Below are 99,488 nucleotides of genomic sequence, written 5' to 3'. Positions count from 1 at the left end.
CGCCCGTCGAATACGAGACCAACCACTACATGCAATCCACGAAACCCCAGGTCACAACCACAATCTGAGATCTCTACCGAACCCGGGGCGGTTCACATCGCGGCGTACGGTGCATGCCTGCTCATTATCGGGTCAGCTCGCACGCGCCGCTGTCAGCTGGAGGAATAGGTAGAGCGATCGTGCGGGCGTCGGCCACTGTCAGTGGGCGCTGGCAGTATGGCTCCAGTCATCGCCACCTCACCGGACGGGGCGTCCCTTGCGCGAGATTGTCTACTTGTCGGACAGCAAACTGCGACAGTTCGTCCCTGAGCCGCGGCGTGCCCCGCGTTTGGGTGCGCTTCGCCTGACCACGCCTCTAGGCGGCATTGACATGGACACGCCGACTGCAGACAGCAAGCAAGGTCAACTACGGCACCTACGTGAGGTGAACAAACACGTCGCGCTCCTTGCGGACTGGTACACGGAGCCCCAACTACGCCCTGGCCAGTGGGTGCAATTCGAAGCGCCGCTTCGCTGCGTGACGTTCAGCGACACCCACCAAGATCTCGTCCTGTTCGTGGAGCCGGCACGTGAAGGGGGCACCGACGGGCGCTGCCGTCTGTTGATGCATGGGTCGGTCCAGCATCTGCGCGGCTGGAATGCGATGCCGGTCGAAGGTCTCGCGCCGGACGCGATGAACTCGGCCTCCAGCTTGGGCAGCGCTTTCATAGCAAGGGCCGGGCAGGTCGTCGACGCACTCATCAGGCACCGTGACACGATGGCGACCGATCAGATCTCACGCCCGACAGCAGCGCGCCTGCATGGCCAAGACGTACAGGACCTGCTGCACGCACTGGATGACACGGACGACAGCATCGACACCTCCGCTGTGATGACCGGGTATGCGCGGGTCACTGGGCTCATCCCTCGCACCTATGCCACTTCTCGGTGCGTAGTGGCAAGCCCGCTCGTCGTTGAGTACACGGCGGGCGACTTGGAGCTCGCGGACAATTAAGGTCTGCGCTTCTTGGCTCTACGTCACGTAGGTCGTCTGATGCTCTCGGACCGAGTACTGACAAGCGCCGCGCCACCTGTTGGTCACCAACCAAGTACGGCATGTTGCACCGTGTGACTGGGTAAGTCTGGCAGTCCGAAGCGGGGCAGGGCTGGGGGACGATCGTGGGGTGGCGTGAGGAGATCACGGCGGTACTCGGTGAATGGATCGCTTTGGAGGGAGGCGCAGGCAGAGCGGCGCGTTGGCAGCGGATCGGGCGGGCGGCCCGGACTGGTGAACCCGGCCAGTACGCGGTGGACTTGCGCGGCACTGACATCGGGCCGGACCAGTTGGACAGTCTGCGACTGGCCGGGCCTGATGACCGGGCCATCGAGAAGGACGGCTTCAGCGTCTCCGAGACGGTGCAGAACGGATCCCTGCTCACCTTGCGTGTGGCCGAGTTCGCCGACATCACCGACGCCCACCTATGGATGCTGAAGCAGCCGCCCACCTTCCTCATCGAGGCCTTGCGCGACGGCATCGCCCAACTGGGCGAACACCCGCTGGCCGCTTCCCTGGCAGCCCGCAGTATCGGCGGGGCTCCAGGAGCGGAGCCGGACCCGCCTGGTTTCCACCCAGCCCAAGCAGACGCCTACCGGGCATGCCTGGGCGAAGGCGTTCATCTGGTGTGGGGGCCGCCGGGGACCGGTAAGACCACGGTCCTCAAACGCGCCATCGGTGACCTGCTCGCCCGGGACGAGCGGGTGCTGCTGGTCTCTGCGACCAATGTCGCTGTAGACAACGCCCTGCTCGGGGTGGTGCGGGAGAAGCGCCACAGCCCGGGTGAGATCGTCCGCGTGGGCCCGCCACATCTCAAAGAGGTGGCGGAAGATCCTTCGGTGTCGTTGCCACTCATGGTCCGAAGCCGATTAGCGCAGACGGCTGAGCGCCGTAGCGCCGTGGAGGCTGAACTGGTCGAAATCCGCGACCGCGCCGGTCAACTTGCCGCCATGGACAGTGCACTCGCCGGGTTCGATGCAGCCGGATACTTCACGGCACTGCAGCTATTGCGCGCGCCCGGTCAGGACCTGGCATCCGCACTGGCCCTCAGCGACGCGGCCGACGACCGGTACGCGCAGGCCGCTCGCGGGATGGCCGAATCTGCGGGTGCGGCGAAGACAGCGTCGCACCGGGCTGCCGCAGCGGAGCCCTCGCGCGAGGTATGGCGCGAGGTGGATCGGCTCTGCGACGAGTCGGTCAGGATCCGGCAGGCTGCAGAACACCGAGCAGCTGATGCGTTGCTGGCCGCCGAGGAGTGCCGGCCCCTGCGGAATCAGGTGAAGCAGTGGGAGGCGAAGGGGACGGTGGCCCGCTGGCGGGCACGCCAGAAGCTTGCCGCACTCCAGGAGCAACTGGCTGACGCCGAAGAGCAGGCAGAGGCAGCGCGTCAGCAGTCCGTGGACGCGCACCATACCGCCGCCGCCCGGATCTCTGCACTCGATGCCCAAATCACGGCGCTGTCCGACTCCGTCCCGCTCAGCCGGGAACAGATCAGGCACCTCGACACCGAGGCCAATGCCACACGGGCGGCAACAGAGCGGGCACACAGGCTGTGTACCTCCGCCGAACGGGAAAAGAACCAGGCCACTGCGGCGGCTGTCGCAGCGCAGCAGGCCCAGACGCTGACCGAACAGGCCGCGAAGAAGAACTGGCCGACCCTGCACAACCGGGCCGAACGCCTCCGTCCACTTGTGGCCGCCGACAGCGCCCGCAAGCCGCAGCTGGAGCAGCAGTACCAGGACGTCCAGGAGGAATACGAGCGGCTGGCCCGCAACGCCCAGGGCGAGATCATCAAGAGCGCCAAGCTGGTCGCCACCACATTGGCCCGTTTCCGTACCAACCGGGCCGTCTTCGAGGGCCCCTATGACGTCGTCCTGGTAGATGAGGCCGGCGCAGCCACTCTGCCCGAGGTACTTCTGGCCACCGGCAAAGCCAATAGGGCTGCCGTCCTGCTCGGAGATTTCATGCAGCTCGGCCCGGTCATCCCGAGCGGCCTCAAAGAGCAGGAACGTGACGACATCAAACGCTGGCTGCTCCCCGGCGTCTTCCAGCACTGCGGCATCTTCGAACCTGCAGATGCCCAGGCACACCTGGCCTGCGTCACCCTGACCGAACAGCATCGCTTCGGCCCTGCCGTGATGAAACTGACCAACGGTCTCGCCTACGGGGGAATGCTGCGAGGCGGCTCCCAGACGCTTACGGAGCGGCCCGACAACGATCCCGAGATCGTGCTGATCGACACCGACGGCCTGCACGAGCTGGCCCGAGCACACTTGACCGGCAGCCGCAAAGGCTGGTGGCCGGCCGGCTCTCTCCTCGCGCGAGCTCTGGTGGAACTGCACCGCGAACAGGGCGAGGAGGCAGGGATCGCCACCCCGTACGGGGTTCAGGCCGAAGCCACCTTGGAAGCGCTACGAGACGTCGAAAGCTCCAGCGGCCGCCCCCTGGCCGAAGTCGGAACAGCACACAGGTTCCAGGGCCGGGAATTCGACGTCGTCATCTTCGACACCGTGGAAGGCGGCGCGGACAGCCGCGAACTATGGATGGCTCTCGCCCACTGCCAAGCCGACGCCGACGAGTGGAGGCGCAACGGCGTCCGCCTGTTCAACGTCGCCGTCACCCGCGTCAGAACCCGCCTCTACGTCATCGCCAGCGGGCAACGCGTCAGCGAGGCCCGGCCGGGAACAGCCCTGGCGGAACTCGACGCCCTCGTCGGCACCCGCGGCGTTCGAATACTTCCTGCCAAACACCTCATCACCCCGCCGCACGCGCCACCGGCTCACCGCGGGGAGTTCGGCATCGCTCTCGCCGAAGTCCTCAGCCGGCACGTCGAAGTGACCGACATCGACGACGAACGCGACTTCTACCTCACCTTCACCACCGAGATTCGACAGGCAAAACAATCCCTGTGGCTCTGGGCACCATGGGTGGCCAACCGGATCCGCTCCCTCCTGCCTGAACTCAAATCAGCAGCCGACCGCGGCGTACGCATCACCGTGTTCATTCGAGACGACACCGACCAACTCCAGAAAAGAGAAGCCAGCCAGGCACTCATCGCAGACCTGCGCACCGTTCGCCCAGACCGTCGTCCCCATCCACGTCATGCACCAGAAAATCGCAGTGCTCGACGAGCACACCGTCATGCTCGGCAGCCTCAACGCACTCTCACAGAGCAACACACGCGAGGTCATGCTGACGATGCGCGGCGGCTACTTCGCCCGCAAGCTACTCGCCCACGAACACGCGGAAACCTTCGCCCGGCCCCCCAAGTGCGGCAGGTGTAAAGGCGCAGAGATCGAAATCCGACGCTGGAAGAACACCTGGGTCTGGCGGTGCTACGCCACCGCATGCAAAACCAGTTCGCCCAGCGGCTCTAAAGCTTGGACCCGCGACATCCGGTTATAGCCGGATGCCAGCGGCGTCGGACTGGTCACATTGGCTGTAGGCCTACCCGAGAATGACTACTCGATGGGGACTGTAGGAAGAGCAGCTCTGGCCGAAAGCGGCATGAGGTTTTCCTCAGGGAGGCCAACGTCGGAGCCGCCAGCACGAAGCCGGGCCGACCTCAGGGCGAGACAGGCACGTTGTCTGAGGAGCCGGTCGAGGCGCTTAAGGCGGTCCCACCTTGACCATGCGCGTCAAGCCCCCGGACCCCGGTCTGTGGATGAGTGCGAGGCGGACGATGATGGCGTCGACGGAGTTGCATCCGAAAGGAGTGTCAGTGGGGGGCAGTACCGTCGGGGCATGACTGCATGGCCGCCAATTGATCGTGACGATCTTCGCAAGGCACGTGGTGACGCGGGCTTCGATACCGTCCTCCCGCTGCTGATCAGGCGCTTGATAGCCGAGACCGCAAGTGGGTTGGAATCCTTGGACATGCCGGGAGGCTCCGGCACCGCGGTCGGAGGTTTCGACGGCATCGTCACAGCGTCGGGACCGTCGGCGTTCGTGCCCGAGGGAACTTCGGTGTGGGAGTTGTCTGTTGGCGGCGGCAACAGCAAGGCCGAGGATGACTACGAGAAGAGGATCAAAGGCCCGAAGGGGCTCGCGACCCAAGACGTCACATACGTGGAAGTCGTCCTCGACACGTGGCGAGATGCCCGAACCTGGTCCGCGCTCCACGCCGAGGACGGTCGGTGGCGGGAGGTACGTGGGTACAACCTCGACGTGATCGACCTTTGGCTGGAACAAGCGCCTGCCACCACGGCATGGCTTGCTTCCCGACTGGAGAAGGCACAGCCGGGCGTGCGGTCTCTGGAATCGTGGTGGACTGACAATTGGCTCCGATCGACGCGCATCCCACTGGACCGGGCGGTGGTGCTGGCAGGAAGAGAGAAGGCAGCCGCCGACTTCAGCGCCCTACTCGCCACCGGGCGCTCGGTGATCACGCTAGGCGGCGATCTACGCCCCGACGAAGTCTGCGCCTTCGTAGCCGCTGCCCTAGAACAGCAAGGCATCCTGGGGGCCACTCAGGTGGGGGCGCGGGTACTGTTCGTTTCCGACAAGAACGGTATCGAGCAACTGCTCACGTTGCGCCAGCCCTTGATCTTGGTCCTCGCAGACCCGGCGCTCGCACGGGACATTGCACAGCAGCACCCTCACCAGCTGGTGTGGGCGGCGATGCCCGGCGGCCCGTGCGACGTGCACGTGCCGAGGCTCCACAGCCAGGTCATCGAGTCCCTGCTGCTCTCCGACGGCATGCCGAGCGAGCGTGCGGCCCGACTCGGCGCACTCGGTCGCCGCAGCCTGCTCGCGCTGCGGCGAGCCCTGGCCCACCACCCAGAGCCACTCACACCGGAACGGGCCTCGACGCTCGATGTGGTCCGCCGACGGCTGCTCCTGCTGAATTCCTGGAACGGGGACAATCGGGAAGACCGCCGTGTGGTTGGACAGTGCTCGGGACTTGGATACGAAGAGTTGCAGGAACGGGCCCGAGAGCTCGCCGCCGGATCCGACATCCCTTTCCTCGGCCATCAGGAAGAGATCTGGCACGTGCTCGCTGCCGAGGATGCCTGGACCTTGCTCGGTACATCCCTCACCAGCGACGATCTCCAATTTTTCCGAACGGCAGTCTTGGAGGTACTGACTGAAACGGACCCCACCGTCGACCTAGACCCTGACGAACGGTGGAGGGCGGGGGTGATGGGCGTGAGACGGTGCTTCTCACACACCCTTCGCGCAGGGCTCGCCCAGTCGCTCGCCCTCCTGGGCACCCTGGGCGCGGACCTACGGGGCCCCGGAGGCGTCACGGGAGATCGATGGGCACGGCTGCTGGTTCGTGATCTGCTGAAGCAGGCCAACGCTGATGACACGTACAGCCAGTGGCGTTCCCTGGGCGATGTGCTGACCTTGCTGGCTGAGGCCGCCCCGGAGGAGTTCATAGAAGCGATGCACGAGGGCCTCAGTGGCACCACACCTCTTCACACCGCCATGTTCACCGACAACCAGCCTGACAACATGGGGCTGGGATCCAGCTCTCCTCATACAAGGTTTCTGTGGTCCTTGGAGATCCTGGCATGGTCTCCGGAGCACCTCGATGACGCCGTCGACGTACTGACCGCGCTGGCTGTCGTGGACCCGGGCGGCCGGCTCTCGAATCGTCCCCTCGCGAGTCTGGTGGGGATTCTCAGCGCGTGGGCTCCCAACACGACCGCCCACGCCGAGGACCGCATCAGAGTGATCCGACGCCTGGTGCGGAGGCAGCCAGCACTCGGCCGCAAGTTGCTCCTCCAGCTCATTCCTGACAGTCACGCTATGCAGATGAGCCATCCTGGTCCGCGTTTCCGTGACTGGAAAAGGGACATCGTCGTCACCCCGCATGATCGATGGAGAGTTACCACCGCCGTGGTCGACCTGCTCCTGGACGAACTCAACGCCGCCCCCGAGCTGTATGTCGATCTGATCGGCAAAATCGACGTTCTCCCTCCCAAACACCGCGCTGAGGTCGCGCGACGGCTGACTGAGCTGGCCGACGATCTGGAAGATGACGATCGGCGTGCGGTTCTCCATCGCGCACTGCGCGATCAGGTTTCCCGGCACCAGGAGTTTGCGGACGCCGCGTGGGCCCTTCCTGCGGACGAGCTTCGCCCCCTCCAAGCCTCGTGCGAAGCGCTGGAGCCTCGGAATCCGGTGAAGCGGTACGCATGGTTGTTCCAATCCGGCTGGATCACGCTTGGCGACATCAGGCGCTGTGACAACTTCGCCGCCTATGACGCGGAACTCCTCGCCCGGCGGGCCGCAGCGGTCGGGGAGACAGTCGCGAACGGAGGGCTGGCGGCTCTCGTCGAGCTGGCTTCCGCCACCGAGTTCGCCGACCTGGTGGGCATCGCTCTGGCAGTGCACTCCGAGGACCATGACCAAGAGCTGCTGTCCTGGCTTGAGGAGGACGCCTCACCAGCCAAGGAGGTCGCGACTGGGTACCTGCGGCGGCGCATGTGGGCCCAGGGGAATGATCTCCGCGACAGGCTTCTTTCTCTCACAGAGGTTCCGCATGTTCAGGCAGTGATCCTGCGGCTCGCCCCGGATCCAGCCACCGCGTGGTCGAAGATCGCTGAACTCGGTCCGGAAGTAGCAGGACATTATTGGCGTGAGTTCTCCTACTTCGGGCTCGGCTCCGACTTCCCGCGAGCGCTTGATGCAGCCCGGTCGCTGTTGGGCGCAGGCCGCCCCGCAGCAGCGCTGGACCTGATCCTCCTGTACGACAGGCAAGGGGACAACGCAGAGGCCGCCGAGGTCGTCGTCACCGGGCTTGAAGACCTCATCGCAGGTAGGTTGAGCGATCCTGAGATCGGGCGACTCGGTTCACGTTTCCAGGATCTATTTGCGCTGCTGGCCCGGCACCACGAGCAGGTCGGGCGTCAACGCATCCTCAGTCTGGAGTGGCAACTCTTGCCTGCGCTTGGGTTCGACGCGAAGGCTCCAATCCTCCACAAGACGCTGGTTGAGGACCCTGAGGCGTTTGCGGATTTGGTGACGTGGTCCTTCCGCCCCAGCGCCACTTCCGAGGAGGACACGGCAGATGCCGTGGAACAGGAGAATAGACGCAATATCGCTAACCACGCCTACAGAGCCCTGCACACTTTGCGTACATGTCCAGGACTTACGGCCGACGGGACCCTCGACCCAGTTGCACTGCGCACGTGGGTCCTGACGGCACGGGCGGAACTGGCTGCCAGGGATCGTGCCAGGGTAGGCGATGTGCAGATCGGACAGGTACTTGCTTTCGCCCCGCGCGACCAGGACGACTTGCAGATTCCGGAAGTTGTCCGAGACCTACTTGAAGAGATCAATAGCAGCGATCTCGAACGAGGTCTCAGTATTGGTATCTACAACAAACGAGGTGTGGCCAGCCGGGGACTCCTGGATGGCGGAGTTCAAGAGTCGGAGCTAGCCCGGTCCTTCCGCGAGCAGGCCGAACGCGCACGCGCGTGGCCGCGAACCAGGAAGTTGCTCAGAGGGCTTGCGGAGTCGTACGAAGCTGACGCCCGGCGGGAGGACCAGGAGGCAGAGCGACGGCATCAGGGCCTGGAGTAGGCCCCCGCCAGGGCCCATTGCGAAAGCGCAGGCCGCACTCATTGGTGGCGATTGATACCGCACTCAACCGCGTGCCGCCACTTGTAGTCGTCGGCGGCGAAGCGTATAGATTCTGATCCGCGACGCCGTCACGACGCTACGGCCCCACTCCGGCATTGCTTGTCGCCGGGGGCTTAGAGGTCCTAACAGAAGCTGTTGATCATGTGACTTTCGGCTTCGGTGGTCGTTGGTCTGTTTGTGGGGAAACGACAGTCGCGGCCTTGGATCGTGTCGGATGAACTGTGGTCGCTCATCGAGCCGTTGCTGCCCGTGCCGGGTCCGAAGCTGGTGGAGGGCAGACCTAGAGTCCCGGACCGGCAGGCCCTGTGCGGGATCCTGTTCGTGCTGCACACCGGCATCCAATGGGAGTACCTGCCATAGGAGTTGGGCTTCGGCTCGGGCATGACCTGCTGGCGTCGCCTTGCCGCCTGGAACGAGGCCGGCGTGTGGGACGAACTGCATCTGGTGCTGCTGAAGCGGCTGCGGGCCGCGCACAAGCTGGACTGGTCGCGGGCGGTGATCGACTCCTCCCATGTCAGGGCGGCCCGGCGGGGCCCAAAAGCGGACCCAGCCCGGTCGACCGCGCACGGCCGGGCAGCAAGCACCACGTCCTCACCGACGCCCAGGGCATCCCGCTCGCGGTGTCGCTGACCGGCGGAAACCGCAACGACGTCACACAATTGCTGCCCTTGGTGGACAAGGTCCCGGCGGTCGCGGGTGTCCTGGGCCGGCCCAGACGCCGACCCGACGCGGTCCTCGCAGACCGCGCCTACGACCACGACAAGTACCGTCGCCTGCTGTGGGAGCGCGGAATCCGCCCGGTCATCGCCGAACGAGGCGTGGAACACAGCTCTGGCCTGGGGGTTTTCCGCTGGGTGGTAGAGCGCACGATCGCCTGGCTTCACGGCTTCCGACGGCTGCGGATCCGCTGGGAACGACGCGACGACATCCACGAGGCCTTCCTCGGCCTTGCTACCTGCCTCATCACACACCGCCACGTCCAACGCCTTTGTTAGGACCTCTAACTGGCTCTAACAAAAGCAGTTTGATCATGTGACTGCTGGCTTGATCGTTCGTTGATGTGGGCATGGGGAAGCGTCAGTCGCGGCCGTGGATCGTGTCGGACGAACTGTGGTCGCTGATCGAGTCGTTGCTGCCCGAGCCGCCGCCGAAGCAGGTGGAAGGTCGGCCGCGGGTGCCCGACCGGCAGGCTCTGTGCGGGATCCTGTTCGTGCTGCACACCGGGATCCAGTGGGAGTACCTGCCCCAGGAGCTCGGCTTCGGCTCCGGGATGACCTGCTGGCGCCGCCTCGCTGCCTGGAACGAGGCCGGTGTCTGGGATCAGCTGCACCAGCTGCTGCTGAACAAGCTGCGGTCGAAGAACCAGCTGGACTGGTCGCGGGCGGTGATCGACTCCTCCCGCGTCCGGGCGGCCCGCAGGGGCCCAAAAGCGGTCCCAGCCCGGTCGACCGTGCACGACCGGGCAGCAAGCACCACGTCCTCACCGACGGTCAGGGCATCCCGCTCGCGGTGTCGATGACCGGCGGCAACCGCAACGACGTCACCCAACTCCTGCCCCTGCTGGACAAGATCCCGGCCGTTGCGGGAGCCGTCGGCCGGCCGCGCAGGCGGCCCGACATGCTCTTCGCGGACCGCGGCTACGACCACGACAAGTACCGCCGGCTCCTGCGGCAACGCGGGATCCGGCCTGCGATCGCAGAACGCGGCCAGCCGCACGGCACCGGCCTGGGCACCTTCCGCTGGGTCGTCGAGCGGACGATCTCCTGGCTGCATGGCTTTCGCCGCCTGCGGATCCGGTGGGAACGACGCGACGACATCCACGAGGCCTTCCTCGGACTCGCCGTCTGCCTGATCACCCACCGACACGTCCAAAGGCTTTGTTAGGGCCAGTTAGCCCGCCTCGTCGTCTATCACTACTTTGATTTCCCTGGGGCGTTGGACCCGGGCCTCGGACCGCTTCAGCACGACTTTGAGGGCATTGCCCTCTTTGGTCACTGTGTTCAGGTCCTCCATGAAACTGTCGAGCCTGTCCTCCATGGCCTCGAAGTCCCTCGCGGCGGCGGAGGCGCTTCTTCGTGTGAATCGCTCACGCTGCGCGACGAGTCCTGCGAGGACACGACGGGACTTGTCCGCTGACCTGACGGCCTCCAGGAATGTCCCAAGGGCGGCTTGCGCGGCGGGTTTCACCCCGGCAGACAGTCCGCGGGCTTCTCTTTGGCAGTCGACGAACGCCTTTTTCATGGCGTCGAGTGAATCCGGCTCTATCTCCTGAGCGGACCTTCCGAGCAACGCGGACCAGCCCTGCTCGCACGCCACGATGGTGTCGCCGACAAGCTTCACCAGCGCGGAAGACACTGTGCTCCGCCCGTTTGCCACGTCTTGTCGATATCGTCCAACATGCGCTCCGGCCTACCTGAGCCGGTTCACCGCTCCGTGCAGATCGCTCGTGACCTGCCGTAGCTTCTCCACCGTCAGACGTACTCGCAGGAGGTCTGCGGTTTCGCGTCCCGGCACCCCGAGGGGATGGACCTGCTGCCGCGTAGCTTCAACCTGTCTTTTCAGATCTCCCAGCGCTTCGGTGTATCCGATCATCCTGCGGTAGTCGGTGCTGCTGTTCTGGAGTTGCAACGCGACAAGCTCATGCGTCGCTTCGATCACGGTGTCCATCAGATAGCGGGCCACGGTTGCCTGGATGTGCAGATCCCGGCCGTGCGAAGAGGCGCCGAAGCCCATTACCTCCGTATGCAGGTCTTCCACGTCGGTGTACAGCCGCTCCACCAGCTCCGCCGCCTGTGCGGCAGCGCCCGCCAGGGGCACCGACAGTTGGGCTTCGTGTTGGGCTTCGTGCCGTCTCTCGAAGTCGACGTGCACCACAACGCCCTCGACCCCGAGGTCGGCATCCGGTGCTTCCGTGATGACGGCAGGGGCCGACTCCGCCTGTGGATCCTCCATCGGGTCTTTCACTCCCTCCCCTTCCCGCTCCTCGACGTAGTGCGTGGCGGCGTGCGCGGCAAGTCGAAGGAACCATATTCGGTTCTCCTCGGACGCTCCCTCGCGTCCGCAGAACATCAGGGCACAGGCTACGAGGGACAGGATGCGGTTGTCGGCCCACTCGTCCAGCAGCGATGCGGCCCAGTGCGGGACGAACTGCCGATATGCGGAGATCACCTTCCACAGTTCGGGGTGAATCAGGGTTCCCGGCGAGCTCTCGGAGTCGGAGAGGACTCGCAACAAGGCCGTCCTCTCGACAGAGCCACACCCTGGCTCCGCCAGCCGGTCCGCAACGATGCAGAGCAGGAATTGGATCGGGTCGCGCGCCAATGGTGCCGCCTCGCTGTAGCGGGCGAGATCGATCAGTACGAAGCTCTGCCTGCCGACACCCGTCGGCACAAGTACGTTGCCCAGGTTCAGGTCGCCGTGTGCCCTGCCGAAGAAGGCACGGCGCAGGACCCTTTCGCCCCACCGGGTTTCCTTGGTGAGCAGGAACGGATTGACAAGGTGCTCGGTTTCGTCGGGCAGGAGCAGATGCTCCGCCGACTCTTCGAACCGGCTGGAGTCTCGCGCCCATTCACGCAGCGGTTCTCCGTCGTCCAGCCGGTCCTGCAACAGCTCCTTGATGAAAGCCTGGACCGTCACACCGCGCTTCTTGTCCGCCTCCCCCCACTTCTGAAGCAAGGCGCGTGTCACAAGTTTGTATGCTGACGCCCGCTTGTCCCAGGACAGTTGTGAAAAATCGGTGACGTTCTTGGTGCTGCCCCCCGCGAGACGCTGAAACATGAACCAGGGGTTGCCTGCGCGCGTGTCGTCGACGGGCACTGCGATGGGGTCCCAAAGCGGTTCGAGTAGATGGCGGCGGAACCCGGGCAGGGCGTCTTGCCAGGCTGATTTCGTTTTCCCGTATTCGTCTTGAGTCTTGTCGCCTGCCGGGCAGAGTTTCAGCACCGCCTTGCGGTCGGCGCCCTTTTCTTCGATATAGACCAACGCGACCTTCGCCCCGCTGCCACCGGACAGCCACCTTTCGAGATATACGGTCCGGCGGGTCTGGTTCAGCCAGAGGTCAAGAGCCCGGATCGCTTCGTCCCCCATATCCTGGAAGGCGTCAAGGGGTTCCAGACCCATCGGTCTTCTCCTCCATCCGTGCCGGACAACGGATCAGTTGCGGCTGAGCGCCCTGTGCGCGCCCGCGATCACCGCTGTGGCGAGCAGCCAGCCAGCCAACATCAGAAGTACCGCGACCGCTTTGTCGATGCCGGTCGGCTCCCATGCCGTGCGCTGCCCCAAATTGGCGATGGGGACGATCAGGTCGAGTGAATACAGCACGGGATCCCAGGGGCGGCGCACACCGCCCGACACCGGCCCCGGCGGGTGTGCGGTGAACCAGGCCAATCCGAAGCCGACCAGCAGCACCAGCCACAACAGCGCACGCCCCGGTACGTATCCGTAGCCGAAGAGGACGTCCTGGAGCCAGCTCCATATCCGCCCCGGCAGCCGTTCCTCGCGTCGTAATCGGCGTTCGCGAGCATGGCGAACCATTCGGGCGGCCCGCTCGTGACCGGCTCGCTGATAAGAAGTCGCCAACTGCTCGAAGGAACTGGCGCCCAATGCCGTGTCCTTTGCGAGCCACGCCAGCCGCCGCTTGACCCCGACGGGCTCGGTCGAACCGAGCCGCTCGTACACGAGGCCCTCCACGTCGAGCCTGCCCGGTGCCGGCCAGCTGCTCGGAGAATCGACGTACGAACCGATCCTGCTGTCACGCAGTACCAGTGCTCCCGCCGGCGGAGTCCGGAAATCCACGCGAAGCCGAGGCGTTCGCAGCCGTGTGAGCACGGCAGCGCCGGCAGGCCCGGAAAGCGTGGCATCGTGAAACGTGACGACGCTCCCGACAGCTGCGCCACGCAACCGTACTGGCCCCCTACACGTGAAACCCCAGTCGGCATAGAAGCCGAGCGCGCAACTCAGTCCCGTCGCATCGACTGCTCCCACCACGGCGTGGTCGAGCAGAACCGACTGTCCCACGCGCGCGTCCCGTAAATAGAGGCCGCCAGAGGTCTCCAGGCGGCTCGCGCCCAGGGAGCCGCCGATGGCGATCAGGGGAGCGAACATCGCCCAGGGTCCCGGCCCGCCGAGCGTCGTCCCTTCCATCGACAGACCACCGTCGATGCGCGCGGCGGTCAGACGCAGGGGCGCGACGACCGACTCGTTCGGGACGCGCCGGGAGACGACCGAGCGATCGCCGTCGAAGCCGGGATCGCCTATGGGCGCCGCCGGGCTCCCGGCATCGCCGATCCGCATCGCGTTCAGCAGCAGATCCCCATGGACCCGTACCCGGTCGGCGCGCAGACCCGCTGCGGTGCTCCCGGTGAGGTCCACGGACTCCAGTACGGCCCCGTCGAATAGAATCTCGCCTTCGAAGACGCAGTTCACGAGCTCAAGAGGGATGCCCAGGTTGGTCTGGCGCAGGTCCAGGGTTCCGGTGCAGTGCGCGCCTTCGATGCGGATGCGCCGACGCTCCCTGGCTGCCTCACTGAGGACGAATGCCGCGAGTCTGGAGGCCTCGATGTCCCGGCCTCGCTCCACATCTCTGCGTACTCCCCGAGCGCCCCTGCCTCTGGCTGCCATCTGACCCCAAAGCGTTTGTCACGATAGTGAAGGAAGCGTCACCCGCAGTTGATGATGGCAGGCACGTGCGTCGTCGGGAAGAGCGAGAAGGCGGGCCGGACGGTGCGGGTGCCGACCATGACGTCCTCGCAGATCACATGGCATGTACGTCCGGTGCAGCGAACAGATTCCGCACCCAGCTGCCGCGAGCGGGCTTCACCGCTCCGCAGACCTTGCCGAGCCTCGGCCGCCACGTCGGCGAAGCCGCCGCCAATCTCATGCGGTCGCTCTTCCCGGCCCTGAACTCACAGACTCCTTTTTAAGAGGCCGCACCCGCGGCAGCGAGGGATGCGGCATGCGCCTCAAGGTCCTCGCCCTGATCGAGAGCGGCCTGCAACTACTTCTCGTCTCCGGTCACATCACTTGAGTCCGACGACTGGAGCGTCGACTCCGAAGCTGCCGTCCAGTCATCAGGGTGTGAAATGGGCAGAAGGCGAAACTGTTGCGTGTGCGTGCTGTCGTACGGCGTGGCAGCGTCCTTCATGCGCGTGTGATCTCTGATCAGCAGCATCTCGATCACGCGGGCAGCCGTCTCCAGGTCGTCCGCGGTGGTTCCGGCTTCAGTGGCTGTGGGAGACAGAACAGTGCCGTTCGCGTCCTGGTCCACGTAAAACCCTCGCTGTTTGGCGAGATTGGCCTCGACAGCAGCGATTCCGGCTTCCTCCTGTCGCCTTCTGTGCGCTTCCTCCCATGCCTCATAGCCCAGGCCCGCTTCGGGCGTTGCGCTGTAGTCGCCCCAGAACTCGGCGAGTTCGTCACCGAAGACCACGGCCTCAAGGTACTTCCGTGTGTGGCTACGCCCGTGTTGAGCCAGCGCCTTCACCACTTGAGACGCTTTATCCCCCCGGCTCCAAGAGGTCTCGAAGGTGTCGTAGATCCAGAGCGCCTTGCCGAGTTCCTCCTGTGCCAGGACGGTGAGGGACCGTGCCCGCCCGTAGGACCCAGCGGTCAGCAAAATGTGAGCGTCGGTGATCAGAGAAGAGGCGTTGTCCATCAACGCCTTCCAGAAGACTCGTGCATGCTGCGGGCTCAACTCGACCATGGTTTAAGTGTGTCCTGCCCTTTCACATCGGCCACGGAGGCATCCATCGCCCCGCTGCTGCTAAGTAGTCTCCTCCTTCTTCCCACCTGTCACTGAAGCCGTATGTCTTCGAAGGCTTCTATGCGGGCTGGGATGTCAGTCCCTACTGCGATGATGTGCGTGTGACAGAACGGGCAAGAACAGTGGTGTGGTTGCTGGTCGCGCTCTTCGGCCTGGCGGCCGTGGGGCTGGGTATCGTGGCGACGGTTGTCGATCTCGACACGTCTGCGCAACTGGCAACCGTGGCCGGATCGGTTGGCGGCTTCCTCGGATTCGCGTTGAGTGGCTACGCCCTTCTGCGGCCGCCTGCCGCTGGCAGCGGCAGGAATGCTGCGACCGCGGCAGGAACGCGGTCCGTCGCGGCCGGCGGCAGCATCGGGCGAGCAGTTACAGGCGACCGCGCCAGCCTTACAGCAGGTCCTGTGACACCGGCGGCAGGAACTTCGGGTTCGGCGCAGGCCAGCGGAGAACGGGGTATCGCGGCTGGGGGCGAGGTCGGCGAGGCCATCACCGGAGACGACACACGCTCATGAACCGGTGGAAGAAATCTGAAGCAGCGCCGGATCCACAGAGTTCGTTCTCGGACGGCAGTCCTCTGTCATCGACCTCTGGCGCCACAGCGTCGGGAGCCCGGTCTGTTGCAGCCGCAGGCAGTATCGGCGCGGCCACCACGGGCGACTACAGTCCCCTGAGCGTGACGGTGCACGCGCCGGCGCCGCTGCCCACCGCGCTTGATTCCCTTCCCGCTGCACCCGCGATGCTCAGCGGCCGGGAAGCGGAGATCGGGCACGTCCTGTCGGCCCTTCGACCCCACGCCGTGTCGCGGCACGATCCGGACTCGTCGGGAGACACGCCGGACGCCGCCTCGACGCCACCCGGTGTCCTGCCGCCAGTACTCGTGACCTCGATCGCAGGTCTTGCCGGAGTAGGCAAGACCGCACTTGCCCTGGCAGCTGGGCATGCCGCAACGGGAGCCGGTTGGTTTAACGGCAGCCTCTTCGTTGATCTGCACGGATATGACGAGAGCCCGGTCCAGCCCGGGCAAGCTCTGGAGGCGTTCCTGCGGGCTCTGGGGGTCGGTCCTGACAGCATTCCCGCGGCGGTTGAGGAACGCGCGGCCATGTACCGGTCAGCGCTGGCTGCCCTGGCGGGGAAGGGTCAGCGTCTGCTGATCGTGGCCGACAACGCCTCCAGTGCCGACCAGGTTCGTCTCCTGCTTCCCGGCAACCACGCGCACCGGTTCCTGATCACCTCCCGGCATACGCTGCCCACGCTCAACGCACGACTCGTCGAACTGGGCGTACTCGAACCCCGCGCCGCAGCGGCCCTCTTGCGTCAGGCCCTCCAGATGGCCAACCCCGACGACCCGCGGGCCATCGAGGACGGCACGGGAATCGACGAACTGGCAAGCCTGTGCGGGTTTCTGCCGCTGGCTCTGCACATCAGCGCCGCTCTACTGATTCTGGAGCCTCACCAGACAGTTGCCGAACTAGCGGCAGAGTTGGCCACGGCCCGATCACGGCTTGGCTTCCTCGACGACGGTGAACGTGCTGTACGCGCCTCCTTCGATCTCTCCTGCCGCCGACTGCCCCCGGACCACGCCAGCCTCTTCTCCCTCATGGCGCTCAATCCCGGTCCCGACATGGGTCTCGACGCAGTGGCAGTCCTCGCCGACCGCCCAGTGCCAGCGGTTCGCGCCATACTGCGCAGCCTTGTCCAGGCGCACCTGATCGATTGCGTGAACTGGCGTTGGTCGATGCACGATCTCGTGCGCGAGTACGCCACCGAACTGGGGCACAGCACGCTCAATGCGGCAGCGGACAGTGCCACCGGTGGAGCCGGACGGGATACGGCGACGGCATACGTTCTTCAGCATCGTCGGCTACTGGAGTACTACTCCACGTCCACCATCGCCGCGAGTGCACACCTCAGCGTGCAGGCAGACCTACCTGTACCAGACAATTTCGCCGACCAGGATGAGGCGCTTGCCTGGCTGGATGGCGAGCGTGCCAACCTGACGGGCTCTGTAGCCGCGGCAGCGGCCACCGGGCAGCAAGACATCGCCATCAAGCTTCCGGTGGTCCTCTACGACTACCTCGTCTGGCGTGGGTACTTCGACGACCTGATGGCCGTCACAACGACCGCCTGCGCCATCGCCCACCAGGCAGGAGCACTCGCCGCAGAGGCAGGCGCATGGAACAACCTCGGCATCGCACTGAACGGTGCCTCACGCTACGCCGAAGCTCTCGCCGCCTACGAGCGGGCCATCGAACTTTTTGCTTCACTCGACGATCACAACGAACGGGGTAAGGCACTCAACGGGAAGGGCTCTGCCCTGCACGACTCCGGGAAACCTGCAGAGGCGTTGCTGGTCCACCAAGAGGCTCTCGCCATCCAGCGAGCTGTAGGGGATCTGCGTGAGCAGGCCGCGGTGCTGAACAACCTTTCCCTGGATCATCAGGATCTGGAGGACTACGCAGAGGCGTGTGCAACAGCAGAGGAGGCCGCCTCCCTTTTCCAACGTCTCGGCGACCCCACGAATGAAGCGAATGCACTGTGCACGGCAGCTTTCGCGCTGCAAGCCTCGGGACTGCCTGAGGCGGCACAGGCTGCTTGCCAACGCGCCGTCGAGGCCAGCCGTGCCGTGGGGAGTCCCCTGGTTGAGGCGGCGATTCTCATGACCTGTACTCAGCTGGACGACCTCACACCACAGCAACAGATCGCCTACTTCTTGCAGGCAGAAGCGGCCTGCGAGCAAGCCAACGCCCGCGACCTCCACGCCCATGCGTTGTGCGGTATCGGCATGGCATTGACCACGTCGGGCGACAGAGACCAGGCCGTCACCTACTTCGTGCGCGCGGAGCGCATGTTCGAAGACCTCGGCCTCACGGAGGAAGCAGGGCAAATTGGTGACCTGCTCGCGGCTCTCCAAACCTAACCATTGGTCTGGCGCCCTGCTCATGGCGCTTCTGCCTGGGGCGAGGTGAGGTCGGGTGGGTAGCCCTTTGCACGGAGCCAGGTGTCGAGGGCCAGGGCGACGATGTCGCCGTGGGGAACGTCGTGGTCGGCGTTGTAGCGGCGGATGCGTCGCTGGAGTTGCAGGATGTCGGGGACGGCGTAGTTGAGCTGTCCGCGTTTGATGTTGCGGTTGCCGATGACCGCGAGAGTGTCTGGATGAGGGGTGAGTGGATCGTCGGCGGGCTCGGACTGGGCTTGGAGTGTGTCGGCCATGTCGCGTAGCCGACGGGCGTGGTGGGAGAGGTCGGGCACGAAGGCTGTTCCGATCGGTCTGGCTAGGCGGCTAGTTAGCCGCCTATTGGGCTATTGGAATAGTCGGCGGAAGGGGCGGCCGCGCACTCAGCGAGCTGGCGGCCGCCCTCTGTGCCGTGCGGCGTGTCAGAAGCCGCGGGTGGTGAGCCATTCGTCCAGTGCAACCGAGACGATGTCGCCCATGGGCAGGTGATCGAGTTCGTTGTCCAGCGCGAAGCGCTTGATGCGCCTTTTCAGCTTCAGCGCGGCGGGGACCGAGGAGTCGAGGCTCTCGCGCGCGATGATGCGCTGATTGAGGACGACCGCTGCTTCCGGGATGTCCTTAGGGCGCCCCGCCCCGTGCTCCCATGAAGTCCCGTTACTGGGCGCCGTATCCGAACCGGCTTGCTGCTCGTGCTGAGGATTCGCTGCGCCAGCACTCACAGGGAACGCAGCGGCTCCCTTAACGGGAAGAACTGTCGAGTGAATCGCCACCTCAGCGGCGTGCGCCACACCCGGAGCAGCTCCCGTGTCTTGAGACGCCCCGTGCTGCGAGACGTGCTCGGCCAATGGCGCGGGCTGAGCCGCAGGTGCTGAAGGCTGTGCAGCCGGGGCCACGGTCTGCCCAAGCGCCTGCCACTCCATCGACGCCACAGGAGATTCTGTTCCGGCCTCGGAGGCGACGACGGCTGGGCGGGCTGGCTGACTGGCAGCAGGGCCCTGCACCGGGTTGCCCGGCGCGGCCTCGACGCGCGGATGGGCGGGCGGTGCCGCGGGCTCCTGCGCCACCTCGGCCATCATCTCGGTCGGGTCCTGCGTCGATACCCCGATGGGAACGCTGGATACAGCGGGCTGAACCTGCGGCTCCCTGGCAGCGGTACGGCCATCGCCCCGTGTGGCGGCCTGTTCGGTGGCGAACTGCTCGGGGGTGAGCTCGGCGGTCGGGGGAGGGGGCGGCGGGGTTGTCTTCTTGGCCCCGCCTAGGGCGCGACCGCTGGTGCGGCGGGCCGGAGGCTTCGGCCGTTCGTTCTTCTCGCTCATGCCTCGGTCAGCTCCTTCATCAGGTTGGCGTACTCGCTCAGTTCAGTGGGGATCTCTCCGAAGGCCTCCATGTAGTGCACCCAGGAGTGGATGGTGGTCTCGGCGAGCGGGAAGGGTTCGTCGCGGTCGGGCCCGATGCCCTGGCCCTCGGCGGGCTCCAGGAGCTTGTCCTTGGCGTTGCGGGGCAGGTTGGTGCGGTCGTCGGCCTTGACCATGACCACGTGGGCGGTGACGTCTCGCTCGTTGCGGGCGGCGGCGCGCTCTGCTTCGTCGAAGGTGGCGACGAGCTTGCGGCGTTCGATCTTGGTGGGGGCGACCGGCACGAGCAGCAGGTTCGCCTCGGTGACAGCCTCGTGGAAGATGCGGGCGCTGCCGCCGCCGGCGTCGACCACGATCGCGCCGAACTCGGCCCGCTTGGCCCGGATGTACTCGGCGATGTCGTCGAACGGGTACCGCTCGACCACCAGGTTCTCCGGGATCTCGAAGCCCTCGGCCTGGGCGACCTTGAACCAGTCCCAGGCGGACTGGCTGGTCGCATCCGCGTCCAGCAGCAGCGTTGGCAGTCCCAGGACGACCGCGTAGTACAGGGCGATGAACCAGGCGGACGTGGTCTTGCCGGTGCCGCCCTTGAGCATTCCGACAACGATCACGAAGGCGTCCCAGGCGCGGGGAGTGGCCGCCGCCAGGGTCTTGTGACGGGTGTTCTCGTTCACGTGTGCTTGATCTCCTGAAACTGGAAAGGTGCGTTGACTTGGCGGTTGTCGACGACGTCGACGCAGACTTCGGGCATGGCTGCGTGCGGGGGCGCCCTTGCTGGGCAACTGCGGCCGGGACGGTGGATGGGCGGGTCGTTGAGCCGAGCGGCACGTCGGGGGATACATGCGAGGACGGAGGCACTCATGGCCGCTTCCTCATGTCGCGGGCCGAGCCGTGATTGTGCTGGGGCCGCATGCGGGTGCCCGCTTGGTGCAGGAGCCGGTAAACGGTGGCGACCGAGTAGTTGCACTCCTTGGCGAGTTCCGGGACCGTGGCTCCGGCCTCGTATCGTGCCCGCAGGGACATCGCGAGCTTCTGCCGCTCGGCGGCACGCGCTGCGGCGCGCATCCGCAGCGTCTGCTGTGTGGTGCGCACGGTGCCGCCGGCCTCGATCAGCAGGCGCCGGGCAGCGCGCCTCGTCTCTCCTGCGGACGCGGCGAGTTCGGTGAGGGTCGCGCCGTGCTGTTCGTACAGGGTGCGCAGGTGGGCCGCGAGGCGCCTGCGGGCTTGTGGGTTTTGCCGCATCCGGCGGGTCTGCCAGGAGGCGCGCATGACGGTTCCGGCGTCGTGCAGCCGGTTGAGGACGGTGCCGTAGGACAGACCGCTGGACGTGACGAGTTCGTCGACCGTGGCACCGGACTCGTACTGCTTGCGCAGGGACTGGGGCGTCCCCGCCTCGCTCGTGCCAGACGTGGCCGGGGGATGTGGGTTCATGCGACGGACTCCCATTCGCTGAGGGCTTCGGCATGGGCGGCGGCCAGCTCGTCGTAACTGCGCTGGTCGGCGGGCGTGATGAGGATCAGGCGGCCGTCGGTGGCGACCCGCCAGCCGGGAGCGGCGCGGCCGGTGACCGGATCGAGGACACGCCCGTCGGCGGTGTGCCACGCGGGCGGGATTTCGTCGGGGTGTGGCGCGGGGACCAGGACCTGGCGACCGTCTTCGCGGACGATCACCACGGCCTTGCTGCGGTGCTCCCTGAGCCGGTCCAACGCCTCCCGGTATGCAGCGCGTTGGGCCGCGTACAGGGCCTTGCGGTGAGCTGCGCCGCCCGACGTACCGAGTCTCGCGGCGACTTCGGCCCAGCCCTGTGCCGGCACTGGTGTGAAGTCGGTGTCAGGGTCCGCGAGGCTGCTGCCGATGCCCTCAAGAGCACGTGGTGCGAGGGCCCATGTCTCCCCGGTGCGGTGCACAAGACCGTGCTCGGCAAGACGCCGAAGAGACCGGTATGTGGTGGCGCGAGAGACCGAAGAGGTACCGACGAGCTCAGCAACTGTCTGGTGGGGGCGCTGGCACAGAGCACTGATGATCACGAGGGCGGCGCTGCCGAGGCCGTGGTGGGCGAAGGCGTCGTGGCCCATCAGCCGGCTGAGGACGGTGGAGTCGAGGTCGGCTGTCGTGGCCGTCTCAGGGGTGGTCCACTCCTCAAGTGCCGTGTCGGGGGGGTACTGAGTGGTGTGGAAACGAGACGACGGCGCGTTGAGGTACCAGGTGGAGCCCTCCCGGCCGTGACCGACCCGCAACCGGCGCAGCCAGCCCTGTGGCTTGAGGACACTTTCGTAGACGGCCCGCAATGTCGTGCGGGAGATGCCGGCTTCTTCGGCGGTCTGCCGTTCGCTGGCGTGGTGCAGGAGGCCGCCCGCGGTCTCAGCGAAGTTCAGGTGCGCCCGCAGGACCCGCAGGGCGGTGCGTCCCCGCTCTCCGCGCCAGGGCGTCGTCTCGATGCGGTCGCGCAGCGCGGCGAGAACCTGGTACGCGTCGTGCTGGGAGTCGAGCGCCCTGGTGGTGCTGACCGCTTCCGAGGCGCTGGTCCACACGCGGCGGATGTAGTCCAGGGCGCGCGACTGCCCGGAGCGCAGCGCGATGTTCCGGGCGTGCCTGCCGCCCTCATGATCCGGGTGCAGCAGGAGCCGCGTCAGATGGTCGACGGTGCCGCCGATGCGGGCCACGTGGCAGGCGATGGCCGCGGTGATCCGGTGCCCGTGCTCGGCAGCGCCCTGGCGGTCCTCACGCAGGACCAGGCTTCGGCCGTCGGAGGCGAGCCTGCTGTAACTGCCGGTGGCGTAGCGGCCGGTGAGGTCCCCGAGGAGGACGAGATCGGCTGCCGCCGAGGGGAGGTGGGAGAGGCCCGAGGGGCCTGACGGGTGGGAGTGTCGCTGGTGGGTGCTGTGGGGCACAGTGGGGTCGTCTCGCAAAGACGTGGACGCCACCCAGGCCCGCTAAAACCACGGGTGGTGTCCGGGACCGACCTCCATCGGTGCCAGTGAACGCTTCCAGGACGGCCATCCTGGAAGCCTTCGCATGCCTGGCCCCGAGCGGAGGCAGGCGTCCCCATCGCAGCTCGACCGGGGATCGATCGCAGGTCCGCCAGAGTCGCCACCCATGATCTGCACCAGCCAACTCGGGTACCTCAAAGGCCAGTTGCAGAGGTCGCTGCCTCTGACTGCCTCTGAGCGGCCCGGGTCGAACCGGGGTCGAATCAGAGCGGTTTCCTCTGACTGCCTCAGATCGCCTCTGCAACCCGTCCTAGCAGGTCACAGCCTCATCGCCCCCACACAAGCGCAGGTCAGAAAGGTGCGCTAGCTGTACCACTGGTTCCTGGCGAAGGCGGTCGTGTGCGGCATCTTTGCGGCTCCCGTCTCTGGTGGTGGTCGCATCGTGCGGGAGAGCGTCACGGGGGCGCAATGCGGCTTCCGTCTGGCGGAAGACGTTTGGTCAATGTGCTGGTCAGAACGAGATTCGGAGGCAGGAGCGACATCCGCCGACCGTGGGTCCGAGTCCCGCCCGCCCCGACATGAGCGTCCGTGACCTGCGGAACCGGATCCCCGACGGCGGCGGAGGTCCGACGTCGACCCGGACGATCAGGACGGCTCCGGCGGTCGGTACGCCCAGCGGTCACCCCCGACCCCAGCACCTTCCACGGCGGCGGCGCGACCGGCCACACCGACTACCCCACCCACGCCGCGTGACCAAGGACCACAACGACCCAGCGAATCACCGACTTCGGGCGCCTCGACACGGCTGCGGCGCACGGTGGTCCGGCAACCCGAGAGTTACGGGCCGCCACCGCCGTGCGCCGCAGCTGTTTCACCTCGCATCCCGGCGTCCTGCGCCGAGGTCAAGGGAGTCCGGCGTCGCGGCACAGACATCACCGGCCGCCGCCCGATTGCTCACCTTTGAGCGGGAGGCACCGGGAAGAGCATGCAGCTGCTGGTGGCGTGGGCGAGCAGTCGGTCCGTCGCGTCGACCAACTGGGCCTGGGCGAGGGCGGTTTGGCGGCCCTTGTTGACCACCGTGCCGATGGCGCGTACCGGGCCCGTGTCCACGGTGATCGGTCGCAGGAACTTCACCGTCAGGTCGAGCGAGGTGTACGCCGTGCCCTGCGGGAGGGTGGACTGGACGGCGCAGCCCGCCGCCGAGTCGAGCAGGGTGGCGAAGATGCCGCCGTGCACGCTGCCGATCGGGTTGTAGTGCTCCTCGCCCGGCGTCAGCGAGAAGACCGCCCTGCCGGGCTCCACCTCGTCCAGAGTGAAGTCGATGGTGTAGTTGATGGGCGGCCCCGGCAGTCGCCCCGCCTGCAACTCGCGCAGGAAGTCGATGCCGGCCATCCGTCCAGCGACTTCCGCCAGCAGCGCGGGATCTTCCCATTGATACGTACGTGTTCGTCCCACGACCGACGCCTTCCCATCTGACTTTTGCAAGTGAAGCTAGCCGCGAGCTCACCTAACTGTCAATGACGAAGCCAGGTCCTTGCGATGGCGGGATGGAGTGGCTTGAGGCGAGCGCGGAGAACTGCCCCGTCCAGCGCACGGAGTGCTCCGCGGAGCACTGAGGGACGCCTCCTGCGGCCGCCCACGGACTCGGAGGAGCTTCCCCGCGAGGCCCCTTCTTGCGTCGAGCACCCCTTCGCCGGACTCAAGGACTCAGAAACTCCGAACGGGCACCTCGAGCTGCTCGCCCAAAGGGCGTCACGGCTCTGAGGCAACGTCCTGGGCCCGAGCGTCGACCGCACTGCGGGGCTACTGCCGTGCGAGGAATTCGAGAGCGGTCGGCACGAACCGGTCGTGGAACTGGAAGATGCCGCCGTGGCCGGCGTCGGGGTAGACCACCAGCTCGGCGTTCGGCAGTCGCTGGGCCATGTCGTAGGAGTTCTTCGTCGGCACCATTCTGTCGTGGTCACCGTTGGCGACGAGCACGGGCTGCTCGACGACGGAGAGATCGTGGGGCCGCTCCAGGCCCCAGCGGTGAATGGCCTTGAGCTGGTTGTTGTACGCAATGAGGGAGATCGCCTTGTCCCGGTCGACGGTGCGCTCCTTCAGGCGGGCCAGGAACTCCTTGCCGGCTCGACGCCCGTTGGCAGTGCGGGTGAAGAAGAGGAACTGCTTGGGGTCCTGGAGGGTGAGCAGGGCTCGGACGGTGTCGAGGTGGGACAGCACCGTCACGCTCTTGATGCCCTCGCCGCCCGCGGGACCGGTGCCCGTGAGGATCAGCTTGCGGACGAGCTGCGGTTCGTCCTGGGCTATCACCTGGGCGATCATGCCGCCCATCGAGAAGCCGTGGATGTCGACCTGCTCGAGCCCGAGCGCCCGGATGAAGGTGACGGCATCGTGGGCCATCTCCTGGATGGTGCGCGGGGTCGAGCCGGTGGAAGCGCCGACACCCCTGTTGTCGAACGTGATGACGTGGTGCTTGGCGGCGATGCCGTCGACGACTCGGGGGTCCCAGTTGTCGAGGACCGCGGAGAGGTGGTTGAGAAAGACCACCGGGACGCCGGAGCGGGGACCGAGCTCGCGGTAGGAGAAGGTCACTCCACCGGCGGTGATGGTGCGGGTCGGCGCGTTCTTGTACGACGTCACGGCATCGCCTCGTACTTCCTGTGAGTCATTCATGGTCGTGCCCTTCGGAGTGAGGGTTTCGGCGAGTGCGCGCCGCCCCTTCCTCCGTGGAGGCGAAGGGTGCCGAGCAGTTACCCGGGTCTCCCGGCTGCGGCTGCAGTCTGCGGGGTCGACGGGCGAAGGCCGTGGGCGTCGGAACCCTGAGCGGTCGAGCCCCTCGGCATCCGGTCGACTATTAGAGTATGACCGTAATTTAATGGGGCCGCAAGCCCACCTGACCCGATCCGGTACGGAGGTCGGCGGAGGAGGGCCCGCGGTGTGCCGCGGGCCCTCACTCGCGTACCCGGGCCAGGGGGCGAGACATCCGCCTGCGACTTCCACCTCACGGAACCCGGCGTATGCCCCTGAACCGCACAAAATCGAATTCGCTACAAGTTCCGAAATTAATCGTGCCCGCTCCGTGTATATGGCCGAAATGCATCCCTCGTAGCTTCGCCATCGGGTCCGCCGGACCGAAAACGCTACTTCCCCCCGAAATCCCAGGAGCCCAAGGTGCCCAACCTCTCCAGACGCGGTGCCCTGAAGCTGACCGCCGGCATGGCCGTTCTCGGCACCCTCGGCCTTGTGGGCTGTGGGCGCGAGGACGACGGCGCCGCCGCCGCGAAAGCCTCCGCCAAGCCGATCGACGACTCCCCGGCCACCGGCACCGTCACCGTCTGGGCCGCCCAGGGCGACGCCGACGTGCTCGAGAAGGTCATCAAGCCGTTCAAGGCCGCGAATCCCGACGTCACGGTGAAGCTCACGCTGATCCCGAACTCCGAGTACTACACCAAGCTCCAGTCGGCGATCGCGGCGGGCAAGGGGCCCGATGTCGCCCAGTTCTTCCCCGAGTCGCAGGCACAGTTCCTCGACCCGTCGATTCTCCGGGCCGTTCCGGACGGCCTCGTCGACCCGGACAGCTTCTTCAAGAGCCTGTGGGACGCGGGCGTGGTCGAGGACGTGGCGTACACGGTGCCCTGGTACGCCTACACGTACGCGCTCGTCTACCGCGCCGACCTGGCGAAGAAGGCGGGCGTCGCGGCGCCGACCACGTGGGACGAGATGGTGCCGTTCTTCAAGGCCCTCCAGGGCGCCGGTGCGAAGCACGCGCTCGGCGCCGACAACGGCTGGGACATCTTCAACGGCCAGGACGTCGCGATGTACGCCTGGCAGGCGGGTGGCTCGCTGCTCTCCTCCGGCGGGAAATGGACACTCGACACACCGGCGGTGGTCGACGCGCTCAAGTACAACGCGTCGTTCTTCACCTCCGGCATCGCCGACACCGCCACGCCCACGTTCCTCGACGCGCAGCCGTACTTCGTCAGCGGCAAGACCGCCACGATGATCACCGGCCCGTGGGTGGTCGGCCAGCTCGACACCGCCGCCAAGAAGGACGGCTGGACGGCCTCCCACGTCGCCACCGCACCCCTGCCGGCCGGCTCGTCGGGCAGCGTCTCCTTCTCCGCCGGCGGCAGCTGGGGCGTGCTCGCGGGCAGCGGCAACGCGGACGCCTCGTGGAAGCTCGTCCGGTACGTGTCCGAGCCGAGCACCCAGGTCGCGCAGTACAAGGCGTACAGCTCGCTGCCCGCGGTCATCTCCGCCTGGGACGACCCCGCCATCAAGAACCAGCCACTGCTGGACGCCTTCCTCACACAGCTCAAGAACACCCGGACGTTCCCGCGGGTCACCACCTGGCAGCAGGTCGCGACCCGGATGGGCAAGGAGATGGAAGCCGTGGCCAAGGGCACGGCGACCGCCGAGAAGGCCGCCGCGAACATCCAGGCGTACGCCGAGAGCCTCGGCACGGGCGCGAAGTGAGCCGCCCATGTCCACCACGCCCGTGACCACCACGCCCGTGACCATCACGCCTGTGGTGACCACCCGGCGGCGCACCCGCCGTTCGGTCGTCGCCTGGCTGTTCCTCACGCCGTTCGCCCTCGTGTTCCTGCTCTACACCGCGATCCCCACCGTCGCCGCGCTCGGCTTCAGCCTCACCGACCTGCGCGGCACGGACCTCAGGCATCCGCTCGCGGTGGACTTCACCGGCCTGGACAACTTCGTCCGGCTCTTCCAGGACCAGAGCTTCCTGACCGACATCCTGAACACCGCCCTGTTCGTCGCCGTCGGTGTGCCGCTGACCATGGCGATCGGCTTCGGGCTGGCCCTCGCGCTGAACTCCGGCATCCGGCGCCTGCGCGGCACGTTCCGTACGCTCTTCTTCGCGCCGGTCGTCACCAACGTCGTGGCGGTCGCCCTGATCTGGCAGTACGCCTTCTACGCCGACGGGACCGTCAACAAGGCGCTCGGCGCCGTCGGCCTCGCCGGACCGAACTGGCTGGACGACCCCGACCTCGCCATGCCGGTGGTCATCCTGCTCGGCGTGTGGCGCAACTTCGGCACCGCGATGGTGCTGTTCCTCGCCGGTCTGCAGGCGATCGGGGACGACGTGTACGAGGCCGCCTCCCTCGACGGGGCCGGACGGTGGCGGCAGTTGCGGCACATCACCCTGCCGCTGCTGCTGCCGACCACCCTGATGGTGTCGGTGCTGCTGACCGTCTTCTACCTCCAGGTCTTCGACGAGCCGTACCTGCTCACGAACGGTGGCCCGCTGGGCTCCACCGAGTCCGTGGCGCTGTACACCTACCACCAGTTCGGGGCCGGCGAGTTCGGGATGTCCTCGGCCGCGTCCTTCGTGACGCTCGTCCTGGTGGCCCTGGTGAGTCTTGTCCAGTTCCGACTGCTGAGGCCCCGCGCATGACCGCTCTCGCCGCGTTGCGGAACGCCGCAACCCTCACCGACCGGGTCGCCGCGCCCCGCCGGTCCGTCGCCCGACCACTGCTGTACGGCGCGCTGGTGCTGTGCGCGCTGCTGACGATGCTGCCGTTCTTCTGGGTGATCAGCGGCTCGCTGCGCAGCCTGGAGGAGATCCGCTCCGACCCCGGTGCCTGGCTCCCGCAGCACCTCACCTTCGACAACTTCCTACGGCTGTTCAAGACCGAGGGTTTCGGCCGGTTCATGGTCAACAGCGTCGTGATCGCGGCCATCGTGGTGGCCGGAAACATCGTCGCGGCATCAGCCGCCGGGTACGCGCTCGCCAAACTCGACTTCGCGGGCAAGAAGCTCGCGTTCGGCGCGGTCATGGCGGCACTGATGGTGCCGTTCACGGCGGTGTTCGTCACGCAGTTCGTGATCACCGTCGACCTCGGCCTGGCGGACAGCCTCACCGGCATCGCCCTGCCCGGCGTGGCGATGCCACTGTCCGTCTTCATCATGCGGCAGTACGCGATGTCGATCCCCGACGAACTCCTCGAAGCGGCCCGGATCGACGGCGCGGGCGAGTTCCGGATCTTCTTCCGGATCTTCCTCCCGCTGGCGGGCCCCGCCGTCGCGACGATCACGATCATGTCGTTCCTCGCCTCGTGGAACAACTTCATCTGGCCGCTCATCGTCGCCCAGAGCATGTCCAGTTACACGCTGCCGGTGGGCCTCGCCGCCACCAGCCAGGCGGCCGCCCATGTCACGGACTACGGTTTGATGCTCGCCGGTGCGATCGTCGTGATGCTGCCGGTGCTGCTGCTCTTCCTGTTCCTGCAGCGCTACTTCGTGCAGGGCATCTCCGGGACGGGAATGCGGTGACCGGAATGAACTCCCTCGACGCGCCCGGCGAGCCGGACCTCGTGCACGCCCCCGCGGGCACGGTCGTCGGCCGTCGCGACGGCCGGACTCGACGCTTCCTCGGCATCCCCTACGCCCAACCGCCCACCGGGGTACGGCGCTTCGCGGCGCCCGTCCCCCGCGGCCGGTTCACCGAGCCGTACGACGCGTCCCGGCACGGTCCGACCTCCCAGCGCGTGCCGCTGTTCGCCACGACCACCGTGCCGGAGCCGTCGGTGGCGGGCGACGACGTGCTGAACCTCGGCGTCGTCGCCCCGGCCCAGGACGACGACCGCGGGCCCTTCCCGGTGCTGGTGTGGATCCATGGCGGCGGGTTCCTGGCCGGCAGCCAGGCCAGTCCTTGGTACGACGGCCGTGCCTTCGCCCGCGACGGCGTCGTCTGCGTCACCGTCGGCTACCGGCTCGGCGTCGACGGGTTCGCCGTACTGGACGACGTCCCCACCAACCTGGGGCTGCGGGACCTGCTGCTGGCCCTCGACTGGGTGCAGGAGAACATCGGCGCCTTCGGAGGTGATCCGGACCGGGTCACCGTCGCCGGACAGTCGGCCGGGGGAGCGGCGGTGCTCGCGCTGCTCTCCTCACCCGCGGGCCGCGGACGCTTCCATCGCGCCGTCAGCCTCTCCGGCGGCTTCTTCGAGGCGGACGCGGTACGTGACTTCCTCCAGGAACTCGGGGACAGGCTCGGCGTTCCGGCGACGCGAGCCGGGTTCGGCGGCTGCAGCGTGGAGCGCCTCCAGCGGGGCATCCTCGACCTGCGCGACGAGAAGGGCGACGACGGCACGCTCTCACTCGGCCCGTTCGTCGGCGACGACATCCTCCCGGTGCCGGTCGCCGACGGACTCGCCGGGCACGGGCAGGAGGTACCTCTTCTGCTCGGAGCGACGGGGGACGAGTTCGACAGCGGCACCGGCCCGGGCGCCGCCGCGCGCGCCGCGGGCACCCGTCTGACCGACATCCTGTTCCGCGCCGCCTGCCCGCGCACCGCGGCCGCCCGCCGCGACGCCGCCGGCACCTGGCTGTACTCCTTCGAGTGGCCCTCGCCCGTGCTGTGCGGCGCCGCGCACTGCGTCGACCTCCCGTACTTCTTCGACGTACTCGACGCACCCGGAGTCGCCAGGGCTCTCGGGCCGAACCCGCCCCAGGAGCTGGCCACTTCGATGCACGCCGACCTGGTCGCGTTCGTCGGCGGCCAGGAACCGGCCTGGGCGCGGGCGAGCGGGACGCCCGGTGATCCCGCGCGCGAGTACGGCCGTCCCGGTGCTGCGCTCGTGGCCGACACCACGGGCGTGTTCGATCCCGTCGTACGGCCTGGGCCGGGGCCGATGTCCGAGGCGGCGGGGGCATGCTGATGTCAGGGATGAACCAGAGCGCAGTCCGTCGCGTCAACACCTCGGTCGTCCTGCGCGCCCTGGCGGTGTCGGCCGGGCCGACGACGCTGACCGCGCTCGCCGAGCAGGCGGGACTCTCCCGCCGCACCATCGAACTCATCCTGGACTCGCTCGTCGAGGCCGGCTGGGTGGCGGAACTGGACCGGGTGCCGGTCAGCGGCTCCGCCGGACGTCCCGCCCGGCGCTATGAACTGCGCGCCGAACACGCGCTGTTGGCGGCCGTGTACATCACCACCTCCGACGCGACCGCGGTCGTCGCCGACGTACGCGGCCGCATCCTCGGCCGGGCGCGCGGACCGCTGCGCGCCTACCAGGACCCGCAGGTCACTCTCGACGACGCGGCGGCGCTGGTCCTTCAGGCGCTCGACGACGCGGGTGGGTCGACGGACCGGCTGCGCGCCGGCGCGGTCGCGGGCGGCGGCGCGATCGACGACGAGGGAGTCGTCCGGCGCCTGGTGCACACGACCCGCTGGGAAGGCGTGCACCTGCCCGAAGAGCTGGGCCGGCGCATCCCGATGCCCTGGTTCGCGGACAACGACACCAACTGCGGTGCGCTCGCGGAGCGTTGGCGGGGCGTGGCCGACGACCACGACAACGTCGTATGGGCGATCCTCGGCAACCGCACCGGTCTCGGCATCCTCATACGGGGCGCCGTGCACCGCGGACTCGACGGCGCGGCGGGCGAGATCGTCGAGGCGCGGTCGATACCGACGGCCTCCGTCGAGAACCACCCGGTGGCCTGGCTGAGTTCCCCGGAACCGGCAGAGCGGGCCGTCGCCCTCGCCCGCTGCGAGGCCGCCCGGGCGGGCGAGGCGTCCGCGCTCGCGGAGGTCGACGAGTTCGTGGAGAACATCGCGGCGATCCTCACCATCCTGTCGTGGACGGTCGCCCCCTCGCTCATCGTGCTCGGCGGCGGCCTGGAGGACGCGGCCGACGTACTGCTGCCCCGGGTGCGGGAGGCGATGCGCGACGCCCGGGCCCCCGAGATCGAGCTGCGGGCCACTCGCCTGGGCCGCGACGCGGCCCTCGTCGGCGCCGTCAAGCTGGCCCTCGACCGCATGGACACCGAGCTGTTCGGCCCGCTCGTCCCGCGCACATGACCACGCCCACGCTTCCCCCACCCGTGGCACAACACATGGAGTCTCACCTTGACCGACACCCCCCGCACCGACGTCCTCGTCGTGGGCAGCGGCATCATGGGATCCGTCGTCGCCCGACAGTTGCGCGACACCGATCCGGCGCTGCACATCACGATGGTGGACGGCGGCAGCGCGATCGGCGAGGTCCCCGGCCTGCACCTGCACGACCTCGACGACCCGGTCCTGTGGGCGCGCTACAACGAGCAGGTCGCCACCGGCATCCAGGGCATGTACACGGGCGCCGAAGTGGTGCGCGAGATCGCCGGCAGCCTCACCGACCTCATGCCCGGCATGTTCCACGCCCTGGCCTTCGGCGAGGACGCGGAGGCGATGCCCGCGACGGCGCTCGCGTGGAACGCGGGCGGCATGGGCGTCCACTGGACCGCCGCGACCCCCTGGCCCGCCGGGGACGAGGTGTTCGACTTCGGCGACCCGGCCCGCTGGGCGGCGGACCTGGGCACCGCCCGCCGGATCCTCGCCGTCACGCCCGCCGCGATCGGCCCGACCGAGGTCGGTCGCACGGTGCTCGACGTACTGCGCCGACGCTTCGACGGCGTGGGACCGCACGACCGGCGCCCCCAGCCCATGCCCATGGCCGTCACCCCGACGGCGTCGGGCCCCATGCCCCGCACGGCTCCCGGAACGATCTTCCCCACCCTCGCGACCGGCGGCGACCCGGCCTTCACCCTGGTGACGGGGACGCTCGCGACGGCGCTCCTCGTCCAGGACCACCGCGTCGCCGGCGCCCGGCTGCGCCGCATCGCCGACGGAGCCGAAACCGAAATCCTCGCCGACACCGTGGTGGTGTGCGCCGACGCACTGCGCACCCCGCAACTGCTGTTCGCCTCGGGCATACGGCCCCACGCGCTGGGCCGCCACCTCAACGAGCACGCCTTCGTCACCGCCCGGGTCCTGCTCGACCTCGACCGCTTCGGCATCGACCTCGACGTCCTCCCCCTGCCGCGCCCCGGCGAGTTCAGCACGGACTCGCTCTGGCTGCCGCAGAACGGGGCGGCGCAGCCCTTCCACGGCCAGATCATGAACCGCACCTACGTGGACGACACCGGCCGGCCTCTCGCCCACTCGGTGGGCCTGTCGCTGTACGTCCCCGTCGAGTCACGCCCCGAGAACCGGCTCGTGTTCTCCGAGACCCAGGCCGACCTCGCCCAGATGCCCAGGATCACCGTCGAGTTCGGCTACTCCGACGCCGACCGCGCGCTGATCGGCCGGGCACTGGACGAAGTCCGGTCGCTGGCCGAGGAGTTCGGCACCATCGACCCCGCCACCGAGAGCGCCCTGCTCCCGCCCGGCACGTCGCTGCACCAGACCGGCACGGTCCGGTCCGGCACCGCCGACGACGGCACATGCGTGTGCGACCCGGACGGCAGGGTGTGGGGCTACGACAACCTGTACCTCGCCGGCAACGGCGTGATCCCCACCTCGATGGCCGCCAACGTCACCCTGACCGGCGCGGTGACCGCCATCCGGGCCGCCCGTGCCGTGGCCGCCCGCAACAGCGCGCTCGCCGCGCACTGAGAGGAACCCCGACCGTGATCGACATCGCGAAGGAATACCACGTGGCCCTGCCCGCGTGGATCGACGACGAACTGGCCCACGTGCCCGCGGCGCTCCTCGACCGCGAAGACCGCATGCGCCTCGTGCACCGCCTGGCCGACCGCAACTGGCGCGAGGGCAACGGCGGCCCGTTCGCGGCCCTCGTCGCCGAGCGGGACACCGGCCGGATCGTCTCGGTCGGCGTGAACGTCGTCCTCGCCTCCGGCGTCTCCAGCGCCCACGCCGAGGTCGTCGCACTGGGCCTCGCCCAGATGGCCACCGGCGGCTGGGACCTCGGCGGCGACGGCCTGCCGGCGCATGAACTGGTCGTCAACTGGCGGCCGTGCATCCAGTGTTACGGCGCCACCATGTGGTCCGGCGTGCGCGCGCTCGTGGTCGCCGGCGAGGGCCCGGAACTGGAGGAGATCACCACCTTCGACGAGGGCCCGCTCGGCGCGGACTGGGCCGAGCAGTTCGAGACACGCGGCATCGAGGTCGTCAAAGACGTGCTGCGGGACGAGGCGCTCACCGTGTTCCGCGACTACCGAGGGGCCGTCGACAGCGCTGACGGCATCGTCGTCTACAACGCCCGTGGCGGTGCCGAATGACGCCTCGGTTCGCGACCGACATCATCACCTTCTACCACCCGGACTTCTGGGGACTCGACTCCGCGGACGCCGTGCGGGACTGGGCCCTGAAGAACCCGGAGCGCTTCTGGGAGCGGGTCATGCGCGCACTCGTCGACGCCTCGGTGACCGGCATCGAGCTGACCTTCGCCCCCGGCGACATCGCCTTGGCCCTGCGCGCCTTCGGCAGCGCGTCCGCGTTCCGCGGCGAGCTCGCGGCCCGCGGCCTGTCCGTCGTGAGCGCGTTCATCGCCGGCAGCGACGCCCCCGACTGGCGGCACGGCGAGAACCTGCCCGCGATCGTCGCCGACGCCGAACGCCGCGCGGCCTTCCTCGCCGAGGTGGGCGCGCAGCTCCTCGTCGCCGGACTGCCCATGCGGACGACCTACGGGACCCGGCCGCCCTTCTTCGTCGACGCCGCCTACATGACGCGCATGGCCGACATAGCGCACGCGGTCGGCGAGGCCGTCGCCCAGCAGGGCGTGCAGCTCGCCTTCCACACCGAGTCCCACAGCACCCTCTGGTACGAACGCGACATCGACCTGTTCATGGCGCTCACCGACCCGCGCTACGTGTGGCTGTGCCCCGACTCCTGCCACATCGCCCTGGGCGGCGGCGACCCCGTCGCCGTCGCGCACCGCCACGCCCCGCGCATCGCCCTGGCGCACTGGAAGGACGCGGTCGGACCGATCGACGTCCACCTCACCGTCGACGAAACGGTCTACGCCCAGCAGCAGCCCTACATGACCGAACTCGGCACGGGCATCGTGGACTGGCGAGGCTGGGCCGACGCGATGTCCCGTACGCCCGGAGCCGAGACCGTACTCATCGAACTGGACGAGGCGGCCGACCCCGTGGCCGCGCTGCGGGCGGGAACGGCCGTGGCGCGGCAGTACACCTAGGGGGTGTTAAAACACCCCCTAGCGCCGCAGCTCCGTGTGGGCCGTCTCCGGCAGTCGCAGATACACCAGTGACGACACGAGGCACAGGACGGCGACGTACCAGGGGAAGAGTCCGGTGTGCCCCAACTCCTTGAAGAGCGTGCCCACATACGGCGCCGTCCCGCCGAACAGCGCCACCGTCAGCGAGTAGGGAAACCCGATCCCGGCCGCCCGCACCCGGGGCGGGAACACCTCCGCGTTGACCGCGGCACTGATCGACGTGAACCCGGTCAGCAGCACCATGCCCGCGCACTGCACGAGCAGCAGCACCGCGAACGAGTCGCGCAGGGCGTGCAGCAGCGGCACGCTCAACAGGGCGAAGCCCAGGCCGAAGAAGAGCAGCGGCGGGCGGCGGCCGAAGCGGTCCGAGAGCAGGCCGCCGAGGGGCTGGAGCAGGCCGAAGAAGGCGAGCGAGATGGTGCCCGCGAGCAGCGCGTCCGACTTGTCGATCCCGGCGTTGAGTTCGGCGTACGTCGGCAGGTACGAGGTCCAGGTGTAGTAGGCGATCGTGCCGCCCGCCGTGATCCCGCAGATCAGGAGCGACTCGCGCGGATGGCGTCGCAGCGCCTCCAACAGCCCGGGGAGCGGCGCCTGTTGCTGCTCCTCACTCCGCGTCTCCTGCGCGCCCTGCCGGATCCAGAAACCGACCAGGCTGAGCACCGCACCGAAGACGAAGGGGAGACGCCAGCCCCAGCCGTTCATCTGCCCGTCGCTCAGTGTGTCCACCAGCAGGGTGGCGATGCCGGACGCGAGGAGCTGCCCGGCGGTCGTGGACACGTACTGGAAGCTGGAGAACAGCCCGCGCCGGCCGGGTCCCGCGGACTCCACCAGGAACGTCGTCGAGGCGGCGAACTCCCCGCCCACGGACAGTCCCTGGAGCAGCCGCGCGAGAACCAGGACGACCGGGGCGAGGACGCCGACCGACTCGTACGTCGGTGTCAGCCCGACCAGCAGACTGCTGCCCCCCATCAGCAGGATGGTGACCGTCAGCGCGGCGCGCCGTCCCTGCCGGTCCGCGATCGCGCCCATCAACAGCCCGCCGACCGGCCGCATGAAGAAGCCCACCGCGAACACCGCGAACGTCGACAGCAGCGGCACCAGCGAGTTGTCCGCGCTCTTGGGGAAGACCTCGGCGGCGATGTAGGTGGCCAGAAACGTGTAGGCGTACCAGTCGTACCACTCCACGGCGTTGCCCACGGAGGCGGCCAGCAGCTGGCGTACGGGCCGTTTCGGCGGGGTGGACACCGAGGTGCGCGTCTCTGTCATGGCCGCGAACCTCCCCCCGCTCCGGCCCGGCACACCCCACGTACCCGCGACTTTCACACCAACGCCACCAGACCCTTCCCTGACGTCTGGTGCTCTTGGAACACTCCTTTCGCGCACGTTCCGTCATGTTCCGGCCATCCGCACCCCAGGATGAGAGGCCCACCCATGCCCGACGTCAATCGGCGCCGATTCCTCCAGCTCACCGGCGCCACCACGGCGTTCACCGCGCTGTCCAGCAGCATCCAGCGCGCCGCCGCGCTCCCGGCCCACCACCGCACGGGGACGATCGAGGACGTCGAGCACATCGTCGTCCTGATGCAGGAGAACCGTTCCTTCGACCACTACTTCGGCTCGCTCGGAGGCGTCCGCGGCTTCGGCGACCCCCGCCCGGTCAGCCTCCGGAACGGCAAGTCCGTCTGGTACCAGTCGGACGGAAGCAAGGACGTCCTTCCGTTCCACCCGGACGCCGACGACCTGGGCATGGCCTTCCTCCAGGATCTCCCGCACGGCTGGAACGACGGCCACGCCGCCTTCAACTCCGGCGAGTACGACAAGTGGGTGCCCTCCAAGAGCTCCACGACCATGGCGTACCTGAACCGCGAGGACATCCCCTTCCACTACGCGCTCGCCGACTCCTTCACCGTCTGCGACGCCTACCACTGCTCGTTCATCGGCTCGACCGACCCGAACCGCTACTACCTGTGGACCGGCTACACGGGCAACGACGGCACCGGCGGCGGCCCGGTCCTCGGCAACGACGAGGTCGGCTACGGCTGGACCACCTACCCCGAGCGTCTGGAGAAGGCCGGGATCTCCTGGAAGATCTACCAGGACATCGGCGACGGTCTCGACGCGGACGGCTCCTGGGGCTGGATCGAGGATGCCTACCGCGGCAACTACGGCGACAACTCGCTCCTCTACTTCAACCAGTACAGGACCGCCAAGCCCGGCGACCCGCTGTACGACAAGGCCCGCACCGGCACCGACCAGACCAAGGGCGAGGGCTACTTCGACCAGCTCAAGGCCGACGTCAAGGGCGGGAAGCTGCCGCAGATCTCCTGGGTCGTGGCCCCCGAGGCGTTCACCGAGCACCCCAACTGGCCCGCGAACTACGGTGCCTGGTACATCGCGCAGGTCCTCGACGCGCTCACTTCCGACCCGGCGGTGTGGGCGAAGACGGCCCTGTTCGTCACGTACGACGAGAACGACGGCTTCTTCGACCACATGGTCCCGCCGTTCCCGCCGGCCTCCGCCGACCAGGGCAGGTCCACGGTCGACGTCGGCCCGGACCTCTTCAAGGGCGACAGCAGCCACGTCGCCGGGGCGTACGGGCTCGGCCAGCGGGTGCCGATGATCGTCGTCTCGCCCTGGAGCAAGGGCGGCTACGTCTGCTCCGAGACGCTCGACCACACCTCGATCATTCGGTTCATGGAGAACCGCTTCGGCGTGCGCGAGCCGAACATCTCGCCGTGGCGGCGCGCGGTCTGCGGCGACCTGACGGCCGCGTTCGACTTCTCCCGCAAGGACACCAGTCCGGTCGCCCTGCCCGACACCGACGGCTATGAGCCGCCGGACCGCGAACGCCACCCCGACTACGTGCCGATCCTGCCCGCCAATCCCTCCCTGCCCAAGCAGGAGCGCGGTCTGCGCCTCGCCCGCCCCCTCAAGTACGCCCCGCACGTGGACGGTTCGGTCGACCCGGCGAGCGGCACCTTCACCCTCACCTTCGCCTCCGGCGCCAAGGCCGGTGCCGCGTTCCTGGTGACCTCCGGCAACCGCACCGACGGTCCCTGGACCTATACCACCGAAGCCGGCAAGACCGTCGCGGACGCCTGGAACTCGGCGTACTCGAACGGCTCGTACGACCTGACCGTGCACGGCCCGAACGGATTCCTGCGCGTCTTCAAGGGGCCGAACAAGAGCGCCGGCCCCGAGGTCACCGCGCGCCACACCGGCGACGACGTCCAGCTGACCTTCACCAACAAGGGCTCCGACACGGTGCGGTTGAAGGTCACCCGCGGATACGGCGAACCGGCCAGGACCTTCACCGTGCGCGCCGGCGCCGCCGTGAAGCACACCTTCGACCTCACGGCGAGCAGGCGCTGGTACGACCTGGCCGTCACGTCCGAGGCCGATCCGGCGTTCCTGCGGACGTTCGCCGGACACGTCGAGAACGGGCGGCCGGGGGTGAGCGACCCGGCCGTCATCACTGGGTAAAGCCTTCCGGAAGGCGCAGGTGCGGGGGTGGTCAGGGACCGGGACGGTCGGGATAGTGTGCGTCGGTGACCACGCAATCGAACACACCTGCAGGCTGGTACCCGGACCCGCACGGAGCGGCCCAGACGCTCCGTTACTGGGACGGCGCGCAGTGGACCGAGCACACGAACGCGAACCAGCAGGCCCAGGCGGCGCCGCAGATGCCGCAGCAGCCGGCCGGTCCGGACCCGCGCGTCCAGCGTCAGGTACAGCAGCAGGCCGGGGTCGCGGCAGGCGGCCCCGGCGGCGGCAGCCTGTTCACCGAGCCGGTCCTGGTGGTGAACCAGAAGGCCAAGCTGATCGAGCTGACCAACGAGTACAAGGTCATGGACCAGGGCGGCAACCAGCTCGGCTCGGTGGTCCAGGTCGGGCAGAGCGCGCTGAAGAAGGCCCTGCGCTTCGTCGCCAGCGTCGACCAGTTCCTGACCCACAAGCTGGAGATCCGCGACGCCCACGGGCAGCCCGTACTGCTGCTGACCCGGCCCGCCAAGTTCCTCAAGTCACGGGTGATCGTGGCGCGTCCCGACGGTCAGCCGATCGGTGAGATCGTCCAGCAGAACATGATCGGCAAGATCAACTTCGCGATGAACGTGAACGGCCGGCAGGTCGGCGCGATCAAGGCGGAGAACTGGCGTGCGTGGAACTTCGCGATCGTCGACCACACCGACAAGGAGGTCGCCCGGATCACCAAGACCTGGGAAGGCCTCGCCAAGACGATGTTCACCACCGCGGACAACTACGTCCTGCAGATCCACTACCAGCTGCCCGAGCCGCTGCTGAGCCTGGTCGTGGCGACGGCGCTGACCGTCGACACGGCGCTCAAGCAGGACTCGCGGGGATTCGGCTGAGCCTGCCCGCGACGGAGCTCACAGTGGTGTGAGGTGTCCCGGCTCGGACTGCCGGGGCACCAGCGCCGGTTCGGCCGTCGCCGATTCCGGCGTCAACGCCAGGACCGCGGCAACGGGGTGTTCCTCGTGGTCGGTCCCGGCCAGGTCCGCGGCGGGTGTCGCACGCGACAGCAGCACCACGCCCCAGGCCGCGAGCCCGGCCCCCGCCAGCGCGAGCAGCACCCCCGACGCGCCGCCCTGCAGCCGCTCGCCGAGCAGGGCGAGCCCGATCGCCGCGGCGGCCACCGGGTTCGCCAGGGTCACCACCGCGAGCGGGGCACCGAGGCCGCCCCGGTAGGCCGTCTGGGACAGCAGCAGGCCGCCGGTCGCGAAGGCCGCGACGAGCAGCGCCACCCCGATCACCTGCACGCTGAGCAGTGATTCCGAGCGGTCCGTCACGGCCACCGTCACGGTCTGGGTGAGCGCGGAGGCGACACCGGAGGCGAAGCCGGACGCCGACGCGTGCCGCAGGCCCGGCCGGGTGCCCGGGCGCGTCAGCACACCGATCAGGGCCGCCGTGACGCCCGCGACCGCCACCGCCTCGGGCGCGCTCAGCACGTCCTCGGGCGCCGGCCCGGACGCCGTGACGAGGATCGCGGACAGACCGAGCAGCGTCAGCGCGGTGCCCCGCCACTCAACGGCGCTGACCCGCCGCCCCGCGACCCGCGCCCCCAGCGGCACCGCCGCGACCAGGGTGAGCGCGCCGAGCGGCTGGACCACGGTCAGCGGTCCGTACTTCAGGGCGACGACGTGCAGCAGGGCGGCCGACGCGTTGAGCACGACCGACCCCCACCAGGCCCCCGAGCGCAGCAGCCGCAGCGTGCCCGAGCCCGGGTTGCGCGAGGCCAGCCGCTCCTGGGCGACGGCCGCCGCCGCGTAGGCGACGGAGGAGAAGAGGGACAGGACGACGGCGAGCAGGGTGGCGTTCATCGGGCCGCCCCCACGAGAACCTGCTCCTCGGCGGAGGCGGGCGCGGCGGATACGGGCACGAGGGCGTCCTGAGCGCGTCCGGCGGTGGTCGCCGTGCGGTGCGGCGGGTGGATCACCGCGAGTGCGAGGCCCAGCAGGGCACCCGCCGCGATCGCGTCCAGCCAGTAGTGGTTCGCCGTCCCGACGATCACCAGCAGCGTCAGCACCGGATGGAGCAGCCACAGCCAGCGCCATTGCGACCGGGTGGCGACGATCAGGCCGATCGCCAGCATCAGCGCCCAGCCGAAGTGCAGCGACGGCATCGCCGCGAACTGGTTGGAGAGCTGGTCGGTCTGCGGCGGGCCGTACACGGAGGGGCCGTAGACCCGTGCGGTGTCCACCAGGCCGGTCACGGCGAGCATGCGCGGCGGGGCCAGGGGCAGCACGAGGTGCAGCACCAGCGCGGCGGTGGTGAGCGCGGCCAGCACGCGGCGGGCCCACACGTAGTGCGCCGGGCGGCGCAGGTAGAGCCAGACCAGGAAGGCCACGGTCGCCGGGAAGTGGACGGTCGCGTAGTAGGTGTTCGCGAGGTGCGCGAGCGTGTCACCGTGCAGCAGCAGGGACTGCACCGAGCCTTCGCCGGGCAGATGCAGGGTGCGTTCCAGGTCCCACACGCGGTGCGCGTTGTGGAAGGCCTCGCCGGCGTGGCCCGTCGCCAGTTGCCGGCCGAACTTGTAGACGAGGAAGAGCCCTGTGACGACCAGGAGCTCACGGACGAGCGGCGGCCGCGCTATCGCGCTCGGCGCCGCTTGGGAAGGCTCGGTGCGGGCATTCATCCCCCGGCCCTTTCGCTGACGGTGGTGCGTGTGCTGATGCCGGACGGGGGTGTGACTCGCCGAACGGCCGGAACTCATCGATACGGGTGAGTACCGATACGACAGTGTACCGATACGACAGTGTACCGATACGGCAGTGTACCGATACGCCACCGTACCGGTACACTGGCGTATCGATTGACATACGACACACTGGAAGGGCGGGCCCCTCCCGCCGGACCGAGTGAGGAGAAGAGCAGATGACGTCGCAGGCCGCGGACGGACCGGAGACGGTCGCCGCCTCGCGCCGCTCCAAGATCACGCCGGAGCGTGAGCGGGAGTTCTTCGACGCCGTACTCGAGCAGATCCGCGAATGCGGCTACGACTCCGTCAGCATGGACGGCGTCGCCACCAGTACCCGCTGCAGCAAGTCCACCCTGTACCGGCAGTGGAAGACCAAGCCCCAGTTCGTGGCGGCGGCCCTGCGCGGCAGCCGTCGGGTGCGCTTCGCCGGCATCGACACCGGCTCGCTCGCCGAGGACCTGCGCCAGGCCGCACGGGCGGCCGGCGCCTGGTCGACGAGCGACACCAAGCTGGTCCAGGCGCTCGGCCACGCCGTCACCCAGGACGAGGAACTCGCGCTGGCGCTGCGCGAGGCGCTCGTCGAACCGGAGATCGCCGCGCTCCAGGAGATCCTGCGGCGCGGCGTGGAACGCGGCGAGATCGCCGCCGACCATCCGGCGCTGGAGTACATCCCGGCCCAGATGTTCGGCGTCCTGCGCGCGCGGCCCGTCCTGGAGGGCAAGTACGCCGAACCGGATTACATGGTCCGGTTCGTGGAGGCCGCCGTGCTGCCCGCACTCGGCCTGACCTGAGACCCAGGCCGCCGTCCGCGGGCCCGGGACGGTGACCTGCTCGCGCCGCACCGTGGGGACGGGGGCGGCGCGCACCCCCCGGCCGGGTGGGCACCTCTTGAGCGGAGGGGCGCCCCACCCGGCCGGCACGCTTCCCGGAGAGCGGACCTCAGGCGTTCTGGCCGTTGCCGCCGCCGGTCGACACCTTGATGCCCTTGGTGATCTCGTCGAGTACGGCCTGCGTCTCCTCGACGTCGACGCCGAAGCGGACGAGGACCATCTGCTGGGGGTTCGCGGGGGAGGGGAAGGCCAGCGACTGCACATAGCCGTCGGAGCCCTTGCTGGTGACCGCCTTCCAGCGGACCAGGTAGCCCTTCTGCCCGGCCACGGTCACGGCCTTGGAGGCCAGTACGTCGTGCGAGGTGATCGCGCCGTAGGTGGCGCCGCCGTAGGACTCCTCCGCGTTGTCCGAGATATCCGCCTTGGCGATCTCCTCGGCCGTGCTGCCCTTGGTGCCGATCAAGAGGGCGGGAGCCGAGTACGCGCCGCCCTTCGTGCAGGACTTGGAGGTGTCGCCGGGGCAGTCGTAGGAGTCGTTCGACGTGACCGCCGCGCCGGCCGACATCTGCTGGCCGTACCAGTCGTCCGGTATGGGCAGGCTGATCCCGTCGGCCGTGTCGGTCACCGAACCGCTCTCGATCTTCGGCGCCTCGGACTGGCCGGGAGAGGGCGACTGCCCCCCGGATCCGCCCGATCCGCCCGATCCGCCGGAGCCACCGTCGCCCCCGGAGCCGCCGTTGCCGCCGAACGGGCCGCCTGTAGGGCCGCCGTTGCCGCCGGGGCCGCCGCCCTGTCCGCCCGGTCCCTGTGAGTCGGCGGTGTTGCCGCTGCCGCCCTCGTCGCCGGAGAGCGCGTACACCCCCGCGCCTATGCACGCGAGGACCACCACGGCCGCCGCCACGGCTATGCCCGTGCGCAGACCGCGCCGCGAGCCGCCCGGCGGCGGGGCGGGATGACCCGGATACCCCGGATGCGCCGGGAACGCCCCGCCGCCCGCCACGGCCTGCGGGGGACCCCACGCGGCGGCCGATCCCGCGGGGCGGGTCTGGTCCGTCCATGCCTTGCCGTCCCACCAGCGCTCGGTGGCGGGACCGTCACTTGTCTGCCCGGGGTCGGGATACCAGCCGGGGGGAGTCGCCTGCGTCATGTCCCCACCGTATGAGGCCTCGGTGAAAGAGGCATGAGAGGGACGAGGGGCGAATCCACCTCATTCCGTGACGAGTCGGGGCGGGTGGTGGGGCCACTGCAACGAACGGGGGCTGCCGGGCCGTCGGCGTGGGCGCGCGCCGGGCGTTTCTGACTGATGGTCAAGTTTGTGTCCACCGGTTCCGGGCAAGGCGCGTCGCCTTCGCGCACCCGACGTCACCCGTCACGGCAACCGGTGCCCGGACCGGCCTCCGCTTCCGCATCGGGACGGCTACGCTCAAGGCTTGTAGGTCGTTCGGGCGACTTGGGGAGGTTGCGGGATGACGGAGGTACGGCCCCTGGCGGCCGCCCCGGCCTCGCTGTGGGAGCGGGACGAGGAAGTCGCCGCCGTCGTACGGGCCATCGAAGCGCTGGCCGCCGACGACTCCTCCTCCGGCAGCCTGCTGATGATCACCGGCGAGGCCGGTTTCGGGAAGACCGCCCTGCTCGCCGAGACCCGCCGCCTCGCCGAAGAACGCGGCTGCACGGTGTGGTCGGCACGCGGCGGCGAGACCCTCAGGCCCGTCCCCTTCAACGTCGTACGACAGCTGCTGCAGCCCGCCCTCGTATCGCTGATGCCTCAGGAGGCCCGCGAGTACCTCGGCGACTGGTACGACATCGCGGGCCCCGCCCTCGGTCTCACCGACCCCGGTGAGCGGCAGGCCGACCCGCAGGGCGTCACCGACGGCCTGGTCACCCTGGTTCGCCGGCTGTCCCGGCGCGACTGGCCGCTCGTCCTGCTGATCGACGACGCCCACTGGGCCGACCAGGAGACCCTGCGCTGGCTCGCCGCGTTCGCCGAGCGCCTGGACGACCTGTCCGTCCTGGTCGTGGTGGCCCGCCGCCCCGGCGAGATGACCGGCGAGAGCGCCCGGCTGCTCGACGCGGTCGCCGCCACCGCGGGTCACCCCGCCACCGCCCTGAGCGCCCTGACCCCGGACGCCACCGCCGGACTGACCCGCGCCACCCTCGGCGAGCACGTCGACGCCGCGTTCTGCCGCGAGGTCTGGGCCGTCACCGCCGGCAACCCCTACGAGGCCGTCGAACTCCTCGCCAAGGTCCAGGACAGCGAACTCGAGCCGAGCGAGAGCGCGGCCGGTGAACTGCGCGCCCTGAACCGCTCGGCCCGCGGCGGCGGCCTCGTCGCCCGCCTGGAGGAACTCGGCATCGACGCCACCCGGTTCGCCTGGGCGGCCGCCATCCTCGGCACCGGCATCTCCGTCGACCTGGTGGCCAAGCTCGCCACCCTCGGCCGCGACGACGCCGTGCGCTGCGCCGAACTGCTGCGCAGCGCCCGCATCCTCACCGCACCCGACCCGGCGAACAGCCCCGCGGGCGAGGGCGACCTGGAATTCGTCCACCCGCTCATCGCCACCGCCGTGTACGACTCCATCCCGCCCGCCCTGCGCACCGCGATGCATGGCATAGCCGCCCAGATGGTCACCGACCTGGGCCGGGGCGCCGCGGCCGCTTCCCGCCATCTCCTCCAGGTCCACCCGGACGACGACGAGGAACTCGTCCAGAAACTGCGCGAGGCCGCCCGGGAGCACCTCGTCGTCGGCGCCCCCGACGCGGCCCGCCGCTGCCTCGAGCGCGCCCTGCTGGAACCGCCCACGCCCGACGTCCACGCGCGCCTGCTCTACGAACTCGGCTGCGCCAGTCTGCTGACCATGCCCGACAGGACCATCGGCCACATGCGGGCCGCGCTCGGCATGCCCGGCCTCGACGCCGACGATCGAGTTGACGCGGTCGTCCGCCTCTCCCAGGCGCTGGTCCACAACGACCAGCTGGAGGAGGCCGTCCGCACGGTGCAGGCAGAAGCGGCCCGGCTCGAACCCGGTCCCGCCCAGATGCGGTTGGAGGCGGTGCACATCATGTGGGACGGCATCCACGCCGGTGAGGCCGCCACACCCGGCCGGTCCGAGCGTCTGGCCGAACTCGCCCGGACCTGCACCGGACGGGACAACTCCGAACGCGCGCTGCTCATCCTGCGCGGTTTCGACGCCCTGATGCGCGGCGAGGGCGCCCAGGAGGTCATCGAGCTGTGCGATCGCGCCCTCGTCAACGGCCGCCTGGCTCCCGGGCTCGGCTGGACCGGCACCGAGTGGGGCATCGAACTGCTGCTGATGCTGGCCAACGCGTACGCGTACACCGACTGCCTCGACCGCGCCGAAAGCCTCTACAGCGAGGCCGTGCGCAGCTATGTGAGCGCCGGTTGGAGCGGGGGACACCTCGCCCTGGCACACGCCTACGTCGGTGTCGGGCACCGCAGGCGCGGCCGCCTGGCGGACGCGGAGCAATCCCTGCGCGAGGCGCTGTCCATCGCCGAACGCGTCGGCCGCGGACTTCCCCTGTACTGGACCGCGACCTGCAATCTCGTCGACACGCTGCTCGCCCGCGGCCACATCGACGAGGCCTGGGACGTCGCCGAACGATACGGCTTCGCCCCGCCCTATCCGTCCACGATAGTGCTGCCGGACCCACGGGCCGTGCGCGGCCGGCTCCTGCTCGCCGTCGGCCGCACCAAGGACGGCATCAACGAACTGGAGGCCGCGGAGAAGGCGGCCGCCGTCCGCGGTCACCACAATCCGGTGCTCGTCCCCTGGGCCTTCGACCTCGTCCGCGCCCTCGCCACCGAGGACCCGGGCCGCGCCGCCCGGCTCGCCACCGACGTCCGCCGGCACGCCGAACGTCTCGGCACCGACACGGCCATCGGCGAGGCCCTGCGCTGCGCCGCCGCCCTGGAGACCGGCCAGCGCGCGGTCCGGCTGGCCGCCCAGGCGGTCGCCCATCTGGAGGCCTCGCCCTGCCAGTACGAACACGCGGCGGCCCGCGTCGAGTACGGCATCCTCGCCCGCTCGGTCGCCGAGCTCGACCGGGGCCTGGCGCTGGCGCGGTCGTGCGGGGCGGACGGGCTGGTGGCGCAGGCGAGGGCGGTGCTGGAGAGCGGGCGCGGGCTGCGGTAGGTCAGCCGTCCAGCAGCTGGTCGGTGACCGCCGACAGACGCTTTTGTACGTCCCTGCCGTACGCCGCGTCGTGCGCCCGCGCCGGTCGCGTGCCGTCGAAGTAACGGCCACTGCCCAGCTCCTGGGTGGCCAGGGCGAGGACGCCCGAGGCTCCGTCGGCGACGGAGTTCCAGGGGCTGACGCCGGCCTCCCGGACCATTGCCGTGTCCATGAAGGTCGCCGGGTGCAGTACGTTCACCGAGACGCCGGTGCCCTCCAATTCCTCGGCGAGCGCGAACGTGTGCGCGGCGAGCGCGAACTTGGCGCGGCAGTACGCCGAGAAACCGCTGTAGCCGCGGGTGAGTTCGGGGTCGTCGAAGTCGAGCGGCTCCTGGCCGGCCGAGCCGACGTCGACGATCCGCGCGGGCGGGTTGGAGCGGAGCACGGGCAGCAGGGCTCGGGTCAGCGCGACCGGCGCCAAGTAGTTCACCGCCAGCCGCAGTTCGTGCCCGTCGGCGCTCACCTCGCGCCCCGAGCCGGGTGAGCCGCTGCCCACGCCCGCGTTGTTGACCAGGACGTCGAGCTCGGGGTGGGCCTCTGCGACCCGGGCGCCCAGCTCGCGTACCTGCGCCAGCGAGGCCAGATCGGCGACGAATCCCTCGGCGGCACCCTCGCCGCGCAGCTCATGGACGAGCTGCCGCGTGCGGGCGGCGTCGCGGCCGTGGGCGAGGACGAGGTGTCCGGCGCGAACGAGTTCGAAGGCGACGTACCGGCCGAGACCGGAGGTGGCACCGGTGATCAGAATCGTGGACATGCCCCCACCGTAGGCACGCGGCGGGGGCATCAGCGAGGTGCTCTTGAAGCTACTACCGGCAGGGTCACCTTCCGGTGGTCCACCGGCAGGGTCACCTTCCGGTGGTCCGTGCAGGGGTCACCTTCCCGCGGTCCGCGCAGGGCGCCTTCCGGTGGTCCGGCGCAGGGATCACCCTCCGGCGGTCCCGCGCAAAAGTCACCCTTCAGCCTGGTCCTCCTCCGCCAGCACCCGCTGGGCGGTCGCGAATGCCGAGTTCGCCGCCGGGACCCCGCAGTACACGGCGGTCTGCAGCAACACCGCGCCGATCTCCTCGGGGGTGAGGCCGCCTCGCCGGGCCGCCCTCACATGCATGGCCAGCTCGTCGTAGTGGCCGTGCGCGACCAGCGCGGTCAGCGTGATCATGCTGCGCTCGCGGCGGCTGAGAGTCGGGTCGGTCCAGATCTCACCCCAGGCGTAGCGCGAGATGAAGTCCTGGAAGCGGGCGGTGAAGGGCGTCTGCCGGGCCTGCGCCCGGTCGACGTGCGCGTCCCCGAGAACCTGGCGCCGCACCTCCATACCGCGCTCGGCGCTGCCGTCGAAGTGCGCCCGCAGGGCGGTCAGGACGGCCTCGGGGCACTGCGCGGGCGCCAGGTGCGCGGCGCCCGGGATCTCCACCAGCGCGGCGTCCGGCACGGCGTCCGCGATCTCCCGCAGATGCGCCGGCGGGGTCGCGGGATCCTCGCGGCCGGCGACCAGCAGGGTGGGCGCGGAGATCTCCGCCAGCCGCTCCCGCAGGTCGAACGCGGCCAGCGCGTCACAGCAGGCGGCGTACGCGTCGGGGTCGGCGTCCCGGTGGTCCCGGACGAGCTCCGGCACGGTGAACCCGCGAGTGAACCAGCGCGCGTCGGCACTCTCCGCCAGCGGGCCCAGGCCCTCGCTCCGGACGCGCGCGGCCCGCTCCTCCCACGGCTTGGAGCCGTTGAAGTGTGCGGAGGAACAGATCACCGCGAGCGACGACACCCGCTGTGGATGGTGCACGGCCAGCTGCAGCCCCACCGCACCGCCCAGCGACACCCCGGCGTACGCGAACCGCTCGATGCCCAGGGAGTCGGCGAGCGCCAGCACCAGGTCGGCGAGATCGCCGACGGTCGCCCCGGGCCCGATCAGGTCGACCGCCGAACCGCCGTGTCCCGGCAGGTCCCAGCGGATCACCCGGTGGGTGACGGACAGCTCGGGCGCGACCTGGTCCCACAGGGCGTACGACGTGCCCAGGGAGGGCCCGAGCAGCAGCGGGGGCGCGGAATCGGACCCTTCGGCACGGTGGTTGAGCAGTTTGTCGGTCAACGTCGCTCCAGAGCACGGTCGGTGAGGGCGGAGGCGGAGCCGGTGTAGCGGGTGGGGTCGGTGAGTTCGCCGAGGTCGACGTCCTTCAGCTCGGGCTGCTCGGCGAGGAGTTCACCCAGGCTCCGCCCTTCGGCGTACACACGCCCGGCGAGGTCGGTGAGCAGTTCCTTGGCGCGGGCGCGGCCCAGGACGGGCGCCAGCTCGGCGGACAGCCGCTCGGAGACGACCAACCCGTGGGTGAGGTCGAGGTGTTCGCGCATGGCGTCCGCGTGGACCCGCAGGCCCTCGGTCAGTTCGGCCGCGTCGCGGGCGGCGCCGCCGACCAGCCGGAGCAGGTCCCGCAGCGGCTCCCACTCGGCGTGCCAGGCCCCGGCCGGCCGCTCGTCCTCGGCGACGAGCGAGCCGTACAGCGTGGCCGCGAGCTGCGGCGCCCGCCGGGCGGCGGCCGCGATCAGCGTGGACCGTACGGGGTTCGCCTTGTGCGGCATGGCCGAGGAGCCGCCCCCGCTGCCCTCCGCGACCTCGGCGATCTCGGTGCGGGAGAGGGTGAGCACGTCTGCGGCGACCTTGCCGAGCGCCCCCGCCGTGAACGCCAGGCACCCGGCCAGGTCGGCGACCGGCGTACGCAGGGTGTGCCAGGGCAGCGGCGGCGCGGCGAGGCCCGCCTCCCGGGCGAAGGCGGCGAGCAGCGCGGTGGGATCGGCCGCGCCGTATGCCGTGAAGGCCGCCAACGTCCCGGCGGCGCCGCCGAGTTGGGCGGGCAGCGCGTTCCGTACGGGCGTCACCCGGTCCCGGGCGTCCAGCACCAGCGACCGCCACCCGGCCGCCTTCAGCCCGAACGTCGTCGGTACGGCGTGCTGGGTCAGCGTGCGGCCAGGCATCGCGGTGTCGCGGTGCTCGGCGGCCAGCCGGGCCAGCGCCTGTTCGGTGCGGGTGAGGTCGGTGAGGACCGGATCCAGGGCGCGTCCGGCGACCAGCATCATCGCCGTGTCCATGATGTCCTGGCTGGTCGCACCCCGGTGCACGTACGGGCCGTACTCGGCGCCGACCGCCCTGGTCAGGTCGGCCACCAGGGGAATCACCGGATTTCCGCCGCCATGGGCCCGCTGAGCGAGGGAGTGCGGGTCGAAGCGGTCCGCGCGGGCCACCCCGGTCACCGCCGTCGCGGCCTCCGGCGGGGCGAGCTCCAGCGCGGCCTGGGCGCGGGTCAGCGCGGCCTCCGCGTCGAGCAGCGCCTGCAGAAAGGCGCCGTCGCTCGTGGCGGCCGCGGCGGGGGAGCCGGCCCACCCGGGGGCGAGCAGGCCGGCGTCCGGTTCTGCTGATGTCACTGGAACTCCAGGAAGACCGTCTCGCCTTCGCCCTGAAGGCGGATGTCGAAACGGTACGTTCCCTTGCCCTGCTCGGTCGCGATCAGCGTGTCGCGTCGCTCCGGGTCCAGTCGCGCGAGCAGTGGGTCCGCGGCGAGCGCCGCCTCGTCACCCGGCAGGTAGATCCGGGTGAACAGATGCACCAGCAGCCCGCGCGCGAACACGCACACGCTGAGGTACGGGGCGCTCTGCCCGCGCGCACCCGGCCGCAGCGTGCGCGCGGACCAGTGGCCGCTCGCGTCCGTCTCGATGCGGCCCCAGCCGGTGAACTCCACGCCGTTGCGGCCGAGGAAGCCGCCGCTCGCCGGGTCGCGCCGCATCGAGCCGTCGGCGGTCGGCAGGTTGCCCTCCGGGTCCGGACCCCACAGCTCCACGAACGCGTCGGGCAGCGGATTGCCCTCGCCGTCGTACACGCGCCCGTGCACCGCGATGGTGTCCGGGTGGCCGACCGGGGCGATGTCGCCGCCGCCGGGGAACGGCAGCGCGTGGCCGAAGAACGGGCCGACCGTGTGCGACGGGGTGGGCAGCACGCTCTCCGGACGATGTGTGTCGATCTTCGTCATGGCAGGTCAGCGCCCTTCTTCGATCCAGGTGGCGGTCGGCCCGTCGAGCACGATGTCCCAGTGGTAGCCCATGGAGAACTCCGGCACCGACAGGCTGTGGTCGTACGTCGCCACCAGCCGCTGCCGGGCCGTGTCGTCGGTCACCGACTGGATGATCGGGTCGTACGGGAAGAGCGGGTCGCTCGGGAAGTACATCTGCGTCACGAGCCGCTGCGTGAACGCGGAACCGAACAGAGAGAAGTGGATGTGCGCCGGCCGCCAGGCGTTGACGTGCTGACGCCACGGGTACGGCCCCGGCTGGACGGTCGTGAAGTGGTAGCAGCCGCTGTCATCGGTCAGAGTGCGGCCCACACCGGTGAAGTTCGGGTCCAGCGGGGCGTCGTGCTGCTCGCGCTGGTGCGCGTACCGCCCGGCGGAGTTCGCCTGCCAGATCTCGACCAGCTGGCCGCGGACGGGGCGCCCGTTGCGGTCGAGGAGCCGCCCGGAGACGGTGATGCGCTCGCCGATCGGCTCGCCGTTGTGCTGCCGGGTCAGGTCGTTGTCGATCTCGGTGATGTCCCGCTCCCCGAAGGCGGGGGAGGACAGCTCCACCACCTCCGGGTCCCGGCTCACGTCGATCGCGACCAGCGGCTGCTTGGGGTGGCGCAGCACCGAGGAGCGGTACGGGGCGTAGTCGCGGCGCGGCTGGTGCTCGACGGGCGCGCCGTCGGCGACGCGCTTCTCGTACGCGGCGTGCTCGGCCGCGATTTCCAGGTCGATGTCGTACTGCGTGAGAGTCATGGAGAGTTCCTGGGGGTTCCTGGGGTTCCTGACATTCGCGTCAAAGTCGGGGGCGGCGGTGACGCGCCCTGAAGGGGCGCGGGGCTGTATCAATGTGCGCTCCGCCGCGCGGGCGCGACCACCCACAGACGGCCCGCGGTCGCAGACGGTGCTCAGCGTTCCAGAACCAGGGCGAGTCCTTGGCCCACTCCGATGCACAACGTGGCCACGCCGACCCCGCTGCCCGCACGGGCGAGCTGGTGGGCGACCGTACCGGCGAGACGGGCACCGGAGGCGCCCAGCGGATGGCCGAGGGCGGATGGCACCGCCCTGCGGGTTGAGGATCGCCGGGTCGAACTCTGGCCACTGCGCCACACGACCCAGTACCTGGGCGGCGAACGCCTCGTTCAGCTCCAGCACGGACAGGTCGTCGAAGTCCTTGCCCGCCTTGGCCGGCGCCCGGTTGACAGCTTCCAAGGGCCGCCCCGAGGGCTGTGGCGACCACCTTGTCCATCCGTGAAGCCCCATCCCGTTCGAGCGCCCGTCTCGAGCAATTGGCAAATTAGTCAGGGCACTGATTATTTCAGCGAGGTGTCCTTCACGCTGCCACCGGAGCGGCGGGGCGTCAAGACCCAGGAGAAATGGAAGGTCAGTTCACATGCGTGCATCGCGGACAGTCGGGGCGCCGCCCCGGTATTGTTCAGTGCACCAATGAATCTATCTCGGGAGCGCACATGGCCGCGGTGGACCTCACCACCCACCCCGGGCACCTGGCCCGGCGGCTCCAGCAGGCGCACTACCTGCTGTGGAACACGATGGTCTCCGAGGAGATCACCTCGCCGCAGTTCGCGGTCCTCAACGCACTCGTCGCCGAGCCCGGAGTCGATCAGCGCACGGTGGGGGAGCGGGTGGGCCTGGACCGGTCGACCATCGCGGAGGTGATCAGCCGGCTCGGCCGGCGCGGACTCCTCGACAAGGTGCGCGACCCGCAGGACGGCCGCCGCTTCCTGCTGCGCCTCACCGACGAGGGCCTGCGCACCCACCGCAAGCTCACCGTGCGCACGGCCCGGATGAACCAGGTCTTCCTGGCCCCGCTGTCCGCCGAGGAGCAGTCCGTGTTCTTCGACCTCATCCGGCGGGTCTCGGACGCGGCCGAGGGGCTCCGCAACCCGGCGGAACCCCTCGTCACCCATCCCTGAACCCGCTCAGCCGCTCATGACGCCTTCGCGAACACCACCCACACCTGCCCCTTGGCGAAGTTCACCGGCGTACCGTCGCCCGTCGTGAACTCGGTGCCCTCGGTCGCCTTCGGCCGCGACCAGTTCACGTCGTAGGCCCGCCCGCCGCGCAGTACCTCCGCCTGCCCCTCGCCGACCGTCTCGGTGTACGGCGTGTTGTTGCCGAGGAAGTCGTGGAAGGCGGACTTGCGCACCTTCACGTACTGCACGACGACCGTCGCCGGTGCCACCCGCTTCCCGTCGGTCGTCACGGTCGGTGTGCCGTCCATGGAGACCAGCCAGCGGGACCGGTTCGCGGACCAGGTGAAGGTGAAGCTCGCCGCCGGGTAGCGCACCGTCCGCGAGGTCTCCCGCTGCCCGCCGGAGGGCGCGGTGCCGTAGTGGAAACCGGTGGTCAGCGCGTCCGACCCCGGGGCGGCGGCCAGCAGCCGGTTCGGGCGCAGGTAGAGGTTGTGCGGAGAGGGCTTGCCGGTGCCCCGGTAGTAGGCGCCGGACACCCTGCCGGGGGTCTGCGCGACCAGCGGTGCCTCGTTGATCAGAGGCATCAGCTTGCTCTGGGCCCCCGAGAAGGCCAGCGTCGGCCGGTCGAACTGACGCAGCAGCTCCAGGTCCGACTCGCGGGCACTGCGCACCGGACCGACGACCTTCGGCAGCTTGGTCGCGTAGACCGCCATCAGCCGGCTCATCCCGCCCTCGACCTGCTCGGCGTACACGATGTCGGCGGAGTTGAGGCCCGTGTGGGGTCGGGCCGCACGCGCGTTGTCGAGCTTTACGGCGAGTACGGGACCGGCAGCGGCGCGGCTCTCGGTCGCACTCGGACTCTCACTCGCACTCGGAATCGCGCTCTCGTTCGGGCTTTCGGCGGGCGTCCGCAGCTGTCCGCGTCCGTCGTCGCCCGTGCCGCGCCCGCCCGTGCAGCCCGCCGCCAGCGAGGCGGTGGCCGTGGCGGCGAGCAGCGCCGCCACCGTAGCGGCGCGCCGCATGCGCGTCTTGTGTCTCTTGCCCACCGTGGCCACCTGTCTCTTGTCAATGATTGTGCGCTTGTAAGTTCATTCGTGGCCATACCCGATCGAATCTGATTACCGGCGCTGAATACGCCGATCGGCCCAGGTGGTGGTTCGCCCGGTGGCGCCCGGGTACCCGGGCGCCACCGCAACCGGTGTCGACCGGACACGCCGACGTGAACCTGGGGAGCGTGCGATGAAAGCAGTGACCTGGCAGGGCAAGCGGGACGTACGGGTGGAGAACGTGCCCGATCCGACGATCCAGGAGCCGACGGACGCCGTCATCCGCGTCACCTCCACCGGGCTGTGCGGCTCCGACCTGCACCTGTACGAGGTGCTCACCGCGTTCATGACACCCGGCGACATCCTCGGTCACGAGGCGATGGGCATCGTCGAGGAGGTCGGAGCCGGGGTGCCGGACCTCGCGGCCGGCGACCGGGTCGTGGTGCCGTTCCAGATCGCCTGCGGCAACTGCTGGATGTGCATGACCGGACTGCCGACGCAGTGCGAGACCACCCAGGTCACCAGCGAGGGCATGGGTGCCGCCCTGTTCGGCTACACCCGCCTGTACGGCTCGGTACCGGGCGGCCAGGCCGAGTACCTGCGCGTCCCGCAGGCCCAGTACGGGCCGATCAAGGTCCCCGAGGGCCCGCCCGACGACCGCTTCGTCTACCTCTCCGACGTCCTGCCCACCGCCTGGCAGGCGGTCGCCTACGCGGACGTCCCGCAGGGCGGCAGCGTCGCCGTACTCGGCCTCGGGCCGATCGGCGACATGGCGTGCCGCATCGCCCAACTGCGCGGCGCCGGACAGGTCTTCGGCGTGGACCTGGTGGGCGAGCGGCTGCGCCGGGCGCGGTCGCGCGGTGTGCAGACGTACGACCTCAGGAGGTTCGACAGCGAGAAGGAACTGGTCCAGGAGATCCGCGACGAGACGGACGGACGCGGCCCCGACGCCGTGATCGACGCCGTCGGCACCGAGGCCCACGGCAGCGGCGCCGCCCGCCTCGCCCAGCAGGCCTCGGCCATGCTGCCCCGCAAGATCAGCGGGCCGTTCGCGGAACGCTTCAGCGTCGACCGGCTCGGCGCCCTCCACACCGCCATCGAGCTGGTGCGCCGGGGCGGCACGATCTCGCTGTCCGGCGTGTACGGCGGCATGGCCGACCCGCTGCCGATGCTCACCATGTTCGACAAGCAGATCCAGGTCCGGATGGGCCAGGCCAACGTGCGCCGCTGGAGCGACGAGATCATCCCCTACCTCACGGACGAGGACCCTCTCGGCGTCGACGACTTCGCCACCCACCGGCTGCCGCTCAGCGAGGCACCGAACGCGTACCGGATGTTCCAGCAGAAGCGGGACGGCGCGGTCAAGGTGCTGATGACGCCCTGAGTCGCCTCAGGAACCTGAGTCACTTGAGGGCATGAGTCACTTCAGGGGCCTCAGTCACTGCGGGGGGCCGAGGATCTCCGCCAGGTCGTAGCGCACCGGCTCCTCCAGCTGCGCGTACGTGCAGCTCTCGGGGGTCCGGTCCGGGCGCCAGCGGCGGAAGCGGGCCGTGTGCCGGAAGCGCGCGCCGTTCTCCATGTGGTCGTACGCCACCTCGGCCACCCGCTCCGGCCTGAGCGGCACCCAGGACAGGTCCTTCTTGCCGGACCAGCGGCTGGGCGCCCCCGGCAGCCGGGCCGTCTCGTGCGCGGCCTCCTCGGCCCAGGCCGCCCACGGGTGTCCCGAGACGTCGTCCATGCGCAGCGGCTCCAGCTCCTCGACCAGCTCGGCCCGCCGCTTCATCGGGAAGGCGGCCGACACGCCCACATGCTGCAGGGTGCCCCGGTCGTCGTGCAGGCCGAGCAGGAGCGAGCCGACCACCGGACCGCTCTTGTGAAGCCGGTAGCCCGCGACGACCACGTCCGCCGTCCGCTCGTGCTTGATCTTGAACATGGCGCGCTCGTCCTGGAGGTAGCGCCCGTTGAGCGGCTTGGCGATGACCCCGTCCAGGCCGGCCCCCTCGTACTGCTCGAACCACTGTCGCGCCACGTCGATGTCGGTCGTCGCCGGCGCCACGTGCACGGGCGCCGTCACCTCGGCCAGGGCCGTGGTCAGCAGGGCCCGCCGCTCGCCGAGCGGCACGTCCAGCAGCGAGTCGTCCGCCAGGGCGAGTAGATCGAAGGCGACGAACGACGACGGCGTCCGCTCCGCCAGCATCCGCACCCGGGAGTCCGCCGGGTGGATGCGCTCGGTCAGCGCGTCGAAGTCCAGCCGCCCCTCCCGCGCGATGACGATCTCCCCGTCCAGCACGCACCGCTCGGGCACCCGCTCCTTGAGCGCCGCCACCAGCTCCGGGAAATACCTGGTCAGCGGCTTGCCCGTACGGCTTCCCAACTCGACCTCGGCCCCGTCGCGGAACACGATCGCCCGGAACCCGTCCCACTTCGCCTCGTAGTGCATGTCCGGCGGAATCTTCGCCACGGGCTTGGCGAGCATCGGCTTCACGGGCGGCATCACCGGCAGATCCATGCTCCGATTCTGCGCCTGTGCATCGCGAAATGCCCGGTATGCGAGGTGTGCGCGGTACGCCTACCGTGGCTCGCATGGGCGATGCGGTGGAACTGGAGGCGGGCGGCCGGACCGTACGGCTGTCCAGCCCGGACAAGATCTTCTTCCCGGAGCGCGGCTTCACCAAGCTGGACCTCGCCCGCTACTACCAGGCCGTCGGCCCGGGCATCCTGCGCGCCCTGCGCGACCGCCCCACCACCCTGGAGCGCTATCCGGAGGGCGTCACGGGCGAGTTCTTCTTCCAGAAGCGGGCGCCGAAGAACATGCCCGACTGGATCCCGACCGCACACATCACCTTCCCCAGCGGTCGCAGCGCCGACGAGATGTGCCCCACCGAGGAGGCCGCGGTGCTGTGGGCCGCCCAGTTCGGCACCCTCACCTTCCACCCCTGGCCGGTGCGCCGCGACGACGTCGACCGCCCCGACGAACTCCGCATCGACCTCGACCCGCAGCCCGGCACCGACTACGACGACGCGGTCCGCGCCGCCCACGAGCTGCGCGCGGTCCTCGACGAGTTCGGCGGACTGCGCGGCTGGCCGAAGACATCCGGCGGCCGGGGCCTGCACGTCTTCGTCCCGATCGAGCCGCGCTGGACCTTCACCCAGGTGCGGCGGGCCGCCATCGCGGTCGGGCGGGAGATGGAACGCCGGATGCCGGACCTCGTGACCATCAAGTGGTGGAAGGAGGAGCGGGGCGAGCGCATCTTCCTCGACTACAACCAGACGGCCCGGGACCGCACGATCGCCTCCGCCTACTCCGTACGACCGCGCCCGCACGCCCCGGTCTCCGCGCCCCTGCGCTGGGAGGAGGTGGGCGAGGCGCATCCCCAGGACTTCGACATCGCGACCATGCCCGCGCGCTTCGCCGAACTCGGCGACGTGCACGCGGACATGGACAATCACCGCTTCTCCCTGGAGGCTCTCCTGGAGCTGGCGCGCCGCGACGAGCACGACCACGGACTGGGTGATCTGCCGTACCCGCCCGAATATCCGAAGATGCCGGGAGAACCCAGGCGGGTACAGCCGAGCCGAGCCAAGAAGTCCGGCCCTACAGCTCCTTGATCCTGATGTCCCGGTACGAGACCACGTCCGTCGTGCCGTGCACCTGGAGCCCGATGTAGCCGGAGGCGAAGCGCCGGCCGTCCGTGCCCGGGTCGTCCGAGCGCGGCGGGGAGAACTCCTGACCGCCGATGTTGTCGAACTCGTTGATCAGCACGCCGTTGCGGTAGACCGAGTAGTGCTGGTCGACCACCCGGATCTCGTAGTCGTTCCAGGTGCCCTTCTGGGTGACGCCCGCCCCGGCGAGGCCCACCCGGTCGAAGCCGTAGACGGAGCCCGTCTTGTACATGTCCCCGTCGGGCCGGTCGAGCACCTGCACCTCGTGCCCGTACTTGATGGCGACCCACTCCGGCCGCGGCTCCTCCGGGTGGTCGAGCACCCACGGGAACCGCACGAACACGCCGGAGTTGGCGTTGCCGGTGCCCGGAGCGTCGTCACGCCACTGCAGCCTGAGCGAGAAGTCGCCGTACTTGCGCTGCGGGTACCACAGCATCCCGAGCCCGGCCCTGCTGGTGCCGGAGGTGATCGATCCGTCGGGGTTCGGCGCGAACGAACCGCCACCGACCTGCTGCCACTTGGCGAAGGACCCCGCGCTGCCGTCGAGGATCGTGCGGTAGCCCTCGGTCTGGCCGGGCCCGCCGATCCCGGACTGGCGGGCGGCCTTCTGGATCGCGTTGTACTCGCGCTGGTCGACGACGCCTTCCTTCAGCAGCCTGTCGAGGACTGCCTTGACGTGCTTCAGGAACAGTGCGCGGGACGTCCACTCCTTCTCGTCCTCGATCAACTCGTTGATCCGGCACCGGCTGTCGGTGACCCGGTTCGGTACGCCCGAGTCGACCGTGCCGACAATGACCGTCGACCTCTCGTCGTACTCCGGGCAGTTGGGCGCGGGCACCCCGCCGCCGGACACCACCGTGAAACTCACGGTGCGAGCCGCGGAGGTGTTGCCCGCCTTGTCGATCGCCCGGTAGGCGACGGTGTGCGTGCCGGCGCGGTCGACCACCAGCGGGATGGTGTATGCAATGTACGGTCCGCCGTCGAGTGAATACTCGATCCGGTCGACACCCGACCCGCCCTCGTCCGTCGCACTCACGGTCACCTTGGCGTTCCCGACGTACGCCCCGTCGGAGTTCCGTGTGCCGTCCACGGTCACGCCCGTCACCGGCGGGGTCGTGTCCTGCGGGGACGCGGCGACGACCGTGAACCGCACGCTCTTCTCGGTGGCGACGTTGCCCGCCTTGTCGGTGGCCCGATAGCGCACGGTGTGCGCGCCGAGCTGGTGCACCATCACGGGGGAGGCGTACGGCTGCCAGGCTCCCGAGTCGACCGTGTACTCGATGGTGTTGACGCCGGATCCGGTATCGGAGGCGCTGACGGTGACTGTCGCCATGTCGATGTATGTCCCGTCGGCGTTCTGCTCACCGCTCACCGTCGCCGAGGTGTCGGGTGGTGTGGTGTCGTCGGAGGGCGGTGGGGCGACGGTGAACGCGACGCTCTTCTCCGTCGACACGTTGCCCGCCTTGTCGAACGCCCGGTAGCGGACCGTATGAGGGCCGATCCGGTCGACGACGACTGGTGCGGTGTACGGCATCCAGTCACCCGCGTCATCGACCGCATACTGTATGCCGTCAACCCCCGACCCACCGTCGCCGTCGGTCGCGCTGATCGCGACGCTCGCCGAGCCGACGTACTCGCCCTGCGCGTTCTGCGTGCCGGTCACCTGCGCGGCCGTATCGGGCGGCGTCGTGTCCTCGCCCCCGCCCTCGGTCACCACGAGGATGCCCTGCATCTGGCCGTGGCCGGGAATCGTGCAGTGGTAGAAGTAGCGACCCGGGGTGAGCGTCACCTCGGCGGTGTGACGGCCGCCCTGGTCGTCGCTCGGGTTGGCCAGGATGTTGAGCTGGACATCGCTGTTGAACTCGGGATCGTTCGTCACGAACGTCAATGTGTGCGGCATTCCGGTGGTGTTGCCGGTGGCCAGGCTGTTCTCGAAGACGATCGTCGCCGAACCCGCCACCGCCGTCGTCGGCGCCGAGGTGTACTTGGTGATGTCGTCGCCGGCGGTCCAGGTGAGCACCTGGGCGGCGGCGGCCTGTCCCTGGGGCCGCTGGGTCTGCCCTGCCGCGGGCAGCGCCTGCAGCCCGAGTACGACGAGCAGCGCGGCCAACAGGGCCGTCCAGACTCTTCGTCGCCGTGTCACCGCGTCCCCCTCGCCAACTGGTCCGCGGCGGGCGTCGGCCCGCCGCCCGTGTAAGTGACCCGCCACAGCGCCGACCTGGCGTCCGAGGTGAAGAAGCCGCGCCCGTAGTCGAGGACGTACAGCGCGCCGTCCGGTCCGAACTTCCAGTCCATGAGATTCCTGATGCCGTCGCTGCCGACCGGCACGATCTTCTTCAGGGACTCCGAGTGGACCGGCAGGCCGCCGTCGCCCTGGTTCTTCGGATCGGTGATGACCGCGTTGCGCGGCTGGTCGGCGTCGTAGAAGTCGCCGACGAACCACTTGCCGTCCCAGTAGGAGGGCCACTTGGTCGCACTTGTGCTCGCCGCGTCGTACCGGTAGACCGGCCCGTTCATCGCGGCCTGGCCGCCGCCCTTGAGCCACGGCAGCAGATAGGTGGCCTCCTCCTGCTTGTACGAGGGGACACCGCTGGCGTCGCGCGGGTAGTCCGGGGCGCCGCCCTGGGGCGAGTACCAGATGTTGTTGCCGGTGACGGGCGGCAGGTTGACCAGGCCGTCGTTGTTCGGTGACTCGTTCTTCGGGTGATCGCAGTCGTACCAGCCGAGCGGCTGGGTGGGATCGGGCAGATTGCGGTCCCGGTAGGGCTGCTTGTTGCCCATGCAGTACGGCCAACCGCGGTTGCCCGCCTCGGTGATGACGGCGAAGGTGTCGTACTTGGCGGGGCCCCAGGTCGGCGAGGGCGCGCCGGCATCGGGGCCGACCCAACCGGCGTAGAGGGTGTCGGTCTGCTTGTCGACGAAGATGCGCGCGGGGTTGCGCACGCCCATCACGTAGATCTCGCCGCGGGTCTTGCCGCCGCCCTCGTCGGTCTCCCTGCCGGTGAAGAGGTTGCCGTCCGGGAGGGTGTAGGTCCCGTCGGGTTCCGGGTGGACGCGCAGGATCTTGCCGTTGAGGTTGTTGGTGTTGCCGGCGGTGCGGCGCGCGTCGGCGAAGGAGACACCCTTGTAGTTGGGCTGCGGGTTGTTGCCCGAGTAACCGTCGCTGAACCCGCTGGAGTTGTTGTCGCCGGTGGCGATGTACAGGTTGCCCTTGGAGTCCCAGGCCATCCCGCCGCCCGCATGGCAGCAACTGTGGATCTGTACCGGCCACTTGAGCAGCACCTTCTCGCTGCCCAGATCCAGTTTGTCGGTGGCGAGGTCGAGCGTGAAGCGGGAGACGCGCCGCTCGGCCATCCGGGTGTCGCGGTTGATCTGCGCGTGCGGCGTGTAGTGCAGGTACACCCAGCCGTTCTGCTCGAAGCGCGGGTCGAGTTCGATGCCGAGCAGGCCCTCCTCGACCTTGACCAGTTCGTCGCCGCCGCCCTTGTTGCCGAAGACGGTCAGCTCGCCTGCCAGGGTGACCTTCTTGGTCGCGGGGTCGTAGACGTGGATCTGGCCCTTGCCCTTGCCGATGTCGGGGTTGTTCCAGTCGGTGATCACGGGCTGGGAGGAGTCGGCGCCGCCCCGGCCGATGTACAGCACCCGGCCGTCGGGCGCGGTGACCAGCCCGTGCGGCTCGCCGATCTGGTCGCTTTGCCCGGGCTGGTTGGGCCGGGTCAGCCGCTCCGCCTTGTAGTTGCCGGTGATGCTCGCCGTGCAGTCGGCCTGCGCCAGCCGGGTGGTCCACAGCAGCGCCCCGCGCAGATGCGCACGGAAGTCCGCCTCGTCGTAGGACGACACCGTGCCGCCCATGCCCGTGTAGAAGGAACGCCCGCCGTCGTAGTCCCGGCACCAACTCACCGGGTGGTCCCACCCGTTGGCACTCGCACCCGGCTGGTATGTCGACTCCCGTACACGGGCGACTGTATGCACATCACCCGACGGGTTCTTCACCCAGCTGAGCCACTGGTCGGGACGCTTCCACTGGAGCGGCAGCTCCTTGGTGGCGGGGTGTTGGCGGTCGCCGACCTCGACGGTGGCCCGCTGCACGTTCGTAGGACTGGACGCGGCCGGGCGGGCGCCGACGAGACCGGTGAACCAGTCCGAGTACGGCTCCGCGCGGGCGGCGTCATGGATGCCGAGGAAGCCGCCGCCGGCCTCCATGTAGGCCTCCAGGCCCGCTTCCTGTTCGGGATCGAGGACGTCGCCGCCACCGGTCAGGAAGACGATCGCGTTGTAGCGGCCCAGCTTCGTCTCATGGGTGAAGACCGAGGCGTCGCCCGTGGCCTCGACCTTGAAGCGCCCGCTCGCCGGTCCGGACAGGCCGATCTGCTCGATCGCCTCGATGCCGGCGTTGACGACCGGCGACTCGTCCCCGGCGGCCGCGGAGCCGTGGAAGATCAGCACCCGTACATTCGCGCCGCCCGGCGGCGACTTGACGGACATCGTTGTCGGGGACGGCTCCGGGGCCGGACGCGCGTTCGCCGCGGGCCCCGACAGCAGTCCGGCGGTGACGACCCCGGCGGTCACGGTGGCCGCCCAGGCCCGTCTCCTCGTGTTCCTCGTGCTTCTTGCGCTCAACCCTCGTAAGTGCATGGGCACCTCCTTGGTCACAGCAACAGCGCGATGGAAGTTAGACCTCTTTGCGCAACTCGCCAATACCTATGACCGAGATGGGCCGAACTTTGTCCTGAGTGTGGATAAACTGCGGAACGGCCGGTACGGTCTCACAGGTTCATCACAGGTACGTCTCCGCAAGTTCCGTATCAGGGTGGGGGGTTCCGCATGGACAGACGCGGGTTCAACCGACGAGTACTGCTGGGCGGCGCGGCCGTGGCGACATCGTTGTCCCTGGGGCCCGAGGCCATGGGTGCCGACGCGCCGGCGAGAACAGCCCCGGCCGGGGGCGAGGTGAGACACATCAAGCTGTACGCCGAGAAGCTCGCCGACGGGCAGATGGGCTACGGCTTCGAGAAGGGGAAGGCGACGATCCCCGGACCGCTGATCGAACTCAACGAGGGTGACACCCTGCACATCGAGTTGGAGAACACGATGGATGTACGGGCGAGCCTGCACGCACACGGCCTGGACTACGAGATCTCCAGCGACGGCACGGGATTGAACAACAGCGACGTCGAGCCCGGCGGCACCCGCACCTACACCTGGCGCACCCACGCCCCCGGCCGCCGCAAGGACGGCACCTGGCGGGCGGGCAGCGCGGGCTACTGGCACTACCACGACCACGTCGTGGGGACCGAGCACGGCACGGGCGGCATCCGCAAGGGCCTGTACGGACCGGTGGTCGTGCGGCGCAAGGGAGATGTCCTGCCGGACCGGACCCACACCATCGTCTTCAACGACATGCTGATCAACAACAAGCCCGCGCACTCGGGCCCGAACTTCGAGGCCACGGTGGGTGATCGCGTCGAGTTCGTGGTGATCACGCACGGCGAGTACTACCACACCTTCCACCTGCACGGTCACCGCTGGGCGGACAACCGCACGGGCATGCTCACGGGGCCCGACGACCCCAGTCAGGTCGTCGACAACAAGATCGTGGGCCCGGCGGACTCCTTCGGCTTCCAGGTGATCGCGGGGGAGGGGGTGGGCGCCGGGGCGTGGATGTACCACTGCCATGTGCAGAGCCACTCCGACATGGGGATGGTCGGCCTGTTCCTGGTGAAGAAGACGGACGGCACGATCCCGGGGTACGAGCCGCACGGACCCCACTGAGCGACCGCGGCCTCCCGCGCGCCGAGAGCGGCCCGAGAGCGGCCCGAGAGCGCTCTCACTCCCGCTCCACGCCCGGGGCTATCCTGATCGGCACCCCGCCGATGAGGAGCCGCGAAGTGACCGAGACAGCGCCGCGTCCCACGCTGGAGGCCGTGGCCGCGCGGGCCGGGGTCTCGCGGGCCACCGCCTCACGGGTGGTCAACGGCGGGGACGGGGTCAGGGAGCCGCTCGTCGAGCGGGTGCGGCTGGCGGTGGACGAGCTCGGGTACGTGCCCAACCAGGCCGCCCGCAGCCTGGTGACGAAGCGGCACGACGCCGTCGCCGTCGTGGTCGCCGAACCGGAGACCCGGGTCTTCGCCGACCCCTTCTTCGCCCTGCAACTGCGTGGTATCAGCAAGGAGTTGACGGCGTTCGACAACCAGCTCGTGCTGCTGCTCACCGAGGGCCGCGACGACCACGCCCGGGTCGGCCGCTATCTCGCCGGCGGACATGTCGACGGGGCGCTGGTGTTCTCGCTGCACCTCGACGACCCGCTGCCCGGGCTGATCCGCCGGGCCGGGATCCCGACCGTCTTCGGCGGCCGCCCCGGCTGGAGCGACGGCGACGGCGGTGACGTCGTGTACGTCGACAGCGACAACCGCGGCGGCGCCCGCGACGCCGTACGCCATCTCGTCGCCCTCGGCCGCAGCCACGTCGCGCACATCACCGGCCCGCTCGACCAGACCTCGGCGGCGGACCGGCTCGACGGGTATCGGGACGTCATGTCCGACGCCGACCAACGGCTGGTCGTGCCGGGCGACTTCACTCCGGCGGGCGGTGAGCGGGCGATGCGTGAACTCCTCGACCACCGCCCCGACGTGGACGCGGTGTTCGCGGCCAACGACCTCACCGCCGCCGGCGCCCTGCGCGTGCTGCGCGAGCGCGGGCGGCGCGTGCCCGAGGACGTCGCCGTGATCGGCTTCGACGACATGCTGCCCGTCGCCGAACACACCGACCCGCCCCTCACGACGGTCCGTCAGGACATAGAGCAAATGGGCCGGTTGATGGCCCGTCTGCTCCTGCGCGGCCTCGACCGCCACCCCACCGGCGAGGAGAGGCCGCAGTCCGGCGTCGTCCTGCCGACCACACTGGTCCGCCGCGCCTCGGCCTGACCTCCCCACTCCCCCTTACGGCCTGCCGCCCCCCTTACGCCTGCTGCGGCGGCGCGCTCTTGATCACCGCGAAACGGGCTCCGTAGGGATCGGCGAGCTCGGCGATGCGGCCGACGTCCTCCAGGTCCGTCGCCGGCAGCAGGACCGTGCCGCCCCGTTCCTGCGCCGTGCTGACGGCCGCGTCCGTGTCCGGGACCTCGAAGTACGGCAGCCAGGCGCCGGCCGCCGCCTTGGTCGGGTCGTCCTCCAGCGGGACGATGCCGCCGAACATGGCGTCGGGCTCGGTCCCCGACGGGTGGACGGTGGTGTAGGTGCCCCCGGCGAAGGTGAGCGCGGAGGTCTCCCAGCCGAACAGCCTGTTGTAGAACCCGGCGGCCGCGGGAAGGTCCGGCGTGTACAGCTCCAGCCAGCACAGCGAGCCCTGTTCCTGCACGACGTCGAGGCCCTTGTTGGCGGCGGGCTGCCAGATGCCGAAGGGCACGCCGGCCTGATCGGCGAGGATCGCCACGCGGCCTTGGTCCATGACGTCCATGGGCTGCATCAGCACCGAGCCGTGCGTCTGCTCGGCCGTCTTCGCGGTGGCGTCCGCGTCCGGGGTCTGGAAATAGACGGTCCAGGACGGCGGGCCCTGGTCCGGGGTGGTCTGCATGCCGCCCGCGGCTGTTCTCCCGTCGAGCCGGAAGAAGCCGTAACCGCCGGCCTCGGGCCCGCCCGACTGGAACTGCCAGCCGAACAGGCTGCCGTAGAAGGAGGAGGCGCCCTCGATGTCGGGTGTGCCGAGATCGAGCCAGTTGGGAGCGCCGGTGACATAACGGGTGGTGAGCATCTCTGCCCCTCCTTTGAAGGTCCCGTTGCCTGCACTGCCGAGTCTCGCACCGCCCACTGACAATCGCGCGGGGCATGACCGACGGATCCGGTCACCCTGCGTGTCCACAGCAACGCATCTTGTCGTACGGCGTTCCGCGCGCCGCCGTGCGCTCGGGTGCCCGGCCGGGTCATCATCGGTCGGCCGCAGGCCGTGCGGGGGCGGCGTTGATCGCGCGTTGATGGAATGTTTTTCGCGCCCCGGCACGATCTCGCTCATGCACATCGACACCATCACCCCGGCCGACCTCGCTTGGCAGCAGCAGGCGCTGTGCGCGCAGACCGGGGCGGACTTCTTCTTTCCCGAACCGGGCAGCTCGGTGCGCGAGGCGAAGCGCATCTGCGGCATGTGCGAGATGCGCACCGCCTGCCTGGAGTACGCCCTGGCCAACGACGAACGCTTCGGTGTCTGGGGCGGCCTGTCCGAGAAGGAACGGCTCCACCTCAGGCGTACGAACGACTGACCCTGCCCGTCGACGACCGCGTACGCCTGCACGAAACAGCCCCCCAGCGGTAGCTGGAGGGCTGGTGTCCGAGGCCAAGGACGGGGTCGTGGCGCAGCGGCAGGCGCGCACGGTCTCCGGAAGCGGAACACGCTGGTTCGAGTTCAGCCACCCCGCCCCTGGACCGGGGTGGCTGTCAGCCGGCCGCGCGGGCCGCCATCCGCGCCTTGCGCGCGGCCAGCTTCTCGTCGAACTTCGACGCCTCCGCGTCCAGGCCGCCCATGTACAGGCCGAGTTCCTCCTGTGCCTTGAGGCCCTCGGGGCCGAGGCCGTCGATCTCCAGGACCTTCAGGAAGCGCAGCACGGGCTGGATGACGTCGTCGTGGTGGATGCGCATGTTGTAGACCTCGCCGATCGCCATCTGCGCGGCGGCCCGCTCGAAGCCGGGCATGCCGTGGCCGGGCATGCGGAAGTTCACGATCACGTCGCGCACCGCCTGCATCGTCAGGTCGGGCGCGAGGTCGAAGGCCGCCTTCAGCAGATTGCGGTAGAAGACCATGTGCAGGTTCTCGTCGGTCGCGATACGCGCCAGCATGCGGTCGCAGACCGGGTCCCCGGACTGGTGGCCGGTGTTGCGGTGCGAGACGCGGGTGGCCAGCTCCTGGAAGGCGACGTACGCCACCGAGTGCAGCATCGAGTGGCGGTTGTCCGACTCGAAGCCCTCGGCCATGTGGGCCATGCGGAACTGCTCCAGCTTGTCCGGGTCCACCGCGCGCGAGGCGAGCAGGTAGTCGCGCATCACGATGCCGTGCCGGCCCTCCTCCGCGGTCCAGCGGTGCACCCAGGTGCCCCAGGCGCCGTCCCGGCCGAAGAGCGAGGCGATCTCGTGGTGGTAGCTGGGGAGGTTGTCCTCCGTGAGAAGGTTGACCACCAAAGCGATCCGGCCGAGCTCGGTGACCTTGGACTGCTCCTTGTCCCACGCCTCGCCGTCCTCGAAGAGGCCCGGGAAGTTGCGCGCGTCGCTCCAGGGGACGTACTCGTGCGGCATCCAGTCCTTGGCGACCTTCAAGTGCCGGTTGAGTTCCTGTTCGACGACTTCCTCCAGCGCGTACAGCAGGCGGGCGTCGGTCCAGGCGGAGGACGGGCTGCCGAGGTGAGGGGAAGTGATCGTCACTGGTACTCCAGGGGGACGCGGAACAGATATGAGGGAAGCCCGGCGAGCGGTGCCGGACCGGTACTTACGGAATCGTAGGCTACGTATCCGTAGGTTACGAGACCGTAGGTTAAGAGCCGTGTAAAGATCCCTGATCAGGGGTGTTCCCAGGGCATGACAAACGACCCCGGGAAGCGCAGGTCCGGGGTCGAAAGGGTCGGGAGCGCAGGGGTCAGGCGTACAACTCCCGCATCCGCACCGAGAGGCATGTCACACAACCTTCGAGCTTCTCGAACTCGCTGATGTCGACCAGGACCGGCTCATGGCCGAGGTCGGCGAGCAGTTCGGCGGTCTTCGGCGCGCTGGCCGCCATCAGCAGCTTGGCGCCCCCGAGCAGCACCACGTGCGCCCCGGACTCCTCCGGCACCGGCAGGAAGCGCGGGAACAGCGAGGGCGCGTCCAACTGCGGGATACGCCCGAGGACGGTCCCGTCGGGCAGCGCGGTGACCGCGGTCTTCAGATGCAGCACCTTGCTCACCGGTACGGCGACGATCCGCGCCCCGAGCGGCTCGAAGGCGGCCCGCAGCTGCTGAACACCCGCCGCGTTGGTGCGGCCGCCCCGGCCGACGTAGATCGTGTCGCCGATCTTCAGCACGTCACCGCCGTCCAGCGTGCCCGGATCCCAGATCCAGTTGACCGAGCAACCCAGCCGGGCCACGGCCTCCTCGACGCCCGTGGTCTCCTCGCGCCGGGACTCCGCGCCGGGCCGGGTGATCAGCGCGACGTTCTTGTACATGACGACCGTGTCCTCGACGAACACCGAGTCGGGGCAGTCGTCCTCCGGGTCCACCTCGACGGTCTCCCAGCCGTGCGTGCTCAGCGCCTCGACATACGCCTCCCACTGTTCGAGTGCGAGGTCGACATCGACCTCCTCGCGCTCGACGTGAGTCACCAGACCTTCGGCGAGGCGCGGACCGGGGCGGCGGACGAGGGCCTTCTTGCTGGGCACGAGGGGATCTCCGGATCGGTGGGACAGGGTGTGGCCTGCCCGCCATCATGCAGGGCCGGTGCGCGCGGGCCAAACCCTTGTTGTCAGTGTCACCTGTTTCCCTTCGTGCCAACGGCATGGCCGCCACCCCGTCGGCTGGGCGCTAGGCGGGATTCCGGAACGCTTCTCGCGTGATCTCCTTCAGCTGTCCGTCCTCCATCAGCAGCCGGCGGGTGACGCCGATCGACTCGAGGAACGGCAGGTCGTGGCTGGCCACGATCAGCGCCCCCTCGTACGACTCCAGGGCTGTCGTCAGCTGACGCACGCTCGCCATGTCGAGGTTGTTCGTGGGCTCGTCCAGCATCAGCAACTGCGGGGCGGGTTCGGCCAGCATCAGCGCGGCGAGGGCTGCCCGGAAGCGTTCGCCGCCGGACAGCGTGGCCGCCTTCTGGTCGGCGCGGGCGCCTCGGAACAGGAAACGGGCCAGCCGCGCCCGGACCCGGTTGTTGGTGGCGCCCGGCGCGAACCGGGCGACGTTCTCGGCGACCGTCAGCTCGTCGTCGAGGACGTCCAGCCGCTGCGGCAGGAAGCGGAGGGGGACATGGACCTGCGCCTCGCCCGCCACCGGCTCGAGCTCCCCGGCGATCGTGCGCAGCAGCGTCGTCTTGCCCGCTCCGTTGCGCCCGATCAGCGCGATCCGCTCCGGGCCGCGCAGGTCGAAGCCGCCCGCCACGCGCGCCCCGTACGCCAGTCGCAGATCCTGGAGGGTGAGGACGCCACGGCCCGGCGGTACGGCCGTGTACGGCAGGTCGACGCGGATCTCGTCCTCGTCCCGCACGGCCTCCACCGCCTCGTCGAACCGTTCCTTGGCCTCGGCGAGCTTCTCCTCGTGCAGAATGCGGTGCTTGCCCGCGGAGACCTGGGCCGTGCACTTCCTCAGTTTCATCACGGCCCTGGGCTCGCGCTTGTTCTCGTACATCTTGTTGGCGTAGCGGGTGCGCTTGGCCAGCTTCGAGTGGGCATCGATCAGTTCGCGCTTCTGCTTCTTCAGATCGGACTCGGCGACCCGCACCATCCGCTCCGCGGCCTCCTGTTCGGTGGCGAGTGCCTCCTCGTAGGCGGAGAAGTTGCCGCCGTACCAGGTGATCTCGCCGGAGTGCAGATCGGCGACCTGGTCGACCAGTTCGAGGAGTTCGCGGTCGTGGCTGACCACGACCATGACGCCCGGCCAGGACGCTACGGCCGAGTGGAGCCGCCTGCGTGCGTACAGGTCCAGGTTGTTGGTGGGTTCGTCGAGCAGCAGGACGTCGGGGCGGCGCAGCAGCAGGGCGGCCAGGCGCAGGAGCACCGACTCGCCGCCCGACACCTCGCCGATCGTCCGGTCCAAGGCGATGTGGCCGAGCCCGAGTTCGCCGAGGGTGGCGAGCGCGCGCTCCTCCACGTCCCAGTCGTCGCCGACCGTCTCGAAGTGCTGCTCGGCCACGTCGCCCGCCTCGATGGCGTGCAGCGCGGCGCGCTGTGCGGCGATGCCGAGTGCCTCGTCGACCCTCAGTTGGGTGTCGAGGGTGACGTTCTGCGGGAGGTGGCCGACCTCGCCGGTGACGCGGACCGTGCCGTCGGCAGGCGTGAGCTCCCCGGCGATCAGCTTCAACAGGGTTGATTTTCCAGACCCGTTGACGCCGACGAGGCCGGTGCGCCCGGGGCCGAACGCAGCGTCGAGGTCCTCGAAGACGGAGGTGCCGTCGGGCCAGGCGAAGGCGAGGGACGTACAGGTGATGGAAGTAGACATACGGGGTCTCCGCGGTTGCTTCAGGCGTTGGGGGGCAAACGCGTATCGAGACACCTGCGACCAAGGGGGAGAGGCCCCGGGGGCATGAGAAAAGCCCCGTTCCCGAGGACGGCTCGAATGCCGAGGTCGCACGCAGCGCACACACCTGATGTGTGTGACGCGGTGTCTCAGGACCTCAGACGAGCAACGTCCTTCTCCAATCGGCGGCAACAGGACCGCTGTACACCGTATGAGCGGCCTGGGGGACTGTCAACGCATTAACTGAGCCCCGATCCCACCGTCCGAAGGAGACCCCGTGTCCAACCCGCTCTCGCTCCCGGCCCGGCTGTGCCTGCTGGCCTGGGACAGCACGGAGACGGACGTCACCGGCGCCGGCCGGCTGCCCGCACTGGTCCGGGCCGGTGCCCTCGTCGAGCTGGCCCGGCGCGGCCTGCTCGTCGACGAGGACGGCATCGTCACGCCGGCCGACTTGGACTCCGAGACGGGGGACCCCGTCCTTGACGGCCTTCTCGAGCTGGTCCGGGAGTCCCGGCCGCACCGGTGGGGGACCTGGGTGACCCTGCGGGCGCGGATCACCCTGGACGCCGTACGGGAGCAGTTGGCCGCCGGGGGGCACCTGCACGCCGAGAAGCGACGGGTCCTCGGGGTCTTCCCGACCGTGGAGTACGCCCTGGAGGGCGGCGCCGTGGTGGACGCGCTGCGTGAGGAGGCGCGGGCGGTTGTGCTGGGGCCGGTCGCGGTGGCGGAGGTCTCGGAGCGGGACGCGGCCCTCGCCGCGCTCGCGGACGCCGCGGGGTTGGTGTCCGACGACGAGCATGACCGGGGGCGGCTCGAAGAGCTCGTCGAGCGCGGTGGGGCGGCGGCACCCGTGCTGCGGACGGTCCTCCGGGAGGTGCGGACGGCGGGGTCGGCCGCCTCCGCCGTCAACTGAGCCTGCTCACGCGCCTGTCGGATTCCTGCCGGACCCCGCCGGTGGTCGCCACCGACCCCTCGCCTTCCGCTTCCCCGCGCGTGGCGGGCAGCCCGCTCGTCCTGCCGAACGCCTGGGACACGCGCGCATCGCCGCCGCCCGCCAGGCCGCCGACGCGGAGGATGTGCCGTTGTGCGTCAACGCCCGCATCGGCACGCTCCTGCGCGGCGCCGGGGGAGTGGACCTCACCTGGAGCGGGCCGCCGCCTTCCGCACCGCGGGCGCCGACGGGATTTGGTCCCCGGGGCCGTCGGCCCGGAGACGGTGAAGCCGCTCGCGGACGGCGCGGACGGACCGCTGAACCTGATGGCGGTCCCGGTGCCCCGCCGGTCGCGGAGCGGTGCGCGCTCGGCGTCGCCCGCGTGAGGGTCGGCTCAGGCATCGCCCAGGCCACGCACACCCTGGTCCACCGCGCCGCCCGGGAACTGCTGGACGCGGGGACGTACGACGCGCCGGCCGACGGGCTCGACCACGGCGAGCTCAACGCGCTGCTCGGTCGCCGAACCCGGTCGGGCTCAGCAGGCGTCCCGCATCAGTTCCGCCAGGTCGTGGTCCAGGTCGAGCTGGAGATGCTCCAGACCGACCGGCACCAGCTCGCTGGTCGCCTCCAGGAACCGGCGCAGCTCGCCCGAGCGGACGTGCACGACGGCGGTGCCCTCGGGGGCGTGGAACTCCAGGACGGTGCGGTCGTACCCGTACGGCCGCACCCGCACGTCGCCGTGGCCCTCGGGCTCCTGGAGGCCCGCCGTGAGGAGTTCGCGGCTGAAGGTCCAGCAGACCTCCACGCCTTCCAGGGTGGCCGGGGCCGGGAAGGTCATGCGGACGGCGAACGGATCGCGCCGGTCGTAGTGCAGCGTGGCGGGAATGTTCGGCATCCGCGGCGCGGCAGCGACGAGTCGGGCCTCGACGGGCTGCTCGATGACGATGGACAACGCCTTGCTCCCTTACGACGGCGGGACGGACTTCCGGAGATGAGGCCGGGCACTGGAAGAGACGCCGGAATGAGTCAATCCGTGCACACCGATGTCGAGTGACCTCTGTCACCGTCTTCATTCACGCGAGTGGCCAGGGTCTTCTCCCGGGGTGGGAAAGGCACTTGGGGCGAGCGCTGCGGCCCGGGGAGGGCGGTAGCGGTGCTCTGGACGACACCCGGGTGCTGGGCTAGCTTCGCCCGCCATGAGGCGCTTGGGGAAGACGCGACGCACGAGTTGGCCGGAACGGACGAGACGAGTGGTGGGTGCGGGGGTGACGTGCGCGGCGGCACTGGCCGCCCTGACCGCCGTACCGGCGCAGGCGCAGGAGGCCGGGCGGCGGACACCGCACTGGGAGCTGAAGGACACCGGCGGTTCCGGTGTGCGGTTCCGGGGGCTCGCGGCCGTCGGCCGGGACACCGCCTGGGTGTCCGGCACCCAGGGCACCGTCCTGCGCACCACGGACGGCGGGGCGAGCTGGCGGAACGTCTCGCCGCCGGGCGCCGGGGAATTGCAGTTCCGGGACATCGAGGCGTTCGACGCCCGGCGCGCGGTGGTGCTGGCCATCGGCGAGGGCGAGGCGTCCCGCGTGTACCGCACCGACGACGGCGGCGAGACCTGGACCGAGTCCTTCCGCAACACCGACGCGCGGGCCTTCTACGACTGCCTCACCTTCTTCGACCGCCGCCACGGCCTCGCCATGAGCGACCCCGTGGACGGGAAGTTCCGCATCCTGTCGACCGACGACGGCGGCCGCTCCTGGAAGGTGCTGCCCGACACCGGCATGCCGGCCGCGCTGCCCGGTGAGGCCGGCTTCGCGGCGAGCGGCCAGTGCCTGGTCTCCGCCGGTTCCCGGGACGTCTGGCTGGCCACCGGCGGGGCCGCACGCGCGCGCGTGCTGCACTCCGCCGACCGCGGCCTGACCTGGACGGCCTCCGACACGCCGATCCCGGCGGGCGACCCGGCCCGCGGCGTCTTCGCGCTCGCCTTCCGCGACCGCACCCACGGTCTCGCGGTCGGCGGCGACTACCGCCCCGACCAGACGTCCACCGCTCCGGCGGCGCGCACCGCCGACGGCGGCCGCACCTGGCGGCCTGCCGACCGGCCGCCGCCCGCCTACCGCTCGGGCGTCGCCTGGCTCCCGTACAGCCGTGCGGCCGCCCTCGCGGTCGGACCCACCGGCACCGACCTGACGACGGACGGCGGCCGCACCTGGCGGACGGTGGACACGGGCTCGTACGACACCGTGGACTGCACGCCCGACCTGGGGTGCTGGGCGGCCGGAGAACAGGGGCGCGTCGCCCGTCTGGAGAGCTGAGGCGTCTCGGCGTGCCGCACACGTCCGGAATGGGGTACCCGTTCCGCGAACGGGAAAGGAGTGAGCGGACATGCCACGTGGTTCGAGCTCCAAGCGGGAGCGCCAGTACGAGCACATCAAGGAGAGCGCCGAGGACCGGGGCGAGAGCACCGGACGCGCCAAGGAGATCGCCGCTCGGACGGTGAACAAGGAGCGCGCCCGGTCCGGCGAGTCGAAGACCGCCAGCCGCACCTCGACCAAGGACATGTCGTCCGGCAAGCGGGGCGGCCAGCGGTCCGGCCAGGGCTCCCAGGGGCCCACGTACGACCAGCTCTACGAGGAGGCCAAGCAGCGCGGCATCAAGGGCCGTTCGGACATGAACAAGAGCCAGCTGCAGCGGGCGCTGGGCGGCAAGAGCTGAGCTCAGGCCGGCGTCTCCCGGTACCGCTCCAGTCCCGGTGCCGTCTTCGTCGCGGCGAACTCGGTGATGCGGTACTCGCACACCCCGGTGGTGACGAAGGGATCGCCCGCGGCGATCTCCTCGATCCACGCCCGGTCCCCCGCGACGGCGAGGATCACCCCGCCGTCGCGGGGGTTCTTGGGTCCGGACGCCAGGAACACCCCCTGCTCGTACAGCTCGTCGAGCCAGGCGACATGCGCCTCGAGCGCGGCGTCGACGGCTTCGAGCGGTGCGGTGTAGGTCAGCTCCAGTACGAACATGATCACGAGGCTACGCCGTCCGCTGAGGGGCCGTAGGGTCGTCCCATCATGACGACGGTAAGAATTCCCCCCGACTGGCCCGCGACCGAGGAGCAGGCCCGCGCGGTCCAGGACGAGTTGCGTGAGCGCGTGGTGCTCGACGAGCCGGGGCCGCCGCCCGGCACGGGACGTGTGACCGGTGTGGACGTGGCCTACGACGACGAGCACGACGTTGTCGTGGCCGCCGCCGTGGTGCTGGACGCGGCGAGTCTCGAAGTCGTCGCCGAGACGACGGCCGTCGGCCGGGTCTCCTTCCCGTACGTGCCCGGCCTGCTCGCCTTCCGGGAGATCCCCACGGTCCTCGCGGCCCTCGACGCCCTGTCCTGCCCGCCCGGCCTGGTCGTCTGCGACGGCTACGGCCTCGCCCACCCGCGCCGCTTCGGCCTCGCCAGCCACCTCGGCGTCCTCACCGGCCTGCCCACGATCGGCGTCGCCAAGAACCCGTTCACCTTCACCTACGACGACCCGGACACCCCGCGCGCCAGTGCCTCGCCGCTCCTCGCCGGCGCCGAGGAGGTCGGCCGAGCCCTGCGGACGCGGGCGGCCGTCAAGCCGGTCTTCGTCTCGGTCGGCCACCGCGTGAGCCTCGACAACGCCTGCGCCCACACCCTCGCGCTGACCCCCGAGTACCGCCTGCCGGAGACCACGCGCAGGGCGGACGCGCTGTGCCGACGTGCGCTGAAGGACGCAACTCCCTGAGCGCACCGGCACCTCGTCTGAGTACCTCGTCTGAGTACCTGTACGGATGTGGGACCGGCCGCCACCTCGGCAGGCTGTGCCGCATGACTTCGCACCGCTCCCCGAAGCCCCTCGCCGACCCGGACCGTCCCGTCGAGCGTGCCGTGACGGCCGCCCTGATCCTCGCCACCCTCGCGGGGCTCGCCTGGATCGTCGGAATGATCTACACCGTCGCCCAGTGGCCGCTGTAGGGCGGGCTCACCGGCTCCCGGCCACACGGAAGGTGATCCCGGCCCGCCGCAGCCGCCCGGTCAGCGCGTCGCCCATCGCGACCGCCGTGGTGACCTGACCGGAGGTCGGCGGGAGGTCGTCGAAGGCCAGGGACAGCGCCGACTCGGCGAACATCTTCGCCGTCTCGTCGTATCCCGGGTCGCCGCCCGACACCTCGGTGAACACCCGCCGCCCGCCGCCCTCGCCGACGAAACGGACCTTGAACCAGCTCTTCGCGCGCTTCTCGGGGTCCGGCCCCTCCCCGGGCTTGAGCCGCTTCGACAACCAGTGCCGCGCGGGCGGCAGTTGGGCGGCGGCGAACAGCGCACCCGCGGCCGCCACCCCGCCCACCGCGACCGGCAGGCGCCGTACCGCCGCGTACTCCCGATAGCGGAAGTCGGGGCCGTACCGCTCCAGCGCCTGCGCGGACCGCCGGACGATCTGCGCGTCGATCGTCGGCAGAGGCAGCGCCCAGGCGCCGACCTCTGGTGCGAACCGGGGCGCTCCAGTCGGTGCGGTGGCCCTCCGGCCCACCAGGCGGGGCTCGTGCCGCCCGCGGTCCCGGGCGGCGGCCAGCATCTGCCGCCCTCGCGCGAACTGGTTCAGCGCCGAGGCGAACGTGCCGCCCGAGAAGGTCGCGTCCGCGGTCACGAACCCGTCGACCCTCAAAGGCACGCCCTCGGGGAGCTGCCCGACCGTGAAGTACGCCCCCAGGTCGTGCGGTACGGAGTCGAAGCCGCAGGCGTGCACCAGCCGGGCGCCCGTCTCACGCGCCCGTGCGTCATGACGGACGTACATCAGGTCCACGAACTCCGGCTCACCGGTGAGGTCCAGATAATCGGTACCGGAGTCCGCGCAGGCGGCGACGAGTTCCTCGCCGTAGGTCACATAGGGGCCGACCGTGGTGGCCACCACGCGCGCGTGCTCGGCGAGTTCGCGCAGCGAGGCCGGATCCGACACGTCGGCCCTCAGTACCCCGACCTCGGTGCCGCCGGGCAGCCCCTCACGCAGCCGGTGGAGCTTCACCTCGTCGCGGCCCGCGATCGCCCAGCGCAGCCCCTCGGGTGCGTGCGCGGCCAGATACTCCGCGGTGAGCGTTCCCACGAAGCCGGTGGCTCCGAAGAGCACGATGTCGTAGGGACGGTCCGTCCTTTTCAGCCTGCTCATGACACCCCTCGGGATTCCGTCGCACGCGCCGTTGTCGGTGGCCGAGGCTAGCGTGAGAAGTACCAGGACCCGACGACGAGGCCGGAGGTATCAGGTGGCGGTGCCGAAGAACGCCCTGAAGAAGTGGCGGAAAGCGCGCGACTTCGCCCTCGGGCTGCCGGGTGTCACGGAGGAGTTCCCCTGGGGCGAGACCGTCGCCAAGGTCAACAAGAAGGTGTTCGTCTTCCTCGGTGTCGACGACGGCAGTCATCCGCTGGGCCTCACGGTGAAGCTCAAGGAAGAGGCCGCCCACGCCCACGCGCTGACCTGCCCGGGCGCCGAACCCGCCGGGTACGGCCTCGGCAAGGCAGGCTGGGTCTCGGTCCCGTTGGAGCGGCAGGGCGCCCCGGCCGCCGAGCTGCTGTGCGACTGGGTGGAGGAGAGCTACCGCGCGATCGCGCCGAAGCGGCTGACAGCCGAGCTGGACGCGCGCTGAACCGGCCGGCGGGGCACAATCCGACTAAGCGCTTGCTCTCCAGGTCTTGTGTCCGTTGTGAGGCGTTCCTAGCATCACTGGTGTTACATCGGTTGTGTCATACCTTTGGGGGCTGAATGGCAACGACGCCAGGGCCGGGCCCGCTCTCCGGCGTACGCGTGGTCGAGCTGGCCGGGATCGGGCCCGGCCCGTTCGCCGCCATGCTCCTCGCCGACCTGGGCGCCGACGTCGTCCGCGTGGACCGGCCCGGCGGCGCGGGGCTCGCCATCGACCCGGAGTTCGACGTCACCAACCGCAACAAGCGCTCGGTGATCGTCGACCTGAAAGCGGCCGACGGCCCCGCCCGCGTCCTCGACCTCGCCGCCCGCGCGGACGTCCTCATCGAGGGCTACCGCCCCGAAGTCGCCGAGCGCCTCGGCGTCGGCCCCGAGGACTGCCACGCCCGCAACCCCAAGCTCGTCTACGGCCGGATGACCGGCTGGGGGCAGGAGGGTCCCCTCGCCCCGCGCGCCGGCCACGACATCGCCTACATCGCGCTCACCGGCACCCTCGGCATGATCGGCGAACCGTCCCGGCCTCCCGCCGTCCCGGCCAACCTGCTCGGTGACTACGCGGGCGGTTCCCTGTACCTCGTCGTCGGTGTCCTCGCCGCCCTGCACCACGCCCGCGCGACCGGCACCGGCCAGGTCGTCGACGCGGCCATCGTCGACGGCACCGCCCACCTCTCCGCGATGATCCACGGAATGCTCGCCGCCGGCGGTTGGCAGGACCGGCGCGGCGCCAACCTCCTCGACGGCGGCTGCCCGTACTACGGGACCTACGAGACCGCCGACGGGAAGTACATGGCGGTCGGGGCCCTGGAGCCGCAGTTCTTCGAGGAGTTCCTGGACCTGCTCGGCATCGAGGGGTACGCCGACGCCCGCAAGGACTGGAGCCGCTGGGGCGAGCTGCGCGAGGCGGTCGTAGCCCGCTTCACATCCCGCACCCGTGACGAGTGGGCGGCCGTCTTCGAGGGCTCCGACGCCTGCGTGGCGCCCGTGCTGTCCTTGCACGAGGCCCCGCACCACCCGCACCTCGCCGCTCGCGGCACCTTCACCGACCACGGCGGCATCACCCAGCCCGCCCCGGCACCCCGCTTCTCGGCGACCCCGACGCAGGTCCGCACCGGCCCGGCCCGGCCGGGCGCCGACACCGCCGACGTGGCACGCGACTGGGACGTGCCCGACCTCCTGAAGGGCCTCTCATGAAGCGGCAGATCTTCGCCCCCGAGCACGACGCGTTCCGTGAGACCGTGCGCAGCTTCCTGGCCAGGGAGGTGGTCCCGTACTACGAGCAGTGGGAGAGGGACGGCATCGTCTCCCGCGACGCGTGGCGCGCGGCCGGCAAACAGGGCCTGCTCGGGCTCGCCGTCGACGAGGAGTACGGAGGCGGTGGCACCGCCGACTTCCGCTACAGCGCCGTCCTCGCCGAGGAGTTCACCCGCGCGGGTGCCCCGGGCCTCGCCCTCGGCCTGCACAACGACATCATCGGCCCGTATCTGACCGGCCTGGCCACAGAAGAGCAGAAGCGGCGCTGGCTGCCCGGATTCTGCGACGGCACGCTGATCACCGCCATCGCCATGACCGAGCCCGGCGCCGGTTCCGACCTCCAGGGCATCCGCACCCACGCCGAGGACCGGGGCGAGCGCTGGCTCCTCAACGGCTCCAAGACGTTCATCTCCAACGGGATCCTGGCCGACCTGGTGATCGTCGTGGCGAAGACGACTCCGGAAGGCGGAGCCCACGGCCTGTCCCTGTTCGTCGTCGAACGGGGCATGGAGGGCTTCGAGCGCGGCCGCAACCTCGACAAGATCGGCCAGAAGGCCCAGGACACGGCCGAGTTGTTCTTCCACGACGTGCGCGTGCCCAAGGAAAACCTCCTCGGCGAGCTCGACGGCGCCTTCGTCCACCTGATGACGAACCTCGCCCAGGAGCGCCTGAGCATCGCCGTCGCCGCGATCGCCGCCGCCGAGCACCTGCTGGAGATCACCACCGAGTACGTCAAGGAGCGCGAGGCCTTCGGCCGGCCCCTGGCTGCCAAGCAGCACGTCCGCTTCGAAATAGCCGAGATGGCCACCGAGTGCGCCGTCACCCGCGCCTTCCTCGACCGTTGCATCGAGGAGCACTCCTGCGGCGGACTCGACGCCGTGGACGCCTCCATGGCCAAGTGGTGGGCGACCGAACTGCAGAAGCGGGTCGCCGACCGCTGCCTCCAACTGCACGGCGGCTACGGCTACATGACCGACTACCACGTCGCCCGGGCCTTCACCGACGGGCGTATCCAGACCATCTACGGCGGGACCACCGAGATCATGAAGGAGATCATCGGCCGTTCCCTGCTGGGCTGACCCTCCCCGAAAGGCTTGATGTGAGCACCGAAGCGTATGTGTACGACGCGATCCGCACCCCGCGCGGCCGCGGCAAGGCGAACGGCGCCCTGCACGGCACGAAGCCCATCGATCTGGTCGTCGGGCTCATCCACGAGATCCGTGACCGCTTCCCGAACCTCGACCCGGCGGCGGTCGACGACATCGTGCTCGGCGTCGTCGGACCGGTCGGCGACCAGGGCTCCGACATCGCCCGGATCGCCGCCGTCGCCGCCGGACTGCCGGACACGGTGGCCGGCGTACAGGAGAACCGCTTCTGTGCCTCGGGTCTGGAGGCCGTCAACACGGCCGCCGCCAAGGTGCGTTCCGGCTGGGAGGACCTCGTCCTCGCGGGCGGCGTCGAGTCGATGTCGCGGGTGCCGATGGCGTCGGACGGCGGCGCCTGGTTCAACGACCCGATGACGAACCTCGCCACCAACTTCGTGCCGCAGGGCATCGGCGCCGACCTCATCGCCACCATCGAGGGCTTCTCCCGGCGGGACGTCGACGAGTACGCGGCGCTCTCGCAGGAGCGGGCGGCCACCGCCTGGAAGGAGGGCCGATTCGACCGCTCCGTCGTCCCGGTGAAGGACCGCAGCGGGCTCACCGTCCTCGACCACGACGAGCACCTGCGCCCGGGCACCACCGCCGACTCCCTCGCCAAGCTGAAGCCGTCCTTCGCGGACATCGGCGACCTCGGCGGCTTCGACGCCGTGGCCCTGCAGAAGTACCACTGGGTGGAGAAGATCGACCACGTCCACCACGCGGGCAACTCCTCCGGCATCGTGGACGGCGCGTCGCTGGTCGCGATCGGCTCGAAGGAGGTCGGTGACCGCTACGGGCTCACCCCGCGCGCGCGGATCGTCTCCGCCGCCGTCTCCGGCTCCGAGCCCACCATCATGCTCACCGGTCCCGCCCCCGCCACCCGCAAGGCCCTCGCCAAGGCCGGGCTGACCATCGACGACATCGACCTCGTCGAGATCAACGAGGCCTTCGCGGCCGTCGTCCTGCGCTTCGTGAGGGACATGGGCCTGTCCCTCGACAAGGTGAACGTCAACGGCGGCGCGATCGCGCTGGGCCACCCGCTCGGCGCCACCGGCGCCATGATCCTCGGCTCGCTCGTCGACGAACTGGAGCGCCAGGACAAGCGCTACGGCCTCGCCACGCTGTGTGTCGGCGGCGGCATGGGCATCGCCACGATCGTCGAACGCATCTGAATCCCCGGCGGAACCCGGATCCAAGAGACCTCTACGGAGACCCTGTCATGACACAGAGCACCACCATCCGCTGGGAACAGGACCGCACCGGCGTCGTCACCCTCGTTCTCGACGACCCGGACCAGTCCGCGAACACCATGAACCAGGCGTTCCGCGACTCCCTCGCGGTGATCACCGACCGCCTGGAGGCCGAACAGGACACCATCCGCGGCATCATCATCACCTCCGCCAAGAAGACCTTCTTCGCCGGCGGCGACCTGCGCGACCTCATCCGCGTCACCCCCGAGACCGCGCAGGAACTGTTCGACGGCGGCATGGCCATCAAGCGCGACCTGCGCCGCATCGAGACCCTCGGCAAGCCGGTCGTCGCGGCGATGAACGGCGCTGCCCTGGGCGGCGGCTACGAGATCGCCCTGGCCTGCCACCACCGCATCGCCCTAAACGCGCCCGGCTCCAAGATCGGCTGCCCCGAGGTCACCCTCGGCCTGCTCCCCGGAGGCGGCGGCGTGGTCCGCACCGTACGTCTGCTGGGCATCGCCGACGCGCTCCTGAAGGTGCTCCTCCAAGGCACCCAGTACAGCCCGCGGCGCGCCCTGGAGAACGGTCTCGTCGACGACGTGGCCGCCACCCAGGAGGAACTCCTCGCCAAGGCCCGCGCCTTCATCGAGGCCAACCCCGCCTCGCAGCAGCCGTGGGACAGGCCGGGCTACCGGATCCCCGGCGGCACGCCCGCCAACCCGAAGTTCGCGGCGAACCTGCCCGCCTTCCCGGCCACCCTGCGCAAGCAGACGAACGGCGCCCCCTACCCGGCACCGCGCAACATCCTCGCGGCCGCCGTCGAGGGCTCCCAGGTCGACTTCGAGACCGCGCAGGTCATCGAGGCCCGCTACTTCGTGGAGCTGGCCGCCGGGCAGACTTCGAAGAACATGATCCAGGCGTTCTTCTTCGACCTCCAGGCCGTCAACTCCGGCGCGAACCGTCCGCGGGGCGTCGAACCGCGCCAGGTGCGCAAGGTCGCCGTCCTCGGCGCCGGAATGATGGGCGCGGGCATCGCCTACTCGTGCGCCCGCGCGGGCATCGACGTCGTCCTCAAGGACGTCTCCCTGGAGGCCGCCGTCAAGGGCAAGGGCTACTCCGAGAAGCTGTGCGCCAAGGCCGTCTCCCGGGGCCGTACGACTCAGGACAAGGCGGACGCGCTGCTCGCCCGTATCACCCCCACCGCCGAGGCCGCCGACCTCGCGGGCTGCGACGCGGTCATCGAGGCCGTCTTCGAGGACACCTCGCTCAAGCACAAGGTGTTCCAGGAGATCCAGCACCTCGTCGAGCCGGACGCGCTGCTGTGCTCCAACACCTCCACGCTCCCCATCACCGCCCTCGCCGAAGGCGTCGAGCGCCAGACCGACTTCATCGGCCTGCACTTCTTCTCGCCCGTCGACAAGATGCCGCTCGTCGAGATCATCAAGGGCGAGCGCACCGGCGAGGAGGCCCTCGCCCGCGCCTTCGACCTGGTCCGGCAGATCAACAAGACGCCGATCGTCGTCAACGACTCCCGCGGCTTCTTCACCTCACGCGTCATCGGGCACTTCCTCAACGAGGGCGTGGCCATGGTCGGTGAGGGCGTCGAGCCCGCGTCGGTCGAACAGGCGGCGGCGCAGGCCGGCTACCCGGCCAAGGTGCTGTCCCTGATGGACGAGCTGACGCTCACGCTCCCGCGCAAGATCCGCACCGAGACGAGGCGGGCCGTGGAGGAGGCGGGCGGCACCTGGACGGCCCACCCAGCCGATGCCGTCATCGACCGCATGGTCGACGAGTTCGGCCGCACCGGCCGTGGTGGAGGAGCGGGCTTCTACGAGTACGGCGGCGACGGCAAGCGGGCTGGGCTCTGGCCGGGCCTGCGCGAGCACTTCACGAGCGAGGGTGCCGAGATCCCCTTCGAGGACATGCAGGAACGCATGCTCTTCTCCGAGGCGCTGGACACGGTCAGGCTCCTGGAGGAAGGCGTCCTGACCTCCGTCGCCGACGCCAACATCGGCTCGATCTTCGGCATCGGCTTCCCCGGCTGGACCGGTGGAGTCCTCCAGTACATCAACGGCTACGAGGGCGGGCTGCCGGGCTTCGTGGCACGCGCGCGTGAACTCGCCGAACGGTACGGGGAGCGGTTCGAGCCGCCCGCGCTCCTGGTGGAGAAGGCGGACAAGGGGGAGCGGTTCGGGGACGTGTGATCCCTGGCCGGCAGGGACTTCGCCCCCGCCGCCCCTTCCCGTTCCCGACCTTGAGGGCTTGGCCCCCAAACCCCCGCTCCTCAAGCGCCGGACGGGCTGATTTCAGCCCGTCCGGCGCTTGAGGACGAGCGCGAAGGGCGACAGGGGGGTCTGGGGGCGCAGCCCCCAGGGACGGGACGGGAAGGGGCGGCGGGGGCGAGAACCGCCGCCCCACGTCCAGTCACTGCGTGAGCCAGTCGCGCAGCTCTTCCTTCAACGACCGCTGGAACGTGGTCAGCAGCGCCTGCACCACCAGCGGGTGCACGTGCGCCGACAGCGACTTCACGTCCTGCGCGTCGCGCTCCGACACCTCCCCGCGGAAGAGCTCCGCCAGCGCGTGGGCCGCCGCGCGCGAGTGCTCGACGAGGACCTTGCGGGACGCGAGGATCGCCTCCTGCGACAGCGGTACGTCGAGCAGTTGGACGCCGAGCCGGAGCAGGCCCAGGTCGACGTGGTACGAGCCGCCGTCCGCCCCGACCACGCCCATCGCGGCGAGCCGCGCCACGTCCTGCTCGTTCAACTCCCGCCCCGCACGCCGCTGAAGCTCCTCCCGCGACACCGTCTCCACCGTCTCCGGCGCCCAGGAGGTCACCACGGCCCGGTGGATCGCGAGGTCGTGCGCGCTGAGGTCCGGCGGCAGCTGCTGCACATAGCGCTCGATGGCCGCCAGCGTCATGCCCTGCTGCTGCAACTCCTCGATCAGCGCGAGCCGTGCGAGGTGCTTTTGGCCGTAGTGCCCGACCCGCCGCGCACCGATCACCGGCGGGGGCAGCAGACCCTTGGTGCCGTAGAAACGGACCGTGCGGACCGTGACACCCGCTCGCGCGGCCAGCTCGTCGATGGTGAGGGTCGGCTCCCCGGCATCGGTGGTGTCGGTCGTCATGTGCAGCAGTATCGCTGTCTCACCAATGGTGTGAAACCTCTTGGGCACCCTCACTGATCATGCGATCGCCGACCGCGTGCATGTGCACCTCTGTGACATGTGACACCGCGTGTGAGGTGGCTTCCGGGGAAGGCGCCCCCTCGGCCTGTGCCTTTTCACCGAGCGGCACGGGCCGAGTCACGTCCGGACACCCGAGCGAGACCCGCCGGGGCGCACCAGAGAGTGGAACCACCCGTGAACAAGGACGCCGTGGAATCGGCACAGGCCGGCTCCCGCACCGGGGCGGCCACGACGCCCGTGGACGCGGGCGACGCCGGCTACAGCAAGGACCTCAAGGCCCGTCATGTCAACATGATCGCCATCGGCGGCGCGATCGGCACCGGACTCTTCCTGGGCGCCGGAGGCCGCCTGCGCGACGCGGGCCCGGCGCTCGCCATGGCCTACCTCGTCTGCGGCGTGTTCGCCTTCTTTGTCGTCCGGGCCCTCGGCGAACTGGTGCTGTACCGTCCGTCGTCCGGTTCCTTCGTGTCGTACGCGCGTGAGTTCCTCGGCGAGAAGGGCGCGTACGTCGCCGGCTGGATGTACTTCCTGAACTGGTCGACGACCGGTATCGCCGACATCACCGCGATCGCCCTCTACACGCACTACTGGAGCCTGTTCACCGACATCCCGCAGTGGACGCTGGCCCTGATCGCCCTCGCGGTGGTCCTGGCCGTGAACCTGATCTCGGTGAAGATCTTCGGCGAGATGGAGTTCTGGTTCGCGATCATCAAGGTCGCCACTCTCGTCGGCTTCATGCTGATCGGCATCTTCCTGCTGTCCACCCGGCACGAGGTGGGCGGCGGGACCCCCGGCACGGGCGTGATCACCGACAACGGCGGTGTCTTCCCGCACGGCCTGATGCCGGTCGTCCTCGTCATGCAGGGCGTGATCTTCGCGTACGCCGCCCTGGAGCTGGTCGGAGTGGCCGCGGGCGAGACCGCCGAGCCGGAGAAGGTCGTCCCGCGCGCGGTGAACTCGATCATGTGGCGCGTGGGCCTCTTCTACGTCGGTTCCGTCGTCCTCCTGGCCCTCCTCCTGCCCGGTTCGGTCTACTCGGCCGACGAAAGCCCCTTCGTCACGGTCCTGTCGAAGATCGGCGTCCCTGCGGCGGGCGACGTGATGAACCTGGTGGTCCTCACGGCCGCGATGTCGTCGCTGAACTCCGGCCTGTACTCCACGGGCCGCATCCTGCGTTCCATGGCGACGGCGGGCTCGGCCCCCAGGTTCACCGCCCGCATGAACCGCAGCCAGGTCCCCTACGGCGGCATCCTGCTGACCTGCGCGGTCTGCGTCCTCGGTGTCGGCCTCAACTACCTCATGCCGAGTCAGGCCTTCGAGATCGTGCTGAACGTCGCCTCCCTCGGCGTCATCAGCACCTGGGTGATCATCATGGTCTGCCACCTGGTCTTCGTCCGCCGCGCCCGCGCCGGCCTGCTGCCTCGCCCTTCGTTCCGTCTCCCCGGCAGCCCGGCCACGGAGATCACCACGATCGCCTTCCTCCTCGCCTGCCTCGCCATGATGTGGAACGACCCCGAGGTCGGCCGCAAGACGCTGCTCCTCATCCCCGTGATCGCGATCCTGTTGATCGCCGGCTGGTTCGGCATCCGGCGCAGGGTCGCGTCCTGAAGGGGTGCGGGGAACCGCGCGACCAGCCACGCACGGTCCGCAGGCACCGCCGACCAGAGGTCCCACGGCGCGAACCCCACTCCGGTGCCTCCCGAGCGGCTAGCGCTCGTGCACGTCGTTCGTCGCCGCGATCTTCTTCCACGACCTCGGTTGCAGGGGAGCCGCCGCGCCCCGGGCGAGGGAGGCATCCCGCGCCGCAGGCGCCGCCGGCTTCTCCGGCCGGAACAGCCACGTGTCGAACAGCGCGGTCAGCGGCTTGCCCGACACCTGCTCGGCGTACTTCTGGAAATCGGCGACCGACGCGTTGCCGTAGGCGTACGTCTTCGGCCAGCCCTTGAGGATCGCGAAGAACGCCTCGTCACCGATCTCGTTGCGCAACGCCTGCAGGGCCAGCGCGCCCCGGTCGTAGACGGCGATGTCGAACTGGTTCTCCGGCCCCGGGTCCCCGGGCTTCACCGTCCAGAACGCGTCGTCGGCCGGGTGCGAGGCGTACACGTAGTCGGCGAGTTCCTGCGCCGTGCCCTCGCCCTCGTGCTCGGACCACAGCCACTGGGCGTACCGCGCGAAGCCCTCGTTGACCCAGATGTCCTTCCAGCCGGCGACCGACACGAGGTCGCCGTACCACTGGTGGGCGAGCTCGTGCACGACCACGGAGACGTTGGACCCGTTCGCGAACTGCCGCGGGCTGTAGAAGGGCCGGGTCTGCGTCTCCAGCGCGTACCCGGTGTCGGTGTTCGGCACGTATCCGCCGAGCGCGTTGTAGGGATACGGCCCGAAGTACCCGCTCAACCAGTCCGCGATCTCCCCGGTCCGCTCGACGCTCGCCCGCGCCGCCCCGGCGTTGTCGCCCAGATCCTTGCTGTAGGCGTTGATGACCGGAATACCGCTCTCGGTCGTCCCTGTGGTGATGTCGAACTTGCCGACGGCCAGCGTCGCCAGGTAGGTGGCCTGCGGCTTGTTGGACCGCCAGTTGTAGCGGGTCCAGCCGAGGCGTGAACTCGTCGACTGGAGTGTGCCGTTGGAGATGGCCTGGGTGCCGTCCGGGACAAGGACGGACACGTCATAGGTGGCCTTGTCGAGCGGGTGGTCGTTGCTCGGGAACCACCACCAGGCCGACTCGGGCTCGTTCGCCCCGACTCCGCCGTCCTCGGTCCGGTGCCAGCTCGTGAAGCCGTACGCCTGCTCGGACGAGGGCACCCCGCTGTAGCGGACCACGACGGTGACGGCCGTGCCCTTGGCCAACGGCGTCTTCGGCGTGATCTCCAGCTCGTGCTCGCCCGAGGTGGTGTACGACGCCGTCACGCCGTTCACCCGCACCTCGCTCACGTCCAGCAGAAAATCCAGATTGAACCGGGACAGGTCCTGCGTGGTGCGGGCCAGCAGGGTCGCCGTGCCCTCCAACTCGTCCGTGGCCGGCTGGTACTTCAGCCGCAGGTCGTAGTGCGAGACGTCGTATCCGCCGTTGCCGTAGGCCGGGTAGTAGGGGTCGCCGATGCCCGGTGTGCCGGGGGAGTAGCTCGCGGCCGACGCCGGGATCGCCAGCAGGACGGACGCGGCAGCTAGTGCGCCCGGCGCCAAGATTCTGCGGTGCACGAAAGCTCCAAGTCGTTGGGGCACGAGGTCTGTTCGAGCCTATTCAGTACCTGTGAGCCCAGACGTGTCCACGGCCGCCCCTGTCACACGATCGCCATTCGGCCGTCATGAGCGACTGCGTCGCACGCACCTTTCCAGCCACACTCTGCCTGCCCCAAGCGGCCCTCTTTTGTACGGGAGTTGACCGCAGTACCGTCCGCGCATGTCGATACGCACGCGCTTCACGATCTGGAGACCGCTCGCGACGGTGGCCACAGCCGCCCTGCTGGCCACATTCCTCACGCCCGCCGCCCAGGCAGCCCCGCGCGAGAGCCGACCCGTCTACTCGTACGACAACGCCGTCCGCGAGGCCGTCTGGGTGGACACCCGACTCGACGGCGACAGCGACGGGAAGACGGACCGCGTCGCCGTCGACATCGTCCGGCCGCGCGAACCCGCCCAACAGGGCCGCAAGATACCCGTGATCATGGACGCCAGCCCGTACTACTCCTGCTGCGGGCGCGGCAACGAGAGCCAGAAGAAGACGTACGACGCGGCAGGCGACGTCGTCCAGATGCCGCTGTTCTACGACAACTACTTCGTGCCCCGCGGCTACGCCTTCGTCGGCGTCGACCTCGCCGGAACCAACCGCTCCGACGGCTGCGTGGATGTGGGCGGCCGCTCCGACATCCAGTCCGCGAAGGCCGTCGTCGACTGGCTGAACGGCCGCGCCAGGGCCTACACCAGCCGCACCGGCACCACCACCGCCAAGGCGACCTGGACCAACGGCAGAACCGGCATGATCGGCAAGAGCTGGGACGGCACCATCGCCAACGGCGTCGCCGCCACCGGAGTCGAGGGCCTGAAGACCATCGTCCCGATCAGCGCCATCTCCACCTGGTACGACTACTACTTCTCCAAGGGCGCCCCGCTCTACGACTCGGGCCCCGACTGGCTGTCCGACTACGTCGACAGCCCCGACGCCCGCGCCAAGTGCGCCGCCGTCCAGCAGAAACTCGTCGACGGAGCCCCGCGCACCGGCGACCGGACCCCGCTGTGGAGCGAACGCGACTACGTCAAGGCCGCCTCGAAGGTGAAGGCGAGCGTCTTCCTGGTCCACGGCATGCAGGACCTCAACGTCCGTATGCAGCACGTCGGTCCGTGGTGGGACGCCCTCGCGAAGAACGGCGTCGAGCGCAAGATCTGGCTCTCCCAGACCGGCCACGTCGACCCCTTCGACTTCCGCCGCGCCACCTGGGTCGACACCCTGCACCGCTGGTTCGACCACGAACTCCTCGGCTACGACAACGGCGTCGACCGCGAGCCCGTCGCCGACATCGAACGCCACCCCGACCAGTGGGTCACCTCGAAGTCCTGGCCGCCGCGCGGCACCAGCGCCACGACCCTGCGCCCCGCCGAGGGCAGCCAGGAGGGCGTCGGCACGCTCGGCCTGCGCAAGAGCAGCGGCACCGAGACCTTCACCGACGACCCGCAACTGAGCGAGACCGACTGGGCGGCGCGGGTCGACACGTCCACGCCCGACAAGGCGGGCTTCGTGACCGGCCCGCTCACCCGCGACCTGCGCGTGTCCGGCGCCTCCAAGGTCACCGTCACCGCGACCCCGACCACCTCGACGGCCCACCTGTCCGCCGTCCTGGTCGACCTCGGCCCCGACACCATCCGCGACTACGCGGCGAGCGGCGAGGGCATCAGCACGCTCACCGACCGCACCTGCTGGGGCGTGAGCACCGCCGGCGACAGCGCCTGCTTCAAGAAGACGCAGGCCAAGACCACCGACGTGGACTACACGGTCGTCAGCCGCGGCTGGGCCGACCTCGGCAACCACTCCTCCGGCACGGGCGTCCCGCTCACCCCGGGCAAGGCGTACACCATCACCCTCGACCTCGGGGCCACCGACCACGTCGTCCCGGCCGGCCACCGCCTCGCGCTGATCGTCGCGGGCACGGACAAGGACCTCATCGACCCGCCGTCCACCACCCCGACCCTGACGGTCGACCTGTCCCGTACGTCCGCTCGCGTCCCGCTGGTCGGCGGCGCGGCCGCGTTCGCGCGGGCCACCGCGGGCTCCGTGTCCGCCGCCCCCGAGGCCACGAGCCTCGAAGGGGTCCAGGCACAGCGCACCGTCCAGCGCGTCCCGAAGGGGGCCCGGTGATCCGCACCCTGTTCACCGGCGAGCGCCGGGCCCACGTCTGGCTCACCGACTGCTGAGAGCCCGCGTCAGGAGGGGGTGGCCAGCCCGGCCGCCTCCTCCGCGCACCCCCAGGCCACGGTCACACCCGCCCCGCCGTGGCCGTAGTTGTGCACCAAGACCCGCCCGCCGGGCAGGTGTTCACGCTCCAGCCGGACCGGGCCCCGCGCCGGCCTGAGCCCCACCCGGTGCTCCAGCACCCGCGCCCCGGCGATCTCGGGCCGCAGCGCCGCACACCGCCGTACGATCGCCTCCGCCACCGCCGGTTCGGGATCCAGCGACCACGCGTCCTCGTCGGCGGTGCCACCCAGCACGAGCCGGTCCGGCTGCGGGAAGAAGTACGTCGTCGCCCCGGCGGCGTCCGTGGAGACCAGCCAGGTGCGGATGCCGGGGTTCTCCACGATGACCAGCTGCCCGCGCACGGGACGCACGGACGGGTCCGGCACCAGTTCCCGGGCGCCCAGGCCCGTGCAGTTGACCACGACCGGCGCGCCGACCCCGGCCAGATCCGACACCGTTCGTGTCTCGATCACCCCGCCCGCCGCGAGGAACCGCTCCCGCAGCCACGGCAGATGAGTCGACATGTCGATGAGTGGCAGCCGCGCCCACATCCCCGTCCCGGCGTACTCCTCGGCCGTCGCCGCCCGCAGCCCCGGCAGCCGCGCGCCCGCCCACGCCACGGCCCGGTCCAGGTCCGTCTCGCCCTGCACCCCTTCGACCATGCGTACGCCGGTCACCTCGGGAGCGGCCGCCAGCTCCTCGTAGACGTCCAGCGAGCGCAGCGCCCAGGTGCGGGCGAGCTCTTCCGGCTCGATCGCGTACGGCCACCACAGCGCCCCGGCGACCGCCGAGGTGGTCCGCTCCACCGGATCCCGCGTCCACACCCGCACCCGCCGGCCCCGCTCGGCCAGCACGAGGGCCGTCGTCAGCCCGATGACACCGCCGCCGACCACGACGACGTCGTCCTTCAGTTCGCTCTTCACGCGGGGACGCTAGCGGAATATGTCATGCCGTGCTCACATCGGGCCCAGTCTGGGGATACTCACAGCATGTGTGCCGAGTACGCGACCTTCGGCCTGGCACCGGCGATGCGTGCCGGTGGAGTCCTCGCCAACGGTGACTTCCAAATACACCGGGACTTCGTGGACTTCATCGTCGACGGACGCCCGCTGCTCTTCCAGCTCTCCGACCTCGACGCCGTCTCCCCACTCGCCTCCGACGTCCCACCCGCGATCTTCACCGCCCAGGTCCGCAGCCTGCTCCTGGAGGCGGACGCGCCGCTGCCCGGCGGCCGCTACGTCGTCTACGGCTGCCCCGAGTGCGAGGACCTGGCCTGCGGCGCCGTCACCGCGGTGATCGACCAGTACGGCGAGGACTTCGTCTGGCGGGACTTCGCCTGGCAGACGGACGAACACGCCGACCTGGAGCTCAACGGCTACCACGGCATCGGCCCGTTCCGCTTTCATGGCGCCGAGTACCGTGCGGCGCTGAACTCCCTCCTGGACACCGCCGCCGACACCCGCCGCCGCGTCCTGCTCATCGGCGCCCGCGTCGCGGTCCTCGCCAAGCTCGCCGCCGCCCTGCGCACCATCGGTATCGGCGCCGACATCACCCGTGACGCGCACGACGTCCCCGCCGACGAACTGCGCGCGTACGGCGCCGTCGCCTTCGGCCGTGCGATCACCGAGGAGGAACGCGCCTCCGTACGCCGCTCCTTCGAACGCGCCGGAGTCGACGTGGCCTACGTCGACGGCCTGGCCCCGATCGTCCCCCTCCTCGTCGCCCAGATCGAGCACGCCCTGGACCGCAGTCCCGTGGAACGGCGCCGGCTCACCCGCCTGGTCGCCGCCGACGGCGAGGCGGGCGTCGAGGTCACCTCCACGTGCCGGGTCCGCCTCACCGCATACCGCCTCGACCGCCTCTACCGCACCCACACCCACGAACTTTTCGACGGCATCCTGGAACCGGGCCGGCACCGCATCGCCCTGGACGCCTCAGCGGTCAAGGGGGAGTCCTTCGTGGTGGCGCGGACGTCGGGGAGTGTGCTGGTGGCGGCGATGGCGCACTGAAAAACCCGGACGCGGACCGCCGAGAGCGACCACTATCATCGGCAGTCTGATGACTGCCACCCTCGTCGCCAAGAACCTCGCCGCCGGCCACGGCGACCGCTCCCTGTTCTCCGGGCTCGACCTCGTCGTCGCGCCCGGAGACGTCATCGGGCTGGTCGGAGCCAATGGCGCGGGCAAGTCCACGCTGCTCAGGATGCTCGCCGGGCTCACCGCCCCGGAGGAGGGCGAGCTGCGGCTGTCCCCGCCGACGGCGACCGTCGGCCATCTGCCGCAGGAGCCGGAGCGACGGCCCGGCGAGTCCGTCCGGGACTTCCTCGCCCGCCGCACCGGCGTCGCCGAGGCCCAGCGCACGATGGACGAGGCGACCCAGGCCCTGGTCGACGGCGCCCCGGGCGCCGACGACGCCTACGCGACGAGCCTGGAGCGCTGGCTCGACCTCGGCGGCGCCGACCTCGACGAGCGGGCCGAAGAGGTCGCCGACTCGCTCGGCCTGGCCGTCGACCTGGACCAGCCGATGACGTCACTGTCCGGCGGCCAGGCGGCACGAGCCGGCCTCGCCTCCCTGCTCCTGTCCCGCTACGACGTCTTCCTCCTCGACGAGCCGACCAACGACCTCGACCTGGACGGCCTGGAGCGCCTCGAACGCTTCGTGAGCGGCCTGCGCGCCGGCACGGTCGTCGTCAGCCACGACCGCGAGTTCCTCACCCGCACGGTCACCAAGGTCCTCGAGCTGGACCTCGCCCAGCAGCAGATCACCCTCTACGGCGGCGGCTACGAGGCCTACCTGGAGGAGCGGGAGGTCGCCCGCCGGCATGCGCGCGGCGACTTCGAGGAGTACGCCGACAAGAAGGCCGCCCTCCAGGAACGGGCCCAGACCCAGCGCTCCTGGATGGACAAGGGCGTGAAGAACGCGCGCCGCAAGGCGGCCAACGACAACGACAAGATCGGCCGCAAGTTCCGCAGCGAGGCCAGCGAGAAGCAGGCCGCGAAGGCCCGCCAGACCCAGCGCATGATCGAACGCCTCGATGTCGTCGAGGAACCCCGCAAGGAGTGGGACCTGCGCATGGAGATCGCGTCCGCCCCGCGTTCGGGCGCGGTCGTCGCGACCCTGCGGGAGGCCGAGGTCCGGCGCGGCGACTTCGTGCTCGGCCCGGTGTCCCTGCAGATCGACTGGGCGGACAGGATGGCGGTGACGGGAGCGAACGGCGCGGGCAAGTCGACGCTCCTCGGCGTCCTCCTGGGCCGCAGTGCGCCGGACGCGGGCAGCGCCTCCCTCGGCTCGGGCGTCCTGGTCGGCGAGGTCGACCAGGCCCGCAAGCTCTTCCACGGCCAGGAAGCCCTGCTGGACGCCTTCGGCGCGGCCGTCCCGGACACCGAACCGGCCGAAGTGCGCACCCTGCTGGCCAAGTTCGGCCTCAAGGCGGACCACGTCCTGCGCCCGGCATCGACCCTCTCCCCGGGCGAGCGCACCAGGGCGGCACTGGCCCTGCTCCAGGGCAGGGGCGTGAACCTCCTGGTCCTCGACGAGCCGACCAACCACCTGGACCTTCCGGCCATCGAACAGCTGGAGTCGGCGCTGGACGCCTACGAGGGCACGCTCCTCCTGGTCACCCACGACCGCCGCATGCTGGACGCGGTCCACGTGAACCGCCGCCTGGAGGTGGCGGACGGCAAGGTGACGGAGCGGTAGGTCCGGCCGTCACATTCCCGCCTGCCGCGCGGCGACGTGACGACAGGGCCTAGCGCGAGGTGAGACGCCGTGCCAGGCCCGGGTAGTCGACCACACAGCCGGCCTCGTCGAACTCCAGGTCGCTGCGGAAGTCGCCGGAGGCGAAGCGCACCAGCCCAGGGCCGAGATGGGTGTAGGTCTGCCGGGACGGCTCCACGGTCATATCGGGGACCGACACCCACGCCATCAGGAACTCCCGCTCCCCGGGCTCCCGATGAAGGCCGTGCCGCAGCACCGGCATGGTGTTGGTGAGGGGACACAGGCCGAGGTCGCAGTCGAGGGCCCCGTCGACCTGGGGGATCCGCTCGCCGTTCATCGTCCAGCGGCCCCTGCCGTCGCGGCCCAGGTCGAGGATGTGGGTGCCATGCGTGGTGGCGGCCTCCGCCAGCAGACGGCGAGTGACGAAGCCGTCGGTCGTGTCGAGCGCGTACGAGATCCAGTACGTCTCGGGAACGGTGCCGACCGCCCTGCCACGTGCCCGTAGCACCTTCTCGTCGAGATCGACCCAGGCTGTCTCATAGCCCCCGCTCTCGGACACGTCCCAGGTGATCACACGTGATGTCCGCATGGCGCCAGCCTACGGACGAACCCGGCCCGGACCCTTGGTGGCATACCGGAGAATCCGGACCGGACTGCTCGAACGGCGCCTTCTCAACGCCTGCCCTTCTTCGGGTCGACGAGACCCGCCTTGCGCAGGGCGTCGGCCATCGCGCTGTTGGCGGGCGGCGCAGCCTGGCGCGAACCGCCACCGCCACCGCCACCGCCGCCGCTCCGGTTCTGCCGCTGCTGCGGCGGGCGCCCGCCCCGCTGCCGGCGCTCGCCGCCGCCCTGGGCCGGCTGCCGCTCCTGCGGTGCCGCCTCGTCGTCCAGGCGGAGCGTCAGCGAGATCCGCTTGCGCGGGATGTCGATGTCCAGCACCTTCACCTTGACGATGTCACCCGGCTTCACCACGTCCCGCGGGTCTTTGACGAACGTCTTCGACATCGCGGAGACATGCACCAGGCCGTCCTGGTGGACGCCGACGTCGACGAACGCCCCGAAGGCCGCCACGTTCGTGACCACGCCCTCCAGGATCATCCCGGAGGACAGGTCGGAGATCTTCTCGACGCCCTCCTTGAAGGTGGCCGTCTTGAACGCCGGCCGCGGGTCGCGCCCCGGCTTCTCCAGCTCCCTGAGGATGTCCGTCACGGTCGGCAGACCGAACGTCTCGTCGACGAAGTCCTGCGGCTTCAGCGAGCGCAGCACGCCGGTGTTGCCGATGAGCGACCCCACCCCCTGGCCGGCGGTCGTCACCATCCGCCGTACGACGGGATACGCCTCCGGGTGCACGCTGGACGCGTCGAGCGGGTCGTCGCCCTCGCGGATCCGCAGGAAGCCCGCGCACTGCTCGTACGCCTTGGGGCCCAGCCGGGCCACCCCCTTGAGCTGCGCGCGGGACTTGAACGGGCCGTTCGTGTCCCGGTGCGCCACGATGTTCTCGGCGAGCCCGGAGGAAATGCCGGAGACCCGGGAGAGCAGGGGTGCGGACGCCGTGTTCACGTCGACACCCACGCCGTTCACACAGTCCTCCACCACCGCGTCCAGCGAACGCGAGAGCTTCACCTCGGACAGGTCGTGCTGGTACTGGCCGACACCGATCGACTTCGGGTCGATCTTCACCAGCTCCGCGAGGGGGTCCTGGAGCCGCCGCGCGATCGACACGGCGCCGCGCAGCGACACGTCCATGTCGGGCAGCTCCTGGGAGGCGAAGGCGGAGGCCGAGTACACGGAGGCGCCCGCCTCCGACACCATCACCTTGGTGAGGTTCAGCTCCGGTTGCTTGGCGATCAGTTCGCCGGCGAGCTTGTCGGTCTCCCGGGACGCCGTGCCGTTGCCGATCGCGACCAGTTCGACCGCGTGCTCCTTGGCGAGGCGGGCCAGCTTGGCGATCGCCTCGTCCCACCTGTTCGCCGGGACATGCGGGTGGATGACGTCCGTCGCCACCACCTTGCCGGTGGCGTCGACCACGGCCACCTTGACTCCCGTACGGAACCCCGGGTCCAGCCCCAGCGTCGCGCGGGTGCCGGCCGGGGCGGTGAGCAGCAGGTCGCGGAGGTTCGCCGCGAAGACATTCACGGCCTCGTCCTCGGCGGCCGTGCGCAGCCGCAGCCTGAGGTCGATGCCGAGGTGCACGAGCAGCCGGGTGCGCCAGGCCCAGCGGACGGTGTCCTGCAGCCACTTGTCGCCGGGCCGGCCGCGGTCGGCGATGCCGAAGCGGTGCGCCACGATTCCCTCGTACGAGGACGGCCCGGGCTGCTCGGAAGGCTCCTCCGGCTCCAGGACCAGGTCGAGGACCTCCTCCTTCTCGCCGCGCAGCATCGCCAGGATCCGGTGCGAGGGCAGCGCGGTGAACGGCTCGGAGAAGTCGAAGTAGTCGGCGAACTTCGCGCCCGCCTCCTCCTTGCCCTCCCGCACCTTGGCGGCCAGCCGCCCGCGCACCCACATGCGCTCGCGCAGCTCACCGATCAGGTCGGCGTCCTCCGAGAAACGCTCGGTGAGGATCGCCCGGGCGCCGTCGAGAGCGGCCTGCGGATCGGCGACGCCCTTGTCGGCGTCGACGAACGCGGCCGCCGCGGCGAGGGGCTCCACACTCGGGTCGCCGAGCAGCCCCTCCGCCAGCGGCTCGAGACCGGCCTCGCGCGCGATCTGCGCCTTGGTGCGCCGCTTCGGCTTGAACGGCAGGTAGATGTCCTCCAGCCGCGCCTTGGTCTCGGCGCCGCGGATCCGCGCCTCGAGCTCGGGCGTCAGCTTGCCCTGCTCGCGCACCGACTCCAGGATCGCGGTCCGCCGCTCCTCCAGCTCCCGCAGGTAGCGCAGCCGCTCCTCGAGCGTGCGCAGCTGCGCGTCGTCGAGCATCTCGGTCGCTTCCTTGCGGTAGCGGGCGATGAAGGGCACCGTCGAACCGCCGTCGAGCAGTTCCACGGCAGCCCTGACCTGCCGCTCCCGTACGCCGAGTTCCTCGGCGATCCTGCCTTCGATGGACCCTACGAGGGGTGTCGTCACGATGCCGTACCGCCTTCTCCACTGAGGTTGCGCGGCAATTGTGGCAGGTGGCGCGGACAGTCGGGGTCCAGGGCGGAATCCCGGCGGGCCGGGCGGTCAGACCCGACGGCTGCGCGTCGAGCTCGAGGCACCTCCGAAGAGCCGGGCCAGCGCCCGGAAGGGCAGCGTCACGACGGTGGCGATGGCTCCACCGATCTGGCGCAGTACGTCTGCGATCGCACGGAACACTTGATTCCCCTTTCCTCTCCCGGCCACCACGGCCGGGACAGCCGAGTACCTCGGAGATCGCGGGCCATGCTCACCGCCGTCCCGGCAGCACCTGTTGGCAGGAAAGGTGGGGAGCTCGTCATTGCCGCCATCGAGACCTCGGCGAAGAATCGACCGTATGCCGCAGCGAACCCTTCTCGTCGTCCTCTTCGACGGCGTCCAGAGCCTGGACGTCTCCGGCCCCGTCGAGGTCTTCGCCGGGGCCGAGACGTACACCCCGGGCACGTACCGCATCCGCACGGCCTCCCTGGACGGCGCTCCTGTGCGCACCTCCAGCGGCCTGACCCTCGTACCGGACGAGCCCCTCACCGTCACGCCCCGACCGCACACCCTGCTCGTCCCGGGCGGCCGGGGCACCCGCACCCCCGACCCGCGCCTGACCGACTGGCTGCGCGAGCACGGCCCGCGCGCGCGGCGCCTGGTCTCCGTGTGCACCGGCGCGATCCTGCTCGCCGAGGCGGGCCTGCTGGACGGCCGCCGCGTCACCACCCACTGGGCCTACTGCGACAAACTCGCCCGCGACCACCCCGCCGTCCAGGTCGACCCGGATCCCATCTACGTCCAGGACGGGCACGTCTCCACCTCGGCGGGCGTCACCTCGGGTATCGACCTCGCCCTGGCCCTGGTCGAGGAGGACCTGGGCCGGGAAGCGGCGCTCGCCATAGCCCGTCACCTGGTCGTCTTCCTGCGCAGGCCCGGAAACCAGGCCCAGTTCAGCGCCCAGCTGGCCGCCCAGACGGCACAGCGCGAGCCGCTGCGGGAGGTCCAGCAGTGGATCACCGAGCATCCCGCCGACGACCTGAGCGTCGAGTCGCTCGCCGAACGCGCCCGTCTGTCACCCCGCCACTTCGCCCGCGCCTTCCGCACCGAGACCGGCATGACACCCGGCCGCTACGTCGACCGCGTCCGCCTCGAACACGCCCGCCGCCTCCTGGAGGACACCGGCGACGGAGTCGAGGAGATCTCCCGCGCCTGCGGCTACGGCACCCCCGAGGCGATGCGCCGCGCCTTCCTCAAGGCGCTCGGCGCGGCCCCGGCCGAGTACCGCCGCCGGTTCAGCCCCGCCACCGCACGCTGAAAGGACAGCAGATGCAGATCGCCATCGTCCTCTTCGACCGCTTCACCGCCCTGGACGCCGTCGGCCCCTACGAGACCCTGGGCCGCCTCCCGGACGCGGAGACCGTCTTCGTCGCCGAGCGCACCGGCCCCGTGCGCACCGACACCGGCACCCTCGCCCTCACCGCCGACCGGACGCTCGCCGAGGTGCCGAGCCCCGACATCGTGGTCGTACCCGGCGGTCCCGGCCAGACCCCGCAGATGGAGAACGGCACCCTCCTGGACTGGCTGCGCACCGCCGACGCCACCAGCACCTGGACGACCTCCGTGTGCACCGGCTCCCTGCTGCTCGCCGCCGCCGGACTCCTCAAGGGCCGTCGAGCGACCTCGCACTGGCTGGCGCTCGACTTCCTGAAGCGGTTCGGGGCCGAGCCGACGGGGGAGCGGGTCGTCCTCGACGGCAAGTACGTCACCGCGGCCGGCGTCTCCTCCGGCATCGACATGGGCCTGACCCTGCTCGGCAGGATCGCGGGCGACGAACACGCCCAGGCCGTACAGCTGCTGACGGAGTACGACCCGCAGCCGCCCTACGACGCCGGGTCCCCGCACAAGGCCCCGGCGCACCTCGTCGAGGAGTTCCGTGCCAAGAGCCGCTTCATTCTGACGTAGGCACGTTCCAGGTGAAGCGTGGCTGCCTACGCTCAAGGAAAGCGGCGACCCCCTCCTCGGTGTCGCCGCTGCCGCCCGCCTGACCGGCCCAGTACGCGTCGCGGTCCGTACGGCCGTCCGCGAACTCCTTCGCCGCGGCCTGTGTCAGCTGCGAGCGGGACACCAGGATCCGCGTGAACTCCGCGACCCGCTCGGCGAGTTCGCCCTCGGGCAGCACCTCGTCCACCAGACCCGTGCGCAGCGCCCGCTCCGCGCCGACCAACTCGCCCGAGAACAGCAGGTACTTGGCGGCAGCCGGACCCACCAGCGCCACCAGCCGCCGGGTGGAGGAGGCCGGATACACGATGCCGAGCTTCGCCGGAGTCACCCCGAACAGCGCGCCCTCCTCGGCGAACCTCAGATCGCAGGCCGCCGCGAGCTGCGACCCGCCGCCCACACAGTGACCGCGGATCGCCGCGAGCGTCGGCTTGGGGAACGCGGCGAGGGCCTCCTCGGCCCGCACGGCCAGCTCCTGCGCCTCCTGCGGCGACCCCCGCAGCGTGGAGATGTCGGCCCCCGCGCAGAAGGTCCCGCCCTCACCGGTCAGCACCAGCGCCCGCACGTCGGGATCGGCGGCCAGCGTGTCGAGCAGCGGCGGCAGCGCCCGCCACATCGCGGCCGTCATGGCGTTGCGCTTGGCCGGATGGTGGACGACGACGGTGGCGACCGAGTCGGCGACGGCGTGCAGCAGCTGCGGCTCCATGCGCCGGATGCTATCCGCACCGGGCGTGCAGGCGATCAAGAGGGTCGGTGAGCGCGACAGGCGAACGCATCGGACGGGCGGCCGTCGAACCGTACAACCCGAATAGTTCGGGAAGTCGGCGCGAGAGGGACAGGAGCAGTCCCACATCTGACCGTGTCATACGCCAACGGTCAGAAGCGCTCGATATCCGCTGACTTCTCTTCAGTCCTTCGGGGTGGAGCGGCTCGTTACCAACACTCGAGTTGTGGTGACAATCGAGCACAAGGGTGGCGACCGGACGATGGAAGACCATGGGCGCGGGTCCGCCCCACGCCCAGCAGGCGGCTCGGACGAGCCCCTCGGCCCCAGGCCGCGGGATCCGTTGCCGTACGAGGGCGTGTGGCGGTTCACCGCCCCCGCCGTCGACGCCTCGGTCCCGCAGGCGCGACATGCCGTACGGGATCTGCTGCACCGCCAGGGGGTGCCGGTCTCGGACGACCTCGTCCAGGGGCTGCTGCTGATCGTCTCGGAGCTGGTCACGAATGCGGTGCGGCACGCGGCGCTTCTTTCACCGACGCTCGCCGTGGAGATCGCCGTCGGTGCCGAGTGGGTGCGGGTGTCCGTGGAGGACAACCACCCCTACCGGCCGACCGCCCTGGAGGCCGACCACGGCCGGACCGGTGGCCGCGGACTCCTCCTGGTGCGCGAGATCACCCGGGAGGCGGGCGGGGTGTGCGACGTCGAGCACACCGCGAGCGGCGGCAAGGTGATCTGGGCCGCCCTGCCGCTCAAGCCCGCGCGCGTGCCGTAAGAGCCCGTGTCACCAGCCGGCGGACGTGCCCGTCAGCTCCCTGACCGCGGGGCGGGCCGCGTCCAGGACGGTCATGAACCAGGCGGAGAAGGTGTCCTTGGCGTGCCGCTCCGCAAGCTCGGCGGGGGATACGAAGGCCGTCGTGCCGACCTCCTCCGGGTCCGGTCGCAGCGGGGACTGCACCAGCCCGACGAAGAGGTGGTTGTACTCCTGCTCGACCAGGCCCGAGGCCGGGTCGGGGTGGTTGTAGCGGACCGTGCCCGCCTCGCCGAGCAGTGACGGGGAGACGCCGAGCTCCTCGTACGTCCGCCGGGCGGCCGCCGCGAAGGGCGCCTCACCGGGGTAGGGGTGGCCGCAGCAGGTGTTGGACCACACGCCGGGGGAGTGGTACTTGCCCAGCGCCCGCTGCTGGAGCAGCAGCCGCCCCTGCTCGTCGAAGAGGAACACCGAGAAGGCGCGGTGCAGCTGTCCCGGCGGCTGATGGGCGGCGAGCTTCTCCGCGGTGCCGATCGTCACACCGTTCTCGTCGACCAGTTCCAGCAAAATCGCGTCCACGGTGCCGTTCGACGAACTGTGCGTCGCGGTGGCAGGTGTGATCGGCATACCCATCCTTCGCATTGGTCTTCGCGCCCCCAGTGTGCCGTACGAATCCGGCGCTCCCGGCAGTTGATCGTGCCCGGCGCGGCGCACACGGAACCGTGCGGGGCGGGGTTGTGAGCATGGGGACGCAGCCGTTCGCCGGACCGATGCGTTCCGCCGGAATCTGTGTTTCAGGGGTCGTACTGGTGTGTCAGTGGCACAGCCGGGCTTCGTGCTCGGCGTGCCCGGACGGCTCCAGCTGGAAGGTGCAGTGCTCCACGTCGAAGTGGTCGCCGAGGCAGCCCTGGAGCTCGTGAAGCATCTTCTCGTGACCGATGGCGCTGAGCACGTCGGAGCGCACGACCACGTGCGCGGACAGGACCGGCATGCCGGACGTGATCGTCCAGGCGTGCAGGTCGTGGACGTCCTCGACACCGTCCAGGGCCAGTACGTGGGCCCGTACGTCGGCGATGTCGACGTCCTTGGGGGCCGCCTCCAGCAGGACGTCGAGGGTCTCGCGCAGCAGCTTCCAGGTGCGCGGCACGATCATCACGCCGATCACCAGCGAGGCGATCGGGTCGGCGGCCTGCCAGCCGGTGGTGAGGATCACCACCGCGGAGATCAGCACCGCGACCGAGCCCAGCGCGTCCGCGGCCACTTCCAGGAACGCGCCGCGCACGTTCAGGCTGTCCTTCTGGCCGCGCATCAGCAGCGACAGCGACACCATGTTCGCGACCAGACCGATCGCGCCGAAGACCATGGTCGGCCCGCCCTCGGTGCCGGCGGGCGTGACGAACCGCTGGATCGCCTCGTACAGGACGTATCCGCCGACCCCGAGCAGCAGCAGGCAGTTGGCGAGGGCGGCGAGGATCTCGGCGCGGGCCAGCCCGAAGGTGCGCCGGTCGCTCGGCGGGAGGCTCCCGAACCGGATCGCGAGCAGGGCCATGCCGAGGCCCAGCGCGTCGGTCGCCATGTGCGCCGCGTCGGCGACCAGCGCCAGCGAGTCGGCGACCACGCCCCCGATGATCTCGACCACCATGACGCCGAGCGTGATGAACAGCGCGGCCCG

General features: G+C 69.9%; 80 protein-coding genes and 2 pseudogenes (1 of these 82 only partly in view). 41 read left to right on the top strand and 41 right to left on the bottom strand.

Features of this window, described 5'->3' with window-relative positions; translation table 11 throughout:
• Positions 1-256: 256 nt before the first annotated feature.
• The 5 genes and pseudogenes from ACFYO2_RS35820 to ACFYO2_RS35800 all read left to right on the top strand — a co-directional run bounded on the left by ACFYO2_RS35820 (position 257) and on the right by ACFYO2_RS35800 (position 10,510).
• Positions 257-994 (top strand): SAVMC3_10250 family protein, encoded by a 738-nt coding sequence (locus tag ACFYO2_RS35820; protein WP_388357722.1) that lies wholly within the window; start codon positions 257-259, stop codon positions 992-994.
• A gap of 299 nt (positions 995-1,293) precedes the next feature.
• Complete coding sequence (locus ACFYO2_RS35815) at positions 1,294-4,317, top strand: AAA domain-containing protein (protein WP_388357719.1); 3,024 nt, start codon at positions 1,294-1,296, stop codon at positions 4,315-4,317.
• A gap of 460 nt (positions 4,318-4,777) precedes the next feature.
• Positions 4,778-8,566: a hypothetical protein gene (locus ACFYO2_RS35810; protein WP_388357716.1), complete on the top strand. Its 3,789-nt coding sequence runs from the start codon at positions 4,778-4,780 to the stop codon at positions 8,564-8,566.
• A gap of 237 nt (positions 8,567-8,803) precedes the next feature.
• Positions 8,804-9,621, top strand: a pseudogene (locus ACFYO2_RS35805) (IS5 family transposase).
• A 71-nt stretch (positions 9,622-9,692) separates the two neighbouring features.
• Positions 9,693-10,510 (top strand): IS5 family transposase gene (locus tag ACFYO2_RS35800; RefSeq protein WP_388357714.1). Its coding sequence is split into 2 segments (ribosomal slippage): positions 9,693-10,044 and positions 10,044-10,510, totalling 819 coding nucleotides; the frame shifts between segments, so codons are not numbered across the junction.
• 6 nt (positions 10,511-10,516) lie between these two features.
• On the opposite strand, the gene ACFYO2_RS35795 is transcribed toward ACFYO2_RS35800, so the two are convergent.
• The 4 genes from ACFYO2_RS35795 to ACFYO2_RS35780 all read right to left on the bottom strand — a co-directional run bounded on the left by ACFYO2_RS35795 (position 10,517) and on the right by ACFYO2_RS35780 (position 15,326).
• Positions 10,517-10,981 carry a hypothetical protein gene (locus tag ACFYO2_RS35795; RefSeq protein ID WP_388357711.1) on the bottom strand — a complete coding sequence of 155 codons (465 nt, stop codon included), beginning with the start codon at positions 10,979-10,981 and terminating at the stop codon, positions 10,517-10,519.
• A gap of 54 nt (positions 10,982-11,035) precedes the next feature.
• Complete coding sequence (locus tag ACFYO2_RS35790) at positions 11,036-12,745, bottom strand: hypothetical protein (RefSeq protein ID WP_388357709.1); 1,710 nt, start codon at positions 12,743-12,745, stop codon at positions 11,036-11,038.
• A 33-nt stretch (positions 12,746-12,778) separates the two neighbouring features.
• On the bottom strand, positions 12,779-14,203 hold the full coding sequence (locus ACFYO2_RS35785) for a hypothetical protein (RefSeq protein ID WP_388357707.1): 1,425 nt from the start codon (positions 14,201-14,203) through the stop codon (positions 12,779-12,781).
• A 418-nt stretch (positions 14,204-14,621) separates the two neighbouring features.
• Positions 14,622-15,326 (bottom strand): AbiV family abortive infection protein, encoded by a 705-nt coding sequence (locus ACFYO2_RS35780; RefSeq protein WP_388357704.1) that lies wholly within the window; start codon positions 15,324-15,326, stop codon positions 14,622-14,624.
• Between the two features lie 733 nt (positions 15,327-16,059).
• Here ACFYO2_RS35780 and ACFYO2_RS35775 point away from each other — a divergent pair.
• Positions 16,060-18,303 carry a tetratricopeptide repeat protein gene (locus ACFYO2_RS35775; RefSeq protein ID WP_388357702.1) on the top strand — a complete coding sequence of 748 codons (2,244 nt, stop codon included), beginning with the start codon at positions 16,060-16,062 and terminating at the stop codon, positions 18,301-18,303.
• A 20-nt stretch (positions 18,304-18,323) separates the two neighbouring features.
• On the opposite strand, the gene ACFYO2_RS35770 is transcribed toward ACFYO2_RS35775, so the two are convergent.
• The 7 genes from ACFYO2_RS35770 to ACFYO2_RS35740 form a co-directional block, all read right to left on the bottom strand.
• On the bottom strand, positions 18,324-18,596 hold the full coding sequence (locus ACFYO2_RS35770; protein WP_388357699.1) for a hypothetical protein: 273 nt from the start codon (positions 18,594-18,596) through the stop codon (positions 18,324-18,326).
• A gap of 165 nt (positions 18,597-18,761) precedes the next feature.
• On the bottom strand, positions 18,762-19,655 hold the full coding sequence (locus tag ACFYO2_RS35765; RefSeq protein ID WP_388357696.1) for a hypothetical protein: 894 nt from the start codon (positions 19,653-19,655) through the stop codon (positions 18,762-18,764).
• Positions 19,652-20,368, bottom strand: coding sequence for a ParA family protein (locus ACFYO2_RS35760; protein ID WP_388357693.1), 717 nt, complete (start codon positions 20,366-20,368; stop codon positions 19,652-19,654). The genes ACFYO2_RS35765 and ACFYO2_RS35760 overlap by 4 nt, the downstream gene beginning before the upstream one ends.
• A 184-nt stretch (positions 20,369-20,552) precedes the next feature.
• On the bottom strand, positions 20,553-21,125 hold the full coding sequence (locus ACFYO2_RS35755) for a helix-turn-helix domain-containing protein (RefSeq protein WP_388357691.1): 573 nt from the start codon (positions 21,123-21,125) through the stop codon (positions 20,553-20,555).
• Positions 21,122-22,585 carry a helix-turn-helix domain-containing protein gene (locus ACFYO2_RS35750; RefSeq protein WP_388357688.1) on the bottom strand — a complete coding sequence of 488 codons (1,464 nt, stop codon included), beginning with the start codon at positions 22,583-22,585 and terminating at the stop codon, positions 21,122-21,124. The genes ACFYO2_RS35755 and ACFYO2_RS35750 overlap by 4 nt, the downstream gene beginning before the upstream one ends.
• A 993-nt stretch (positions 22,586-23,578) precedes the next feature.
• Positions 23,579-24,079: a PaaI family thioesterase gene (locus ACFYO2_RS35745; protein WP_388357687.1), complete on the bottom strand. Its 501-nt coding sequence runs from the start codon at positions 24,077-24,079 to the stop codon at positions 23,579-23,581.
• 348 nt (positions 24,080-24,427) lie between these two features.
• A complete protein-coding gene (locus ACFYO2_RS35740) occupies positions 24,428-25,297 on the bottom strand; it encodes an alpha/beta fold hydrolase (protein WP_388357685.1) in 870 nt (289 codons plus the stop codon).
• A 498-nt stretch (positions 25,298-25,795) separates the two neighbouring features.
• Between ACFYO2_RS35740 and ACFYO2_RS35735 the strand changes: the two genes are divergently transcribed.
• The 8 genes from ACFYO2_RS35735 to ACFYO2_RS35700 are packed head-to-tail and all read left to right on the top strand — an operon-like array spanning position 25,796 to position 34,566.
• Positions 25,796-27,100 (top strand): extracellular solute-binding protein, encoded by a 1,305-nt coding sequence (locus tag ACFYO2_RS35735; RefSeq protein WP_388357683.1) that lies wholly within the window; start codon positions 25,796-25,798, stop codon positions 27,098-27,100.
• Positions 27,101-27,107: 7 nt separating this feature from the next.
• Positions 27,108-28,040: a carbohydrate ABC transporter permease gene (locus ACFYO2_RS35730; RefSeq protein ID WP_388357681.1), complete on the top strand. Its 933-nt coding sequence runs from the start codon at positions 27,108-27,110 to the stop codon at positions 28,038-28,040.
• A complete protein-coding gene (locus tag ACFYO2_RS35725; protein WP_388357679.1) occupies positions 28,037-28,918 on the top strand; it encodes a carbohydrate ABC transporter permease in 882 nt (293 codons plus the stop codon). Before ACFYO2_RS35730 ends, ACFYO2_RS35725 begins: the two co-directional genes overlap by 4 nt.
• 5 nt (positions 28,919-28,923) lie before the next feature.
• Entirely contained in the window at positions 28,924-30,306 is a 1,383-nt protein-coding gene (locus ACFYO2_RS35720; RefSeq protein WP_388357677.1) for a carboxylesterase family protein, read from the top strand.
• Positions 30,300-31,445, top strand: coding sequence for an ROK family protein (locus ACFYO2_RS35715; RefSeq protein WP_388357676.1), 1,146 nt, complete (start codon positions 30,300-30,302; stop codon positions 31,443-31,445). Before ACFYO2_RS35720 ends, ACFYO2_RS35715 begins: the two co-directional genes overlap by 7 nt.
• 48 nt (positions 31,446-31,493) lie before the next feature.
• Complete coding sequence (locus ACFYO2_RS35710; protein ID WP_388357674.1) at positions 31,494-33,020, top strand: GMC oxidoreductase; 1,527 nt, start codon at positions 31,494-31,496, stop codon at positions 33,018-33,020.
• Positions 33,021-33,034: 14 nt separating this feature from the next.
• Positions 33,035-33,646 carry a nucleoside deaminase gene (locus ACFYO2_RS35705; protein ID WP_388357672.1) on the top strand — a complete coding sequence of 204 codons (612 nt, stop codon included), beginning with the start codon at positions 33,035-33,037 and terminating at the stop codon, positions 33,644-33,646.
• Positions 33,643-34,566 carry a sugar phosphate isomerase/epimerase family protein gene (locus tag ACFYO2_RS35700; protein ID WP_388357669.1) on the top strand — a complete coding sequence of 308 codons (924 nt, stop codon included), beginning with the start codon at positions 33,643-33,645 and terminating at the stop codon, positions 34,564-34,566. The genes ACFYO2_RS35705 and ACFYO2_RS35700 overlap by 4 nt, the downstream gene beginning before the upstream one ends.
• A gap of 18 nt (positions 34,567-34,584) precedes the next feature.
• Here ACFYO2_RS35700 and ACFYO2_RS35695 read toward each other — a convergent pair whose 3' ends face one another.
• Positions 34,585-35,871: an MFS transporter gene (locus ACFYO2_RS35695; RefSeq protein ID WP_388357666.1), complete on the bottom strand. Its 1,287-nt coding sequence runs from the start codon at positions 35,869-35,871 to the stop codon at positions 34,585-34,587.
• 165 nt (positions 35,872-36,036) lie between these two features.
• Between ACFYO2_RS35695 and ACFYO2_RS35690 the strand changes: the two genes are divergently transcribed.
• Complete coding sequence (locus tag ACFYO2_RS35690) at positions 36,037-38,088, top strand: phosphocholine-specific phospholipase C (RefSeq protein WP_388357663.1); 2,052 nt, start codon at positions 36,037-36,039, stop codon at positions 38,086-38,088.
• A gap of 65 nt (positions 38,089-38,153) precedes the next feature.
• The gene (locus tag ACFYO2_RS35685) at positions 38,154-38,975 is read left to right on the top strand and encodes a phospholipid scramblase-related protein (protein ID WP_388357661.1); all 822 of its coding nucleotides are present in this window, start codon (positions 38,154-38,156) and stop codon (positions 38,973-38,975) included.
• A gap of 18 nt (positions 38,976-38,993) precedes the next feature.
• Here the strand turns inward: ACFYO2_RS35685 and ACFYO2_RS35680 are convergent, their stop codons facing one another.
• Positions 38,994-39,944 carry a DMT family transporter gene (locus ACFYO2_RS35680; protein WP_388357658.1) on the bottom strand — a complete coding sequence of 317 codons (951 nt, stop codon included), beginning with the start codon at positions 39,942-39,944 and terminating at the stop codon, positions 38,994-38,996.
• Entirely contained in the window at positions 39,941-40,759 is an 819-nt protein-coding gene (locus tag ACFYO2_RS35675; protein ID WP_388357654.1) for a phosphatase PAP2 family protein, read from the bottom strand. Before ACFYO2_RS35675 ends, ACFYO2_RS35680 begins: the two co-directional genes overlap by 4 nt.
• Before the next feature lie 239 nt (positions 40,760-40,998).
• Here ACFYO2_RS35675 and ACFYO2_RS35670 point away from each other — a divergent pair, with 239 nt between their 5' ends.
• The gene (locus ACFYO2_RS35670; RefSeq protein WP_388357652.1) at positions 40,999-41,613 is read left to right on the top strand and encodes a TetR/AcrR family transcriptional regulator C-terminal ligand-binding domain-containing protein; all 615 of its coding nucleotides are present in this window, start codon (positions 40,999-41,001) and stop codon (positions 41,611-41,613) included.
• Positions 41,614-41,761: 148 nt separating this feature from the next.
• On the opposite strand, the gene ACFYO2_RS35665 is transcribed toward ACFYO2_RS35670, so the two are convergent.
• The gene (locus tag ACFYO2_RS35665; protein ID WP_388357649.1) at positions 41,762-42,799 is read right to left on the bottom strand and encodes a DUF2510 domain-containing protein; all 1,038 of its coding nucleotides are present in this window, start codon (positions 42,797-42,799) and stop codon (positions 41,762-41,764) included.
• Positions 42,800-43,118: 319 nt separating this feature from the next.
• On the opposite strand from ACFYO2_RS35665, the gene ACFYO2_RS35660 reads away from it, so the two are divergent.
• Positions 43,119-45,803, top strand: a complete 2,685-nt coding sequence (locus ACFYO2_RS35660) for an ATP-binding protein (protein WP_388357646.1) — start codon at positions 43,119-43,121, stop codon at positions 45,801-45,803.
• A 1-nt stretch (position 45,804) separates the two neighbouring features.
• Here the strand turns inward: ACFYO2_RS35660 and ACFYO2_RS35655 are convergent, their stop codons facing one another.
• The 6 genes and pseudogenes from ACFYO2_RS35655 to ACFYO2_RS35630 form a co-directional block, all read right to left on the bottom strand.
• Complete coding sequence (locus tag ACFYO2_RS35655) at positions 45,805-46,596, bottom strand: SDR family NAD(P)-dependent oxidoreductase (protein ID WP_388357644.1); 792 nt, start codon at positions 46,594-46,596, stop codon at positions 45,805-45,807.
• A gap of 195 nt (positions 46,597-46,791) precedes the next feature.
• The gene (pcaD, locus tag ACFYO2_RS35650; RefSeq protein WP_388357641.1) at positions 46,792-47,919 is read right to left on the bottom strand and encodes a 3-oxoadipate enol-lactonase; all 1,128 of its coding nucleotides are present in this window, start codon (positions 47,917-47,919) and stop codon (positions 46,792-46,794) included.
• Complete coding sequence (pcaB, locus tag ACFYO2_RS35645) at positions 47,916-49,247, bottom strand: 3-carboxy-cis,cis-muconate cycloisomerase (protein WP_388357640.1); 1,332 nt, start codon at positions 49,245-49,247, stop codon at positions 47,916-47,918. Before pcaB ends, pcaD begins: the two co-directional genes overlap by 4 nt.
• Entirely contained in the window at positions 49,244-49,849 is a 606-nt protein-coding gene (pcaG, locus tag ACFYO2_RS35640) for a protocatechuate 3,4-dioxygenase subunit alpha (RefSeq protein WP_388357638.1), read from the bottom strand. The genes pcaB and pcaG overlap by 4 nt, the downstream gene beginning before the upstream one ends.
• A 6-nt stretch (positions 49,850-49,855) precedes the next feature.
• Positions 49,856-50,629: a protocatechuate 3,4-dioxygenase subunit beta gene (gene pcaH / locus ACFYO2_RS35635; protein ID WP_388357635.1), complete on the bottom strand. Its 774-nt coding sequence runs from the start codon at positions 50,627-50,629 to the stop codon at positions 49,856-49,858.
• 152 nt (positions 50,630-50,781) lie between these two features.
• Positions 50,782-51,088 (bottom strand): annotated as a pseudogene (locus ACFYO2_RS35630) (3-oxoadipyl-CoA thiolase); the annotation flags it as partial.
• Positions 51,089-51,342: 254 nt separating this feature from the next.
• Here ACFYO2_RS35630 and ACFYO2_RS35625 point away from each other — a divergent pair.
• Positions 51,343-51,807: a MarR family winged helix-turn-helix transcriptional regulator gene (locus tag ACFYO2_RS35625; RefSeq protein ID WP_388357632.1), complete on the top strand. Its 465-nt coding sequence runs from the start codon at positions 51,343-51,345 to the stop codon at positions 51,805-51,807.
• Between the two features lie 14 nt (positions 51,808-51,821).
• Here ACFYO2_RS35625 and ACFYO2_RS35620 read toward each other — a convergent pair whose 3' ends face one another.
• Positions 51,822-52,829 (bottom strand): DUF3048 domain-containing protein, encoded by a 1,008-nt coding sequence (locus ACFYO2_RS35620; RefSeq protein WP_388357731.1) that lies wholly within the window; start codon positions 52,827-52,829, stop codon positions 51,822-51,824.
• 217 nt (positions 52,830-53,046) lie between these two features.
• Between ACFYO2_RS35620 and ACFYO2_RS35615 the strand changes: the two genes are divergently transcribed.
• Positions 53,047-54,237: a zinc-dependent alcohol dehydrogenase gene (locus ACFYO2_RS35615; RefSeq protein ID WP_388357630.1), complete on the top strand. Its 1,191-nt coding sequence runs from the start codon at positions 53,047-53,049 to the stop codon at positions 54,235-54,237.
• A gap of 54 nt (positions 54,238-54,291) precedes the next feature.
• On the opposite strand, the gene ACFYO2_RS35610 is transcribed toward ACFYO2_RS35615, so the two are convergent.
• A complete protein-coding gene (locus ACFYO2_RS35610) occupies positions 54,292-55,362 on the bottom strand; it encodes an ATP-dependent DNA ligase (protein ID WP_388357628.1) in 1,071 nt (356 codons plus the stop codon).
• A 74-nt stretch (positions 55,363-55,436) separates the two neighbouring features.
• Here ACFYO2_RS35610 and ligD point away from each other — a divergent pair, with 74 nt between their 5' ends.
• Positions 55,437-56,462, top strand: coding sequence for a non-homologous end-joining DNA ligase (ligD, locus tag ACFYO2_RS35605; RefSeq protein ID WP_388357626.1), 1,026 nt, complete (start codon positions 55,437-55,439; stop codon positions 56,460-56,462).
• Here the strand turns inward: ligD and ACFYO2_RS35600 are convergent.
• Positions 56,449-58,659 (bottom strand): OmpL47-type beta-barrel domain-containing protein, encoded by a 2,211-nt coding sequence (locus ACFYO2_RS35600; RefSeq protein ID WP_388357623.1) that lies wholly within the window; start codon positions 58,657-58,659, stop codon positions 56,449-56,451. The genes ligD and ACFYO2_RS35600 overlap by 14 nt on opposite strands.
• The gene (locus ACFYO2_RS35595) at positions 58,656-61,151 is read right to left on the bottom strand and encodes a ThuA domain-containing protein (RefSeq protein WP_388357621.1); all 2,496 of its coding nucleotides are present in this window, start codon (positions 61,149-61,151) and stop codon (positions 58,656-58,658) included. The genes ACFYO2_RS35600 and ACFYO2_RS35595 overlap by 4 nt, the downstream gene beginning before the upstream one ends.
• A gap of 189 nt (positions 61,152-61,340) precedes the next feature.
• Between ACFYO2_RS35595 and ACFYO2_RS35590 the strand changes: the two genes are divergently transcribed.
• Both ACFYO2_RS35590 and ACFYO2_RS35585 read left to right on the top strand, forming a co-directional pair.
• A complete protein-coding gene (locus ACFYO2_RS35590) occupies positions 61,341-62,288 on the top strand; it encodes a multicopper oxidase domain-containing protein (RefSeq protein ID WP_388357618.1) in 948 nt (315 codons plus the stop codon).
• A 116-nt stretch (positions 62,289-62,404) separates the two neighbouring features.
• Positions 62,405-63,439: a LacI family DNA-binding transcriptional regulator gene (locus tag ACFYO2_RS35585; RefSeq protein ID WP_388357615.1), complete on the top strand. Its 1,035-nt coding sequence runs from the start codon at positions 62,405-62,407 to the stop codon at positions 63,437-63,439.
• A gap of 34 nt (positions 63,440-63,473) precedes the next feature.
• On the opposite strand, the gene ACFYO2_RS35580 is transcribed toward ACFYO2_RS35585, so the two are convergent.
• Positions 63,474-64,265 (bottom strand): VOC family protein, encoded by a 792-nt coding sequence (locus tag ACFYO2_RS35580; protein ID WP_388357612.1) that lies wholly within the window; start codon positions 64,263-64,265, stop codon positions 63,474-63,476.
• 256 nt (positions 64,266-64,521) lie between these two features.
• Between ACFYO2_RS35580 and ACFYO2_RS35575 the strand changes: the two genes are divergently transcribed.
• Entirely contained in the window at positions 64,522-64,767 is a 246-nt protein-coding gene (locus tag ACFYO2_RS35575) for a WhiB family transcriptional regulator (RefSeq protein ID WP_388357609.1), read from the top strand.
• A 175-nt stretch (positions 64,768-64,942) separates the two neighbouring features.
• Here the strand turns inward: ACFYO2_RS35575 and ACFYO2_RS35570 are convergent, their stop codons facing one another.
• The 3 genes from ACFYO2_RS35570 to ACFYO2_RS35560 all read right to left on the bottom strand — a co-directional run bounded on the left by ACFYO2_RS35570 (position 64,943) and on the right by ACFYO2_RS35560 (position 68,676).
• On the bottom strand, positions 64,943-65,920 hold the full coding sequence (locus ACFYO2_RS35570) for an acyl-ACP desaturase (protein WP_388357606.1): 978 nt from the start codon (positions 65,918-65,920) through the stop codon (positions 64,943-64,945).
• A 211-nt stretch (positions 65,921-66,131) separates the two neighbouring features.
• Positions 66,132-66,908 (bottom strand): dimethylargininase, encoded by a 777-nt coding sequence (ddaH, locus tag ACFYO2_RS35565; RefSeq protein WP_388357603.1) that lies wholly within the window; start codon positions 66,906-66,908, stop codon positions 66,132-66,134.
• Positions 66,909-67,050: 142 nt separating this feature from the next.
• Positions 67,051-68,676, bottom strand: a complete 1,626-nt coding sequence (locus ACFYO2_RS35560; RefSeq protein ID WP_388357601.1) for an ABC-F family ATP-binding cassette domain-containing protein — start codon at positions 68,674-68,676, stop codon at positions 67,051-67,053.
• Positions 68,677-68,971: 295 nt separating this feature from the next.
• Here ACFYO2_RS35560 and ACFYO2_RS35555 point away from each other — a divergent pair, with 295 nt between their 5' ends.
• Positions 68,972-69,607: a GPP34 family phosphoprotein gene (locus tag ACFYO2_RS35555; RefSeq protein ID WP_388357598.1), complete on the top strand. Its 636-nt coding sequence runs from the start codon at positions 68,972-68,974 to the stop codon at positions 69,605-69,607.
• A 553-nt stretch (positions 69,608-70,160) separates the two neighbouring features.
• Here the strand turns inward: ACFYO2_RS35555 and ACFYO2_RS35550 are convergent.
• Positions 70,161-70,577, bottom strand: coding sequence for an SsgA family sporulation/cell division regulator (locus ACFYO2_RS35550; RefSeq protein ID WP_388357595.1), 417 nt, complete (start codon positions 70,575-70,577; stop codon positions 70,161-70,163).
• Between the two features lie 244 nt (positions 70,578-70,821).
• Here ACFYO2_RS35550 and ACFYO2_RS35545 point away from each other — a divergent pair, with 244 nt between their 5' ends.
• Positions 70,822-71,934, top strand: coding sequence for a WD40/YVTN/BNR-like repeat-containing protein (locus ACFYO2_RS35545; protein WP_388357593.1), 1,113 nt, complete (start codon positions 70,822-70,824; stop codon positions 71,932-71,934).
• Between the two features lie 70 nt (positions 71,935-72,004).
• Complete coding sequence (locus ACFYO2_RS35540) at positions 72,005-72,334, top strand: plasmid stabilization protein (RefSeq protein ID WP_388357590.1); 330 nt, start codon at positions 72,005-72,007, stop codon at positions 72,332-72,334.
• A gap of 2 nt (positions 72,335-72,336) precedes the next feature.
• Here ACFYO2_RS35540 and ACFYO2_RS35535 read toward each other — a convergent pair whose 3' ends face one another.
• Positions 72,337-72,633 (bottom strand): YciI family protein, encoded by a 297-nt coding sequence (locus tag ACFYO2_RS35535; RefSeq protein ID WP_388357588.1) that lies wholly within the window; start codon positions 72,631-72,633, stop codon positions 72,337-72,339.
• 48 nt (positions 72,634-72,681) lie between these two features.
• Between ACFYO2_RS35535 and ACFYO2_RS35530 the strand changes: the two genes are divergently transcribed.
• On the top strand, positions 72,682-73,371 hold the full coding sequence (locus ACFYO2_RS35530) for an endonuclease V (RefSeq protein WP_388357585.1): 690 nt from the start codon (positions 72,682-72,684) through the stop codon (positions 73,369-73,371).
• Between the two features lie 83 nt (positions 73,372-73,454).
• Positions 73,455-73,601, top strand: coding sequence for a morphogenic membrane protein MmpA (gene mmpA / locus ACFYO2_RS35525; protein ID WP_388357583.1), 147 nt, complete (start codon positions 73,455-73,457; stop codon positions 73,599-73,601).
• Between the two features lie 7 nt (positions 73,602-73,608).
• On the opposite strand, the gene ACFYO2_RS35520 is transcribed toward mmpA, so the two are convergent.
• Complete coding sequence (locus ACFYO2_RS35520; RefSeq protein ID WP_388357580.1) at positions 73,609-74,787, bottom strand: saccharopine dehydrogenase family protein; 1,179 nt, start codon at positions 74,785-74,787, stop codon at positions 73,609-73,611.
• Between the two features lie 94 nt (positions 74,788-74,881).
• Here ACFYO2_RS35520 and ACFYO2_RS35515 point away from each other — a divergent pair, with 94 nt between their 5' ends.
• The 5 genes from ACFYO2_RS35515 (at position 74,882) to ACFYO2_RS35495 (ending at position 81,105) form a co-directional block, all read left to right on the top strand.
• Entirely contained in the window at positions 74,882-75,262 is a 381-nt protein-coding gene (locus tag ACFYO2_RS35515; protein ID WP_388357577.1) for an MmcQ/YjbR family DNA-binding protein, read from the top strand.
• A gap of 116 nt (positions 75,263-75,378) precedes the next feature.
• A complete protein-coding gene (locus tag ACFYO2_RS35510) occupies positions 75,379-76,509 on the top strand; it encodes a CaiB/BaiF CoA transferase family protein (RefSeq protein WP_388357574.1) in 1,131 nt (376 codons plus the stop codon).
• Complete coding sequence (locus ACFYO2_RS35505; RefSeq protein WP_388357571.1) at positions 76,506-77,648, top strand: acyl-CoA dehydrogenase family protein; 1,143 nt, start codon at positions 76,506-76,508, stop codon at positions 77,646-77,648. The genes ACFYO2_RS35510 and ACFYO2_RS35505 overlap by 4 nt, the downstream gene beginning before the upstream one ends.
• Positions 77,649-77,668: 20 nt before the next feature.
• A complete protein-coding gene (locus ACFYO2_RS35500) occupies positions 77,669-78,883 on the top strand; it encodes an acetyl-CoA C-acetyltransferase (RefSeq protein ID WP_388357569.1) in 1,215 nt (404 codons plus the stop codon).
• Between the two features lie 47 nt (positions 78,884-78,930).
• Complete coding sequence (locus ACFYO2_RS35495; RefSeq protein WP_388357566.1) at positions 78,931-81,105, top strand: 3-hydroxyacyl-CoA dehydrogenase NAD-binding domain-containing protein; 2,175 nt, start codon at positions 78,931-78,933, stop codon at positions 81,103-81,105.
• 220 nt (positions 81,106-81,325) lie between these two features.
• Here the strand turns inward: ACFYO2_RS35495 and ACFYO2_RS35490 are convergent, their stop codons facing one another.
• Complete coding sequence (locus ACFYO2_RS35490; protein WP_388357563.1) at positions 81,326-82,027, bottom strand: MerR family transcriptional regulator; 702 nt, start codon at positions 82,025-82,027, stop codon at positions 81,326-81,328.
• A gap of 234 nt (positions 82,028-82,261) precedes the next feature.
• Here ACFYO2_RS35490 and ACFYO2_RS35485 point away from each other — a divergent pair, with 234 nt between their 5' ends.
• Positions 82,262-83,695: an amino acid permease gene (locus ACFYO2_RS35485; protein ID WP_388357560.1), complete on the top strand. Its 1,434-nt coding sequence runs from the start codon at positions 82,262-82,264 to the stop codon at positions 83,693-83,695.
• 99 nt (positions 83,696-83,794) lie between these two features.
• Here the strand turns inward: ACFYO2_RS35485 and ACFYO2_RS35480 are convergent, their stop codons facing one another.
• The gene (locus ACFYO2_RS35480) at positions 83,795-85,288 is read right to left on the bottom strand and encodes a M1 family metallopeptidase (protein WP_388357557.1); all 1,494 of its coding nucleotides are present in this window, start codon (positions 85,286-85,288) and stop codon (positions 83,795-83,797) included.
• Positions 85,289-85,490: 202 nt separating this feature from the next.
• Here ACFYO2_RS35480 and ACFYO2_RS35475 point away from each other — a divergent pair, with 202 nt between their 5' ends.
• Positions 85,491-87,440: a Xaa-Pro dipeptidyl-peptidase gene (locus ACFYO2_RS35475; RefSeq protein ID WP_388357554.1), complete on the top strand. Its 1,950-nt coding sequence runs from the start codon at positions 85,491-85,493 to the stop codon at positions 87,438-87,440.
• A 65-nt stretch (positions 87,441-87,505) separates the two neighbouring features.
• Here ACFYO2_RS35475 and ACFYO2_RS35470 read toward each other — a convergent pair whose 3' ends face one another.
• A complete protein-coding gene (locus tag ACFYO2_RS35470) occupies positions 87,506-88,459 on the bottom strand; it encodes an FAD-dependent oxidoreductase (RefSeq protein WP_388357551.1) in 954 nt (317 codons plus the stop codon).
• Between the two features lie 66 nt (positions 88,460-88,525).
• On the opposite strand from ACFYO2_RS35470, the gene ACFYO2_RS35465 reads away from it, so the two are divergent.
• Both ACFYO2_RS35465 and ACFYO2_RS35460 read left to right on the top strand, forming a co-directional pair.
• On the top strand, positions 88,526-89,545 hold the full coding sequence (locus tag ACFYO2_RS35465) for an oxidoreductase (RefSeq protein ID WP_388357548.1): 1,020 nt from the start codon (positions 88,526-88,528) through the stop codon (positions 89,543-89,545).
• A gap of 49 nt (positions 89,546-89,594) precedes the next feature.
• Positions 89,595-91,235 (top strand): ABC-F family ATP-binding cassette domain-containing protein, encoded by a 1,641-nt coding sequence (locus ACFYO2_RS35460; protein WP_388357545.1) that lies wholly within the window; start codon positions 89,595-89,597, stop codon positions 91,233-91,235.
• A gap of 49 nt (positions 91,236-91,284) precedes the next feature.
• On the opposite strand, the gene ACFYO2_RS35455 is transcribed toward ACFYO2_RS35460, so the two are convergent.
• The 3 genes from ACFYO2_RS35455 to ACFYO2_RS35445 form a co-directional block, all read right to left on the bottom strand.
• Positions 91,285-91,842: a putative glycolipid-binding domain-containing protein gene (locus tag ACFYO2_RS35455; protein WP_388357542.1), complete on the bottom strand. Its 558-nt coding sequence runs from the start codon at positions 91,840-91,842 to the stop codon at positions 91,285-91,287.
• 83 nt (positions 91,843-91,925) lie between these two features.
• The gene (locus ACFYO2_RS35450; protein WP_388357540.1) at positions 91,926-94,316 is read right to left on the bottom strand and encodes a Tex family protein; all 2,391 of its coding nucleotides are present in this window, start codon (positions 94,314-94,316) and stop codon (positions 91,926-91,928) included.
• 96 nt (positions 94,317-94,412) lie between these two features.
• Positions 94,413-94,544, bottom strand: a complete 132-nt coding sequence (locus tag ACFYO2_RS35445; RefSeq protein WP_010042827.1) for an LPFR motif small protein — start codon at positions 94,542-94,544, stop codon at positions 94,413-94,415.
• Between the two features lie 157 nt (positions 94,545-94,701).
• Here ACFYO2_RS35445 and ACFYO2_RS35440 point away from each other — a divergent pair, with 157 nt between their 5' ends.
• Positions 94,702-95,661, top strand: coding sequence for a GlxA family transcriptional regulator (locus tag ACFYO2_RS35440; protein WP_388357537.1), 960 nt, complete (start codon positions 94,702-94,704; stop codon positions 95,659-95,661).
• A gap of 11 nt (positions 95,662-95,672) precedes the next feature.
• Positions 95,673-96,308 carry a DJ-1/PfpI family protein gene (locus ACFYO2_RS35435; protein ID WP_388357536.1) on the top strand — a complete coding sequence of 212 codons (636 nt, stop codon included), beginning with the start codon at positions 95,673-95,675 and terminating at the stop codon, positions 96,306-96,308.
• Here the strand turns inward: ACFYO2_RS35435 and ACFYO2_RS35430 are convergent.
• Positions 96,295-97,050, bottom strand: coding sequence for an enoyl-CoA hydratase/isomerase family protein (locus tag ACFYO2_RS35430; RefSeq protein ID WP_388357533.1), 756 nt, complete (start codon positions 97,048-97,050; stop codon positions 96,295-96,297). The genes ACFYO2_RS35435 and ACFYO2_RS35430 overlap by 14 nt on opposite strands.
• 280 nt (positions 97,051-97,330) lie before the next feature.
• Between ACFYO2_RS35430 and ACFYO2_RS35425 the strand changes: the two genes are divergently transcribed.
• The gene (locus ACFYO2_RS35425) at positions 97,331-97,840 is read left to right on the top strand and encodes an ATP-binding protein (protein WP_388357531.1); all 510 of its coding nucleotides are present in this window, start codon (positions 97,331-97,333) and stop codon (positions 97,838-97,840) included.
• Between the two features lie 9 nt (positions 97,841-97,849).
• On the opposite strand, the gene idi is transcribed toward ACFYO2_RS35425, so the two are convergent.
• Positions 97,850-98,443, bottom strand: coding sequence for an isopentenyl-diphosphate Delta-isomerase (idi, locus tag ACFYO2_RS35420; RefSeq protein ID WP_388357528.1), 594 nt, complete (start codon positions 98,441-98,443; stop codon positions 97,850-97,852).
• A gap of 187 nt (positions 98,444-98,630) precedes the next feature.
• A protein-coding gene (locus ACFYO2_RS35415; RefSeq protein ID WP_388357526.1) for a cation diffusion facilitator family transporter crosses the window boundary here: on the bottom strand, positions 98,631-99,488 show its 3' portion. 93 nt of this gene lie beyond the right edge of the window; only the last 858 of its 951 coding nucleotides appear in the window; its start codon lies beyond the right edge, outside the window; it ends in the stop codon at positions 98,631-98,633.

Source organism: Streptomyces sp. NPDC006602 (assembly GCF_042870385.1).
Classification (GTDB): domain Bacteria; phylum Actinomycetota; class Actinomycetes; order Streptomycetales; family Streptomycetaceae; genus Streptomyces.
Note: the sequence above shows the minus strand (reverse complement) of the source record. Positions and strands in the feature narration are given on the sequence as shown.

Coding starts and splice junctions, on each gene's coding strand:
- ACFYO2_RS35810 (WP_388357716.1), top strand. CDS start 4,778: ATGACTGCATGGCCGCCAATTGATCGTGACGATCTTCGCAAGGCACGT.
- ACFYO2_RS35790 (WP_388357709.1), bottom strand. CDS start 12,745: ATGGGTCTGGAACCCCTTGACGCCTTCCAGGATATGGGGGACGAAGCG.
- ACFYO2_RS35780 (WP_388357704.1), bottom strand. CDS start 15,326: ATGGTCGAGTTGAGCCCGCAGCATGCACGAGTCTTCTGGAAGGCGTTG.
- ACFYO2_RS35770 (WP_388357699.1), bottom strand. CDS start 18,596: ATGGCCGACACACTCCAAGCCCAGTCCGAGCCCGCCGACGATCCACTC.
- ACFYO2_RS35765 (WP_388357696.1), bottom strand. CDS start 19,655: ATGAGCGAGAAGAACGAACGGCCGAAGCCTCCGGCCCGCCGCACCAGC.
- ACFYO2_RS35755 (WP_388357691.1), bottom strand. CDS start 21,125: ATGAACCCACATCCCCCGGCCACGTCTGGCACGAGCGAGGCGGGGACG.
- ACFYO2_RS35740 (WP_388357685.1), bottom strand. CDS start 25,297: ATGAATGACTCACAGGAAGTACGAGGCGATGCCGTGACGTCGTACAAG.
- ACFYO2_RS35730 (WP_388357681.1), top strand. CDS start 27,108: ATGTCCACCACGCCCGTGACCACCACGCCCGTGACCATCACGCCTGTG.
- ACFYO2_RS35725 (WP_388357679.1), top strand. CDS start 28,037: ATGACCGCTCTCGCCGCGTTGCGGAACGCCGCAACCCTCACCGACCGG.
- ACFYO2_RS35720 (WP_388357677.1), top strand. CDS start 28,924: ATGAACTCCCTCGACGCGCCCGGCGAGCCGGACCTCGTGCACGCCCCC.
- ACFYO2_RS35715 (WP_388357676.1), top strand. CDS start 30,300: ATGCTGATGTCAGGGATGAACCAGAGCGCAGTCCGTCGCGTCAACACC.
- ACFYO2_RS35700 (WP_388357669.1), top strand. CDS start 33,643: ATGACGCCTCGGTTCGCGACCGACATCATCACCTTCTACCACCCGGAC.
- ACFYO2_RS35695 (WP_388357666.1), bottom strand. CDS start 35,871: ATGACAGAGACGCGCACCTCGGTGTCCACCCCGCCGAAACGGCCCGTA.
- ACFYO2_RS35690 (WP_388357663.1), top strand. CDS start 36,037: ATGCCCGACGTCAATCGGCGCCGATTCCTCCAGCTCACCGGCGCCACC.
- ACFYO2_RS35680 (WP_388357658.1), bottom strand. CDS start 39,944: ATGAACGCCACCCTGCTCGCCGTCGTCCTGTCCCTCTTCTCCTCCGTC.
- ACFYO2_RS35675 (WP_388357654.1), bottom strand. CDS start 40,759: ATGAATGCCCGCACCGAGCCTTCCCAAGCGGCGCCGAGCGCGATAGCG.
- ACFYO2_RS35670 (WP_388357652.1), top strand. CDS start 40,999: ATGACGTCGCAGGCCGCGGACGGACCGGAGACGGTCGCCGCCTCGCGC.
- ACFYO2_RS35665 (WP_388357649.1), bottom strand. CDS start 42,799: ATGACGCAGGCGACTCCCCCCGGCTGGTATCCCGACCCCGGGCAGACA.
- ACFYO2_RS35660 (WP_388357646.1), top strand. CDS start 43,119: ATGACGGAGGTACGGCCCCTGGCGGCCGCCCCGGCCTCGCTGTGGGAG.
- ACFYO2_RS35655 (WP_388357644.1), bottom strand. CDS start 46,596: ATGTCCACGATTCTGATCACCGGTGCCACCTCCGGTCTCGGCCGGTAC.
- pcaG (WP_388357638.1), bottom strand. CDS start 49,849: ATGACGAAGATCGACACACATCGTCCGGAGAGCGTGCTGCCCACCCCG.
- pcaH (WP_388357635.1), bottom strand. CDS start 50,629: ATGACTCTCACGCAGTACGACATCGACCTGGAAATCGCGGCCGAGCAC.
- ACFYO2_RS35625 (WP_388357632.1), top strand. CDS start 51,343: ATGGCCGCGGTGGACCTCACCACCCACCCCGGGCACCTGGCCCGGCGG.
- ACFYO2_RS35620 (WP_388357731.1), bottom strand. CDS start 52,829: ATGCGGCGCGCCGCTACGGTGGCGGCGCTGCTCGCCGCCACGGCCACC.
- ACFYO2_RS35615 (WP_388357630.1), top strand. CDS start 53,047: ATGAAAGCAGTGACCTGGCAGGGCAAGCGGGACGTACGGGTGGAGAAC.
- ACFYO2_RS35610 (WP_388357628.1), bottom strand. CDS start 55,362: ATGGATCTGCCGGTGATGCCGCCCGTGAAGCCGATGCTCGCCAAGCCC.
- ligD (WP_388357626.1), top strand. CDS start 55,437: ATGGGCGATGCGGTGGAACTGGAGGCGGGCGGCCGGACCGTACGGCTG.
- ACFYO2_RS35595 (WP_388357621.1), bottom strand. CDS start 61,151: ATGCACTTACGAGGGTTGAGCGCAAGAAGCACGAGGAACACGAGGAGA.
- ACFYO2_RS35590 (WP_388357618.1), top strand. CDS start 61,341: ATGGACAGACGCGGGTTCAACCGACGAGTACTGCTGGGCGGCGCGGCC.
- ACFYO2_RS35580 (WP_388357612.1), bottom strand. CDS start 64,265: ATGCTCACCACCCGTTATGTCACCGGCGCTCCCAACTGGCTCGATCTC.
- ACFYO2_RS35575 (WP_388357609.1), top strand. CDS start 64,522: ATGCACATCGACACCATCACCCCGGCCGACCTCGCTTGGCAGCAGCAG.
- ACFYO2_RS35560 (WP_388357601.1), bottom strand. CDS start 68,676: ATGTCTACTTCCATCACCTGTACGTCCCTCGCCTTCGCCTGGCCCGAC.
- ACFYO2_RS35545 (WP_388357593.1), top strand. CDS start 70,822: ATGAGGCGCTTGGGGAAGACGCGACGCACGAGTTGGCCGGAACGGACG.
- ACFYO2_RS35540 (WP_388357590.1), top strand. CDS start 72,005: ATGCCACGTGGTTCGAGCTCCAAGCGGGAGCGCCAGTACGAGCACATC.
- ACFYO2_RS35535 (WP_388357588.1), bottom strand. CDS start 72,633: ATGTTCGTACTGGAGCTGACCTACACCGCACCGCTCGAAGCCGTCGAC.
- ACFYO2_RS35530 (WP_388357585.1), top strand. CDS start 72,682: ATGACGACGGTAAGAATTCCCCCCGACTGGCCCGCGACCGAGGAGCAG.
- mmpA (WP_388357583.1), top strand. CDS start 73,455: ATGACTTCGCACCGCTCCCCGAAGCCCCTCGCCGACCCGGACCGTCCC.
- ACFYO2_RS35520 (WP_388357580.1), bottom strand. CDS start 74,787: ATGAGCAGGCTGAAAAGGACGGACCGTCCCTACGACATCGTGCTCTTC.
- ACFYO2_RS35510 (WP_388357574.1), top strand. CDS start 75,379: ATGGCAACGACGCCAGGGCCGGGCCCGCTCTCCGGCGTACGCGTGGTC.
- ACFYO2_RS35505 (WP_388357571.1), top strand. CDS start 76,506: ATGAAGCGGCAGATCTTCGCCCCCGAGCACGACGCGTTCCGTGAGACC.
- ACFYO2_RS35495 (WP_388357566.1), top strand. CDS start 78,931: ATGACACAGAGCACCACCATCCGCTGGGAACAGGACCGCACCGGCGTC.
- ACFYO2_RS35490 (WP_388357563.1), bottom strand. CDS start 82,027: ATGACGACCGACACCACCGATGCCGGGGAGCCGACCCTCACCATCGAC.
- ACFYO2_RS35475 (WP_388357554.1), top strand. CDS start 85,491: ATGTCGATACGCACGCGCTTCACGATCTGGAGACCGCTCGCGACGGTG.
- ACFYO2_RS35465 (WP_388357548.1), top strand. CDS start 88,526: ATGTGTGCCGAGTACGCGACCTTCGGCCTGGCACCGGCGATGCGTGCC.
- ACFYO2_RS35460 (WP_388357545.1), top strand. CDS start 89,595: ATGACTGCCACCCTCGTCGCCAAGAACCTCGCCGCCGGCCACGGCGAC.
- ACFYO2_RS35455 (WP_388357542.1), bottom strand. CDS start 91,842: ATGCGGACATCACGTGTGATCACCTGGGACGTGTCCGAGAGCGGGGGC.
- ACFYO2_RS35440 (WP_388357537.1), top strand. CDS start 94,702: ATGCCGCAGCGAACCCTTCTCGTCGTCCTCTTCGACGGCGTCCAGAGC.
- ACFYO2_RS35435 (WP_388357536.1), top strand. CDS start 95,673: ATGCAGATCGCCATCGTCCTCTTCGACCGCTTCACCGCCCTGGACGCC.
- ACFYO2_RS35430 (WP_388357533.1), bottom strand. CDS start 97,050: ATGGAGCCGCAGCTGCTGCACGCCGTCGCCGACTCGGTCGCCACCGTC.
- ACFYO2_RS35425 (WP_388357531.1), top strand. CDS start 97,331: ATGGAAGACCATGGGCGCGGGTCCGCCCCACGCCCAGCAGGCGGCTCG.
- idi (WP_388357528.1), bottom strand. CDS start 98,443: ATGCCGATCACACCTGCCACCGCGACGCACAGTTCGTCGAACGGCACC.